The organism is Mycolicibacterium septicum DSM 44393 (assembly GCF_000455325.1).
Lineage (GTDB): Bacteria > Actinomycetota > Actinomycetes > Mycobacteriales > Mycobacteriaceae > Mycobacterium > Mycobacterium septicum.
The window spans coordinates 1,308,536-1,395,060 of the sequence record NZ_HG322951.1 but is presented as its reverse complement, the minus strand read 5'-3'; the positions used below and the strand labels follow the sequence as shown (position 1 = coordinate 1,395,060).

Below are 86,525 nucleotides of genomic sequence, written 5' to 3'. Positions count from 1 at the left end.
GCGCCCAGCACGACGACCAGGCCGAGGCACCCGCGAGCCCGTCGCAACCACCCCGGGACCCACGCATCCACGGCAAACCCGACCCCAACGACTACCCCGCCGACCGCACACCAGCCGTAACCGGGCCTCCCGCAGTCCTTCTCGGCGGCGGCGTCGTACCCGCACCGCTACTGGCCGAACTCATCGCCACCGGCGCCACCGTCAAACACCTCACCCACCCCGATGACCTCACCACCCAACCGCATTACCGGCCCACATCAAAGCTGGCCGCCTTCGTCCAAATGCGCGACCTCGTGTGCATGTTCCCCGGCTGCGGAGTAGCAGCCCACCATTGCGACCTCGACCACACCACCGCATGGCCCGCCGGTGCCACCCACCCCGGAAACCTCGGACCCAAATGCCGAACCCACCACCTCCTCAAGACCTTTGAGACCGGCAAGGGCGGCTGGACCGATGTTCAACAGCCCGACGGCAGCCACACCTGGACCGCGCCGACCGGCCACACCTACCAGACCACACCCTTCAGCCAGATCCTGTTCCCCGACCGGGCCATCCACACCCCGGCCCCACCCGCCAAGTCCGCGCCAATGGCCACCATCGACCGACACACGAAAATGCCGGTCCGCCAACACACACGCCAACAAACCCGCACCCAACGCATCAACACCGAACGCCGACTCAACACCGAACTCGACAAACCCCCGCCCTACTAGGCAGAACGGTTGCGGAATGCCTCCACCGCGGTCGGCAGGGTGGGAAAGATCCGCTCGGCGCCGACGCGGTCGAGAAAGCCCGCTGCCACCAGGTCGTCGCGCAGATCGGATTTGACCCGGGCCATCGCGAACACGATGCCCCGTGCGACCAGCTCACCGCGCAACTGCTCCAGAGCATCGACGGCCGTCAGGTCCGGATCGACGTTGGCTTCGGCGTTGTAGACGAACCATTCGACCTTGCCTGGGGCGTTCTCCACCGCGGCGAACGCACGTTCCCGGAAATCCTCCGCGTTGGCGAAGAACAGCGGGGCGTCGTAGCGGTAGACCACCAGCCCCGGAACCAGCTGGGCCTCCGGATAGTCGTCGACGTCGTGCATCCCGGCGATCCCGGGGACATAGCCGAGCACGCTGTCGTGCGGGCGGGCGATGCGCCTCAGCGCGTCCATGAGTGACAAGGCGATCGCCACCAGCACCCCGTAGAGCACGCCGAGGCCCAGAACCGCGACCGTGGTGGCCACGGCCAGAATCAGCTCGCTGCGCCGGAAGCGCGCCAGCCGCCGGAACTCCGCCACGTCGATCAGCCGCAGGGCGGCGTAGACCACGAGCGCCCCCAGGGCGGCCATCGGGAAGTTCTCCAGAAGATCGCGGCCTGCCAGCATGACCAGCAGGACCGTCGCCAGCATCACCAACGAGTACAGCTGAGTTCGGCTGCCCACGGTGTCGCCCAGTGCGGTACGGCTGCCGCTGGAGCTGACCGGAAAGCCTTGCGTGACACCTGTTGTCAGGTTGCACACGCCCAGTGCCCGCAGTTCGGCGTTGGCATCGATGGACTCCCCCTTGCGCGCCGCGAAGGTGCGCGCCGTCAGGGCGTTGTCGGAGAACGCGACCACCGCGATGCCCACCGCCGGGATCACCAGGGCCACCAGCTCCGTCATCGGGACCGGCGGGAGGGTAGGTACCGGCAACCCGGCCGGGATGCCGCCGACCACCCGAATCCCCTTGTCGTCCAAGGAGAAGAGCCACACCACAGCGGTCGCCGCCAGCACCGCGACCAGCGGTCCGGGGAACCGCGGTGAGATCCGGTACAGCACGAGCAGCAGCACCAGAACCGTGACCGACAGCGCAACCGTGGGTACGTGCACCGATTCGAGGCCGCCGACGAAAGAGCGGACCTGATCGACGAACTCGTCTCCGGTGACCTCGATCCCGCTGATCTTCCCGAGTTGGCCGCTGATCATGATGACGGCGACCCCGGTCATGTAGCCCACCAGGACCGGGCGCGACAGCAGGTCGGCCAGGAACCCGAGCCGGCACAGACCGGCCACCAGGCAGATCGCCCCCACCAGCAGGGCCAGCACCGCCGACAGCGCCGCGTAGCGCGCCGGGTCGACGATGGCCAATGGAGCCAGCGCCGTGGCCGTCATCAGGGCCGTGGTGGATTCCGGCCCGACCGACAATTGCCGGGAAGAACCCAGCAGTGCATAGACCGCCATCGGGACCAGCGCGGCCCACAACCCCGCGACCGGCGGCAGGCCGGCCACGGTCGCATAGGCCATCACCTGCGGCACCAGGTACGCCGCTACCGTCACCCCGGCCAGGACGTCGCCGCGCAGCCAGGACCGCCGGTAGCCGGTGAACTGCGCCAGTCCGGGGACCCAGCGCGCCAGGTTGGTTGTCATCACGGTTGATTCTTGCCGCAGTCCGCGTGCGCGGCAGCCGATCATGGTGTGTAGTCACATTCGTGATTCCGCTGAGTTGGAAGTACGTCGAGACGCGCACCGATGACGACTTCGTCGTCAACCCCGGGGAACGGCTCAATTGGTCGAGCACCATCGGTATCGGGGCCCAGCATGTGGTGGCCATGTTCGGTGCCACGTTCCTGGTCCCGGTGCTCACCGGCTTTCCGCCCGCCACCACGCTGCTGTTCTCCGGCGTTGGCACCATTCTGTTCCTGCTCATCACCGGCAACCGGTTGCCGAGCTACCTGGGGTCGAGTTTCTCGGTGATCGCCCCGGTCACGGCGGCGGTGGCCTCGCACGGAACCGGAAGCGCGCTGGGCGGTTTGATCGCGGTCGGGGTGTTGTTGATCCTCATCGGAGCGGTGGTGCACCTGGTCGGCACCCACTGGATCGACCTGGCCCTACCGCCGGTGGTGACGGGCGCGATCGTCGCACTGATCGGCTTCAACCTCGCGCCGGCCGCCAAGGCCAATTTCGAGAAGGGACCCTTGGTCGGGCTGGTGACGTTGGTGTTGCTCGTCGCCACGCTGGCGTTCTTCAAGGGACTGATCGGCAGGCTGGCCATCTTCGGCGCGGTACTGATCGGGTACCTGCTGGCTCTGGTCCTCGGCGATGTGGACACCGCGGCGATCGCCGCGGCACCGTGGCTGGGGCTGCCCGAGTTCCACACCCCGACGTTCAACCTGGCGGTTCTGCCGCTGTTCCTGCCCGCGGTGATCGCACTGGTCGCCGAGAACATCGGGCACGTCAAGTCGGTGGGGCAGATGACCGGCACCGATCTCGATCCGATGATCGGCCGCGCGCTGGCCGCCGACGGCGTGGCCACCGTGCTGGCCGGCGCCGGGGGCGGATCGGCCACCACCACCTACGCCGAGAACATCGGCGTGATGGCGGCCACCCGGGTCTACTCGACCGCGGCGTACTGGGTTGCCGCGATAGTGGCGATCGTATTGTCGTTGTGCCCCAAGGTCGGAGCGGCGATCTCGGCGATCCCGCCGGGTGTGCTGGGCGGCGCGACCATCGTGCTCTACGGCCTCGTCGGCATCCTGGGCGTGCGGATCTGGCTCACCAATCACGTCGACTTCTCCAAGCCGGTCAACCAGATGACCGCCGCCATTCCGCTGATCATCGGGATCGCCGACTTCACCTGGCAGCTCGGCTCTCTGACGTTCACCGGGATCGCGCTGGGTTCCATCGCCGCGTTGCTGGTCTTCCACAGCATGAGGTTGTTGGAGTATCTGGGGAACCTGGCCCAACCTACTCGCCAAGAGCGTTGACCACGCGGGCGAACACCGAGGGCAGCGCCGCCGAAGCCGGGGTGATACACGCCCGCACCGGACCAAAACCGCTGCCGTGCAACAGGGCTGCCGTCAGCAACCGATAGCGGCGCGTCATCGCCCGCCACTGCCGGTCGTAATCACCCGGCCGGTCCGCGCGTACACACCCCACCAGGAGTTCGGCCGCGCCGAAGGCAAGGCCCATCCCCTCCCCGGTGAGGGCATCGACGTATCCCGCCGCGTCGCCGACCAGCAATACCCGGCCCGCGCTCCGGTTGCGGACCTTCTGCCGCAACGGCCCGGCCGCCCGGTCGTGGCCGTGCTCGAGGCCGTGAATCCGCTCGGCCAGCAACGGGAATGCCGCCAGGTGCTCGTCGAAGCCGCCGCGCACCGAGGTCAGAATCGCCACCCCGACACAGTTCTCCCCGACCGGTGTCACATACGCCTCGGCGTCAGGACCCCAGTACACCTCGACACAATCCGACCACGGCGCGATCTGGACATGCCGCCGGATTCCCCAGCGGCGTCTCCTGCCCTCTCCGCCGCTGAGCCCGAGCGAGCGGCGGATGGGCGAATGCAGGCCGTCGGCGGCCGCCAGATAGCGGGCCCGAAAACCGGCCGCGCTCACCGATGCCGAGTCCTGGGTCACCGGCCCCACCTCACCCTGGACCACCCGGACCCCGGCTTCCGACGCGGCCTGGGACAGTGCGGCGTGCAGAACGGTGCGACGCACTCCGCGCCCGGCCCCGTCGCGGAACCTGGCCTCGGCGGTGCGGTGTCCGTCCAGGTAGCGGATGCCGTAGAAGGACCTGTATGCGCGTCCGTCCACCTCCGCACCCAGACGTTGCAGCTGCCGGACCGAGTGCGGCATCAGCCCCTCACCGCAGGCCTTGTCGATCGGGCCTTGGCGCCGTTCCACCACCACGGTCTCCAGCCCGGCACGCGCTGCGTGCACCGCGGTGGCCAGCCCGGCCGGGCCGCCACCCGCGACGAGCAGATCGATCACGTCAGGCCTTGCAGCGCTTCGTTTTCCACGCGGATCCGGGTCCGCAGCAGCGCGGCGTTGGCCACCGTGAACACCAGAGCGGTGATCCACGCACCGCCGGCCAGCGGCAACGCCGCTCCCTCGGTGACCACTGCCACGTAGTTCGGGTGCGGCAACACCCGGTACGGACCGTCGACCACGCGCGTGGCTCCTGGAACCACCACGACCCTGGTGTTCCACTGCCTGCCCAGCGTGGTGATGCACCACCACCGCAGCGCCTGGGCCGCGAGCACGACCGCCACCATGATCCGGCCGAGCACCGGTGATGGCCGGCGCCGGCGCGCCTCCACCACCGCGCCGACCAGAAGCGCGCTGTGCAGCGCCACCATCACCGGATAGTGCCTTACCCCGAATTCCTTGCCGCCCTGGGCGATGCTCCACTGCAGGTTGCGTTTGGACACCACCAGTTCGAGGACCCGCTCGACGGCGACGAGGGCGATCAGCGCGGTGAATCTCTTCGCCGCCATCAGCGCCAGCGCAGCAGGACGAGCTCCGAGCAGAAGCCCGGACCCATGGCCATCATCACCCCGGGGGTATCCGACTCCGGCCGTTTGCGGATGGTGTCGCGCAGCACGTGCAGCACCGAGGACGAGGAGAGATTGCCGACGTCGGCGAGCGACTGCCAGGTGAGATCCAATGCGTCCTCGGGCAATCCGAGGGTATCGATGATCGCCTCGATCACCTTCGGCCCACCGGGATGGCTGACCCATGCGGACACATCGTCGACGGAAAGGCCGTGATCGCCGAGGAACCCGGTGACATCGTCACCCAGGTAGCGCCCTACGAAGCTCGGGACTTCAGCGCTCAGCACGATCTCGAAACCATCGGAGCCGATGTCCCAACCCATGGCGTGCAACGAGTCTGGATACAGATGACTGCGTGAGTCCAGCACATCGGGTCCGGTCGGGTTGAGCTTGCGTGCCCGTTGTTCGCCGACCGCCACCACCGCGGCGGCGCCGTCGCCGAACAGCGCGCCGGCCACCAGAGTCGGCATCGTGGGATTGTGTTTGCGTGTCAGCGAACACAATTCGACCGACACCAGGACGGCCACCTTGTCGGGCGCGCCCCGCAGATAGTCGTTGAGCCGCGCGATGCCGGCGGCGCCGGCCACACAGCCCAGTCCGAAGATCGGGATGCGCCGTACGTCGGGCCGCAGGCCGAGTCGCCCGGCGATGCGCGCGTCCAAGGACGGGACCACGGCGCCGGTGACCGTGGTGGTGACGATCAGATCGACGTCCTCGGGGCGTAGCCCCGCCTCGTCGAGGGCCCCGGACAGTGCCGCGCAGCCCAGTTCGGTCGCATGCTCGATGAACAGGCCGTTGCTCTCACCGAAATCGTCGAGATCGGCGTATTCCTCCAGCGGCCGGACCAGATACCTGCTGTTCACTTTCGCGCTCTTGTGCAGGGCCCGCACCACATCCTCGACCTCGGCGTATCCCGGCAGGTCAAGCAGGGCGCTGGTGACCTCGTCCTGCGTATACCGATGCGGAGGTAGTACGGCATGGACGCCGGCAATGGTGCTGTGGCTGGGCATTCTCGCGACGTTAATTCCCATACCCGTACCACGGGGGCCTACCCTCGCCGGTTCAACGCTCCCCCGGCGAATCCGGGTCAGCCGCGGTGACGTCGGTCACGTGCCGGCACACCATTGGGGCCATCGATCGACCGGGCGTACGTGCCGACGGTGAACGCGATCGCCGATCCCATGATCCCGAGCGCGTGCGCATCGACGTTGTCGATGGTGTCGCGGGCCGTGTGATAGTTCGGATCGAAGGCCGCCCCGGCCCGTCCGCCCCACAACCGGGCCTGAACCTCGGTCTTGCGTTGCGACGATCCGGTTGTGGTGCCCCCGATCGGCACGCCGGCCTGCAGGAACGGGTGGTAGTCGGTGTTGGCGCTGATCGGCATGTCCGCCGGCCGCGCCCCGGCCAGGTTGAGATAGCCGGCCATGGTCCTTTCGATGCCGGCCGATCCTTCGGGTATCGCCTTGGGGTCGGTGGCCTGGCCGGACTGGTCGCCGTCATAGGTGAAGAACCCGGCGTTGGGCGAGCCGACCATGTCGAAGTTCAGATACAGCGCGAGATCGTCGAGCTGGTCGAGCGGCAGGCCGCGCACGTACTGCTTCGACCCGTCCAACCCCATTTCCTCGGCGCCCCAGAACGCGAATCGCACCGCATTGCTCGCCTGCGGCGAACTACCCATCTGCAGCGCGGTTTCCAGGACGGCCGCGACCCCCGACCCGTTGTCGTTGATACCCGGACCGCCACCGACGCTGTCGAGGTGCGCACCCACCAGCACGACATCGGAGGCCGACCCGGTCTTGGTCTGCGCGGTCAGGTTGCGGGATTTGATCATTTCGGCTTTGCCGTCGAGCGTCAGCCGGACCGGGGCGGTGGTGCGCAGCAACGCCGCATCCGCGTTTTCGTCGATGATGCCGACCGGGACGGTGAGTTCGCGGTAGTAGCCGGTGGTGAACAACCCGCCGGGAGGAGGCTGGTGCCCGCTGTTGACCACCAGCAGCCCCACCGCACCCTTGGCCAGCGCGGTGTTCTGTTTTGCCACAACGGAACACCCGGTGTCGTCGACGACCGCGATGGCACCGGAGATGTTGACCGACCCGTAGTCGGTGGCCGCACATCCGGACGGCTTGCCCGGACGCAGCGTGGGCGCGTTGAGCCCGTCGGGCGCCGTCGTCACCAGCATCGACGCCTGATCCACCTGGTACGTGCCCCCGGACACGGTCAGCGCCGGGTTACCCCCGCGCATCGCGCCCATCCGCTCGAACTCCGGTGTCTGGACATCAAAACCTTTGTCCCGCAGGAGTTGTGCCACATAGTCGACGCTGGCTTCGTAACCCGGGCTGCCGACCGCCCGGTTCCCGCCATGACTGTCGGCGATCTCCTGGAGCTTGCGCAGGTGGGTGAACATGGCGTCGACGGTGATCTTGCCCGCCAGTTCCTGCGGCTCGACAGCCTTCGGCGATGGCTGTGCCGAGCATCCCGCCAGTGCGGCACCGAGCAATAGGGCTGCGAGTCGACGCGCCGTCACTGCGCGGTGATCTGGTGCCGCGTACGGTCCGAACGAACCGGTAAACCGTTGCGGCCCCGCTGATCTTGGGCATACAGCCCGACAGCGAATGCGACTCCCTCACCATGTATCTGCAGTGCGTCCCGGTTCACGTGGTCAAGGGTATCGGTGTTCTTGTGATAGTTCGGGTCGAACGGTTGATCCACCTCGCCGGCCCACAATTTTGCTTCCTCGGCGTCCATCTTGTCCTCGGCACCGGAGAACAACCCACCGGAGGGAATGCCCGCCATGGTGAACCCGTCATAGTCGGATCGACCGTCAAAACTGGTGTCGCGCGGCGTCTTTCCGGCATTCTGCAGATAGGCCGCCAGGGTCCGCTCGATTCCCGCCGAACCCTCGGGGACGCGGGGGCGGCCCTGCTCGTCCAGCGGTGCGGACTGGTCGCCGTCGTAGGTGAAGTAGCCCGCGTTGGGTGAGCCGAGCATGTCGAAGTTCAGGTACATGGCGATGTCTTTGAGCTGCTCGGTGTCGAGGGACTCGACGTAGTTGGTCGATCCGAGCAAACCTTCTTCCTCGGCTCCCCAGAACCCGAACCGCACCGCGTTGGCCACCTGCGGCGAATCACCCATCTGCAAGGCCGTTTCCAGCACCGCGGCCACGCCGGAACCGTTGTCGTTGATTCCGGGGCCCTCGGGAACGCTGTCGAGGTGGGCACCGACCATCACCACGTCCGAGGTCGAGCCGGTCTTGGTCTGGGCGATGACGTTGCGGGTGTGTTCGACACGCACGCCCGCCACGAGCTTGATCGTGGTGGGCCCGGGTGAGTTGCGCAGCCGGGTGCCCTCATCCTTGGTCACGCTGACCACCGGGATCTTGACGTCGGTGTTGCGGCCCAGCGTGCCGCCCATCTTCTCGTCGTTGTTGGTGTTGACCACGATCATCGCGACCGCGCCGCGCTCGGCCGCGGCGGCCTGTTTGTCCGCGAACGGGCACGAGCCGCGATCGACCAGCACGACCGCACCGGCGACCGGGAGCCCGTCGAAGTCGGCGGCCTCGCATCCGGGGGTGTCCTCGACCTTCGCCGGCACCAGCGGCCCGGACACGCCGTCCTGCGCGGTACCGATGGTGAACTCCAGCGGCTTGGCGGCGACGGGTTGGCCACCGACGGTGACCTGGGGGTCCTCGGCGAACGGGAGTTTCACCTCGAACTCGGGGGTTTCCACGTCAAACCCCTTATCGCGCAGCGCGCCGGCCACGTAGTCCACGCTCGCGTCGTACCCCGGGCTGCCCAGCGCGCGGTTGCCCTTGTTGTCGTTGGCAATGTCCTGCAGCTTGCTCAGATGCCCCATCATCGCGTCGGCCGAGACCCGCTCGCGCAACTGGTCGGCGAACTGCGCCGCCGCCGACGAGGATTCCTGGGATTGCCGCCCGTCGGTCTGCAGTTCGGTCTTTGCATCACAGCCGGCCAGCCCCGCGGTCAGCGCCAGCGCGCAGAGAACCGCCCCCGTCGAAGTACGTCGCATTGCACCCACGGTAGCGGCTCCCCCGAACGGCCTGGCGCATAAATCAGTTGCCTGGTGATTTGCTGCGGTGGCATGGTGTTCCCCGGCGCCGACAGGGAAGCAGGCCGAGCGGGGTACCGCAACGTTTCTGCGTGTTGCCGGCGGCGTCATGGCACAGGTAAAGGGCCTGAGGTTCGAATCCTCTCCTACAACCCCGATACCGTCGCCGGAATCGCGCAGTCAGCGGCCTTGCGGCCCGCATCCGCCGGGACGGGGATGTGACGCCCCGTCACCGATTGCGCCCGGCGGCGGTATCCCTTTGCTGCACAGACACATACACCGGAAGGAGGACACGACATGAGTATGTTCACGTTCAACCGAATCACTGTTTCCGCAGGCCAGTGCGCACTGGAGTACAAGGACGGCACGCTGGGTCGTGTCCTGCCCCCGGGACGCCACCGCATTGATGTGGCGGCCTCGGTGGTGCGTGTCGAGATGCGTGAGCAGGTGCTGACGCTGGCTCCGCAGGAGGTGCTGACCTCGGATGCGGTGACGCTGCGTATCACCGTCGCGCTGCAGTTCAAGGTCCGCGACGCGGTGGCCTACGTGGAGGCCGCGGCCGACCCGATGGCTGCGGTGTACCTGGCCGCGCAGATCGCACTGCGCGACCTCGCCTCGGCGGTGACCGCGGACGAGGTGATGCAGCGCGGCAACCGCATTGATGCCGACGCGATCGCCGCGGCAGCGCGGACGGCCGGTGCCCGCACCGGAGTTCAGGTGATCGGGGCGTTCGTCAAGGACGTGATCGTCCCGACCGAGATCCGGGCGGCCGCACTGCAGCTGGCGACGGCCAAGGCCACGGGTGCGGCGAAGCTGGAAGCCGCCCGTGCCGAGACGGCGGCCCTGCGTGCGCTGGCCAATGCCGGCAAGCTGCTGGACGCCCACCCGGCGCTGGCTCAGCTGCAGCTGATCCAGCACGTGCCGTACGGGTCGAAGGTGGTGCTGGCCCTGGGCACCAGCGATGCGGTTTCACCGGATGTGGCGTCTGACCCGGAGTAATTCCGGGTCAGGCGTCACGCCTGTTCAGCACCACCGCGGCAGCCACGAACGCCACCGCCACCCACACCAGGAAGTAGAACAGCGAGCCCAGCTCACTCCACGACGTGTAGTAGGTGGGGAACAACCACTCGACCTGAAGGAACCGGAACATGTTGGCGAACGGCAGCCACGGTCCGACCTTCGGGCCGGTGTTGGGCATGTTGCCCAGCAGGGGCTCCGCCACCAGCGGCCACAGCAGCAGGATGGCCACGGCACCGGCCGCGAATCGCAGCAGTGCCCCTACGGCCACCCCGAGCACCGCGGCCAGTGCGGCATAGAGCGCGAACCCGCCGGCCACCCGCCAGGTCGCCGGGTTGGCCATCGACAGTTGGGTACCGACCACCGGGTCGGCGACCATCCGGGCCACCAGCACCGAGGCCAGCACCATGATCACCGCACACACCGAGGAGAAGGCCGCGCACACCACCGCTTTGGCGGTCAGCACCTGCGTCCGGTTCGGCGTGGCCAGCAAGGTGGTGCGGATCAGCCCGCTGCGGTACTCGCCGGTCATCGTCATCGAGGACAGCACCATCAGCACCGGAACCCCGAACACCGCGACACCCAATGCGGCCTTCGACGGGGACAACCCGGAGTAGTGGTGCGCCGTCAGGCCCTGCATGGCGGCCAGACCGAGGCTGAGCACCGCCACCCCGACCGTCGACCACAGCGGGGAGCGGGTGGTGGCCAGCTTGATGCGCTCGGCGTCGAGCGCCGCCAGCGCGCTCACTTCTTCACCGCCCGGTAGTCGACGGCATCGTCGGTGAGTTTCAGATACGCCTCCTCCAGCGAGGCCTGCCGCTGGCTCAATTCGTGCAGGGTGATCGCATTGCGCGCGGCGAGGTCGCCGATCACCTCGATGGCCGCGCCGTGCACCGCCAGCGCATCGCCGTCGGCGGCGGCCTCCACCTCGAACCCGGCGTCGGTGAGAACCTCACGCAGCGTCTCGAGTTGTGGTGTGCGCACCCGGACGGTGTCCGCGGACGTGCCGCTGACGAACTCACTCACCGTGGTCGAGGCGATCAGCTTGCCCTGCCCGATCACCACCAAACGGTCGGCGGTGTTGGCCATCTCGGCCAGCAGGTGGCTGGACACGAACACCGTGCGCCCCTCGGCGGCCAGGTTGCGCATCAGCGTGCGCACCCAGTGGATGCCCTCGGGGTCCAGGCCGTTGACCGGTTCGTCGAACAGCAGCACCGGCGGATCGCCCAGCAGCGCAGCGGCGATCCCCAGCCGCTGGCTCATGCCCAGCGACAGTGTCCCGGCGTTACGGTCCCCCACCGCTGTCAGCCCGACTGTCTCGAGCACTTCGTCCACCCGGGCCGGCGCGATGCGGTTGGCCGCCGCGATCCAGCGCAGGTGGTTGCGGGCCGAGCGGTTCGGGTGGGCCTGACGCGCGTCGAGCAGGGCGCCGACCGCGCGCAGCGGATCGCGCAGTTCCCGGTACTTCTTGCCGTCGATGGTCGCGGACCCGGTGTTGGGATGGTCCAACCCGAGGATCAGCCGCATGGTGGTGGTCTTGCCCGCGCCGTTGGGCCCGAGGAATCCGGTCACCACTCCCGGTTCGACGGTGAACGTCAGATCGTCGACGGCTCGGTGGGATCCATAGAGTTTTGTCAGCCCGGTCAGTTCGATCATCACCGCCATCATTGCAGGCGGTGTCGTTCTGACTGCTCAGGTTCAGATCAACTGAACATTCCCGTCACGTCGGTCTCGGTGGAGTTGAGCGTGTCGATGCCCCCGTGAACCGCGGCGCACAGCTTGTCCAACGCGGCCGCCTCTTCGTCGGCTTCTTTGTTCCACTCGCTGTACTGCTGACTGAACTGTTCGGCGGCCGAGCCGGTCCAGGTACCGCCGATGTCGGCCATCAGCGCGGTCTCCTCTTCCAGGATCTGCTTGACCTTGGCGGCCTCGGCATCCAGCTCGGCGGCCAGTTGTCGCGTCCGCTCGAACTGGACGGAGATATCGGTGCTCATCCGGAAACCTTCCGACTCAGATGTTCATGGACTGGGCCAGCGAGCCGGCCGCGTTGCCGTCAGTCCCCTCGTACGCCGCGATCGCTTCATCGAGAAGGTGCGACATGTCGAGCTCTTCCCGACGGACATCCGATGCCTGCGTGAGGTAGTTCGAGAGGGCGGACTGGACAGCTGAGCCCGCTGCTCCCGTCCAGGTCGCGGCGAACTCACCCGCGATCTCCGTCACCCGGCGCTCGTGCTGCGCGCGTTCCTGTGCGAATTTCGACAGTTGGGCGGACTTCTTCCGAAGCTCGTCACCATTCAACTCGAGGCCCATGAGGAGATTCTTACACGCCGTCATCAGCCCTGATCGCACGAATTCAGCTGCTCGGGCCGGCCTCTGCCACCACCAATTCGGCGACCGCCCGCATGCCGGCGGCGTTCGGGTGCAGCGGCGCGGGCCGTCCCGGCCAGGGCAACCCGGGCCGCGTGGTCCACGGCTGGGCCGACCAGGCATGGTGCGTCAGGCTGGCCTGTGCTGCGCGCACCCATCCGCAGCCGGTTTCGGCGGCGGCCTCTCCGGTGAGTCGTTCCAGCGTGGCCGCGACGTGTCGACCGAGCGCCGCGTCAGCCTCCAGCAGCGGTGAGGCCGCCACGCCTTCGGGCGGCAGCACCGTCAGGTAGTCCACGAACAGCACCCTGGCCGCAGGAGCGCGTTGCCGGATCTCGCGCCCCACCGTCACCAGCGCGTCGGCCACCTGTGTCAAGGCCGCCTCCCGTGCGGCAGGATCCAGCAGGCCGCGAAGGAACGGCCCCACCAGCGGCACGGACCGGGTGAATCGCGGCAGCGCAGCCGCCATCAACTGGGGCACGTAGCCGGCGTCGTTGCCGCCGATCGTGACGGTGACCAGGGCCTCGGACCCGTCGAGCGCGTCGATCTGAGGCGGCGCACCGTTCTGACGCTCACTCAGGATGTGCGCGGTGGTGGCCCCGGAGTACGTCACGTCCACCAGATCGAACCCGAGCCGGGCGGCCGCCAGATGGGGGTAGTTGCGTGCCGAGCGGCCCGCCTGCCACGGCGCACCGGGTGCCGACGGTTTGATGCCCGGCCCGGCCGCCATCGAACTGCCAAGGGCCACATAGCGCGTCACAGCGCCGGGCTCGACGCCTGGGCCCAGAACCGCTTCGGGATACGCCCCGCCTGACGAGCCAGATATCCGGCGGTGACGGCTGCCGACATCGCGGCGGCCATGGTCGGCGGGTCGGCGGCGCGGGTGACAGCAGTGGCCAACAGCACTGCATCGCAACCCAATTCCATTGCCATCGCGGCATCGGAGGCGGTGCCGATACCGGCGTCCAGCACCACCGGCACCCCGGCCCGCTCGACGATCATCTCGATGTTGTGCGGGTTGGAGATGCCAAGGCCGGTCCCGATCGGCGAGCCCAGCGGCATGACGGCGGCACAGCCGGCGTCCTCCAGCCGGCGGGCCAGCACCGGGTCGTCGTTGGTGTAGGGCAGCACGATGAACCCGTCGTCGACCAATTGCTCTGCGGCCTTGACCAGTTCGATGGCATCGGGCAGCAGCGTGCGCTCGTCGGCGATGACTTCGAGCTTGACCATGTCGGTACCCAGCGCCTCCCGCGCCAGCTGCGCGGTCAGCACGGCCTCGGCCGCACCGCGACAGCCCGCGGTGTTGGGCAGCGCCGCGATACCCAACCGGTTGAGCAGGTCGAGCACCCCGGTGCCGGTCTCGGCGTCGACCCGTCGCATCGCCACGGTCGTCAACTCTGTCCCCGAGGCGACCAGGGCCTCTTCCAGCACAGCCAGATTCGGTGCGCCACCGGTACCCATGATCAGCCGGGAGCCGAACTCCCGGCCGCCGATACTGAGTTTTGACTCACCCACCCTGCACCGCCGTCACGACCTCGACCCGGGCACCGTCGGACAGGGTCTGGTCCCATTCCGAACGGGGCAGCACCGTCCAGTCCAGTGCGACCGCGATGCCCTTGTCCGGGAAGCCCCGGGTCTCCAGCAGCCCCTCGACGGTGGTCTGCTCGTCCACCTCGAGGGTCTCGTTGTTGACCGTGATGGTGATCATTTCGCTCCCACGCTCACCTCGAGCTCAGCCGCGATCCGCTCAGCGGTCCACGGCGCCAACAGAAATCCGTTCCGGCCGTGTCCCACGGCCACCAGCGTGCGCTCGTCGACACGTTCGACGATCGGCAGGCCGTCCGGCGTCATCGGCCGCAGCCCCGCCGCGGTCTCGGCCAGCTCGTACTCGCCCAGCGCGGGCATCACCGCGCAGGCGTCCTCCAGCAGATCGCGCACCCCGCTGACCACCGGCGCGGTGTCGCGACCGTGCTCGTACTGGGTGGCGCCGACCACCACGCCGTCGGCGCGCGGCACCAGGTACACCGGCCGGCCGTGAACGCGGGCCCGGATCACCCGCTGCGGCACCGGCATACAGCCCTTGCGCCACCGCAGCCTCAGCACCTCGCCCTTCACCGGACGCACCGGCAGGCCGGGCAGGAGCTTCGGGGCGTCGATTCCGTTGGCGACGACGACGGCGTCGGCCGAGTTCACTTGGGCCAGATCCTCGACCGGCCCGGCCCACCGCACAGCCAGCCGTTCGCAATGCGCGGCCAGTCCGTCGACCACGGCACGGTTGTCCACGGCGAGTTCGGTGGTGGCCCGGAACCCGTGCCGGATACCTTGGGCCAGAAGGGGTTCCACATCACGGGCGGCAGTGGTCAGTTCGACCGGCTGCCCCTGCGCGGAGAGCCATTCGGCGACGGTGTGCAGGTCGGCCACATCGGCCCGGTCGACGGCCACCACCAGCGACTCGCGCGCGGTGACCACCTCGGGTGCCAGCCCGTCGAGGAATCCGGAGTGCCACAGCTTCAGCGATTCCAGGCCGATCTGCAGTATCTGTTCCTCGCCCGGCCAACCTTCGCTGTGCGGGGCCAGCATTCCGCCGGCCACCCATGATGCGCCGCGCTCGGTGGTGCAGTGCAGCCGCACGGTCCAGCCGTCCAGCGCCGCCCGGCGTGCGACGGACAGCCCGATCACACCGCCGCCGACGACGGCAAGTGTTCGCGCCATACCCGCTCCCTTCGCCGGCATGACCCGGATCAGGTGTGACGGTCAGGGCCGGTCCGTATGCCCACTCTCAGCCCCACGTCCCCGGGGCTCCCGTATTGCCAGTCCAGGGTACTCGGGCACCACCGGCTACCGTCGCGGTGTGGAATCACCCGCCGACCGTTTGCAGCGCGCCACCCTCTACCTGTGCACCGATGCCCGCCGGGAGCGTGGTGACCTGGCCGAATTCGCCGATGCGGCGCTGGCCGGCGGGGTGGATCTGATCCAGCTGCGGGACAAGGGGTCGCCCGGGGAGAAGCAGTTCGGCCCGCTGGAGGCGCGTCAGGAGCTCGAGGCGCTGGAGATCCTGGCCGACGCCGCCCGCCGCCACGGTGCGTTGCTCGCGGTCAACGACCGCGCCGACATCGCGCTGGCCGCCGGGGCCGACATCCTGCACCTCGGTCAGGACGACCTGCCGCTCGCGGTCGCCCGCGGCATCATCGGCGAGCGCCCGGTGATCGGCCGCTCCACCCACGACGCGGCGCAGGCCGCTGCCGCGATCGATGAACAGGTGGACTACTTCTGCGTCGGACCGTGCTGGCCCACCCCGACCAAGCCGGGCCGGTCCGCGCCGGGTCTGGACCTGGTGCGCGCGACGGCCGCGCTGAATCCGGCCAAGCCGTGGTTCGCGATCGGCGGGATCGATCAGCAGCGGCTTCCCGAGGTGCTGGCCGCCGGTGCCCGGCGCATCGTGGTGGTCCGCGCGATCACCGCCGCCGCGGATCCCCGCGCCGCGGCCGCCGAACTCAAGGACGCGATCGCTCAGGCTTATTGATGCCGGTTGTGCTCCAGCGGCAGGGATGCCGTCACCGCACGCAACTGCTCCCAGCTCGCGGCGAACCCGGGATGCAGCGGCAACTCGGCCACCTCGTCCTCGGCCACCCAGCGCAACTCCGAGCTCTCCCGGTTCGGGACGGTCTCCAACGGCTCGGGCACGTCGGCGATCACCGTCGTGTAGGACCAGTGGGTGCCACCGATACCGGCCACCTCGGCCGTCACCACGGTGGTGCGCACCGTGAGCTGTTCGGCTGTCACCCCGGCTTCCTCATGGGCTTCCCGGACCGCGGCCTGTTCGGCGGTCTCATGACTGTCGCGGGCACCGCCGGGCAGCGCCCACGTTCCGCCCTGATGGCTCCACGGGGCCCGATGTTGCAGCAGCACCGCCGCTGCTCCGCCCGGCCACGGTGCCCGGAGCAACAGGCCGGCCGCACCGTGGCGCCCCCAATAGCGGGCGCCGTTGTCGGAGAACACCCAGCCGTCACCGTCGCCACGCACCCGTACAGGATAAGGAACGTCGCCAGTTTCGGTGGGCCGCAATTTCTCCGCGAGCCTAAGCGCGGCGCTCTTAGAATTTTTTTATAGTGTTGGAACACCCCGTAAGCACCGAAACTAAATGAGGTCCGTGCGCAGGTGACTGTGGATTTGGCACATCCCTCGACCGAACCGCTCGCGTCCCGGTCGCCGACCACTCCTGCCCACCCGCGCTGGTGGTTTCTGTGGACCACGCCCGGGCGCATCCTGACGATCGGAGTGACGCTCGCCGGGCTGGTTATAGCCAGCGCGTTCGCGACGTCCACCACGATCAACGACCGTCAGCAGGCGTTGACCACGGTGCTCGATCACACCGAGCCGCTGGCGTTCGCGGCCGGCCAGCTCTACACGACGCTGTCGGTCGCCGACGCCGCCGCGGCCACGGCCTTCATCGCCGGGGCCGAACCCCGCGATGTCCGTCAGCGATACGAGCAGGCCATCACCGACGCCTCGGTGGCGGTGACGCGGGCATCGAGCGGGTTGACCGACGAAGCACTGGTGCAGCTGCTCGGCCGGATCAACGCACGGCTCGCGGTCTACACCGGCCTGGTGGAGACCGCGCGGACCAACAACCGGGCCGGCAACCCGGTGGGTTCGTCCTACCTGTCGGAAGCCTCGGCGCTGATGCAGTCGCAGATCCTGCCCGACGCGCAACGCCTGTACGAGGAGACCTCGGCGCGGGTGGATGCCGAGACGACCGCCTCCACCCGGATCCCGACTGCGGTGATGCTGGTGGTGCTGGCCACGTTGATGTTCGGCGCGTTCGCCAACCGCTGGCTGGCGCGGCGCACCCGGCGCCGGGTGAACATCGGGTTCGTGGCCGGCGGGATGGCCGTGCTGATCATGCTGATCTGGGTGACCACTGCACTGGTGATCTCGACGTCGGACAGCCGCAGCGCCAAGGACACCGCCGCCGAGTCCCTCAAGACCGTGACCAACCTGGCCATCACCGCGCAACAGGCCCGGGCCGACGAGACGCTGGCCCTGATCCGGCGCGGCGACGAGAACCTGCGCAAGCAGTCCTACTACCAGCGCATCGACGCCATGCAGCAGCAGCTCGCCCAGTATCTGGCCCGCGACACCCGCATCGACAAGAGCGATCTGACGGGGGCCGAGGATCTGCTGACCAAGTGGCGCGCCGCCGATGACCGGATCAACGCCTATATCGCGGTGGGCAACTACCAGGCCGCGACGCAGGTGGCGCTGGGCACCGGCGAGGACGATTCCACGTCGGCCTTCGACAAGCTCGACGACGCCTTGTCCAAGGGCATCGAACAGAGCCGCAGCCAGTTGCGCAATGACATAGCCAATGCCCGCCGGGTGCTGTCCGGTGCGACCGTGGGCGCCGCGCTGCTCAGTGTGGCCGCGGCGCTGGCGGTGGCGTTGGGACTGTGGCCCCGACTGAGTGAGTACCGCTGATGTGGAAGATGAATAAGGCGTTGGCCATCCTGACCGCGACCCTGGCAGTGGCCGGGTGCAGCCAGAGCGCGCCGGCGTTGACGTTGCCGACGATGACGCTGGCGCCGCCCAGCCCGGCAGGCATGCAGGAGCTTGCGCCCCAGCCGGTTCGGGTGCCGACGCAGGACACCGACGAGTGCAACCGCACCGCCAGCCTGCGGCCGTTCGGCAATCAGGCCGACGCCGACGCCGCGGTGGCGAAGATCCGCGACCGCGGGCGGCTGGTCGTCGGGCTCGACATCGGCAGCAATCTGTTCTCGTTCCGCGATCCGATCACCGGTCAGATCAACGGGTTCGACGTCGACATCGCCGGGGAGGTCGCGCGCGACATCTTCGGCACGCCGTCACAGGTCGAGTACCGCATCCTGTCCTCGGCCGACCGCATCACCGCGCTGCAGAACAATCAGGTCGACATCGTGGTCAAGACCATGACGATCACCTGCGAGCGCCGCAAGGAGGTCAATTTCTCCACGGTGTATTTCATGGCCCACCAACGCATCCTGGCCGCGCGGGACTCCAACATCTCGCAGGCCTCCGACCTCTCGGGCAAGCGGGTGTGCGTGGTGGACGGGACCACGTCGCTCAAGCGGATCCAGCAGATCAGCCCGTCACCGATCATCGTCTCGGTGGTGACCTGGGCCGATTGCCTGGTGGCACTGCAGCAGCGCCAGGCCGATGCGGTCAGTACCGACGATTCGATCCTGGCCGGGCTGGTGGCCCAGGATCCTTATCTGCACATCGTCGGCCCCAGCCTCAACGAGGAGCCCTACGGCATCGGGCTGAACCTGGACAACACGCCGCTGGTCCGGGTCGTCAACGCGACACTGGAACGCATCCGCCGCGACGGCACCTGGAACACGTTGTACCGCAAGTGGTTGACGGTCCTGGGGCCGGCACCGTCGCCCCCGGTTGCGAGGTATGTCGACTGATGAAAAAGCCTGACGACAGCGGACTCCCGGAGGCCCCCGACACCGAGGGCGGCCCCGGGACTCAGCCGGCGAGCCTCGAAGACCTCGAGTTGGATTCGCAGTCGACCCTGCGGCCCATGGCGACCCAGGCGGTGTTCCGCCCGGAGTTCGACGAATCCGACGATCCGACGTTCGGCGGCGGCGACACCGAACCGCAGAACCTGGCCACGATCGCCACCCGGATGCTCTCGCCGATCCGCAGGCTGGGCGGCGGGCTGGTCGAGATCGCCCGGGTGCCCGAGCGAGATCCGTTGACGGCGTTGATGACCAACCCGGTGGTGGCCGAGCAGAAGCGGTTCTGCTGGAACTGCGGCAAGCCGGTCGGCAGGTCCTCGCGCGACGGGCATGCCCTGTCGGAGGGCTGGTGTCCGCACTGCGGCAGCGCGTACTCGTTCCTGCCGCAGCTGTCCCCGGGCGAGATCGTCGCCGACCAGTACGAGATCAAGGGCTGCATCGCCCACGGTGGTTTGGGCTGGGTGTATCTGGCCTTCGACCACAACGTGAACGAACGTCCGGTCGTGCTCAAAGGCCTGGTGCATTCCGGTGATGCCGAGGCTCAGGTGATCGCCATGGCCGAGCGCCAGTTCCTGGCCGAGGTGACGCACCCGGGAATCGTGAAGATCTACAACTTCGTCGAACACGATGACAAGCACGGCAATCCGGTCGGCTACATCGTGATGGAGTACGTCGGCGGAACGTCCCTCAAACAGGCCAGGGGCACCCGGCTTCCGGTGGCCGAGGCGATCGGCTACATGCTCGAGATCCTGCCCGCGCTGGGCTATCTGCATTCGATCGGGCTGGCCTACAACGACCTCAAGCCCGAGAACATCATGATCACCGAGGAACAGCTCAAGCTGATCGACCTCGGTGCGGTGTCGAAGCTCAACTCCTACGGATACCTCTACGGCACACCGGGATTCCAGGCACCCGAGATCGTGCGCACGGGGCCGACGGTGGCCACCGACATCTACACCGTGGGACGCACGCTGGCCGCGCTGACCATGAACCTGCGGACCCGGCGGGGCCGCTACGTCGACGGGCTGCCGTCCGAGGACCCGGTACTCGACAAATACGATTCCTTCGGCCGGTTCCTGCGCCGTGCCATCGATCCCGATCCGCGACGCCGGTTCCGCAGCGCCGAGGAGATGTCGTCCCAGCTGCTCGGTGTGCTGCGTGAAGTCGTGGCGGCCGATACCGGTATCCCCCGCCCCGGTCTGTCGACCGTGTTCAGCCCGTCCCGGTCCACGTTCGGCGTCGATCTGCTGGTCGCCCACACCGATGTCTACGTTGACGGACAGGTGCATTCGGAGAAGCTGACGGCGCAAGAGATCGTGCGCGCACTGCCCGTACCACTGGTGGACCGCGCCGATGTCGGAGCCCCGATGCTGGTGGCCAGCGTGCTCAGCCAGCCCGTGCACACCCTGGACCAGCTGCGCGCGGCGCGCCACGGCGCGATCGACGCCGAAGGCGTCGATCTGTCCGAATCGGTGGAGCTGCCGTTGATGGAGGCACGCGCCCTGCTCGACCTCGGCGACGTCGCCAAGGCCACCCGCAAGCTCGACGACCTGGCGACCTGGGCCGGGTGGCGCTGGCAGCTGCTCTGGTTCCGCGCCGTGGCCGAGATGCTGTCGGCCGATTACGACTCCGCGACAAAGCATTTCACCGAGGTACTGGACACCCTTCCCGGGGAACTGGCACCCAAGCTGGCGTTGGCAGCGACGGCGGAACTGGCCGGCACCGCCGATGAGCTGAAGTTCTACAACACCGTGTGGAGCACCGACAACGGCGTGATCTCGGCCGGTTTCGGTCTGGCCCGCGCCGAGTCGGTCGCCGGCTCGCGCGACAAGGCCGTCCAGACCCTCGACGAAGTTCCGCCCACCTCAAGGCATTTCACCACCGCACGGCTGACCAGCGCGGTCACCCTGCTGTCGGGACGGTCCACCGGTGAGATCACCGAACAGAACATCCGCGATGCGGCCCGACGCGTGGAGGCACTGCCCGATTCGGAGCCGCGCGTGCTGCAGATCCGGGCACTGGTGTTGGGCACCGCGATGGACTGGCTGGCCGACAACACGGCGAGCAGCAATCACATCCTCGGATTCCCGTTCACCGAGCACGGTCTGAAGCTGGGCGTCGAGGCGTCGTTGCGGGCGTTGGCCCGGGTCGCCCCCACCCAGTCGCACCGCTACGCGCTGGTCGACCTGGCCAACAGTGTGCGGCCGATGAGCACTTTCTGAGCCCTTCAGCGGTGATACCGGTCCCGCAGTTGCGGGTCGGATTCCCACCAGAGCGCGGAACTTCCGGTAGCGCGCCGCTCCTCGATTCCGGCGTCGATCTCGGCGTCCACCTCGGCGGCGCGCGTGCGCTCATGGGAGCCCAGCTTCCGCATCAACACCATGATGAACGGGATGCCCAGCACGTCGCCCAGAATCCACAGCACCCCGGCGCCCAGGGTCTGGTCGTCGCGCAGGCTGGGTCCCCAATCCCGGTGCAGCGCAGAGTAATAGTCGTAGGCGATCAGTGGACCCAGCCACAGCACCAGGCCGAGGACGCCGTCGCCAAGGCCCTCGGCCACGCTGACGCAGATCGACAGCAGGGGCGAGTACCGCCGTGGAACGGGGTCCGACTGCAAACGCGCGTAGAAGTAGCAGAAACCTATGGCGGACAACGCGATGCTGGTCAGATCCGCGATCACCGGGTTGACCAACGCAGCGACGTACCACGGAGTCAGGTAGAGCAGCCACGGCGTCGCCAGCATCAGCACCGACGTCGCCGGCGGTGACAGCACCACCCGGGCCACCCGCGACCCGAGCGCCGCGTCGATCCGCACGCGGGCATTCGGGCTCGAGGCCTCACGCAGCGCGGTCACCGGCCGGCCCGACGCCAGCAGGAACGGCACCACGTACAGCAACAGCAGCACCTGCAGCGCCCGCACCCAGAACAAGACGAGGGCGTAGTGCGCAACGGCCCCCTGGGTGGCGAACAGCCAGCACGCCATCCCGGCACCGAAGCACCAGAACTGGCGCTGCCCGACACCAGTGGCGCCTCGCGCGCGCCGATGGCACAGGTAGTAGCCCGCGCCGACGACGAGGATCAGCAGCAGGGCCACCCCAAACACAGCGCGAACGTACGCCCCGAACCTGGCAGCATTCCGCCAGGCCATTGTGCTGGCGTTGTGAGGGCTGCGGTCCGAGCCTCAGGGCGTGAACGCTTTGTCGTTGTCGGGATTCCAGCACCGCTGGTTCTTCCTGTGCGCACTGGTCGCGGTCGGAATGCTCGCGCTCTACGTCTACCGGCTACGGGCGAAAGGCACCCCGGTGCTCCGGTTCGCCAACATGCACGTGCTGGCCGCGGTGGCCCCTCGACGCATCCGCCGGCTGCGGCACGCGCCTGCGGCGTTGCTGCTGATCTCCCTGCTGCTGCTGACCGTCGCGTTGGCAGACCCGACCCGCGATCACCTGATACCGCGCAATAATGCGGTGGTCATGCTGGTCATCGACGTCTCGGAATCGATGGCCGCCACCGACGTCGCCCCCAGCCGGCTGACGGCTGCCAAGGAGGCGGGCAAGAAGTTCGTCGACGGACTCAACCCGAGCGTCAACCTCGGATTGGTCGCATTCGCCGGTACCGCAACGCTGTTGGTGCCACCCACGACCAAGCGAGCGCCGATGAAGGCCGCGATCGACAAGCTCGAAGCGGCCGAGCGCACCGCGACCGGGGAGGGCATCTACACCGCACTGCAGGCGATCGCGACAGTCAGCGGAGTGATCGGAGGAGGTGACGGCCCACCGCCCGCGCGGATCGTGCTGGAGTCCGACGGCAAGGAAACCGTGCCGCTGGACCCCGAGCAGCCACGTGGCGCGTTCGCCGCCGCCCGCGCCGCCCAGGCCCAGGGCGTCCCGATCTCGGCCATCTCCTTCGGCACCCCGGACGGCTACGTCAACCTCAACGACCAGAAAATCGCAGTGCCCGTTGACGATCAGACGTTGCAGGAGATCAGCAAGCTCTCCGGCGACGGCCGGGTGTTCCACGCCGACACAGTCGGGTCCCTGGAGGAGGTGTACGGCACGCTGCAACAGCAGATCGGGTTCCAGCTCGTCCCCGCCGATGCCAGCGCCGGATGGATCGTTCTCGCCACACTGACGCTGGCCGCAGCGGCCATGGCCGGGCTCGTGCTCAATCGGCGATTGCCGGGCTGATCCAGGTCAGACCAGGGCCGCGCTGGCCCGCGCGATCGCCAGCTCCTCATTGGTCGGCACCACCAGCACCGTCACCCGCGAGTCCGGTGCCGAGATGCGTCGAGCCTCGCGCGACCGGGTCGCGTTGAGTTCCTCGTCGATCTCGATCCCCAGCCCGGACAGCCCGGCCAGCGCGTCGCGGCGTACCGCGGCGTCGTTCTCGCCCACCCCCGCGGTGAAGCTGATGACATCGGTCCGGCCCAGCACCGCCAGGTACGCACCGACGTACTTGCGCAGCCGGTGGATGTAGACGTCGTAAGCCAATTGCGCGTCCTCATCGCCGGATTTCATCCGGGCGTGCAATTTGCGGAAGTCGTTCTCGCCGCCGAGACCAAGTACGCCCGACCGGCGGTTGAGCATCGTGTCGACTTCCTCGACACCCATACCGGCCGCGCGGCACAGATACATGATGATGCCCGGGTCGACATCGCCGCTGCGGGTGCCCATCACCAGGCCCTCCATCGGCGTCAGGCCCATCGAGGTGTCCACCGGCCGTCCGCCGGCGATCGCCGACGCCGACGCACCGTTACCCAGATGCAGGACAATCTGATTCAGCGACTCGTAGGGCCGATCGAGCAGGGCGGCGGCCTGCTGGCTGACGTACTGGTGCGAGGTGCCGTGGAAGCCGAACCGGCGGATGCCCCAGCGCTCGGCCACCTCGCGATCGATGGCGTAGGTCGCCGCGGCCGCCGGCAGGTTGTGGAAGAAGGCAGTGTCGAAGACCGCGACGTGGGGCAGATCGGGAAGCAGCTTGCGGGCCACCTCGATACCGAGGATGGCCGGCGGATTGTGCAGCGGGGCCAGCGGCGACAGCTCTTCGAGCTTGGCGATCAGGTCACCGTCGATCAGGGTGGGCTGATAGAAGGTCTTGCCGCCGTGCACGACCCGGTGCCCCACTGCCACCAGGCCCAGGGTGTCCAGGTGCAGACCCTGACCGGCCAGTTCGTCGAACGCGGCCCGCAGCGCGGCGTCATGATCGGGCACCTGCGCCGAGCCGATCTGCTCGATGATGCCGTCGGCCAGAAACTCTCCCGAATCCGGTTTGACCACCGCGTATTTCAGCGAGGACGAACCGGAATTGACCACCAGAACCGTCATGAGTCGCCCTGTGCCTGAATCGCCGTGATCGCCACGGTGTTGACGATGTCCTCCACCAGCGCTCCTCGGGACAGATCGTTGACCGGCTTGTTCAAGCCCTGCAGCACCGGGCCGATCGCGATGGCGCCGGCACTGCGTTGCACGGCCTTGTAGGTGTTGTTGCCGGTGTTGAGGTCCGGGAAGATCAGCACCGTGGCCCGGCCCGCCACCGGCGAATCGGGCATCTTGGTCAGCGCGACCGATGGCTCCACCGCGGCGTCGTACTGGATCGGCCCCTCGACCAACAGATCGGGATCGCGTTGGCGCACCAGTTCGGTTGCCGCCCTGACCTTGTCGACATCGGCGCCGGTGCCCGAGGTGCCTGTCGAATACGACAGCATGGCCACCCGCGGATCGATGCCGAACTGCGCCGCGGTGCGGGCCGAGGAGATCGCGATGTCGGCGAGTTGCTCGGAGGTCGGATCGGGCACGATCGCGCAGTCGCCGTAGGCCAGCACGCGGTCGGCCAGGCACATCAGGAAGATGCTCGACACCGTCGAGATTCCCGGCGCGGTACGGATGATCTCGAAGGCGGGACGCACGGTGTGTGCGGTGGTGTGCGCGGCGCCCGACACCATGCCGTCCACCATCTTGTTGTGCACCAGCATCGTGCCGAAGTAGGAGACGTCGTGGATGATCTCGCGGGCCTGCTCGACCGTCACGCCCTTCTTGCGCCGGAGTTCGGCGTACTGCTCGGCGAACTGGTCGCACAACTCACTGGTACGCGGATCGAGGACGACGGCCGCGTCGAGGTTCACCCCGAGTTCTGCTGCCCGGGAACGGATCTGACTTTCCTCGCCGAGGATGGTCAGCTCGGCGACCTCGTGCTGCAGCAGCCGGCCCGCGGCCCTGAGGATGCGGTCGTCGGTGCCCTCGGGCAAGACGATGCGCTTGCGGTCGGAGCGGGCCTGGTCGAGCAGTTGGTAGGTGAACATCTGCGGCGTGGTGACCGCGGGGATCGGGATGCTCAACTGCGCCAGCAGATCGTTGACGTCGACATGCTTGTCCATCAGCGCCAGCGCGGTGTCGATCTTGCGCTGCGATTTCGCGGTGACCCGGCCGCGCGCGCCGGCGACCCGGCTGGCGGTCTCGAAGGTTCCGTACTCGGTGGCCACGATGGGCAACCGCAGCCCCAGCCCGTCGACCAACGAGGCGATGGCCGGGTGCAGTTCGAGCCCGCCGTTGAGGATGATGCAGGACAGTGACGGAAATCCTTCTGCGGCATGGGCACTCACCACGGCCAGCACCACGTCGGACCGGTCACCCGGGGTCACTACCGCGACACCCTCGGTCAGGCGCTCCAGCACATGCTCGGCGGTCATGCCCGCCACCAGCACACCCATCGCCTCACGGGACAGCAGCTCCGGGTCCCCCGCGATCACCGTGCCGTCGACCGCCACCTTCAGTTCGGCCACCGACGGTGCCACCAGCAACGGCTCCTCGGGAAGCACGTAGGCGGGCGGGCCGAGCGGTTTGAGAGCCTCGGCCACCGCGGTCAGCTGCGCTGGGTCACACCGGTTGGCGACGACTGCCGCGGCATGCGCATGCTGGTGGTTCAGCTCGGCCAGACACACCTCGACCACGTGGGCCACCTCGTCGGGCGTGCGGTCGGCGGCCTTGACCGCGAGCACCACGGGGGCGCCGAGGTTGACCGCGATGCGCGCGTTCATGCTCAGCTCGCTGGGCGTGGCGACATCGGTGTAGTCGCTGCCGACGATCAGCACGGCATCGCACCGTTCGGCCACGCGGTGGAACCGGTCGACGATGTCGGCGATCGCGACCTCGGGATCCTCGTGTACCTGCTGGTAGCTGACCCCGACACACTCGTCGTAACTCAGCCCCGCCGTGGTACCGGCCAGCAGCAGTTCGAGGATGTAGTCGCGGTCCTCGCCCAGCCGGGTGATCGGGCGGAAGACCCCCACCCTCGGCACGGTCGCAGCAAGTCGGTGGAGAATGCCGAGCGCAATCGTCGACTTGCCGGTGTCACCTTCGGGCGACGCAATATAGATCGCCGTAGCGACAACTGCCTCTGGCACTGATACAGCTTCCCTCATCAGGGTTTGGACAGCCAGATGCTCTGCTTTTGCTCAGCGCAGCTCCCGCAGCGCATCGGCGAATTCGGTGCAGAACCAGTCCACATCCGACAGAGAGAATACCAGCGGGGGTCTCACCTTCAGCACACTGCCCTCCGCTCCGCAAACCGAGATGAGCACTTTGCGGTCCCGCATCGCGTTGACCAGATCGTGCGCTGCGGCCCGGTCGGGGCCTGAGCTCTCGCGGTCGGTCACCATCTCGACGCCGACGTAGAGACCGGCCCCGCGAACATCCCCGATACGCGGATTGTCGACGGCCACCCGGGCGATCTCGTCGCGCAGCGCGGTACCCACCTTGGCGGCATTGGCCATCAGCTGCTCGTCCTCGATGACGTCGAGCACCGCGCTTGCCGCCGCCATCGACACCGGGTTGCCACCGAACGTGTTGAAGTACGGCACCTCCCGAGCGAACGCCTCGAGCACCTCACCGCGGGCGGCCATCGCCGCCACCGGCAACCCGTTGGCCATCGGCTTGCCCATGGTGACCAGGTCGGGCACGACGCCGTGGCGGGTGAAGCCCCACATCGCCTCCCCGGTGCGGCCGAAGCCGGGTTGCACCTCGTCCGCGAGGAACACCCCGCCGGCCGCACGTACCGCCGCCACCGCGGGCGCCAGCACCGAGGGGTCGGGGTAGATGCCGTCGGATGAGAAGAAGGTGTCCACGATCAGGCAGCTCAGGCCGTGGCCTGCCGCCGACAGGTCGGCGATCGCGGCTTCCACCTCGGCCAGGAACCGGCCCGCCACATCACCGCCGGAGCGGTAACTGTCCGGGGCGGCCACCGCGCGCACATGCGGACCGATGGTGGTCGCGCCACCGATCGACGGTGAAATCGCCGTCACCGCTTCGGTATTGCCGTGGTAGGCGTCCCGGGTGACGATCACGCCGCGTGCCCCGGTGTACATCTGGGCCACCCGCAGGGCCAGATCATTGGCCTCCGAGCCGGTGCAGGCGTACATCACCTGGTCGACTTCCCCTGGGAGCGTGGCCAACAGCCGCTGCGAGTAGTCCACGATGCCGTCGTGCAGATACCGGGTGTGGGTGTTGAGCGTCTCGGCCTGGCGGGTGATGGCGGCCACCACGCGCGGGTGGCAATGGCCGACGCTGACGACGTTGTTGTAGGCGTCGAGGTAGCGCCCGCCGTCCGCGTCGAACAGGTGACTGCCGCTGCCCCGGACCAGGTGTACCGGCCGTTCGTAGAACAGCCGGTACGCCGGGCCCAGCAGGTGGGCACGGGCCTCGATCAGCCGTTCGGTGTCGGGATCGGTCGCCAGACCCCCCGAATAGCTGTTGGAGTCCATGATGTTCGAGAACCCCATGGCACTTCCTTTCGCCACCCGCACGCCCCGCTAACGTTCGTGCGCTTCCTCCAACACTGTGCGCCCGAGATCGGAATAGCGTTGCGGATCCTTGAATTTCAGGAACAGCGCCCACAGCACACCACCGATTCCGGCGATGCCAACAACATACGGGATCGACGTGAAGATCCAGTCCGAAGCGGCTGAACCCGCAGCAAACGACGCGTTCTTGGCGAGCAGGTAGATGACGTAGAGCATGCCCATCCCGCCCAGCAGGGGAGCCAGGAAGGTGGTGAACCAGTTCGAGGTCTCGGGATGCCGCTTCTGCACGTGGAAGAACGAGATCACCGAGAATGCCGCCAGTGCCTGCACGATCATGATGGCGGTGGTGCCCAGCAACGCCATCAGGCCGTAGAGACCGGTGTAGGGGTCGCGGCCGGTGATGTCGAAGAACAGCACCACCACGGTGGCGAAACCTGTCTGCACGAATCCGGCGATGTGCGGTGAGCCGTGCACCGGGTGGGTGGCGCCGATGGTCTTGCGCATGCCCGGGATGACGTTCTCCCGGCCGATGGCGTACAGGTAGCGCGCGGCGCAGTTGTGGAATGCCATGCCGCAGGCGAACGAGCCCGTCATCAGCAGGATCTTGAACAGGTCGACGGCCCACTGTCCCAGATGCTCGTGCACCGGGGTGAAGAAGATGTCTCCCGCCGTGGTCGAATCCTGCGCCAGCGCAATGGCATTCTGCGGGCCGGTGCCGACGATCGCCAGCCACGAGACGATGACGTAGAACGCGCCGATGCCGACGACCGAACAGATCACCGCAATCGGGATGATCTTCTTGGGGTTTCGGGACTCTTCGCCGTACATGGCGCTGGACTCGAAGCCCACCCACGACCAGAACGCGAAGAACAGGCCGACTCCGGCCGAACCGGCGACTGTGATCATGCTGCCGTCGACACCGGCCACCTCACCGGAGAGACTCTGGAAACCGTTGAGCGGGTTGAGCGATCCCAGCGACCAGCCCTGCGGGCCGCCACCGGTGAACACCACCGACAGCGCCATCATGGCCAGCATGATGATCTCGGTGATCAGGAAGACCCCGAGCACCTTGGCCGCCAGGTTGATGTCGAAATAGGTCAGTACGGCGTTCACGGCCAGCATCACCACCGCGAACAGGACCCACGGCACGTCGATGTTGAAGAACGATTTGAACAGATCGTTTCCGAAGAACGAGAAGATGCCGATCAGCGACGCCTCGAACACCATGTAGGCCAGGGCGGTGAGGAATCCCGCTCCCAGGCCGACGACGCGGCCCAGGCCGTGCGAGATGTACCCGTAGAAGGCGCCGGTGGCGGTGATGTGCTTGCTCATCGCGGCATAGCCGATGGCGAACAGGGTCAGCACGATGGTGGCGACGAAGTATCCGGCGGGCGCATAGGCGCCGTTGCCGAAACCGACCGCGATCGGCACGTTGCCGACCATGGCTGTGATGGGAGCGGCCGTGGCGACCGCCATGAACAGCACGCCGACCAGTCCCACGGCGTTGGGTTTGAGGCGTTGGATGGAGGCACCGGACGGGGCCGGCGGATCGATGATCTCGCTCATTGCGGGTCCTAACTGAAGGACGGTTTTCGGACCACTATTTGGTCTGATTGTTTGGCGTCGACGACAGCATTGTGGTGCGACGCAGCACATTGTTATCCCGCCCAGATCATTGGGCAACTCGAAAATTGTTGCGGGTCAAGCCCTTTGTTGCCGTCATGTTTCGAACCTGGGAGTCGTGCAACAGCCAGGTAAATCGGCTGTTTTTGGTCTGCTCTACGGGCTCGATTTGGTTCAGACTCGGGGCATGTCCATGACACCGGGCGGCCCTGTAGCCGAGGACGTACGCCGGCGCATCCTGTCCATGCTGGCCCTGGGCACCCTGCGCCCCGGCTCGCGGCTGGGCACCGAGCGTGAGATGGCGGAGAGCTTCGCGGTGTCGCGATCCACGCTGCGCAGCGCACTACTGCCGTTGAGCCAGGCAGGTGTGCTGGAGCGCCGGACCGGGCGCAACGGCGGCACGTTCGTGCGGGCCGACGTCGTGGAACGCAACGCGGCCGAGTTGGCCGGGCTTCCCGCCCGATTGCACAGCGGCGGCCACAGCAGCGCCACCCGGGTGCTGGCGACGGACCGCAGGCCGGCCACCCAGGTGGAGTCGCATGCGCTCGAAATCGCCGATGGCGCAGAGATATTCACGATCCGCAGGCTGCGCTACGCCGACGGCGTGCCGCTGTCGGTGGATCTGTCCTGCTTCGTGGCCGAGCGCATGGAGGACCTGCTGGAACAACCGCTCGGCGGCTCGCTCTACGAGTTGGTGCGGGTGCGCTACGGGCTGGCGCCCGCTGTCACCACCGAGACCATCGAAGTGGTCAGCGCCAGCCCCCGCGAGGCCCAATGGCTCGACATCGCCCACCGCAAGCCGCTGTTGGCGATCACCCGCATCACGCGCGACAGCAGTGGCGAGCCGTTCGAGTACGCCTGCGATCTGTTCCGCGCCGACCGGGTCCGGCTCACGGCAACGAGCCACGGAGCGGTCGGCGCGGTTCAGCGATCAGTCAGCAGCGCCTGATCAGCCCAGCTTGCGCAGCCGGGGCTCCAGGTCCTTCTTGAACAGGTCGAGGAATCGGCGCTGGTCGTGGCCGGGGGCGTGGAAGACCAGGTGGTTCAGGCCCCACTTGACGTACTGGCCGACCTTCTCGACCGCCTCGTCGGGATCCGACGCGACGATCCAGCGCTTGGCGACCTGCTCGATGGGCAGCGCGTCGGCGGCCTTCTCCATCTCGATCGGATCGTCGATCGAGTGCTTCTGCTCGGGTGTCAGCGACAGCGGCGCCCAGAACCGGGTGTTCTCCAGCGCCAGCTCGGGGTCGGGATCGTAGGAGATCTTGATCTCGATCATCCGGTCGATGTCGTCGGGATTGCGCCCGGCGGCCTCGGCCCCTTCCTTCACGGCGGGGATGAGCTTGTCCTTGTACAGCTCCTCACCCTTGCCGGAGGTGCAGATGAAGCCGTCGCCCGCGCGGCCCGCGTACTTGGCCACCACCGGGCCGCCCGCGGCGATGTACACCGGGATGCCGCCCTCGGGCACGTCGTAGATCGAGGCGCCCTTGAGCTTGTAGTACTCACCGTCGAAATCGACGCGGTCGCCCACCCACAGCTCGCGCATGAGCTTCACCGACTCGCGCAGCCGGGCGAAGCGCTCCTTGAACTCGGGCCACTCCCCGACGTAGCCGGTGGCGATCTCGTTGAGCGCCTCACCGGTGCCCACGCCCAGGAAGATCCGGCCCGGGTACAGGCAGCCCATGGTCGCGAACGCCTGCGCGATCACCGCCGGGTTGTACCGGAACGTCGGCGTGAGCACCGATGTGCCCAGCATCAGCCGCTCGGTGCGCTCGCCCACCGCCGTCATCCAGGCCAGAGAGAACGGTGCGTGTCCGCCCTCGTGGCGCCAGGGCTGGAAATGGTCGCTGACCGTCGCACTGTCCATTCCCGCCGCTTCGGCCAGCACTGCCAGCTCGACGAGTTCACGCGGGGCAAACTGCTCCGCCGATGCCTTGTATCCCAGTTTCAGTTCAGCCACGGGTTCGTTTCTACTCCTATGCCTAAACTCGCGACATGGCAGCAGCCCTGACCGCGATCACCGAGCATGTGCACTTCGCACAGACCGACTTGGTGAACTGGACGCTGGTGACCGACGGAAACCGGGTCATGCTGATCGACGCGGGGTTCCCTGGGCAGCGCGAGGACGTCATCGGCTCGGTCCGCCGGCTCGGGTTCACCGTCGACGACATCGCCGCCGTCCTGCTGACCCACGCCCACATCGACCACTTCGGGACCGCCATCTGGTTGGCGAAAACCCATGGCACACCGGTGTTTTGCCACAGCACCGAACTCGGGCACACCAAGCGTGAGTATCTGGAGCAGGCCGCGCCGGCGGACGTGGTCCGCAACATCTGGCAGCCCCGCTGGCTGAAGTGGGCGGCCACCATCACCGCCAAGGGCGGGATGAACCACGCCGGCATCCCGACCGCGCGGGCACTGACCGACGACGACGATCTCCCGGGCAATCCGGTGCCGGTCCCCACCCCGGGCCACACCGGCGGGCACTGTTCCTTCATCGTCGACGGGGTTCTGGTCAGCGGCGACGCCCTGGTCACCGGACATCCGCTGCTGCGGCACACCGGCCCGACGCTGCTGCCCGCCCTGTTCAACCACGACGAACAGGGCTGCCTGACCAGCCTGAAGACGCTGGCGGCAGTCGAGGCCGACGTGATGCTGCCCGGACACGGGCCGCTGTGGCGCGGATCGATCGCCGACGCCGCCTCCGCTGCGGCGGCCCGGCACGCCTAGTGCTGCAGGATGCGGTAGCCGAGCAGGAAGAACCCGGTCAGGCACAGGCCGCAGGCCAGCACGATCGTCGGCATCAGGACCATCTGATCGAGCTCGTCGGGGTCGAACACCTCGTCGTCGTACACCGAACCGAACAGCACCCGGGCAAACTTGGTCTGACGGAATGCATGCATCCGTCGACGTGATTCCGCCGAGTCCGCCCGACGACCGATGAACAGCCGCAAAGCCACCCCGGTCGCGAACACCACCGCAGCCGCTACCAGCAGCAGCGATCCCACGATTACCTGCAGGCTCGGCAAATACCCCCCTAGCGGTGACAACAGCTCCGGGGGCCAGCCTAGTCGCTAACTGCCCCACCGCTCAGCTATCAGCCGGTGGGAGCGCAAACGGTCCTCGTGCCGGTGCGTCACCGAGGTGATGACGAGTTCGTCCGCCCCGCTCACCCGTTGGAGGGCCTCCAGTCGCGCGGCCACCTGATCAGGGTCTCCGACGAATTGCGTTGCGGTACGGTCCCGGACCACCTCCAGCTGTTCGTCGGACAGCGGTCCGCAGTCGGCCGGGTCCGGGTAGGGAACCGCGCCGCCGCCGGCCCGGATCGAGTAGACCCAGTGGCCGTAGCTGGAAGCCAGGTACCGCGCGGTGGCTTCATCCTCGGCCACCACCACATCGGCCGATACCGCCACGTGCGGTTCGGACAAGTACTCCGACGGGGTGAATCCGTTGCGGTACACCTCGATTGCCTCCAGCGCGGTGGCGGGGGTGATGTGATAGCTGGCCACGAACGGCAGCCCACGCGCGGCGGCGACACGGGCGCTCTGCCCCTTGCTGCTGCCGAACACCCACGGGGTCAGGCCGGCGCCTGCGCCGGGAACGGCCGTACCGACCTCATAGCGGCCGGCGAGCATGGCCAGGATGTCATCCAGCTGTTCGGCGAAATCCGGTGTGACAGCTTCGGGTTGCTGCAACACCGCCATCCGGGACCGCAACTTCGGATCGCGCATCAGCGCGCTGACGTCGAAGGGCGCCGGGACCACCACACCGTCGACCTCGTGCCACTCCCTCGGCGGCCGTGGCTCGCGGGGCTTGTCCCGTACCGCTTCGGCGCGTTTCTGCCCCGAGCGGCCCACCCCCAGATCGATCCGGCCGGGATGGAACGCGGCCAGCGTGCCGAAGCTCTCCACCACGGCGACGGCGGTCGTGTGACCGAGTTGCACTGCCGCGGTGCCGACCCTGATCCGTTCGGTGGCCGCGGCGATCTGCCCCACCAGAACGGCGGGTGACGAGCTGGCCACCGACACGAAATGATGCTCGGCAACCCAATACCGTTGAAAGCCCCACTGTTCGGCGTGCTGAGCCAGGTCGACGGTGTTGCGCAGTGCGGTCACCGCGTCGCCCCCGGCACTGATGGGGGCCAGGTCGAGAATCGAGAGCGGCACCGTCATGTGGCCGCCTCCCCCGGCAGCTCCTTCTCGAACGCGATCGGGAAGACGGTTCCCTCCCCCTCGGGCGGCAACGGGGCGATCAGCCGGGTGTAACCCGCCGAGTCGTAGAGGGCTTCGGCCTCGGGCTGGAGGTGACCGGTCGTCAGATAGACCCTGCGGTATCCGCGTGCGGCGATCTCGAGCTCCAGGTGGGCGAGCAGCGCCGCGGCATGACCGCGTTTCCGGAAGCGACTGTCGGTCCAGGTGCGTTTGAGTTCGGCGGTCTCGGCGTCGAATCGGGTGAAGGCGCCGCCGGTGACCGGCACGCCGTCGAGCACGCCGATGTACAGCCCGCCGCCGGGCGGGGCGAACTCGTCGGCGGACTTTCCGCGCAGCCAGCCCATCATCAACTCGGGTGTCCCGCCGTAACGCCCCGAGTACTCGACCGACAACTCGGCCAGCAGCGGGGCGGCCAGTGGATCATCCAGGCCGACCGCTACGAACTGCACACCACTCACGGGGGCTGACTTAACCACCGTTTGCATACCCACGGCAGTTTCAACGCACATCGGGCCACACCATTCCAACCACGATCAGCCTGATTAAAAGCCTGCCCCGTCCGCCCGCCGGGCCGGCCTCGACCGACACCGCATCGGCAAACACCACTCTCCGGTCCCAACCACGGGAATGGCGGATCTTGAGCAACATTTCAACGTCCCATTTAGCCGGAAGGTGAAATTCAGATTTAATTTTCCTCGGCAATGAAGGCATTTCGAATGCCCCCTCAAAAGTTGCACTGACCAGGCACTGAGCGCATTCTCAGATTGCTTTGACACGCCATACATTGCAACCCGGGGAGGGGTTCGAAATGGGGATTCGATCAGCGTCGGGCGCCACAAAGAAAATGCTCATCACCGGATTGATGTTCGGGGCGGCCATTTCCATGCCATTCGCCGGTACCGGCACCGCCGCGGCGACGTCACCCGTGTCGTCCTATCCCGCCGACTCGAGCTACCCGGCGGACCCGACGTGGCCGTCGCCGCCGTCGTGGGGGTCCTACCCGGCAGAGTCGTCATACGGGGCCCATTAGTTCAGCGGAGATGGCCTAGCCCTGCGAACGGCGGACCTCATCACCCCCTTCCGCGCAAAACTTGACACGTGTAAAGTTCGCCGCCATGGACAACATCAGGGGCAAGACCATCGCGATCACCGGCGCCGCGCGAGGCATCGGTTACGCCACTGCCAAAGCCCTGCTGGCCCGCGGTGCCCGCGTCGTCATCGGCGACCGTGACGTGGCTCTTCAGGAGTCGGCCGTCGTCGAACTGAGCAAGCTCGGCCCGGTGTCCGGCTACCCGCTCGACGTCACCGACCGCGAGTCGTTCGAGACGTTCCTCGCCAAGGCCCGCACCGACGGCGGTGGGCACATCGACGTACTGATCAACAACGCAGGCGTCATGCCGATCGGCCCGTTCCTGGAGCAGTCCGAACAGTCGATCCGGTCGTCCATCGAGGTCAACGTCTACGGCGTGCTCACCGGTTGCCAGCTGGCACTGCCGGAGATGGTTAAGCGCCGCAGCGGCCACGTCATCAACATCGCCTCGCTGTCGGGGCTGATCCCGCTGCCGGGCCAGGTGGTCTACGTCGGCGCCAAGTACGCCGTGGTGGGACTGACCACCGCGCTGGCCGATGAGATGGCCCCGCACGGGGTGGACGTGTCAGTGGTCATGCCGCCGTTCACCAACACCGATCTGATCTCGGGCACCAAATCCAGCGGGGCGATCAAGCCGGTCGAGCCCGAAGACATCGCCGCAGCGATCATCAAGACCCTCAACAAGCCCAAGACCCACGTGTCCGTACCGCCGCCGCTGCGGTTCACCGCTCAGGCCGCGCAGATGCTGCCGCCCAAGGGCCGGCGCTGGATGAACAAGAAGCTGGGCCTGGACAGCGTGTTCCTGGAGTTCGACGCCGCCAAGCGCAAGAGCTACGAGGACCGGGCCCAGGCAGCCCAGGGAGTCATCGAAAGCTAGAACTCCGGCAGGGGCTGACCGGCGCGGTAGCCCTCGATCACGTCGAGGGCTCCGGTCAATTCCTCGTGCGCGAACTCGTAGCGCTCGACGCTGCCGACGAACACCACCCGCACGATCTCGCCGTCCTCGGCCGCGTCCAGCCACAGTGAGGTCACCGGCAGGCCGTCTTCCACCTGGGCCCCGGACGGCTCGTAGAACCACACGGCGTAGTCGTCGTTCGACTGTTCCTCGTCGAACTCCCAGCCGCGCTGGGTGATTCGCTCGTCGAACTCGGCCAGGTCGGCGACGACAGCGTCGGGGATGTCCGCCAGTTCGTCGACGGACTCCGCCGAGACCCGGTTCACACCCCGGTCGGCCTGCCGCTTGCGGCGGCGGGCCTTCTTCGCGTCGGATCCGCGTGACACGCGCTAACCCAGCGCCTGGTCCAGGTCGGCGATCAGGTCCTCGGTGCCTTCCAGACCCACGGAGATGCGGACCACGCCGTCGCCGAGCCCGATGGCGGCGCGCCCCTCCGGGCCCATGGCCCGGTGCGTGGTGGTGGCCGGGTGGGTGATCAGGGACTTGGCATCGCCCAGGTTGTTGGAGATGTCGATGACGCGCAGCTTGTCGAGCACCTCGAAGGCGCGGTCCTTGCCGCCGTCCAGCTCGAAGGTGACAACGGTGCCGCCGCCGCGCATCTGGCGCTTGGCCAGGTCGTGCTGCGGATGTGATTCCAGGAACGGGTATTTGACCCAGTTCACGCCGGCCTTGGACTCCAGGAACTCGGCCACCGTGTGCGCCGAACGGTTCGAGTAATCCACCCGGACCGCAAGCGTCTCAAGACCTTTCAGCAGCGTCCAGGCATTGAAGGCACTGATCGCCGGGCCGGTGTGGCGCATGAGCTTCTGCACCGGGCCGTCGATGTACTCCTTGTCGCCCAGGATCGCCCCGCCCAGCACCCGGCCCTGACCGTCGATGTGCTTGGTACCGGAGTACACCACCACATCCGCACCGAGCGGGATGCCCTGCTGCAGAAGTGGAGTGGCAAAGACGTTGTCCAGCACGACCTTTGCACCGGCGGCATGCGCCAGCTCGGACACCGCGGCGATATCGACCAGCGACTGCATGGGGTTCGACGGCGTCTCGAAGAACACCGCCTGCGTCGGCACCGACAGCGCCTCCTCCCACTGCGAGAGGTCGTCACCGTCGACGAACACCGTCTCGACACCCCAGCGCGGAAGGATCTCGTTACACACCACGAAGCACGACCCGAACAGGCTGCGGGCGGCCACCAGGCGGTCGCCGGCGCCCAACAGCGCGCCCAGGGCGGTGAACACCGCCGCCATGCCGGTGGCGGTGGCGAAGCACGCGGGTGCACCCTCGATGAGCCGCAGGCGCTCCTCGAACATCGAGATGGTCGGGTTGCCGTAGCGGGAGTAGACGAAGCGGTCGATCTCGCCGGTGAACGCCTTCTCGGCCGCGGCCGCGGACTCGTAGACGTACCCCGAGGTCAGGTACATCGCCTCGGCGGTTTCCTCGAACTCCGAACGCAGCAGACCGCCGCGCACACCGATGGTGGCCTGGCTGACGCCCTCGGGCAGGGCAGCCGGGATCCGGACAGATGGGATGTCAGTCATGAGACTCTCAGCTCTACTTCAGCTCTGTTTCCACGGCAGACCGACGGCCTTCCAACCGGTACCGCCACGGTGGCGGTTCTCGTCCAGATTGCCCTCGAATCCGTCGAGCACGTTGTAGGACGGCGCGATGCCCGCCGCGGTGGCGGCCTCGGCGGCGCCGATCGAACGGTTGCCGGAGCGACACAGGAAGACCACCGGCCGCTCGCCCGGCGTCACGCCAGACGCCCGGAGATCGTCGACGAACCCATCGTTATGGCTGCCGTCGTTCCGGTTCCATTCCACGTACACCACGTCACGCTCAAGGGTGGACAGGTCCGGCACACCGACGAAGCGCCATTCGGCGTCAGTTCGACAGTCCACCAGCACGGCCTCGGAATTCTCACTCAGAAGTTTCCAGGCCTCCTCGGGCGTGATGTCTCCCGCATAGCTCACGGGCGTGAGTCTCCCATACTCGAGCAGACGCGCCATTCGCCGTCCTCACGCACGAACGTCGCCTCGGTGTTCACCTTCGCGTCAGGGGTATTGCCGAAGTGGTAGACCACGGTTGCCGTGGCCCGGTCCCCGTCGACCTTCACCGCGGTCACGTCGTCGACGTACCTGGCCCCCTGTTTGGCCACCGAATCACGCTGACGGGCAATGAAATCTGCCTCGGCTCCGCGCTGGGCGGCGCAGGTGTAGCCGGAGAATTCGCTGAAATTCTCCCGCTGCAGCGCGTCGTTCTGGCCGACCGCGGCGAGGCTGACCTTCTGTTCCTCGCTGCGCCCGTCGGTGCCGAAGCTGTTCAGCAGGACCACAACGATCACGGCGAGCACAATGACGGCCAACGCCCCGAGGAACGGGGCCATCGTGGGCCGATCCTGCTCTTCCTCGTCCACGGCCTACTACCGCAACTTGCGCAGCGCGGTGCCGACCCGGCGGGCGCGGTCACGGGCGATGATCACGTCAGGAGCGGTGGCCAACGCCACACCCAGACGCCGCGGAGGTTCGGATTCACCGGGGCGACCGAACAGCCGCACATCGCTTTCCGAGGTGGCCAGCGCCTCTTCCAGCACCGCGCTGATGTCGCCCGACAGCTCGCCGGAATCGGCGCCACCGTAGCTGACCTCGGCAGCCGCCGGAGAGATCATGATGGTGTCCACGGCCAGGCCCAGGATTGCCCGTGCGTGCATCTCGAACTCCGACAACCGCTGCGACCGCAGGGTCACCAGGCCGCTGTCGTGCGGACGGATCCGCACGTCGGAGAAGTACACGTCGTCGCCCTGAACCAGCAGCTCGACCCCGAACACCCCGCGGCCGCCCAGGGAGTTGACGATCCGCGCGGAAATCGACTTCGCGGCGTCCAGGGCGGCCGGCGTCAGCGGCTGAGGCTGCCAGGACTCCAGCACGTCGGTTCCCACCTGACGGTGCCCGATCGGCTCGCAGAACTGCACGCCGGGGCCGGAGGGGCCGGTGGTACGCACGGTCAGCATCGTGATCTCGTACTCGACCTCGACGACGGACTCGGCCAGCACCCGGTTGTGGGCGATGTGTCCGGCAGTGGTCGCACGCTGCCAGGCGGGTTCGACGTCATCGGGGCGCAGCAGCACCGACTCGCCGTCGCGCTGCGCGCCCACCACAGGCTTGATCACCAGCGGGAAGCCGGCATGCTCGGCGACCGCGGTCAGCTCCTCGACCGACCCGGCGAACCAGAACGGCACCGTCGGCAGGCCCAGCTCGTCGGACGCCAGCCGGCGCAGGCCCTCGCGGTCCTGGCTGAGCCGGATGCTGCGCGGGGCGGGCAGAACCTCGATGTCGCCCCGCTCGGCCACCGCGACCAGTGCGTCGGCGGCGATGACGCCGGACTCGGCGACCACGTAACGCGGCTTCTCCCGCTCGATCAGCGCGGCGAGCTCCTCGGCGTCGTTCATCTTGATCACCGCGGAGCGGTCCGCGACGCCGTGGGCGGGCGCGTAGTACCGGTCGGCGGCCACCACGACGCCGCCCAGCCGCTGGAACGCCAGCGCCAGCTCACGGCTCAGGTCGCCCGAACCCAGCAGCAGCACCGTCGCCGCAGGCTCGGTCGGCTTGGCGGCGTCCGTCCGCTCTTCTGATCCGTCGGTCGTGGCCTCGGCCGGAGCATCTTCGGCACCGTCGACCTGGCCGTCGGTCAGGTCATCGGTCTGCGCGTCCTCAATCGATTCACTCATCGCACGCACCAGCCTGCCAGATCGTCACCCGACTCGATGGTCGATATAGCACCAACGCCAGCTCTCACCGGGTTCGGCCGAGCGCATGACCGGATGACCGCTCTGGTGAAAGTGCTTGGTGGCATGCTGATGCGGGCTCGAGTCACAGCAACCGACGTGACCGCACGTGAGGCACATCCGCAGATGCGCCCAGTTGGTCTCGCCGTCTTGCTCGCATTCCTGGCACTTCCCGGGGGTCAGCGGTTGCGGCTCGTCGACCGCCGCATCGAGATGTTCGCAGGTGCGAGGCGCCGGATTCTGCTCCCGCCGGCGTGATCTCCTCAACATGTTGATCAAGGATAGGCACGGCACACGAAGGAGGAACGACAACGTGGGTGCCTCACTCCTGGCGGCTCTGGTCGCCGCAGTTCTGCTGGCCGCCGTGGCCCGCCGCTTCGACGTCTCGGCGCCACTGGCGCTGGTGGTGGCCGGCCTGGCCGGCAGCGCGCTACCCGGCTTCCACGACGTACACCTGGATCCCGACCTGGTGCTCTTCGTGATCCTGCCGCCGCTGCTGTGGTCGGCGGGGCTGGAGAGCAGCTACGTGGCGCTGCGCCGCAACATCCGCCCGATCGGGTTCCTTGCCGTCGGGCTGCCGCTGGCCACCACATTCGTCGTCGGCATCGTCGCCTTCCACACCGTGCCCGAGCTCACCATTGCCGCGGCTCTGACCCTGGGTGCCATCGTCGCCCCGCCCGACGCCGTCTCGGCCACCGCCGTCGGCCGCAGGCTCGGGCTGCCACGACGCACCATGACGCTGTTGGGCGGCGAGAGCCTGCTGAACGACGCCACCGCGCTGACCGCCTACAAGGTGGCTCTGGGTGCCGCCATCGGCACCGCCGCCACCTGGAGCAGCGGGCTGGGCACATTCGCCCTGGCCGCGGTGGGCGGCGTCGTGGTGGGCTGGCTGGTCGGCATGGCGGTGAACTTCATCCGCACCCGGCTCGACGACCCGCTGGTCGAAAGCGCGATCGGCCTGGTGGCGCCGTTCTTCATCTACCTGCTGGCCGAGGAGATCCACGGCTCGGGCGTGATCGCCGTGGTGGTGGCGGCCCTGCTGCTGGGCCAGCGCGACACCCAGGCCGGCTACGCGACGCGCCTCCAGGACAAGGCGGTGTGGAAGGCCCTGCAGCTGATCCTGGAATCGTTCGCGTTCCTGCTGATCGGCCTGCAACTGCCCAAGGTGATCGCCGAGCTGGCCGGGATCTCGGCCGCCACCCTGGCGATCTCCTCGGCGGCCGTGCTCACCACGGTGATCGGGGTGCGGATGGTGTGGGTTTACCTGTCCACCTACCTGCCCCGCATGCTGTCCAAGCGGATCCGCGATCACGAACCCGAACCGTCCCGGGCTCAGGTGTTCATCGTGGCCTGGGCGGGTATGCGCGGCGTCGTGTCGTTGGCCGCCGCGTTCGCCGTACCCGCCACCACCCTGGCCGGTGATCCCTTCCCCGGTCGCCCGCAGTTGGTGTTCCTGACCTTCGTCGTCGTGGTCGGCACACTGTTGCTGCACGGGCTGACGCTGCCGTGGTTCATCCGGGTCCTCGGGGCCCAGGGCGACGAGGCACACAGCGATGCGATCGCCACCGCCGCCGCGCAGGACAAGGCCGCCCGTGCCGCAGCCGAGCGACTCGACGCGTTGCTGGCCGAGCAATCAGCCACCAACGACGTGCCCCAGCGCGCCGCCGACGTGTTGCGGGCCTGGAACACCCGGCGCCGCAATGCCGCCTGGGAGCGGCTGGGCCGCGACGACGCCGACATCGGCGAGAGCCCGACGTCCGCATTCCGCCGGCTGCGACTGGAAATGCTTGCCGCCGAACGGGACACGTTCATCGCCGAACGCGACGCGGGCCACATCGATGACGAGGTCCTGCGTACTGTGCTGCATGGGCTCGATCTGGAAGAGGCGACACTGAATCGTGATTAGGCGTCTGACGTGGCTGGCCGTGCTGGTCGTGGTGGTCTCCGGCGGTCTACTGGGCCTGCTCAGCGGCGGTGACGCCGCCTCGCAGTCGCCCGTCGCCGTCCCGTCGGACGCCGAGTCGGCGCGGGCCGACGCCCTGCGGGCCGATTTCCCCGGCGGAGACCAGGTTCCGGCGATCCTGGTGGTCACCCGGGCCGACGGCGGTGAGCTCACCATGGCCGACGTCGACGCCACCGTCGATGCGCGCCACCGGATGACCGACGTGCCCGGCCCGCCGCTGGTGGTCTCCGACGACGGCAAGGCCGCGGTGGTCACCGTGCCGCTGAAGGCCGACCTGTCGGGCTTCGGGCTGAATGACGCCGTCAAAGATCTACGCGCCACCGCCACCGACGGCTTGCCTGCCGAGCTGCGGGCCGAGATCACCGGCGGCCCCGCGTTCGGTGCCGACATCGCCAATTCGTTTGCCGGAGCGAACATCACACTGCTCGCGGTGACCGCCGCGGTGGTGGCGCTGCTGCTGATCGTCACCTATCGCTCGCCGGTGCTGTGGCTGGTGCCGCTGCTGGTGATCGCCTTCGCCGATCGCGTGGGCGCCGTCGTCGGGACCGCGGTGGCCTCCGGATTCGGCCTGAGCCCGGACGGTTCGACGTCGGGTATCACGAGCGTGCTGGTGTTCGGTGCGGGCACCAACTATGCGCTGCTGTTGATCTCGCGGTACCGGGAGGAGCTGGGGCGGACCGAACAGCACCGCGAAGCCCTCGTGGTTGCGGTGCGGGCCGCCGCCCCGGCAATCGTGGCGAGTAACGCCACCGTGGTGCTGGCCCTGCTGACACTGCTGTTCGCCTCCGCGCCGAGCAACCGCAGCCTCGGCGTGCAGGCCGCATCGGGTCTGGTGGTCGCCGCGATCTTCGTGCTGGTCGTGTTGCCGCCACTGCTCGCCCTGTGCGGCAAGCGGCTGTTCTGGCCGTTCATCCCCAAGGTCGGCGCCACGCCGCTGACCGAAAGCGGTTTCTGGCACCGGATTGCGGACTCCGTGGCGCGCAAACCCGCCCGCGTCGCGGTGGCCTCGCTGGCCGGCCTGGCCGTGCTGTGCACCGCGCTGCTGGCCACGCCGATCGGACTGACCCAGACCGAGCAGTTCCGGGTGCAGGCCGAATCGGTGACCGGATACCAGACACTGGCCGCGCATTTCCCGAGCGGCCTGACCGACCCCACCCGCGTCATCGCCTCCACCGGCAAGGCCGGTGCGGTGCAGCGCGCGATCACCGACACCCCCGGCGTCGTCTCCGCTTCGCCCGCCGGCCAGTCGCCGACCGGGCTGAGCCAATGGTCGGTGGTACTCAAGGCCGAACCAGCTTCCGACGAGGCCTTCGAAACCATTGACGCCCTGCGTGATTCGGTGCGGTCCGCGGACCGGACCGCGGTTGTGGGCGGGTCCGACGCCCAGGCCAGGGATGCCGCCGCGGCGGCCCAGCGCGACCGGCTCGTGGTGATCCCGGCGATCCTGGCAGTGGTTCTGGCGGTGCTCTACCTGCTGCTGCGCTCGGCGCTCGCACCGCTGGTGCTGGTCGGCGTCACGGTGCTGAGCGCGCTGGCCGCGCTCGGTCTGGGCGGCTGGGCCAGCGTGCATGTGTTCGGCTTCCCGGCACTGGACAACAGCACCCCGCTGTTCGCCTTCCTGTTCCTGGTGGCCCTCGGCGTGGATTACACGATCTTCCTGGTGACGCGGGCCCGCGAGGAGACCCCGGAATACGGCACACGGCAGGGCATCGTGCGCGCGGTCTCGGCCACCGGTGCGGTGATCACCAGCGCCGGTGTGGTGCTGGCAGCGGTGTTCTGCGTGCTGGGCGTGCTGCCGCTGATCGTGCTGACCCAGCTCGGCATCATCGTCGGCCTGGGCATCCTGCTGGACACCTTCGTCGTCCGCACCGTCATCATCCCGGCGCTGTTCACGCTGATCGGCCCGCGGATCTGGTGGCCGGGCCTGAACGCCGAGCGCTAGGGCTGCCCACCATGTCGCCCGTGGAGGAGTTGACGCTGCCGACCAGGCTCGGTCGGCTCCGGGTTCAGGTCTCCGGCCAGGGTGAGGCGATCGTGTTCTGGCCCAGCCTGTTGATGACGGGTGACATGTGGGCCGCACAGGCAGCGGAGTTCGGCACCACCCACCGGGTCATCCTGGTCGACCCGCCCGGCCACGGGCGCAGCGAAAAGCTCACCGCGCCATTCAGTTTCACCGACTGCGCGGGCACCGTCGCCGACATCCTCGACGGCGTGGGGGTCGAACGCACACATTTCGTCGGCAACTCGTGGGGCGGGATGATCGGCGGTACGTTCGCGGCGTTGTACCCGAACCGCATCGGCCGGGCCGTGTTGATGAACTGCACGGCGTCGGCCGCAGGCAGGCGTCAGCGGTTCGAGTACGGGCTGCTGCTCCGGGCGGCAAAAGTGCTCAACGGCATCCGCGGCCCTCTCACCCGGTCGGTGCTCAAGGCGTTCCTGGGACCGACGTCGATGCGTGTTCGCCCAGAAGTCGTCGCGTTCGTCGGCGACGCCGCACACCAGGTCGACATCGATTCGAGCGCGTGGGCAGTGCGAAGCGTCGTGCCGCGACGCCCCGATCAGCGGAGCCTGCTCTCACAGGTACGAACCCCGGTGCTCGTTGTCGCCGGCGCCGAGGACGCGACCTTCCCGCTCACCGAAACCAAGGCCATGGCCGACGCCATCCCGGGAGCCGAGTTCGTGGTTCTCGACGGCGTCGCGCATCTGGCCGCCCTGGAGAATCCGGCCCTCACCAACACCCTGATCAGGGACTTCCTCGGGCGCGTGTAGCGTCTAGGCATGACTGAGCCGGTCACCCTGCCGCCACTTCACATGCGGCGCAATGCGTTCGACCCGACACCGGAACTCGCCGAGATCCGTGAAGCCGACGGGGTGCGCACCGTCATCAGTGCGCTCGGCAACCCCGTGCACCTCATCACCCGCCACGAGGACGTCAAAGCGGTGCTGAGTGACCACGAGCGGTTCTCCAACAGCAGACCACCGGGTTTCACCCTGCCAGGGGCGCCCGAGATGTCCGAAGACGAATTGGCCAGCGCACGGGCCGGGAACCTGCTGGGCCTCGACCCGCCCGAGCATCAACGGCTGCGCCGCATGCTCACCGCCGAGTTCACCATCCGCCGGATGAAGCGGCTCGAGCCTCGGATCGTCGAGATCGTCGACTCCCGCCTCGACGCGATGACCGCGGCCGGCCCACCGTCGGATCTGGTGGCCGATTTCGCGCTCCCCATCCCGTCGCTGGTGATCTGCGAACTGCTCGGGGTCCCCTACGAGGACCGCGACGACTTCCAGCATCGCTCGACGCTCCAGCTCGACCTGTCCCTGCCCATCGCGGAACGCCTTGCGCTGCAACGGCAGAGCCGTGAGTACATGCGCGGCCTCGTCCGGCGGGCCCGCCGGGATCCGGGTGAGGACATCCTCGGCATGCTGGTCCGCGATCACGGCGCCGAATTGAGCGACGACGAACTCGTCGGCATCGCCGGTCTGCTACTCCTCGCCGGGCACGAGACCACGTCGAACATGCTCGGCCTGGGTGTCCTGGCGCTGCTGCGCCACCCCGAGCAGTTGGCCGCGGTGCGCGACGACCCGGACGCCGTCGGCCCGGCCGTGGAGGAACTGCTGCGCTGGCTGTCCATCGTGCAGAACGCCATCCCCCGCTTCACCACCACCGACGTCGAGGTGGGCGGGGTGCGGATTTCCGCAGGTGAGTTGGTCTTCGCCTCGCTGCCCGCAGGCAACCGGGACCCCGAGTTCATCGACAGCCCTGACGTTCTCGACATCCGCCGCGGCGCGCCCGGACATCTGGCCTTCGGCCACGGCGTGCACCATTGCCTCGGCGCTCCGCTGGCCCGCATGGAGATGCGGATCGCCATTCCCGCGCTGCTGCGCCGCTTCCCCACCCTGGCGCTCGCCGAACCCTTCGACTCAGTGCAATACCGGTCTTTTCACTTCATCTACGGGCTCAAATCATTGGCGGTAACGTGGTGAATGCCATGAAAGTAGAAGCAGATCAGGACGCCTGCATCGCATCGGGCAACTGCGTGATGATCTCCGACGTCATCTTCGACCAGGACGACGACGGTGTGGTCGAAGTCCTCGTCGACGAGGTTCCCGACGATGAGATCGACCATGCGCGCCAGGCCGTCAAGCTGTGCCCCGCATCGGCATTGAAGCTCACCGGGGAGTGAAGTCGGGCCGCACCGTTCAGAACGGTGGGGGTGGTCCGTATTCTTCGGCGAGCCAGGCTTGGTATTGGCGTTCGACTTCGAGGTCGTTGTTGAGTTCGGCGCGTTGACGCCGTTCGGCGCTGATGCGGTCTTGGCGGTCTTGTTCGCGGGTTTGACGACGTCTCGGCATCATCGCGGCGCGGCCCGGACTCGCGGCCGGGGGGTTCGGGCAGGTTCAGTTCCCCGGTCGGCTGACCCAAGGCCGGGAACAGGCCGGCGCCGTGGGGTTCAGTGACATAGGTGTGGCCGGTGGGTGCGGTGATTTCGACGGTGCCATCGGGTAATTGGCGATCCGACCATCCGGGGCAGAAGGTTTTGACCAAGTGATGGGTCCGGCAGTAGAGCTTGGTGTTGGACGGATGGGTCGGGCCCAACGGATAGGGCATCGTGTGGTCGATGTCGCAACGTTCGACCGGGGCGTCACAGCCAGGGAAGCGGCAGGTGAGGTCCCGCCACCGGATGAATTCCGAGAGCGCCACCGACGGGCGATACCCCGGCTCAGCGGGGACGGTCGGTATCGGCACCGGCTTGAGTTTGGCCGTAGCCGCGAGGTCGCGCACGTTCTGGGCGGGCAGGATGCCATGGCCGGGTAGATAGCCCGGATCATCAGCGGTGCCATCCAATGTGGCTTGGTCAGCCAGCACATGGATCACCGCGGCGGTGGCGGCGGCTCGTTTCTCTCCTGCCGGGCAATCCGGTAGCCCACACAGGCACGGCAGGTGCGATTCCAGCCGAGCCAACGGACCCACCGCATCAGCGCGGCGCTGCTGCTGAGTACGCGGATCGTTCTCACACACTGTCGCCGACAGGGCATCGAGGCGTTGATTCAACGCCGCCCCGTCGGCGGCATCGACGTTGCCCCACACCGAGGCCCTACCCGGGCTGTGCGGCTCGATCTGCACGAACCGCTCCTCGACCAGATTCGGCGGCACCCGCTCCCCGTTCGGATCGAGTTTGGCGATCCACTGATCCACCCGATCCCGCAGTTTGGGTTCCGACAGCCGCATCCACCGATGCGCCCGCGCCGCCAACTCCGCATCCAACACCGCCCACACCTCTGGATCGGCGATGCCGGTACGGGCGATGATCATGCACACCACCCGGTAGTCGATGTCCCCGGCCGCGAAGCGGGCCGCCACCAACGGCAGCTTGTCGCGCAACACCCGAGCCCGGTGCACCTGGGTGCCGGCGCGGCCCTGGCTGATCCGCAACGCGGCCGACACTTCGGCGGCGACCTCCTCGAACGGATCGGTACGCCAGAAAATCGACTCGGCCAACTCGATTTCGCGCAGAGTATCCAAGGCCCCGATCGCAGCCAACCGGGCCGCGATCGCCACCGACTCCGCCCGCGCGGTGACACTGATCCTGTCGATCAACGCCACATCCGAATCAGTGTCGAGCATACGTTCGATTATGCCACCACCCACCGACACCCGTGGGCGATCGACGCTGGGCGCTACGCGGGATGCTCCCGCTCGCCCGGCAGGTCGATCACCCCGGCCCGGATCAGGATCAGCAGACTGACCACGAACACCCAGAGCGGGAACGCCAGAACAATCCACATGCTGACATTGCCGGCGATCAGAAGAGCCACCGCGACAAGGTAAGTCGTGTACACCAGCGGGCGCGGCATCAGACCCGTCTTCAGCCAGATCGTCGCCAACGACATCATGAACACCGCCGCCATCCGGACGCCGTACGTCTTGCTCAACGCCATCAGCACCATCTGCCCGAACGTGGCGACATGGCTGTAGGCGGTGGCGTCGCTGATCCCCGCCCGGCTGGCGATCAACCCGGCACCGACGGCCGATGAAACGAACATCATCGCCAAGAACAGGATTCCGCTGCCGAGGAACACCGACGAGAAGAATCGGTCCTCGTAGCGGCCGAAGCCGTCGCGCACCACGCCGATGAACCACAGGAACGCGATACCGGCGAACGGCATCAACACCGACGCCACCCGCAGCCGAGTCGTCGCGCCGTCGACCCATTGCGAACCGGGCTCGGCTCCCTCGGGCAACGCGGTGCGGATCAATACGAGGGCCACCCCGAACAGCACGGCGAACAGAACCCCCGCCAACGCAGCCGCTCGCGGCGTGGACAAGCGGTGCAAGTGTTGTTGAACCACGGCGTCATCGTGACACCTCAACCGCTCATCTGCGACGACATTCGGCCCCCTAGGATTGCCGGGTGTCTCTCAGTGGGAAAACCGCATTGGTCACCGGAGCGACGAGCGGCATCGGCCACGCCACCGCAACGCTTCTCGCCGAACGCGGCGCACATGTTCTGGTGAGCGGTCGTGACCCGGACCGCGGGGCACAGGTGGTGACCGAGATTCGCGGGGCCGGCGGCACCGCCGATTTCCTCGGCGCCACGCTGACCGACGCCGCCAGCGCCCACGCATTGGTACAGGACGCCCTCGCGGTCGCCCACCAGATCGACATCCTGATCAACAACGCCGCCATCGCGGTCTTCGGGCCCACCGCGACGATCGCCGAGCAGGATTTCGACGACTGCTACGCCCTCAACGTGAAGATTCCGTTCTTCCTCGTCGGCGCGGTGGCACCGGCCATGGCCAAACGCGGCGACGGCGCGATCGTCAACGTCAGCACCATGGTTTCCATGTTCGGTGCACCGGGTTCTGCGGTATATGCCTCATCCAAGGCCGCGTTGAATCTGCTGACCAAATCCTGGGCTGCCGAATACGGACCCAAGGGCGTCCGGATCAACGCCGTCGCTCCGGGACCGACGCTCACCGAGGGCACCACGGCTCAGTACGGCACCGATCGTCTTGCCGCGCTCGCCGCCCAGGCACCGGCGCGGCGTGTCGCCGATCCCTCCGAAATCGCGCAGACCATCGGGTTTTTGGTCAGCGACAGCGCCAGTTTCATCCACGGCGCGGTGCTGGCGGCCGATGGCGGTCGCACCGCGATCTAGGCCTACGGCTGGCCGGGCAGCAATCTGATCATCAGACCATGGGCCTCGGCGAGCAGGTTCTCGTCGGGATCACGCAGCTCGGCATTCACAAAAGCCTTGCGCCCCTCGGCCTCACGAACCCATCCGCGTGCGGTCAGCACCGTGTCGATGGGCGTCACCTTGCGGTAGTCCACATGCAGGAACGCCGTGCGACTGATCGGCCGGCCCGCGGCGTGGATCACCATGCCGAACACCGAATCGAAGAGCAGTGGCAGCACACCGCCGTGCACCGCGTAGTTGCCGCCGACGTGGAAACGGCTGAACTGCACATGCAATTCGACGCCTTCGGGCTCGAACTTGGACATGGTCCACGGCGCCATCAGCAGGCTGCCTGCACCCGGCAAGGAGGGCACCCGATTGGCCGGGCCCACGCCCTCGGCGGCCTCGTACGGGTCGAGGAGCTTGACGAGCTCTTCGACCCGATCAGCCGCGTCGTCCCAGGTGTCGCTGTCCGGGTCCGCCGAGACAGCCAGATCCTGCACCCGGCGCATCGCGGTCAGGAAGCGCCCGAATCCCGGCCCGGGATCGGCCGGCTTGAATACCGGGAATCCGCCGTGCTGCTCGAAAACCGATGGTTCGTCGCTCACTTGGCGGCCAAGATGTCACGTCGCACGATCGTCTGCTCGCGGCCCGGACCCACACCGATGCACGAAACATGTGCGCCGGCAAGCTCTTCCAGCCGCAGCACATAGTCCTGGGCCTTGGCGGGCAGATCGGAGAACTCACGCGCGGCGGAGATGTCCTCCCACCAACCGGGCAGCTCTTCGTAGATCGGCTCGGCGCGGTGAATCTCGGACTGAGTCATGGGCATCTCGTTGGTGCGCTTGCCGTCGACCTTGTAGCCGACGCACACCGGCACGGTCTCCAGGCTGGACAGCACGTCGAGCTTGGTCAGGAAGTAGTCGGTGATGCCGTTGACGCGGGTTGCGTACCGGGCGATGACCGCGTCGAACCAGCCGCACCGCCGGGCCCGGCCGGTGGTCACGCCGACCTCGCCGCCGGTCTTGGCCAGATAGGCGCCGTGCTCGTCGAACAGCTCGGTCGGGAACGGACCGGACCCGACACGAGTGGTGTAGGCCTTGAGGATTCCGAGCACCGTGGTGATCCGCGTCGGCCCGATCCCGGAACCGACCGCGGCACCGCCGGCTGTCGGATTCGACGAGGTGACGAACGGGTAGGTGCCGTGGTCGACGTCGAGCAGGGTGCCCTGCGACCCCTCCAACAGCACGGTCTCGCCCTGTTCCAGGGCCTGGTTCAGCAGCAGCCGGGAATCGGCGATGCGGTGCTTGAAGCCTTCGGCCTGGGCGAGCAGGTTCTCCACCACCTCGGCAGGCTCGAGCGCCTTGCGGTTGTAGATCTTGACCAGCACCTGGTTCTTGAATTCCAGTGCGCCCTCGATCTTTTCGGCCAGCAACTGCTCGTCGAGCACGTCGGCGACCCGGATCCCGATGCGGGCGATCTTGTCCTGGTAGCAGGGACCGATGCCGCGGCCGGTGGTGCCGATCTTCTTGCTGCCCGCGTAGCGCTCCACGACCTTGTCGATGGCGACGTGGTACGGCATCAGCAGATGCGCGTCGGCCGAGATCAGCAGGCCCGAGGTGTCGACGCCGCGATCTTCCAGGCCCTGGAGCTCGGTGAGCAGCACGCCCGGGTCGACCACCACGCCGTTACCGATGACGTTGGTGACCCCTGGCGTCAGGATGCCCGAGGGGATCAGGTGCAGTGCGAAGTTCTCCCCCGTGGGCAGGACGACGGTATGCCCGGCGTTGTTGCCCCCCTGGTAGCGAACAACCCATTGCACACGACCACCGAGCAGATCGGTGGCTTTACCTTTGCCCTCGTCACCCCATTGGGCGCCGATGAGGACGATTGCCGGCATGGCGTAGTCTCCCGCTCAATCTTCCGCACTAGTGTGGTGCAGCCGGTAGGCCACCTTATCCCAGCACACGCTGCGAACACATTTTCTTGACCGCGAGGAGCAGTTTTGTCCGCTTCATACGGGGTCGCGGTGGTCGGCACAGGCCGTGTTCCGCGCCCGCTCCGCGACCTGCCGAGGGTCGATGTCGAAGACCTCGGTACACCCCGCCGACTGGTCGTGACCGGCGGCGACGCCGAGCTGGCCGTCGTGCTCACCGCGTTGCTGCGCGCCGATCGGCTCGACGTCGAGGTCGCTGCGGCCGCCGGCAGCTGGTCGGCCCGGCGCGCACTGCGCGCCCCCGCCCGGCGTGTCCCGCTGATCCGCGACGAGACGGGAACAGTGCTGGTAGGCGCGGCGCAATGGCACGGACCCGACGGTGCGTCCCTGGAGGGCGAGGCCGTCGTCGACGACGTCGTGCTGTTCGACGGCGAGGCACCGGGCGTCCGGGTCGAGCCCACGCTGAACATGCCGGGACTGCGCGCGAGCGTGCTGTCGGACCGGGGCCGGCCGGTCCGTTGGGTCGCCGGACGCGCCGCGCAGCTGGGCACCCCGGGTGCGCAGGTGATCCGCGACGGGGTGCCCGCGCCGCGGACCCTACGACGATCGACGTTCTACAGGCACACCGAAGGTTGGCTGCGCGTCGGCTGAGCGGGCCGGATCGCCGGCCGAATTGCCAGCCGAATTGCCGTAGCGTCGAATCGTGAACATCCGCCCGCTGCATCAGTCGGTACGCCCGAGCCCGGTTTTCCTGGCCGTCGTCGCGCTCACCGTGGCCGGCGGAGTGCTGGCCTGGCTCGCCGCGGACAACGTGAAGCCACTGTCCTATGTGGGCGTCTTCATCCTGGTGATCGCGGGCTGGCTGGTGTCGCTGTGCCTGCACGAGTTCGGCCACGCCTTCACCGCTTGGCGGTTCGGCGACCATGACGTCGCGGTGCGGGGCTACCTGACGCTCAACCCGTTCAAGTACTCCCATCCCCTGCTGTCGCTGGGTTTGCCGGTGCTGATCATCGCCCTCGGCGGGATCGGGCTGCCCGGCGGCGCGGTCTACGTCCGCACTTCCTGGATGACGGCCCGGCAGAAAACGCTGGTCAGCCTGGCCGGCCCGGCGGCCAACCTGGTGCTGGCGGTCCTGCTGCTCGCCGTCACCCGGATCTTCTTCGACCCGGCCCACAGCGTGTTCTGGTCCGGGATGGCCTTCCTGGGGTTCCTGCAGGTCACCGCGGTAGTGCTGAACCTGCTGCCGGTTCCCGGGCTGGACGGCTACGGCGCACTGGAACCACATCTGAGCCCCGACACCCAGCGCGCACTGGAGCCCGCCAAGCAGTGGGGCCTGTTCATCCTGATCATCCTGCTGTTCACGCCGGTGCTGAACCGATGGTTCTTCGGGGTGGTGTTCTGGTTCGTCGACCTCTCCGGTGTGCCGAGCCAGCTGGTGTCGATCGGCAGCCAGCTGACCCGGTTCTGGTCCGCCTGGCTCTGACGCGTCGTCGCCGACAACGACCTCGGCGCTTGCCACATATGCGTACTTCCGCATATATTTCGGAGCATGGGTGCCGGCCACGATCACAGCCACAGCAGCGATACCCGCGTCAGCAGGATGATCATCGCCGCGGCGATTCTCAGCGCGTTCTTCGTCCTTGAGCTGGTCACAGCGCTGCTGATCAACTCGATCGCTCTGCTCGCCGACGCGGGCCACATGCTGACCGATCTGGTCGCCATGTTCATGGGGCTGACCGCGGTTCTGCTGGCGAAGCGCGGCAGCACGTCCCCGGCCCGCACCTACGGCTGGCACCGGGCAGAGGTGTTCACCGCCGTGGCCAACGCCGCCCTACTGCTGGGCGTGGCGGGCTTCATCCTCTACGAGGCCTTCGAACGCCTCGGCAATGCTCCCGACGTCCCCGGCGTGCCGATGATCGTCGTGGCGTTGGCCGGCCTGGCCGCCAATGCCGTCGTCGTGATGATGCTGCGGTCGCACTCCAAGGACAGCCTCGCGGTCAAGGGCGCCTACATGGAGGTCGTGGCGGACACCGTCGGCAGCATCGGCGTCCTGGTCGCCGGCATCGTCACCGTCACCACCGCCTGGCCCTACGCCGACGTGGTGGTCGCGGTCCTCGTCGCCCTGTGGGTGCTGCCGCGGGCCATCGCCCTGGCCCGGGCCGCGCTGCGGATTCTCAGCGAATCCTCCCCGCAGCACATCGACGTCAACGAACTCCGGGCCGCGCTCGAATCGGTGGACGGCGTGACCGAGGTGCACGATCTGCACGTGTGGACACTCGTTCCCGGCAAAGACATGGTCACCGCACACCTGACCAGCAGCGCCGATACCGCCCGGGTGCTCGACGACGCACGCGCGGTACTCAACGCCCGCGGCCTGGCGCACGCCACCGTGCAGGTGGAGCCGCCCGCCTCAGCCGAAGACTGCTCCTGCGAGGCGAAGGACTGAGGTCAGGCCAGGCCGAGTTCGGCGCGCGCAGCCGGATCGCAGTCGTCCAGAAGATCCAGGCACCGCTGGAACTCGTCGGTCTCGCCGATGTCGTCGGCGGCCCGGGCCAGCGAGGCCACGCACCGCAGGAATCCCTGGTTCGGCTCATGGGCGAACGGCACCGGGCCGAAGCCCTTCCAGCCGTTGCGGCGCAGCTGATCCAGCCCGCGGTGATAACCGGTGCGGGCGTACGCATATGCGGTGACGGCCTTGTCGTCGGCCAGGGCGTTCTCGGCCAGCACCGCCCACGCGATCGACGCCGACGGGTGGGCGGCGGCCACCACGGCCGCCTTCTCACCCGCAGCCAATTCGTCCTCGGCCTCAGGGTCCCCGGGAAGGAAAACCGGTTCCGGTCCCAACAAATCACCCATCCGTGTCATGGGCCTATTGTGCACCGACCGATAAGCTCCACCGGTACCGACGTACGGGAGGACCGCAGCAGGGATGTCGAACCCAACGGGACCTGACGAGGGCCGCGCCGACCACAGCGACACACCGACCGAGAAGGTCGAGTTGCCGAACATGTCCGAGGTGAGCGAACCGGCCACCGAGATCTTCGGCTCGGCCGACGAAGTCACCGGGGAAGTCCACCTCAACGACGAACGACGCTTCACCGCGCCGTCCGGGTTCGACTCGTCGACGCAGAAGATCGACACGCCTCCCGACCCCGAGACTGAGGTGTTCGCTCCGCCTGGCGAGGGCGACACCGTCGCGGCCGAGGTGCCGAAAGGCGCTGCACCGCAAGTCATCCCGCCGCGCGAGGAACCGGAACAGAAGCCGCAGCCCGCCACCCGCCGGAGCTGGGGATGGGTGGTCGCGGTCGTGTTGGTGATCGCGGCGCTGGTGGCGATCGCGGTGCTCGGCACCGTCCTGCTGACCCGCAAGTCGTCGGCCGCCGCGTCCCAGGAGGACGACGTCCGCGCGACGATCCAGAACTTCGACTCGGCCATCCAACGCGGCGATCTGGCCGCCCTGCGCTCGATCACCTGCGGTACCACCCGTGACAACTACGTCAACTACGACCAGCGGGCCTGGGATGAAACTCACGCCCGGGTGGAGGCCGCCAAGCAGTACCCCGTGGTGGCCAGCATCGACCAGGTGGTCGTCAACGGCGACCACGCCGAGGCCAACGTCACGAGCTTCATGGCTTTTGCCCCGCAAACGCGGTCCACCCGCAGCTTCGACCTTCAGTTCCGCGACAATCAGTGGAAGATCTGCCAGGCGCCCACCGGCTAACCTGGTCCGGTGACCCTGCGCGGACCCAAGCTCTGGTTGGCATTGTGCGCGCTCGGCGTGGTCATCGTCGTCGGCGTGACCGCACTGCTGGTCCGGCATCCGGGCTCGGTACTCGACGTCCTGCCCGGCAAACCCGTGGCCTTTCCCCAGCTGGACCGTGCCGCACTCGATCCGGCCCAGGCCCGCGTCGTCGATGTGCTGCAGGCGCAGTACGACGCGCAGCCCGGCGGCAGCCATTTCTCCGAGGGAGTCGAGGAGCCGTGGTGCGCCGACTTCGTCAGCTGGGTGCTCAACGAGGCGGGCCGGCCGCTGTCCAACCCGAACTCGGGCACCTGGCGGATCCCGGGCGTGTACACCCTGCAGGAGTACTACCAGGCCGCCGGCCGGTTCGCCGCCCCGGACTCCTACCGGCCGAGCACCGGTGACGTGGTGTTGTACGCCGACGGCAGCCCACTCGGGTTGCACGCGAATTTCGTTGTGGTCGTGGACGACAACGCGATCACCACGGTCGGCGGCAACGAGGAGGGCGGCATCCGCGTGCACACCCTCGACGACGCCGAGATCGCGGGCATCCTCGGGTACGGCCGGCTGGCCACCTAAGCGCCGGTGACGCTGCGCCCGGCGCTGTGCAGGTCGTTGCAGGCCTCGACGACGCGCTCGGCCATGGACGCCTCGGCCTTCTTCAGGTAGCTGCGCGGGTCGTACACCTTCTTGTTCCCGACCTCGCCGTCGATCTTGAGCACTCCGTCGTAGTTGGTGAACATGTGCGCGGCCAGCGGACGGGTGAAGGCGTACTGGGTGTCGGTGTCGACGTTCATCTTCACCACGCCGTACTTGAGGGAGTCCTCGATCTCGGACTTCAGCGAGCCGGATCCGCCGTGGAAGACGAAGTCGAAAGGCTTTGCATCACCGGGCAATCCGAGCTTGGCCGCGGCCACCCGCTGCCCCTCGGCCAGCACCTCGGGCTTGAGGACCACGTTGCCGGGCTTGTACACGCCGTGCACGTTGCCGAACGTCGCGGCCAGCAGATACGCCCCCTGCTCACCGGCGCCCAGCGCGTCGATCGTCTTCTCGAAGTCCTCCGAGGACGTGTAGAGCTTCTCGTTGATCTCGGCCTCGACGCCGTCCTCTTCACCGCCGACCACGCCGATCTCGACCTCGAGGACGATCTTGGCCGCCGCCGCGAGCTTCAGCAGTTCCTGGGCGATGGTCAGGTTCTCGTCGATCGGGACAGCCGAGCCGTCCCACATGTGCGACTGGAACAGCGGATTGCGGCCCGCGGCGACGCGCTCGGCGGAGATGGCCAGCAGCGGACGCACATAGGTGTCCAGCTTGTCCTTCGGACAGTGGTCGGTGTGCAGGGCCACTGTGATCGGGTACTTGTCGGCGATGACGTGGGCGAACTCGGCCAGCGCGACGGCGCCGGTCACCATGTCCTTGACCCCCAGCCCGGAGGCGAACTCGGCCCCGCCGGTCGAGAACTGGATGATGCCGTCGCTGCCCGCGTCGGCGAAGCCCTTTATGGCGGCGTTGAGGCTCTCGGAGCCGACGCAGTTGATGGCCGGAAACGCGAAGGAATGCTCCTTGGCCCGGCCCAGCATCTCGGCATAGACCTCAGGCGTGGCGATCGGCATGGCTTGTCCTTCCATCTGGACGTGGGTTATCGCAGGTGAAGACCGGTGGTGGGGCCCAGGTACCCTTAGGAGTCGTGATCGACACCGCCCTCCCTGAGGCTACGACCAATCTGGCACTCATGCCGGATTTCATGGATCCACTGCACCTCATCGGATCCTTCGGCACCTGGGCCCTGGTGGGCATCCTCGTCGTCGTCTTCGTCGAGTCCGGGGTGTTGTTCCCCGTCCTTCCCGGCGACTCGCTGTTGTTCGTGGCGGGCATGCTCGCCGCGGGCACCGCCGCTCAGGGAACGGCCGTGGACGCCAACTTCGCACTCTGGCAGCTGCTGGTGTTCATCCCGCTGGCAGCGATCCTCGGCGGCCAGGTCGGCTACGTCATCGGCCGGTTCATCGGTGTCGAGATGTTCAAGCCCGACAACCGCGTGCTGAAGCAGAAGTACCTCGACGAGGCCCACGCGTTCTTCGAGCAGCGCGGCCCGTTCGCGATCGTCATCGCCCGCTTCGTGCCGATCGTGCGCACCCTGGCGCCGATCGTCGCCGGTGCCGCCAAGATGCGCTACTCGGTTTTCACGACGTTCAACGTCCTGGGCGCCATCGTGTGGGGCGTCGGCCTGGTGCTGCTCGGCTACTGGCTGGGCCAGTTCGAGATCATCCAGAAGCTGCTCGAGCCGATCTTCATCCTGATCGTCGTGGCCTCGGTGGCCCCGATGTTCTTCGAGTGGCTCAAGCGCCGTCGCGCCGCCAAGAAAGCCGCCGCCGAGCAGGCCTAACTGCCTGCGAGCACGTCGAACAGCTCACGCAGGCCGACGAGCGTATGCGCCGGCAGGAAGTGATCGCACAGCGGCAACGCTGCCGCCATCGATCCGGCCAGGGGCACATAATCCGGTGCCGCCGCGCGAGGGTTGAGCCACACCACCAGATGCGCCCGACGGCGCAACCGGATCATCTCGCGCTGCAGCAGTTCGGGCGGGTCCGAATCCCATCCGTCGGAGGCGATCACGACCACCGCGCCGCGCAACGCATGACCGTGCGGACCGCTCAGCAGCGCAGCGATCGACCGGGCCAGGCGGGTGCCTCCGTAGCGATCGGCCACCTTCTCGTTGGCCCGGGCCAACGACACCTCGGCAGACCGGTGCGACAGCACGGCGGTGAGCCGGGTGAGCGTGGTCGCGAACGCGAACACCTCGGGCCGGGTCCGCCGGTGCACCGCGGCCGCGCGCATCAGATGCAGATACACCGCGGCGTAGGGCTGCATCGATCCGCTGACGTCGCACACCAGCACCACCCGCCGGGGACGGAGCCGGGCCAGGGTCCTGGCCACCCGCAACGGCTCCCAGCCGGTGGTCCGGGAGGCCCTGATGGTTTCCCTGAGGTCGACGCGCCGGCCGGCCGGGTGACGGCGCCGACGCAGCGTGCGGCGGCGCGGCCAGCGGGCTTCCGCGCCTTCCAGCCAGGCTCCGATCCGCCTCAGCTCGTCACTGTCGAACTGCTCGAACGGCTCGTCGGCACGCGCGGCCAACCAGCTCGGCATCAGGTCGGGCAGCGCCCTGCCGTCGGGTGAGCCGGCCGCCGCGGCGACGGACGCCGGCCTGGTCGTCCACGGCAGATCGGCGTCGGCGGTTTCGCCGGCCGCGGCCGCCGAGCTCTGAGCGGGCGTGGTCGACGACAAAGACGACCGCTTGAGACCGGGCGGATCCAGGCCGAGCACGGCGTCGGCGAAAACCGCGTCGAACACCGCGTCAAAGGCAGGCAGATCCTCGACCCTGGTGACGAGTGAGAGCCGCGCCGCCCAGTACAGCCGAGACCGCGCGGCGGGCACCAGCTCGTGCATCGCCTGGACCAGGGTCGAGGGCCCGACCGCCGACACCGTCACCCCGCCCGCGCGAAGCCGGTCGACCAGCGCGACGGCGAACGCCGCCAGGTCGGCCCCACGCAGCAGGGATGACGTCACCGGCGAGCGTGCCTTGCCATCCGCAGCCGGCCGAAGGTGAACACCAGGGCCGCAAGCAGAAAGGCACCGGCGACGCGGGGACCGTATCGCTTGAGTGCGCTGCCGCCGGCCAGATCCAGCAGGTCGATCGGCTCGGGGCCGGGAACCGGTGCGGCTACGGGCTTTTCGGTGGGCTCCACCGGAGCTTTCTGGGTGGCGAGCTTGGCTTCCAGCGATTCGACGAACTGGCCCAGCAGTTTCTCCGACACGTCCTGCAGCATGCCGCTGCCGAACTGGGCGAGCTTGCCCACGACCTTGAGGTCGGTGTCGACCGTGACCCGGGTCGCCTGTCCGGCATCGTGCAAGCGGGCGGTCACGGTGGCGGCGGCATTGCCGGTGCCTCGGGCTTCCTTGCCCAACGCATCGATGACGGCCCGGTGCTCGTCGCGGTTCTGCTCGACGAAGTGGACCTTGCCGTTGAACTCACTGGTGACCGGGCCGACCTTGATCTTCACCCTGCCCAAGGTGTTCTCGCCCTCCTGACCGGTCAGCTGTGCGCCCGGCATCAGCGGGACCACCTGCTCGAGGTCGGTGAGCAGGTCCCATGCCTCGTCGACCGGCACGCTGACGGTGAACTCGTTGGCAATCTTCATAGGGCGCTTCCTCTCAGTTCCAGCAGTGCGTCACGGAGTTGTCCCGTGTCGTCGGGGGTCTTGGCCAGTGCCCCGAGTGTCTCCAGCGCGGCGGGGTCCACCAGGTCTCCGACGCCCAACGTCACCAGGGCGGCAACCCAGTCGATGATCTCGGCGATACCCGGTGGCTTGTCGAGGTCGAGATCGCGTGCGGCACCAACGAATTGGGCCGCCCGCTCGATCAGCGGGTCGGTGGCCCCTGGCACCGTGCGACGGACGATCGCCACGGCGTGGGCACGCTGCGGGTATTCGATCCAGTGATAGAGACAGCGACGACGTAACGCGTCGTGCAGGTCGCGACTGCGGTTCGACGTCAGCACCACGACGGGCGGTCGGTCGGCGACGAATGTGCCGAGCTCGGGAACAGTGACCGCGGCCTCGCCGAGGAACTCCAGCAGCAGCGCCTCGAATTCGTCGTCGGCCCGGTCGATCTCGTCGACCAGGAGCACCGGTGGCCGCGGTCCGCGGTGCCGCACGCACTGCAGGATCGGCCGGTCGATGAGATAGGCCTCGGTGTAGAGGTGCGCCTCGTCGAGCTGTTCGCCGCCGCGAGCCTCGGCCAGCCGGATGGACAGCAGCTGGCGCTGATAGTTCCAGTCGTAGAGGGCCTCGCTCGCGGTCAGCCCCTCGTAACACTGCAGCCTGACCAGTGGGGTATCCAGCACGGCCGCCAGTGTTTTGGCCGCGGTGGTCTTGCCGACGCCCGGCTCGCCCTCCAGTAGCAACGGGCGTCCCATCGTGACCGCGAGATAGATGGCTGTCGCGGTGCCCTCGCCGAGCAGGTAATCGCTGGCGTCGAACCGCCGCACCACATCCTCGACACCACTGAATACCGGGTCAGTGCTCATGCGCCGCGGAGCCCGCCGACCCTGATGCCTTCGATGACCTCGGCAACGATCGAAACCGCGATCTCGGCCGGGGTTTTCGCGCCGATCGCCAGGCCCACCGGCGTGTGCACCCTGGCGCGTTCGGCTTCCGTCAATCCCAGGCCGTCCAGGATGGACGCCCCGCGCACCCGGCTGGCGACCAGCCCGATGTAGCCGACCCCGGCATCCACCGCAGCCCGGATCACCTCGCCTTCGGGGCCACCGAGACTGGCGATCACCACCGCGGTGGCATCCCCGGGGTCGGCGCCGAGATCGTCGAGCCGCCGCACGTCGTAGCCGAGAATCCCGCACAGCTCGACCATGGCCTCGGCGATCGGTGTGCCGCCGAAGATCTGTACCAGCGGCGCGGGCACCTCGGGTGCCAGGAAGATCTCCAACGCGCCGCCGGACAGACAGGGATTGACCACCACGCAGGCGCCCGGGGCCTCCGGGAAATGCACATCGCCGTCGGGCAAGACCCGCAGCAGCACACTCTCACCCACCTGCAGCGCCCCCAGCGCTGCCTTGCGCACCGAGTTCTGAGCGCAGTGTCCTCCGACGAACCCCTCGATCGTGCCGTCGGCCAACAGGATCGCCTCATCCCCGGGATGTGCCGAGGTGGGCGGCTGCGCGCGCACCACCGTCGCGTGCACGAATGGCGTTCGTGCCCGGCGAAGTTGTGCCACGCGCTCGCTCAGAGTCATCTGTACTCCCTCTAGATGGGCGGCCTGGCCCGGCCCTGCATGGCTTCCCATACCCGCGACGGGGTGAGCGGCATGTCCGCGTGCCGAACCCCGAACGGCGCCAACGCATCCACCACGGCATTCACCACGGCGGGCGGTGTGCCCACCGTCGCGGACTCGCCGATGCCCTTGGCTCCGATCGGGTGGTGCGGCGACGGCGTGACGGTGTGCCCGGTCTCGAAGTGCGGCACCTCCATCGCGGTGGGGATGAGGTAATCCATCAACGATCCGCCCAGACAGTTGCCGTCCTCGTCGAACGCGATCATCTCCATCAAGGCCATGCCGATGCCGTCGACCAGGCCGCCGTGCACCTGCCCCTCGATGATCATGGGGTTGATCCGGGTGCCGCAGTCGTCGACCGCGAGGAACCGGCGCACCTTGACCACGGCGGTTCCCGGGTCGACGTCGACGACGCAGAAGTACGCACCGTACGGGTAGGTGAGATTCTCCGGGTTGTAACAGATCTGGGCGTCCAGACCGCCCTCGATCCCCTCCGGAAGATCGCCCGCGCCGTGCGCGCGCATCGCGATGTCGGCGATGGTGACCGACGCCGTCGGATCACCCCTGACGTGGAAGCTGCCCTTGTCCCATTCCAGGTCGGCGACCGAGGCCTCCAGCATCCCGGAGGCGATGATCTTGGCCTTGTCGCGGACCTTGCGCGCAACGAGCGCGGCCGCCGCACCCGACACCGGTGTCGACCGGCTGCCGTAGGTGCCCAGGCCGAACGGGGTCTGGTCGGTGTCGCCGTGCACGACGTCGATGTCCTCGGGCGGGATCCCGAGTTCCTCGGCCACGATCTGGGCGAAAGTCGTCTCGTGGCCCTGCCCCTGGGTCTGAACACTCAACCGCACCACAGCTTTTCCGGTCGGGTGCACCCGCAGTTCGCAGCCGTCGGCCATGCCGAGGCCGAGGATGTCCATGTCCTTGCGCGGGCCGGCACCCACGGCCTCGGTGAAGAACGACATGCCGATGCCCATCAGTTCGCCGCGCTCGCGCTTCTCCCGTTGCTCGGCGCGCAGGCCCTCGTAACCGATCATCTCCATCGCGAGCCGCATCGTCTTCTCGTAGTCGCCGGAGTCGTACACCCAGCCGGTCTTGGATTTGTACGGGAACTGCTCGGGTTTCAACAGGTTTCGCAGCCGCAGCTCGGCCGGATCCATCTTGAGCTCATAGGCCAGGCAGTCCACCAGGCGCTCGACGAAGTACACCGCCTCGGTGATGCGGAACGAGCAGGCGTAGGCCACTCCTCCGGGTGCCTTGTTGGTGTACACCGCGGTCATGTGACAGTAGGCCGCCTCGATGTCATAGCTGCCGGTGAACACGCCGAAGAAGCCCGCGGGGTATTTCACCGGGGCCGCCGTGCCGTTGAAGGCACCGTGGTCGGCCAGCACGTTGGACCGGATCGCCAGGATCTTGCCGTCGGAGGTGGCCGCGATCTCGCCGACCATGATGTAGTCCCGCGCGAACCCTGTGCTGGTGAGGTTTTCGCTGCGGTCCTCCATCCATTTGACCGGCTTGCCCAGCAGCAGAGACCCGACGATCGCACAGACATAGCCGGGATAGATCGGCACCTTGTTGCCGAACCCACCGCCGATGTCCGGCGAGATCACCCGGATCTTGTGTTCGGGCAGGCCGGCGACCAGTGCGTACAACGTGCGGTGCGCGTGTGGGGCCTGCGAGGTGCTCCACAGGGTGAGCTTGCCGGTCACCGGATCCAGATCGGCGACCGCGCCGCAGGTTTCCATCGGTGCGGGATGCACTCGCGGGTAGACGATCTCCTGTTTGACCACGAGATCGGCTTTGGCGAAAACCGCCTCGGTGGCCGCGGCATCCCCGGTCTGCCAGTCGAAGCAGTGATTGTCCGTCTTGCCCTCGAGGTCGGTGCGGATCACCGGGGCGTCCGCGTCCAGTGCGTGCCGGGCGTCGATCACCGGGTCCAACGGGTCGTAGTCGACGTCGATGAGTTCCAGGGCGTCGCGGGCGGAGTACCGGTCCTCGGCGACCACGAAGGCCACCTCCTGGCCCTGGAACCGGACCTTGTCGGTGGCCAGCACGGCCTGCACGTCGTTGGACAGCGTCGGCATCCAGGCCAGGCCCTTCTCCGCCAGGTCGGCACCGGTGACCACGGCCTTGACCTTCGGATGTGCCTGCGCCGCAGTCACATCGATGCCTGCGATCCTGGCGTGCGCGTACGGCGAGCGCAGGATCGCCAGGTGCAGCATGCCCGGCAGCGTGACGTCGTCGACGTAGGTGCCGCGGCCCCGGATGAATCGCGGGTCCTCCTTGCGCAGCATCCGGCCGTGGCCGCAGGGTTTCGCGTCGTTGGTCGCGGTGTCCTCGGGACGGCTGACCGGGTTCTCCAGCGTCGTCATGCGTTCGCCTCCTCATGAGCCCGACGTGCCGCCCACTGGACCGATCGCACGATCGTGGTGTAGCCGGTACAGCGGCAGATCTGACCCGAGATCGCTTCGCGGATCTCTTCTTCGGTCGGGTCCGGGTTGCGGTCGAGCAGCGCACGGGCGGTGATCATCATGCCCGGGGTGCAGAACCCGCATTGCAGTCCGTGGCACTGCATGAACCCCTCCTGCACGGGGTCCAGATGACCGTCGACCTCCATGCCCTCGACCGTGCGGATCGTGTGCCCGGAGGCCATCGCGGCCAGCATGGTGCAGGATTTCACCGGTTCTCCGTCGACGTCGACGACACATGTGCCGCAGTTGGATGTATCGCAGCCCCAATGGGTCCCTGTCAGCCCCAGTTGGTCACGCAGGAAGTGCACCAGCAGCATTCGGGGTTCGATCTCGGCACTGACCGCTTCGCCGTTGACCGTCATGTTGACCTGCATGGCTCAATTCCCTTCCAGCGCAGGGGTGCTGCGTATCCGCTCCACGGACGTGCGCAGCGTGCGGATGGTCAGTTCGGATGCCAGGTGACGTTTGTAGTCGGCGCTGCCGCGCATGTCGCTGACCGGATCGCAGGCCTGCGCGGCGGCCGCACCCGCGTCGGCGAAGGTCTCCTCGACGGCGGGCTTGCCCACCAACGAATCCGACAATGCACGCAGCGCGTCCCAGTCGGCGTTCACCGCGGTCAGGCCGACGCGGGCCGCCGCGATCGAGCCGTTGTCCAGCGTGACCTGGGCTCCTGCGGCGGTGACTGCCCAGTCCCCCACGCGGCGTTCGACTTTCGCGTACGCACTGGAGGTGCGGTGGCGTACCGGGATCCGCACCTCGATCAGCATCTCGTTGTGAGCCAGCGCGGTCTCGTAGGGCCCCACGAGGAAATCGTCGATGGGGATCTCCCGATCGCCGGCCGGCCCGTGGACCAGGCATGCCGCCGACAGAATCCTGCATACGGTGGTCAGGTCCTCGGCCGGGTCGGCCTGGCAGAGCGAGCCGCCGAGTGTGCCCCGATTGCGCACGACGGGGTCGGCGATCACCCGTTCGGCGTCACGGAAGATCGGGCACACCGCCGCCAACTGATCCGACTCCAGCACCTGGCGGTGCCGGGCCATCGCCCCGATGCGGACCAGGAGTGGGGAGCTGACGCCCGAAACAGAGATGTAGCCGAGCTCGGCGGCGAGGTCGTTGATGTCGACGAGGTACTCGGGGTTGGCGATGCGCAGCTTCATCATCGGCAGCAGGCTGTGCCCACCGGCGACGATCCTGGCGTCCTCGCCCAACCGGTCCAGCAAGCCGACCGCGTGGTCGACGCTGGTGGCGCGTTCGTACTCAAAAGGGCCGGGAACTTGCATGTGAGCCAGCTCACACCCGACTTACCTCGGCGTCAACAGTCAGTTAAGCGATTACTTAACTGGCCGGCTGCACCCTACGTTCGCCCTGCTCATGGTGGATGCGACCGTCGGTCTGGGCCAGCGGCCGCCCGCCGCCTCCCCAGCGCTGGGCGATGATCTCGGCGGCGATGGACACCGCCGTCTCCTCGGGAGTCCGGCCGCCGAGGTCCAGCCCGATCGGGCTGGACAACCTGGCCAGCTCGGCCTCGGTCATCCCGGCATCTCGCAGGCGGGCCACGCGGTCCTCGTGGGTTCGCCGCGACCCCATCGCACCGATGTAGGCGGCTTCGGGCAGCCGCAGCGCCACCTCCAGCAATGGCACGTCGAACTTGGGGTCGTGGGTCAGCACGCAGATCACCGTGCGGGCGTCGATCGCCCCCGCCTCGGCCTGGGCCGCCAGGTACCGGTGCGGCCAGTCCACCACCACCTCGTCGGCGGTCGGGAACCGCGCGGAGGTCGCGAACACCGGCCGGGCGTCGCACACGGTGACGCGGTAGCCCAGGAACACGCCCTGCTGGGCGACGGCTGCCGCGAAGTCGATCGCGCCGAACACCAGCATCCGGGGCCGCGGCGCGTGGCTCGCGACGAAGACCTCCGTGCCCTCACCGCGGCGCTGACCGTCGGGACCGTAGGTCAGTACCTCACTGCGGCCGGCCGCCAGCAGCCCGCGAGCGTCGTCGGTGACCGCGGCATCGGCGCGCAGGGACCCCAGCGAGCCCTCGACCGCATCGCGATGCACCACCAGACGCCTGCCGACCCACGACGCGTCGGGATGGGCGATGACCGTGGCCACCGCGACCGGACGATGGGCCTCGATGTCGTCGGCGATGTCGCTCAACTGATGAAACGTCTTCTCAGACACCGGTTCCACGAAGACATCGAGGATGCCGCCGCAGGTGAGACCGACCTCGAACGCGTCGTCGTCGCTGACGCCGTAGCGCTGCAGCACCGGGGTACCGCTCGCCATCACCTCGGTCGCCAGTTCGTACACCGCGCCCTCGACGCAGCCGCCCGACACCGACCCGGCGACAGTCCCGTCGGGCGCGACCACCATCGCCGCACCCGGGGGGCGCGGTGCGGACCGAAATGTGCGCACCACAGTCCCGACACCTGCGGTGCCACCGGCACGCCACACCGCTAACAAGGTGCTCAGCACATCCCTCACGGTTTCAATCTAGAACGTGCCGAGTGCCGCGGCCAGCGCCTGGGTGTCGGGGAGGATCCGCTCCTCGACGACCTTGCCCCATACGACACGGCCGACGTTGACACCGCGATAGACGATTTGGCCATGCCGGGTCGCGGCGTAACTGGTGGCGATACGAGTCGACCAGGGGCCGCCTTCGATGACCATCGCCTCCACTTCGAACCGGATGTCGGGAAAGCTCCGAAAGAACCTGTCGCGCAACCATGCCCGTTCCGCATCGGCGCCATGAAGATCCACCGCCAGTGCGTGGTCCCCCAGATATTGGAAATGCACGTCCTCGGCCAGCGGTATCTCATCGATGCGCTGATCTGAGAGCTTCGCCCAGAGTGCGATCGCCTGCTTCCGCACCAACCACCGATAGAACATTGTCCGAGCGTAGATCTCAGGAGGCGTTCTAGGCTTCAATCGTGACACCCGCGCAATTGCGTGCGTTTTCGGCGGTCGTGAGGCTGGGCTCGGTGCGGGCCGCGGCCGAGGAACTGGGTATGTCCGACGCCGGGATCTCGATGCACGTCGCCCAGCTGCGCAAGGAACTCGACGATCCGCTGTTCACCAGGTCCGCGGCCGGCCTGGCCTTCACCCCGGGTGGTCTGCGCCTGGCCAGCCGCGCCGTCGAGATCCTCGGCCTGCAGCAGCAGACCGCCATCGAGGTGACCGAGGCCGCGCACGGCCGGCGGCTGTTGCGCATCGCGGCATCCAGCGCGTTCGCCGAACACGCGGCGCCCGGACTCATCGAGCTGTTCTCCTCACGCGCCGACGATCTTTCGGTCGAGCTCAGTGTCCACCCGGCCGGCCGCTTCGCCGACCTGATCGCCACCCGCGCGATCGACATCGCGCTGGGCCCGCCGCCGGGAGGCGATGATCCGACGCTCGCGGTGCGCGCATTCCTCAAGTACCAGATCATCACGGTGACCACTCCGGACAGCCCATTGGCCGGACGGTCCCCGAGCCCGGTTCAGTTACGGGAGCAGCAGTGGACGCTCGGGCCCTCCGGCGGCAGCGTCGACGGTGAGATCGCAACCATGTTGCGGCACCTCGCGATTCCCGAGGCCCGGCAGCGAATCTTCCAGAGCGATGCGGCCGCCCTGGAGGAGGTGCACCGGGTCGGCGGGGTGATGCCGACGATCGGGTTCGCCGTGGCGGCCGACCTGACCAGTGGCAGGCTCGTCCAGCTCAAGGGCCCGGGCCTGCAGATCGCCGGGGAATGGTTCGCGTCGACCCTGCCCGCGGCGGCCCGTCAGCCGGCCGTGTCCGAACTGGTGCGGTTCATCACGACCCCGCGCTGCACGCAGGCCATGATCCGGGGAACCGGGGTGGGCGTCACCAGATTCCGGCCCAAGGTGCACGTGACCCTGTGGAGCTGAGCCGGCTCGAGACCGCGTACAGCGCGTCGAGACTGCCTACAGATCGTGATTTCCCGCCGGATCGCGATCTGTACGCAGTTTCGCGTCAGTTCCGCCGCACGGACTAATTCAGTCCGAGTGCACCGGCCAGTTCACGAAGCGCCGGGCGCGGGTCCGCCATCGGGTTGTCACCGAGCACCTGCAGCACGACATGGTCGGCGCCGGCGTCCAGATGCGCCGTCACCGCCTTGGCCGCGCTGTCGACCGACCCCATCCCCACCACCGCGCGGGCCAACCGGTCGGATCCACCGCGCACCAGATCGGACTCGTCAAACCCCTGACGCAGCCACGAGTTCCGGTAGTTCGGCAGACCGCTGTAGACGTCCAGGTGAGCGTGCGCGCGGCGGAGCTGATCGTCATCGGTCGATCCGATCGCCACCGCCTGTTCGGAGACGATCCACTTCTCCGGACCGAGGATGTCGCGGGTGACCCGGGTCTGCTCGGGCATCACCAGGTACGGGTGGGCGCCGTCGGCGTGGGTGCCGGACAACTCGATCATCTTCGGGCCCAGTGCGGCCAAAAGGCGGGGCGGGCGGCCGACGCCTGGTTCGATCTGTTCGGGGACAGCGGCCATCCGGTCCAGGTAGTCGCGCATGGTGGCCAGCGGTTTCTGGTAGACGCCGCCCAGACCGTGTTCGACCAACGGCCCGTGACTGACACCGAGACCGAGCACGAACCGGCCCGGATACAGCGCCGTGAGGGTGCGCGCACCGGTCTCGGCCGCACTCGGCACCCGGACATGGATGTTGGCGATGCCGGTGCCCACCACCAGACGCTGAGTCGCGGCCAGGAAAGCCGCCGACTGCGTCAGACATTCCTTACCGGTGACCTCGGGCAGGAACAACGAGCCGAAGCCGAGTGCCTCGATCTCCCGGGCGACCTCCTGCGCATCCGGCATCGACCAGGTTTCGCTGGCCCACCACACCCCGATCCGGGACGGAAAATCGATCCTGGCTCGCTGTGCCTGGGTCAAGTCCTACTCCTCATCGCCTGCGGCCAGCGTGTGCGCGGCCTCCATCAACATCCAACCCGACACCTGAACCGACAGATCACGTTCGGGGATCGCCGAGGCGTTGACCGCGCCGTCGACGAACTGCGCCTGCTGGCCCTCGGCCCCCGGCACCTCTGCGGTCTGGTCCCAGAACGCGCCGAACAGCGGCAGCCCATCGACGGTCTGCCGGTTGTCCCAAGCCGCCTTTGCGGATTTGAGAACGACCGAGCGGGCGGTCTCCCGCGCGGCCTGATCCTCGGCCGTATCCCCCGGAAGGGTGTTGGCCACCAGCGCCAGATACCGCGCCGTGACGCCGTTGAACAGCCCGCCGTCACCACCACCGGCGCCCTTGATGACACCGTCGGTGGCCATCTCCTTGTCCACCGCGGCCACGAGGCGGCGCACCCGCTCGGCGTGCCGGGTGTCCTCGGTACGCACCGCGAGTTCGACCTCCAGCCCGAGCACCACGCCCTGGCAGTAGGTGTACTGCGCCCGCACCATCGAGCCGGCTTTGATGCCGTCGAACACCAGGTGGGTCTCCGGGTCGATCAGGGTGTCGTCGATCCAGTCGGCCATCTGCTGGGCCCGGCGCAACCGGTCGTCATACCGGGCCAGGAAGATCCCGGCCGGACCGTTGGCCGGGGCGTTGAAGAACTGATCCTGCTTGCGCCACGGGATACCGCCGCCGTCCTCGGGCACCCAGGCATCGACGAACTGTGCGCACAACTTCTTGAGTGCGTGCGATTTCTCGACGCCGACCAGCCGCCCGGCCCGCTCGAGGGCCAAGGCCAGCCAGGCCATGTCGTCGTAATAGTTGTTGGTCCACGACAAGTTGTTTCGGATGTGGTGCCCCCGGATCTGCCGCTCGATGCGGGTTACCCGCTCGGGCTGCGGATCACGCACCTGGGCGTCGACCAGCGTGTCCAGGAGATGCGCCTGCCACCAGTAGTGCCAGGTTCCGAACTTGCGGTACTTCTTGGTCGCCGGCCAGGCCACGACACCCAGTTGGGTGCCCGGCAGACCCCAGAGCTTCGTCAGGTGCCGTTGGGTGATCGCAGCTTCGGCGCTGGCCGCACGGTTAGCCCATAGCTGATCCATGCTGACGATCCTGCCTTACCGGGCCGCCGAATTGTCGGCATGTCGAGCAGTTTCCGCGCCCCTCGCGTGGTCAGGACAGCTGATCCGCCACGTGCACAACCCGCCCGCCGTGCAGTACCAGCAGGCGTTCAGGATGCCCGGCCACCGCTTCGGCGGAGTTGGCCGCAGCGACGACCACCAGGTCAGCCCGGTTACCCGGCCGCAGTCCGTAATCGGTGAGTCCGAGGGCGGTGGCGGCGGAGTCGGTGATCAGTGACGCCGCGAACCCCAGCTCGTCATCGGTCATCAGGCCACCTTCGAGGCCGATGATCGTGGCTCGTTCGAGCATGTCGCCGGTTCCGTAGGACCACCAGGCATCGCGGATGTTGTCCGAGCCGGCGAACACCAGGACACCGTGTTCACGCAATCGCAGCACGGGCGGCATGGTCCCGGCCGGGCCGTTGGTCATCACCGCAACTCCCGCGGCGGCCAGCGCAGCCGCGATCTTGTCGAGCTCGCCCTCATCGATCTGCCCGAGGCAGTACGCATGGCTGACGGTCACTTTGCCGCCCATCCCAAGGGATTTCGTCCGCTCGGCGATCGCCGAGAGTTGCCGGGTGCCGACGCCGCCGCCGTCGTGGAGGTGAATGTCGATGCCCGCGCCGTGACGCTCGGCCAGCCCGAACACGACGTCGAGCTGACCGTCGACATCTCCGTCGAACCCCGCCGGGTCGAGCCCGCCGATGAGATCGGCGCCCTCGGCCAGGGCCGCGTCGAGCAGATCGGGTACGCCCGGGGCGGTCACGACGCCGCTCTGCGGAAACGCCACCAGTTGGACACTCAGCTTGTCGCGCAGGGATTCCCGGACCTCCAGCAGATCGTGCAGGCCCGCGAGCTTCACGTCGGGGTCGATGTCGACGTGGGAGCGAACGTGACCTGTGCCCAGCGAGACCATGTGCTCGGCCAACGCGGTGGCCCGAACCGTGACGGGAACTCCGATCTCGGCGCGCAGTGCGCGCTCGGCGGCAATGCGCTCACGTAACGACCCTGACGAACGGTGCGGTTGCCACGGCGCGCCCCAGAACGTCTTGTCCAGATGGCAGTGGCCGTCCACGAATACGGGCAGCAGCAGGGCGCCACCGCAGTCGACGACGTGCCGCCCAGGAGCCGCGACGGACGAATCCGCTTGCCCGTGGCCGTCTATCGACTCGATTCGGCCGTCGCGCAGCGTCACGTCGACCCGGCGGCCGGCGGGCAGAGCGACATCGATCAACGCGTCGACCGTCAGGGGAGTCATCGCATGGCCATTCTGAAAGTGCTCCGATTCTTGGGTTTCGTCTGGACCCTAACCCTGCCGACGGCCAGCCATAGTGTCCAAGTCGCAAATGTCATCGTTTCGATAGGTGCTGCCTATACATTGGACGGATGGAGCTGCGCCACCTCCGCTACCTGCTCGCCGTCGCCGACCACGGCAACTTCACGCGCGCCGCCGAAGCGCTCCATGTGTCGCAACCCACCCTGTCGCAGCAGATCAAGCAGCTCGAACGTGAGTTGGGCACCACGCTGCTGGACCGCTCCGGCCGAACCGTGCGCCTCACCGACGCCGGCGAGGCATACGCCGGGCACGGACGTCTCGCCCTGCAGGGCCTCGACGCCGCCCGCCGGGCCGTCGACGACGTGCAGGACCTGACCCGCGGACATCTGCGGATAGCCATGACGCCCACCATCACCGCCTACCTCATCGGTCCGCTGGTGCGGCAGTTCCACGCCGAGCACCCCGGCGTCACCCTCACGGTCATCGAGACCACCCAGGACCTCATCGAGGCCGACCTGCTCGACGACCGCATCGACCTTGGCATCGCGTTCACCGGCCACCACACCGCCGGCGTCGCCGCGACCGCGCTCTTCGTCGAGACGCTCAGCCTGGTGGTGGGCACGGCCCATCCGCACCATCCGGATGTCGCGACTTTCGCGATCGAGGACCTGCCCGCTCAGCCGTTGGCCTTGCTCAGCCGAGACTTCGCCACGCGCAACTACATCGACGCGTTCTTCGCCGCCCATCACGTGACACCACACATCGCGATCGAGGCGAACTCCATCAGCGCGCTCATCGAGTTCGTCCGGCTCGGCACGCTCGCCACGGTGCTGCCGGACGCGATCACGCAGGCGCGGGCCGACCTTCATCCGATCCGGCCCGATCCCCCGCTACCGTCGCGGGAGGTCGTGCTCCTGCACCGGTCGGCGGGATATCAGTCCGCGGCCGCGCGGGCTTTCAGCTCGATCGCGGTGCGCTACGCCGAACACCTGAATCCATAGGTGGCATCTATGGCGCCTATGGAAAGTAAGTATTGGACGCTATAGCTTTCGGCGCGCAAGGTGGTGGGTACAGCCCCCACAAGAGAAGGACGCCGAGCATGGTGCACGCCCAATTCGATCCGACCGCCCGTCAGGCGCTGGCCATCGCCGCAGTCGAGGCCAAGACCCGCAAGGACCTCACCTGGCAACAGATCGCCGACGCCGCCGAACTCTCACCGGCGTTCGTCACCGCTGCCGTGCTCGGCCAGCATGCACTGCCCGCGCAGTCGGCCCGGGCCGTCGCCGCCCTGCTGGGACTCGACGACGACGCCGCGTTGCTGCTCCAGACCATCCCGACCCGCGGCTCGATCCGCGGTGGCGTCCCCACCGACCCGACGATCTACCGCTTCTACGAGATGCTGCAGGTCTATGGCACGACGCTCAAGGCGTTGGTCCACGAGCAGTTCGGCGACGGCATCATCAGCGCGATCAACTTCAAGCTTGATGTCCGCAAGGTCGCCGACCCCGAGGGCGGAGAACGCGCCGTCATCACCCTGGACGGCAAATACCTTCCCACCAAACCGTTCTGATTTCACCTGACGCAGAGGAGGCCCCATGGACTTCGCGCAACGCACCATCGACATCGCCCGCCAGAACGTGGCCGAAGGTGGCCGCCCGTTCGCAACGGTCATCGTCAAAGACGGTGAAATCCTGGCCGAAAGCCCGAACCTGGTTGCCCAAACCCACGATCCGACCGCACACGCGGAGATCCTGGCCATCCGCAAGGCGTGCACCACGCTCGGCACCGAACACCTGGCCGGCGCCACGATCTACATTCTGGCCCAGCCCTGCCCGATGTGCCTGGGGTCGCTCTACTACTGCTCGCCGGACGAGGTGGTGTTCCTGACCACCCGCGACGCGTATGAGCCGCACTATGTGGACGATCGAAAGTACTTCGAGCTGAACACGTTCTACGACGAGTTCGCCAAGCCGTGGAACGAGCGGCGCCTGCCCATGCGGTACGAACCCCGCGACGCCGCCGTCGACGTCTACCGACTCTGGCAGGAGCGCAACGGCGGCGATCGCCGGGTTGCCGGCGCTCCGACCGCGCTACCAGGCGCGTGAGAAATCCGCGTGGCGAGTGATCCACGCGTGCATGACGATTCCGGCAGCGACACCGGCGTTGATGCTTCGGGTCGAGCCGAACTGCGCGATGGACACCGTCACGGCCGCGCCGGCCTGCGCCTCCGGGGTGATGCCCGGGCCTTCCTGGCCGAAGATCAGCAGGCAGTCGCGGGGTAGTTCGGTCTGTTCCAGCCGCACAGCGCCGGGCACGTTGTCCACCGCGACGACGGTCAGCCCGGCGTCGGCGGCGAAGGACAGCAATTCGGCGGTGGTGTCATGGTGGCAGAGCCGCTGATAACGGTCGGTGACCATGGCGCCCCGCCGGTTCCAGCGGCGCCGCCCGACGATGTGCACTGTGTCGACGGCGAAAGCGTTGGCGGTGCGGACCACGGCGCCGATGTTGGCGTCGTTGCCGAAATTCTCGATCGCGATGTGCAGCGGGTGCCGACGCCGGTCGATGTCGGCGATGATCGCCTCCCGGGTCCAATACCGGTAAGCATCAACGACATTGCGGGTATCTCCGTCGCGCAGCAGCGCGGCGTCATAGCGCGCGGCTTCATCCCCGGAGGGCAACGGCCCTTCCCAGGGCCCCACGCCCGGGGACTCGCCCCACTCGGTGGGGCCGACGGCCTCAGCCACCGGTGGTCCACAGGGCGGCGTGCGTACCGATCACCGAGACCGAGGCGTACAGCAGTGCCGCGTTCATCTCCCCCTGCGTACACAGCGATGCGCGCAGGTTGACGGCCTCACGCGAGGCCTCCGGCAGGATCAGCACCGAAGAGCCGTACACCGCACAGGCATGGCTGAGCCCCGGCGGCGGCAGCGACGGGCCGGCCACCACCATGAGCGGCCCGCCACGAGCCGCCGCATCGTCCGCGTAACGTTTTGCCGCACCATCGATTTCGAGACCGATGAGCATGTAGCCCTTGCCGTTGAAGGCGCTGGGGTCGCCCAGTGCGGCCGGTGCCAGTTGGCTGCCGTCGGCGCTGAACGCGTCCACGCTGGTGGACTTGAGGGTGACTCCGGCGTCGTTCACACTGGTGGGCAGTACCCCGACCGGGAAAGCGGCCGGGTAGGCGATGGTGGTGCCGGCGATGCGCTCGCGGGGCGAATACACGTACACGCCGCGTACCTGGCTCTGGTCCCGCTGCGGCCCCAAGCAGACTGTGCCGCTGAGCTTGTCGGGCGCCGTCGCCGACAACGGCCTGATCCCCAGGCTGGTGATGTCGTCGCAGCCGTGCAGCGCGTCGGCCTCGATCGGATGCGCCAGGGCGCCGTACAGACCGAACCGGATGTCCTCAGGCTTGGCGTGGGCATCCCCCGAAGCGGAGCCCTCGACGTCGACCAGTACGTGTTCGGTGTCGAACCTCAGGTCCGACACCTTCAGGTGCCAGCCGAGGATGTCCAACGATTCCCCGAGCTCGGCGGTCGACGCTTCATACGTGCGTCCCGGTTGATCGGATGCGCAGCCCGCGGTGACAACGAGAAGTATCGCCATCACCGCCGCGATCAGCGCCCGCACTGCCACGTCAGTTCTGATCTAAGTTCTCCCACGACCTTTTCCCACTGCTTTTGTCATGGCGCGCACCAGGTTTCGCGGAGCCATCCGGCCCCCGGTGGTGAGCACCTTATACTGCAGGCCCGGCACGATGACCACCTTGCCTGCGGCCACGTCGGCCAGGCAGTCCCGCACCACGTCCTCGACCTGCAGCCACAGGAACGACGGTGTGCCCGCCATGTCGATGCCCGCGCGGGCATGAAACTCGGTGTGGACGAAACCCGGGCACAGCGCATGCACGCCGACCCCGGTGCCGCCCAGCCCATTGGCCAGCCCCTCGCTGAACGAGACGACCCAGGCCTTGGAGGCCGAATACGTCGATCCGCGACCGGGAACCAGCCCGGCGACACTGGCCACGTTGATGACGGTGCCGCCACCCGCCTCGATCATCGCCGGCAGCGCGGCGTGCGTCAGCTCCATCACGGCGGTGACGTTGACGTCCAGTTGGGCCTGCAGCTGCGCGAGATCGGCGGTCCAGAACTCACCCGATGTGCCGAAGCCGGCGTTGTTCACCAATACCTGCACCCCGGCTCGCAACCGGTCGGCGACCTTGGCCCGGTCGGGGGCGCATGCCAGGTCCGCGGGAAGCACCTCGACTGCTGCGCCGGCCTCGTCGTGCAGTTCGGCGGCGAGTTGCTCCAGCCGTCCGGCGTCACGCGCCACGAGGACGAGGTCGTAGCCGTCCCGCGCGTACCGGCGGGCGAACCCGGCGCCGAGCCCTGAGGTCGGTCCAGTGATCAGCGCAACGGGGCGAGGCATGCCGACAGGCTACTGAACTGTTCTGATGCGCAGGCTAGCGCTGGTAGTGCGGTGCGTGACGGCCGTTGCGTGCCGGCGGCGGGGTCCTGCGGACCGCATCCGGACGGCCCGGCTCCTGGCGCGGCTGGGTGTAGCGGCTGACGTCACCACGCCCGGGTGCCGCATCGGCCCGGCCCGGAGGCAGCTCCCGGCGCCCGGCGGGCGTCGGCGCCAACGGGCGGCTGGGCGATCCGGCGCGACGCGCCAGCGCAGCTTGGCTGCCCTGACCCGACTGCGGTGCCACACCGTTCTGCGGCATCGGCGGCAGAACCCGCAGCAGGTCGTTGAACTGACGCACAGTGCGCAGCCCCTCGTCCCATTGGGCGCGGGTACTCGTGACCGGCATGCTGACGAGCGTCCAGTTCTGCTCGTTCCACATGATCTCGGCGCAATCGGGAGCGGTGTGGGCGAACGTGACCATCCGGCGGTCGCAGGCGCGACGAGCGGCATCGAGGTTGGTGGAGTACACCATCCGCGGACCGATCGCGCCGAGCAGCCAGATGTCGCTCTCCCGGGGCTCCTTGATGCCCTTGAGTCGCAGATCGACGACGACGTTCGTGCCGACCTTGCGGTGCAGCGCGATCACCGTTGCCACTTCTTCGATGTCAAAGATGAACACCGCCTCGCCACGGATCTGGCCGAGCACGACGTTCTTGGCCGTGACGTCACCGACGGTCGACATCACCCCGCGCTTCCAGCGCTTGAGGATCTCGTGCGACTCGTGCTCGTAATCGAAGCCATGCGACTTCGCCCACGACTTACGGCGCCGTCCCAACCCACGTCGACGGTCGATGTCGACGTACAGCAATACGGCCGCACCCACGAAACAGAGTGCGGACAGCGTGAACCAGAGCGGGACCATCGGGCATAGCCTACTTGTTGACGGCGGGAATGCCCCCACCTTGTGAGGTCACAACCCGGTTACTGGTGATCAGAGGGCCGTAACCGGGACTCCTCGAGGTACGTGACGATCGCGTTCGTGAGTCCCCGCCGTGCCACGTCGAGGTCGATGAAGCTGCCGAGTTGACGCTCGGAGGTGATGCCCCGCATCGCGCCGGGGATGAATGCGGCGACCTCTCGCACCCGTTCGGGATCGACGCCGAGGCCGGCGAAGGCCTGCTGACAGGTATGTAGCCAGCCTTGACCCCAGGACGACAGCTCCGCGGCGGTCTTCGGGTAGAGCCGTTCGAGTTCGGCCGGGTCCCGCGGCAGTGCCGCGCGCAGATTCTCGATCGCCCGCGAATCCCCGGCGGTCAACCCGTCATAGAGCAGGTCGATGATGGCGGCGACGCGTTGACGCAACGAGGCAGCGCTGTCGTGGTGGCTGAACAATCCGGCACGGCGTTCCGCGGTGCGCTGCAGCACGGCGGCCCAGAACCCGTCGATGTCACCGAACTGGTACTTCACCGCGCCCCAGGTGGCACCTATGTCCTTGGCGATCCGGTTGGCCGAGACCGCTCCCGGGTCTCCGGTGGCCAGGGCCTTGCGCGCGGCCTCCAGCATGCTCTCCCGGGTGGCCTCGCCGCGCCGGTTGGTGCGGCGCGCGCTCACCTCGGTCATCTCAGGAGATTACCTCAATTTCACAGAACCCTCTTCCAAAGTTTCACAGAACCTCCTACGATTCGCGTCATGGCCAAACCACCGTTGTCGATGAAACCGACGGGATGGTTCCAAGTCGCCTGGTCAGACCAGGTCGGCGTCGGGGCTGTACATGCGATGAAGTACTTCGGCGAGGAGATGGTCGCCTGGCGCTCGGAATCCGGGCAGGTGACCGTGATGAACGCCTTCTGCGAGCACCTGGGTGCCCACCTGGGGTTCGGCGGCCAGGTGGTCGGCGAGGTGATCCAGTGCCCGTTCCACGGCTGGCAGTGGAATGCCGAGGGCCGCAACGTCTGCATCCCGTACCAGGACCGGCCCAACCGCGGCCGCCGGATGCGCACCTACCCCGTGGCCGAACTCAACGAGATCATCTATATCTGGCACGACATCGAGGGGCGGGAGCCGTTCTTCGACGCACCGGATGTGTTCGCGTCGTTCGCCGACGGCAGCAGCGCCGCCGACTACTACCCCCAGCAGAGGTTGTTCCGCGAAGGCCTCGAGCTGCATCCGCAGTATGTGCTGGAGAACGGCGTCGACTTCGCGCACTTCAAGTTCGTGCACCAGACCCCGATCGTGCCGGTGTTCACCCGCCACGACTTCGCCGCACCGATCTCCTACGTCGACTTCACCATCACGTTCGAGGGCGACGATCAACAGTCGATCGACGACGTGCGCAGCGGCGTCGAGGCGATCAACGGCGGTCTGGGCATCGCGGTGACCAAGAGCTGGGGAATGATCGACAACCGCACCATCTCGGCGGTCACCCCGGTCGACGAATCCACCTCCGACGTGCGGTTCATGGTCTACATCGGCCGAACCCCCGGCAAGGACACTCCCCGAGCCGCCCAGCGAGCCACCGAGTTCGGCGACGAGGTGATCCGTCAGTTCACCCAGGACATCCACATCTGGTCGCACCAGCGCTACTCCGACCCTCCGGCGCTGGCCACCGCCGAGTACGAGGGCTTCACCGCAATCCGCAAGTGGGCCATGCAGTTCTATCCAGACGGTCGGGGCGGTAGTGCCGCAGACCTCGCGCTTACCAGGAAGGCAGACACCATATGACCGAGAAGATCCGCGTATTCCAGGTGGCGACCGGCAACGTCGGCACCGAGATGATCAAGCGCATCGGCAAGCGACCCGACCTCGAACTCATCGGATTGCACTGCTACACACCGGAAAAGGTCGGCCGAGACGCGGGTGAGATCGCCGGCATCGATCCGATCGGGGTGACGGCGACAGGGTCGATCGAGGAGATCATCGCGGCCAAGCCGGACGTATTGACGTTCCATGGCGTCTTTCCGGATGAGGACCTCTACGTGAAAGTCCTTGAGGCCGGCATCAACATCGTCACCACGGCGGACTGGATCACCGGCTGGCACCGGGACACCAACCACCCGCATCCCTCCGGCAAGCCGGTGTCCCAGCTGCTGGCCGAGGCCTGCGCCAAGGGCTCCTCGACGTTCTACGGCACCGGCATGAACCCCGGCGTGAACCAGATCCTCGGCGTGGTGTGCTCGGCCGACGTCGCCGAGATCGAGAACGTCACCACCATCGAATCCGTCGACGTGTCATGCCATCACAGCAAGGACACCTGGATCGAGGTCGGCTATGGCCTGCCCGTCGACGATCCGTCCATCCCGTCCAAGTTGGAGAAGTACACCCGGGTGTTCGCCGACAGCGTGCTGATGATGGCCGACTGCTTCGGGCTGGAACTCGACGAGGTCAAGTTCACCTACGAACTCGGCGCCTGCACCAAGGATGTCGACCTGGGCTGGTACACCCTGCCGAAGGGATCGCTGGGCGGCAACTACATCAAGTACCAGGGCATCGTCGACGGAGTGCCGCGCGTCGAGACCCACCTGGAATGGCAGATGACCCCGCACACCGATCCGAGCTGGGACATCAAGGGCTGCTACATCACCCAGATCAAGGGTGATCCGTGCGTCTACAACAAGCACATGATCTTCCCGAAACCCGGTGTGGACCTGTCCGATCCGGACTCGTTCGCCTCGATCGGCATGACGGTGACCGGGCTGCCCGCACTCAATGCCATCGCCTCGGTGGTCAAGGCACCGCCGGGGCTGCTGACGAGCGCCGACGTGCCGCTGCGCGGATTCGCCGGCCGGTTCAACATCTGACGGCCGGAAACATCGCGGCCGCAAGGTTCAGAATCTCGGGGCGGTCCGCCTGGAGAAGGAACCCAGCTTCGATTGTCCGGTCGAGTGCTTCGGTGAACCGGTCGAGGTACACCTCGATGCCCTCCGGGTAGAGCTCGCACAGCCTCGCGGCGTCGAAGGGCTCGCCGGACCCGAACAGGAAGGACATGGGGCTTTCGTCCTTCGCGAGTCCGGACGTCCGCGCGATCGGGACATCGACCCATGGCGTGCGGACTCCGCCCTCGGCGATCCCGTTCGCGTCCAAGGCAAACCGGACCGGTTCGACGTCGGTCAACGCCAGAGGTGGTATCGACATCGGCGCCTGGCCCACACGGACCCAGCGGGTGAGGCCTGCGACCGCGGCCTGCAGCACGTAGTGGTGCTGCGGGGCGAAATTGACGAAGTAGGACAGTTGTGTGCCCATCAACTCATCGGTGGGTGCATACGCCGCGACGATGTCGGCCAGCGGAGTGGTTCCGTCGTCGATGAAGCCGACCCGGATGGTGTAGTTGTCTGCGTGGGCGGTACCGGGCACCTCCCAGGCCCGGAAGTTGGCGGCATCTGGCCGTCTCGCCCGGTGATAGCCGGGCAGATGGCCGTCCACCACGTCGGTTTCCGTGAGCACCGTGAGGACCGGAACCCGCACGTCATCCCGGAACGGCACCGGATGTGACTCGTTGAGTGCGCTGGCTGCGTCGAGCGAGGCAGCGGCGCCGAACCTCGAGTGGACCAGGAAGCCATCGAAGACAGCAGCCTCGGGATCGACATCATTGACATACGTGGTCAGAAACATCGCCGATTGCGACTCACCCACCGCCAGAACGGTCTCCGGACGCAGACCGTCGACCGCACCCTCGCGGATCAGACGTCCGATCTGGGTGAAGATGTCGTAGGCGAAGGGGTCTCCCGGGTGGTGTAGCTCGCGATAGCGCTGTGGGTCTTGCGCTTTCAACGACATCTCGGCGCCGACAAGGCTCGTCCCGCCCTCGATGCCCACCTGCTGAACCGAGACCGCCACGTAGGTGTATCCCGCACGGGCGATCTCGCGGTGCGCCATGAACCAGACGGCGGGCGCGTCGATGCCGCCGCTGACATTCAGCCATTCGACGAGGACGGTGCCGTTGGACTTCGCCGCATCCTGGGGCGACATGACGACGATGCGGGTCGTGTAGTCCGCCTCGGACGCCACGGTGTCCGAATAGGACCTGGCCGTGCCGGAGACGAAGAACTCCTCGGCGCCGTAACCCAGGTTGGCCAGGTCGTAGGCGCCGAGGAGCAGATTGGGTTTACCGGGGACCGGTTTGATGGAGGGGACCACCCGCCCATCTTTGCGCGAGCAGTCCCCAAAAGGGAGATGCCCCAGCAAAAGTGCCCAATTCCGATGGGAATTGGGCACTTTTGCGTCTTTTCGCCAGGCCGGATCAGCCCAGCACGAGGCTTTCGCCGTCCGCGCTGACGTTGACCGGCACCACGTCACCGTCGTGCACCTCGCCGGCCAGCAGCATCTTGGCCAGCTGGTCGCCGATGGCCTGCTGCACCAGGCGGCGCAGCGGACGGGCACCGTAGAGCGGGTCGAAACCACGCTCGGCCAGCCAGGTCTTGGCGGGCAGCGACACCTCGAGGGTGAGCCGGCGCTGCGCCAGCCGCTTCTGCAGCTGTTGCAGCTGGATGTCGACGATCGACACCAGCTCTTCGGGGTTGAGCGCGTCGAACATGATCACGTCGTCGAGCCGGTTGATGAACTCCGGCTTGAACGCCGCCCGCACCGCGGCCATCACCTGTTCCTCGGTGCCACCGGCACCCAGGTTGGAGGTCAGGATCAGGATCGTGTTGCGGAAGTCGACCGTGCGGCCCTGGCCGTCGGTCAACCGGCCCTCGTCGAGCACCTGCAGCAGCACGTCGAACACGTCCGGGTGCGCCTTCTCGATCTCGTCGAACAGGACCACCGTGTACGGACGCCGGCGCACGGCCTCGGTCAGCTGACCACCCTGGTCGTAGCCGATGTACCCCGGAGGCGCACCGACCAGGCGGGCCACCGAGTGCTTCTCGCCGTACTCGCTCATGTCGATGCGGACCATCGCGCGCTCGTCGTCGAACAGGAACTCCGCCAACGCTTTCGCGAGCTCGGTCTTACCGACACCGGTCGGGCCCAGGAACATGAACGAACCCGTCGGCCGGTTGGGGTCGGCCACCCCGGCCCGGCTGCGGCGCACCGCATCCGACACCGCGGTCACCGCCGCCTTCTGGCCGATGACGCGCTTGCCCAGCTCCTCCTCCATGCGCAGCAGCTTGGCGGTCTCGCCTTCGAGCATGCGCCCGGCGGGGATGCCGGTCCATGCCTCGACCACATCGGCGATGTCGTCGGGGCCGACCTCTTCCTTGAGCATCACGTTCTCGCGAGCCTCGGCCACCGGCAGTGCGGCGTCGAGCTTCTTCTCGACCTCGGGGATACGCCCGTAGCGCAGCTCTGCGGCCTTGGCCAGGTCGCCGTCGCGCTCGGCCCGGTCGGCCTCGCCGCGCAAGGTGTCCAGTTGCTCCTTGAATTCGCGGACGATGTCGATGGCGCCCTTCTCGTTCTGCCAACGAGTGGTGAGCTCCGCGAGCTTCTCCTTGTAGTCGGCCAGCTCACCGCGCAGCTTCTCCAGCCGGTCCTTCGACGCGTCGTCCTCTTCCTTGGACAGCGCCATCTCCTCGATCTCGAGACGACGGACCAACCGCTCGACCTCGTCGATCTCGACGGGCCGGGAGTCGATCTCCATGCGCAGCCGGGACGCGGCCTCGTCGACCAGGTCGATGGCCTTGTCCGGCAGGAACCGGCTGGTGATGTAGCGGTCACTCAACGTGGCCGCCGCGACCAGCGCGGAGTCGGTGATGCGAACGCCGTGATGCACCTCGTAGCGGTCCTTGAGGCCGCGCAGGATGCCGACGGTGTCCTCGACAGACGGCTCGCCGACGAGCACCTGCTGAAAGCGGCGCTCCAGGGCGGCGTCCTTCTCGATGTACTTCCGGTACTCCTCGAGGGTGGTCGCACCGACCAGTCGCAGCTCGCCGCGGGCCAGCATGGGCTTGATCATGTTGCCCGCGTCCATCGCGGACTCACCGGTGGCGCCGGCACCGACGATGGTGTGCAGCTCATCGATGAACGTGATGACCTGGCCGGCCGAGTTCTTGATGTCGTCGAGGACGGCCTTGAGGCGTTCCTCGAACTCACCGCGGTACTTGGCGCCGGCCACCATGGACCCGAGGTCCAAGCTGATGACGGTCTTGTCCCGCAGGCTTTCCGGCACATCGCCCGCGACGATGCGCTGGGCCAGGCCTTCGACGATCGCGGTCTTGCCGACGCCGGGCTCGCCGATGAGCACCGGGTTGTTCTTGGTGCGCCGACTCAATACCTGTACGACGCGACGAATCTCGGTGTCGCGGCCGATGACCGGATCGAGCTTGCCCTCACGCGCGGCGGCGGTCAGGTCGGTGGAGTACTTCTCCAGCGCCTGGTAGCTGCCCTCGGGGTCCGCGCTGGTCACCCGGGCACTGCCGCGCACCTTGACGAACGCCTCACGCAGCGCCTGCGGCGACGCGCCGTGATTGGTCAGCAGCTTGGCGACATCGGAGCTCCCGGTGGCCAGGCCGACCATCAGGTGCTCGGTGGACACATACTCGTCGTCCATCTCGGTTGCGAGGTGCTGCGCCGTGGTGATCGCGGTGATCGACTCGGGCGACAGCTGCGGCTGCGAACTCGAGCCACTCGCGCTCGGCAGGCGGCCGATGATGCGCTCGGCTTCCGCGCGGATCGTTGCGGGCTCGACTCCGACCGCCTCCAGCAGTGGTGCGGCGATACCGTCGTTCTGCGTCAGCAACGCCATCAACAAATGGGCGGGTGTGATCTGTGGATTGCCTGCGGCGGTGGCCGCCTGCAACGCCGAGGTCAGCGCCGCCTGGGTCTTCGTGGTCGGGTTGAACGAGTCCACGACACCTCCCCTTCTATGTCTGTCCACGGCCATTTCGGCTACATGGAAAATGCTTGTCGCGATGTACAACGTAGTCAAGGTTGAGTCTGTTCCGCTCAACTTTAAAAATTTTTCCCGGGCAGACTCGACGAGATGCACTCCCCCGCCCACATCGCTGTCGTCGCCGCGTCCGCACCCAGCCACATGTATCCCCATCTGGCGGTGATTCACGAGCTGGTACGCCGCGGCCATCGGGTGAGTTACCTGGTCGGAGGCCATCTGGCCGGTTTGGTCGCGACCACCGGGGCCGACGTCATCACCTGCACCTCGGTGCTGCCGGGGGCGCCCGGCGCGCCGGAATCCTTCGCCGAGGCCGACCCGGTGGCCGGCATGCGGATGTTCTTCGACGAGGCGGTGCATGTCCTGCCGCAGGTCCACGCCGCCCTCGACGCCGACCGGCCAGACCTGGTGCTCTACGACATCGGCGGCATGGCCGGCCCGGTGGCCGCCGACCACTGGGGCGTCCCCGCGGCGCAGTTGTCGCCCAGCGAGGTGGCCTGGGACGGCTACCACGACGACATGGCCGAGATCCTCGGCCCGATCCTCGGCAGCCCCAGCGGCCTGGCCTACCGCCGGGCGTTCGACGACTGGCTGACCGATTCCCGCTCGCGATTGACGTTCGACGACGTGACCGGCGCACCTCGGCGATGTCTGGTGTTGATCCCGCGGGTGATGCAACGCAACTCCGACCGGGTCGGCGATCGCTACCGGTTCGTCGGACCGTGCATCGACCCGCGACGCGAGGATCCGGGCGATTGGAGCCCGCCGGCCGGAGACGGTCCGCTGGCCCTGCTGGCCTTCGGTACCGCCTACACCGAACGAGCCGACGTGTACCGCAACGTGATCGAGGCACTCGACGGGCACGGTTGGCGGCTGGTGCTGGCCACCGGCCATGCCGAGGCCGGCGATCTGGGTCCGGTACCTGACTGGGTTCAGCTGCACGAATCCGTTCCCCAACCGGCAGTGCTGCGATCGGCCGACTGTTTCATCACTCACGCCGGCATGGGTTCGTGCACCGAGGGATGGTGGTTCGGGGTGCCGATGGTCGCGATTCCGCAGGCTGTCGATCAGCCGGCCAACGCCACCCGATTGGAGACCATCGGGGTCGGCCGTCACCTGCCGGACCATCTGCCCGGCGTGGGCGCGATCCGCGACGCCGTACTCGGCGTGGCGGCCGATCAGCAGATCCGGTTGAACCTCGACACCATCCGCGAGGAGATCCACGCCCACGGCGGGCCGGGCCATGCCGCCGATGCAGTTGAGGACATCGCGGCCGGACGCTGGTGAGCGTTGCTAGGTTTTGCTCATGACGGAAAGCTGGGGCTCGGTTTTCGCCGAACTCATCCCGCTGGCATTGGTGGTGGCGCTGTCACCGCTGTCGATCATTCCGGCGGTCCTGGTGCTGCACACCCCGCGCCCCCGGCCCGCGGGCCTGTCCTTTCTCGCCGGATGGTTTCTCGGCCTGACCGCGCTGACGGCGATCTTCGTCGGCATCTCCGGCCTGTTCGGCCGGCTCGACGAGCCACCGACGTGGGCGTCGTGGTTACGCATCGTGGTGGGCGTCGCGCTGATCATCTTCGGTGTGTACCGCTTTCTCACCCGGGCACAGTCCGAGCACAGCCCCAAGTGGATGGCCAGCCTGAGCAAGCTCACGCCGGCCCGGGCGGGTGCCGCCGGCCTGGCGCTCACCGTGGTGAACCCCAAGGTGCTGTTCATCTGCGTGGCAGCGGGTTTGGCGATCGGCAGCGCAGGCCTCGGTCAGCCGGGCGTCTGGGCGGCAGGGCTGTACTTCGTGGCGTTCGCGGGGTCGACCGTGGCCCTGCCGATCCTCGCGTACGCGGTGTCCGGCGAGCGACTGGACCCCGCACTGGCCCGGCTGAAGGAATGGATGGAACGCAACCACGCAGTCTTGGTTGCCGCGATTCTGGTGGTGATCGGCCTGCTCGTGCTCTACAAGGGAATTCACGCTCTATAGGCGACGTATTCAGTCCGGATCAGGCTACGGTGTGCGCATGTCCGAATCCGGTTTCGGTGATTTCGAATTCGAGCGGAAGTTCTTTGTCCGCGAATTGCCCGCGGCGGCGGCATCCGATCCCACCCCTGCGCTGATCGTGCAGGCGTATCTGTTCGCATCCGACGGATACGCGGTGCGTGTCCGGGTGCAGGGGCCGGCTCCCGCTGAATTGGATGCCACCCCGGCCGAACTCGTGGTGACATTGGGCGAGGAATCGCTGGGGACCATGACGGCCAAAGGCCCTGCCGTCGGCGGTACTCGCTACGAGGCCGAACGCGAACTCGATCCATTGGTGGCGGCGCAGATCGTCGGCCGATCCGAACACGTCATCGCGAAAGTCCGTTATTCGATGTGGCTCGGCGAGGACGGCTGGATCATCGATCAGTTCCTCGGCAGAAACGCGCCACTATTGCTGTCGGAGGTCGAGCGAGGTAGTCCCGTGGTCGATCTGGCAATTCCGTCGTTCTGCGTTTCCGAGGTGTCCGAAGACGACCGGTTCCGTAATGAATACCTGGCGCACCGGCCATTCGGCACCTGGGCCGGCGAATATCTGGCTGAGCTCGAACACCGCGGCCCCACCTTCGTCGATACTCTGGGCCGGAATCAGTTCGAAGGCAGTTGACACATGACACCTCACGGTCCCGACGATTGGGACGATGCCGACGACGGCAACGGCCTCGACGCACTGGATTTCGATACGCCAGCGCTCGATGACGATGCGTCCGGTCTCGATGCCCTGCCGGACTACGCGCCCGACGATGTCGAGGAGGACGAGGACGACGACTTCGGCGCCATCGACACCGAGACTTCGGTTGAAGACGAAGACCAGATCCCGGTGGTCCAAGCCGTCAACCCGCCCGGCACAGTCGCCGTGACGGCCTATCTCAACGGCTCCGTCGCCCAGGTGGACCTGGACCCGAGGGTGACCACCCTGACCGAGGCTCAGCTGGCCGACGAAATCCGCGTCGTGGCCGGCGTGGCCGCCAAGCGCGCGACGGCCGTGGTGCACATCGGTGTGGTGAACATGCTCGTAGAGCAGGGCATGGATTTCCGTGAAGCTCGGGATTTCGTGGGTACGAACATGCCGTTCGCCACCCCCGAACAGGCCGGTGAGGCCGAACTCGCACTTATCGCGCGGCACTCCGACCAGGCGCACTGACCACCTACAGGTCGGGCAGCCCCCAGCTCGGCCGCATCGGCGGTGAGGTAGCGGGTCACCGTCGGTGCCAGCAATCGCACGATGTCTTCGCCGTCGAGCGTCGCCATCGGCGGGACCGCCATCACGTAGCGCAGCATCGCGGTACCCACCAGGCTCGATGCGGCGAGCATGGCCCGCAACCGGGCCTGCTCGCCACCGCCCAGCACGCCTGACACCGCCGCGAGCACGTAGTCCTGCATGAACGTTCGAAATGCCACGTGCGCATCGGAATTCGATGTCGCCGATTGGAGCATGACCCGCATGCTGGCTGCGGTGTCCGGCGATTCCCACATCTTCAGGTAGACGCGCACCATGCGCTCACCGATCTTGTCGGCCGGCCCTTCCAGGGCAGCCACCAGTACGTCGGGGTCCAGGATCAGCCGCAGCGATTCCCGGAAGAGGTCGGCCTTCGACCCGAACAGGTAGAGCACCATCGATGCGTCGACGTGCGCGTCCGAGGCAATTGCCCGCAGCGTCGTCTTCTCGTATCCCTCGGCCGCGAAGCGCTGCTTGGCCGCCGCCAGCACAGCGTCGCGGGAGACCGGGTCGCCCTGGCGGCGCCCGCGCCGCGTAGCAGTTTTCCCAGGTGAAGCCATACATCGACACTATCATTTCAATGGCTGTTGAAAACTGGGCTCATCAGGCTTACCCTCATCTCAACCGATTAATTCAACGTCGGATGAAAAGAGGGAACATGCTCTCGACACAGACCGCCGCGCCCGCCCACCACGCAGCACCCGAACACGAACCGCCCGCCGCACTGCGCGCCGCGGGCATCGTCGCCGTGTTGACCATCACGATCGCCATCGTGGCCATCGCGTTCGCCCTACCGGCGTCACGTTCCAAGCCGCACGACGTCCCGATCGGCGCCGCCGGGCCCCAGGCCGCCACCAGCCAGATCGCCGAGCGCCTCCAACAGCAGGCCCCGGGCGCATTCTCGGTGACCTACTAC

88 protein-coding genes, 3 pseudogenes and 1 riboswitch are annotated in these 86,525 nt (G+C 67.6%); of the genes and pseudogenes, 34 read left to right on the top strand and 57 right to left on the bottom strand.

From position 1 onward, the window contains the following. Positions 1-713 (top strand): HNH endonuclease signature motif containing protein (locus tag TX88_RS06390; RefSeq protein ID WP_162563097.1); only part of this gene is annotated, 713 nt, incomplete at its 5' end. On the opposite strand, the gene TX88_RS06385 is transcribed toward TX88_RS06390, so the two are convergent. Continuing rightward, entirely contained in the window at positions 710-2,392 is a 1,683-nt protein-coding gene (locus tag TX88_RS06385; protein ID WP_044515477.1) for a SulP family inorganic anion transporter, read from the bottom strand. The genes TX88_RS06390 and TX88_RS06385 overlap by 4 nt on opposite strands. Positions 2,393-2,454: 62 nt before the next feature. Here TX88_RS06385 and TX88_RS06380 point away from each other — a divergent pair, with 62 nt between their 5' ends. Beyond that, positions 2,455-3,729, top strand: a complete 1,275-nt coding sequence (locus TX88_RS06380; protein ID WP_044515476.1) for a uracil-xanthine permease family protein — start codon at positions 2,455-2,457, stop codon at positions 3,727-3,729. Here the strand turns inward: TX88_RS06380 and TX88_RS06375 are convergent. From TX88_RS06375 to TX88_RS06355, 5 genes are all read right to left on the bottom strand, one after another. Further along, the gene (locus tag TX88_RS06375) at positions 3,710-4,735 is read right to left on the bottom strand and encodes an NAD(P)/FAD-dependent oxidoreductase (protein WP_044515474.1); all 1,026 of its coding nucleotides are present in this window, start codon (positions 4,733-4,735) and stop codon (positions 3,710-3,712) included. The two genes, TX88_RS06380 and TX88_RS06375, sit on opposite strands and share 20 nt — an antisense overlap. Continuing rightward, positions 4,732-5,241 carry an isoprenylcysteine carboxyl methyltransferase family protein gene (locus TX88_RS06370; RefSeq protein WP_044515473.1) on the bottom strand — a complete coding sequence of 170 codons (510 nt, stop codon included), beginning with the start codon at positions 5,239-5,241 and terminating at the stop codon, positions 4,732-4,734. The genes TX88_RS06375 and TX88_RS06370 overlap by 4 nt, the downstream gene beginning before the upstream one ends. Further along, the gene (locus TX88_RS06365) at positions 5,241-6,308 is read right to left on the bottom strand and encodes a type III polyketide synthase (RefSeq protein WP_244438373.1); all 1,068 of its coding nucleotides are present in this window, start codon (positions 6,306-6,308) and stop codon (positions 5,241-5,243) included. The genes TX88_RS06370 and TX88_RS06365 overlap by 1 nt, the downstream gene beginning before the upstream one ends. Positions 6,309-6,385: 77 nt before the next feature. Continuing rightward, complete coding sequence (locus tag TX88_RS06360) at positions 6,386-7,822, bottom strand: M28 family metallopeptidase (protein ID WP_044515471.1); 1,437 nt, start codon at positions 7,820-7,822, stop codon at positions 6,386-6,388. After that, positions 7,819-9,324, bottom strand: coding sequence for a M28 family metallopeptidase (locus TX88_RS06355; protein WP_044515470.1), 1,506 nt, complete (start codon positions 9,322-9,324; stop codon positions 7,819-7,821). Before TX88_RS06355 ends, TX88_RS06360 begins: the two co-directional genes overlap by 4 nt. A 336-nt stretch (positions 9,325-9,660) precedes the next feature. Between TX88_RS06355 and TX88_RS06350 the strand changes: the two genes are divergently transcribed. Further along, positions 9,661-10,362 carry a slipin family protein gene (locus TX88_RS06350; RefSeq protein WP_044515467.1) on the top strand — a complete coding sequence of 234 codons (702 nt, stop codon included), beginning with the start codon at positions 9,661-9,663 and terminating at the stop codon, positions 10,360-10,362. A gap of 7 nt (positions 10,363-10,369) precedes the next feature. Here the strand turns inward: TX88_RS06350 and TX88_RS06345 are convergent, their stop codons facing one another. The 8 genes from TX88_RS06345 to thiO all read right to left on the bottom strand — a co-directional run bounded on the left by TX88_RS06345 (position 10,370) and on the right by thiO (position 15,456). Beyond that, the gene (locus TX88_RS06345; RefSeq protein ID WP_044515465.1) at positions 10,370-11,128 is read right to left on the bottom strand and encodes an ABC transporter permease; all 759 of its coding nucleotides are present in this window, start codon (positions 11,126-11,128) and stop codon (positions 10,370-10,372) included. Beyond that, complete coding sequence (locus tag TX88_RS06340) at positions 11,125-12,036, bottom strand: ATP-binding cassette domain-containing protein (RefSeq protein WP_044519151.1); 912 nt, start codon at positions 12,034-12,036, stop codon at positions 11,125-11,127. Before TX88_RS06340 ends, TX88_RS06345 begins: the two co-directional genes overlap by 4 nt. A 47-nt stretch (positions 12,037-12,083) precedes the next feature. Beyond that, positions 12,084-12,374 carry a WXG100 family type VII secretion target gene (locus TX88_RS06335; RefSeq protein WP_044515464.1) on the bottom strand — a complete coding sequence of 97 codons (291 nt, stop codon included), beginning with the start codon at positions 12,372-12,374 and terminating at the stop codon, positions 12,084-12,086. Positions 12,375-12,390: 16 nt separating this feature from the next. Next, complete coding sequence (locus TX88_RS06330) at positions 12,391-12,690, bottom strand: WXG100 family type VII secretion target (RefSeq protein WP_162563096.1); 300 nt, start codon at positions 12,688-12,690, stop codon at positions 12,391-12,393. Positions 12,691-12,733: 43 nt separating this feature from the next. Then, positions 12,734-13,504, bottom strand: a complete 771-nt coding sequence (locus tag TX88_RS06325) for an SGNH/GDSL hydrolase family protein (RefSeq protein WP_244438372.1) — start codon at positions 13,502-13,504, stop codon at positions 12,734-12,736. Continuing rightward, on the bottom strand, positions 13,501-14,259 hold the full coding sequence (gene thiG / locus TX88_RS06320) for a thiazole synthase (RefSeq protein WP_044515459.1): 759 nt from the start codon (positions 14,257-14,259) through the stop codon (positions 13,501-13,503). The genes TX88_RS06325 and thiG overlap by 4 nt, the downstream gene beginning before the upstream one ends. Further along, a complete protein-coding gene (gene thiS / locus TX88_RS06315; RefSeq protein WP_044515454.1) occupies positions 14,252-14,452 on the bottom strand; it encodes a sulfur carrier protein ThiS in 201 nt (66 codons plus the stop codon). Before thiS ends, thiG begins: the two co-directional genes overlap by 8 nt. Next, a complete protein-coding gene (thiO, locus tag TX88_RS06310; RefSeq protein WP_044519149.1) occupies positions 14,449-15,456 on the bottom strand; it encodes a glycine oxidase ThiO in 1,008 nt (335 codons plus the stop codon). The genes thiS and thiO overlap by 4 nt, the downstream gene beginning before the upstream one ends. Beyond that, positions 15,446-15,560: riboswitch (TPP riboswitch) on the bottom strand. (Overlaps the previous gene by 11 nt.) A 35-nt stretch (positions 15,561-15,595) precedes the next feature. On the opposite strand from thiO, the gene thiE reads away from it, so the two are divergent. After that, on the top strand, positions 15,596-16,267 hold the full coding sequence (thiE, locus tag TX88_RS06305; protein WP_044515452.1) for a thiamine phosphate synthase: 672 nt from the start codon (positions 15,596-15,598) through the stop codon (positions 16,265-16,267). Here the strand turns inward: thiE and TX88_RS06300 are convergent. After that, positions 16,261-16,767 (bottom strand): NUDIX hydrolase, encoded by a 507-nt coding sequence (locus TX88_RS06300; RefSeq protein WP_044515451.1) that lies wholly within the window; start codon positions 16,765-16,767, stop codon positions 16,261-16,263. The genes thiE and TX88_RS06300 overlap by 7 nt on opposite strands. Before the next feature lie 135 nt (positions 16,768-16,902). Between TX88_RS06300 and glnX the strand changes: the two genes are divergently transcribed. The 3 genes from glnX to TX88_RS06285 are packed head-to-tail and all read left to right on the top strand — an operon-like array spanning position 16,903 to position 21,466. Next, positions 16,903-18,222: a protein kinase G-activating protein GlnX gene (gene glnX, locus TX88_RS06295; RefSeq protein WP_044515449.1), complete on the top strand. Its 1,320-nt coding sequence runs from the start codon at positions 16,903-16,905 to the stop codon at positions 18,220-18,222. Then, positions 18,222-19,190 (top strand): glutamate ABC transporter substrate-binding protein, encoded by a 969-nt coding sequence (locus TX88_RS06290; protein ID WP_409365853.1) that lies wholly within the window; start codon positions 18,222-18,224, stop codon positions 19,188-19,190. Before glnX ends, TX88_RS06290 begins: the two co-directional genes overlap by 1 nt. Further along, positions 19,190-21,466 (top strand): serine/threonine-protein kinase PknG, encoded by a 2,277-nt coding sequence (locus TX88_RS06285; RefSeq protein WP_044515447.1) that lies wholly within the window; start codon positions 19,190-19,192, stop codon positions 21,464-21,466. Before TX88_RS06290 ends, TX88_RS06285 begins: the two co-directional genes overlap by 1 nt. Before the next feature lie 5 nt (positions 21,467-21,471). On the opposite strand, the gene TX88_RS06280 is transcribed toward TX88_RS06285, so the two are convergent. Then, complete coding sequence (locus TX88_RS06280) at positions 21,472-22,392, bottom strand: cytochrome c oxidase assembly protein (RefSeq protein ID WP_044515445.1); 921 nt, start codon at positions 22,390-22,392, stop codon at positions 21,472-21,474. Positions 22,393-22,432: 40 nt separating this feature from the next. Here TX88_RS06280 and TX88_RS06275 point away from each other — a divergent pair, with 40 nt between their 5' ends. Next, entirely contained in the window at positions 22,433-23,428 is a 996-nt protein-coding gene (locus TX88_RS06275; RefSeq protein ID WP_209446957.1) for a VWA domain-containing protein, read from the top strand. A 6-nt stretch (positions 23,429-23,434) separates the two neighbouring features. Here TX88_RS06275 and TX88_RS06270 read toward each other — a convergent pair whose 3' ends face one another. The 4 genes from TX88_RS06270 to TX88_RS06255 are packed head-to-tail and all read right to left on the bottom strand — an operon-like array spanning position 23,435 to position 29,601. After that, on the bottom strand, positions 23,435-24,565 hold the full coding sequence (locus TX88_RS06270) for an acetate kinase (protein ID WP_044515444.1): 1,131 nt from the start codon (positions 24,563-24,565) through the stop codon (positions 23,435-23,437). Next, the gene (gene pta, locus TX88_RS06265) at positions 24,562-26,658 is read right to left on the bottom strand and encodes a phosphate acetyltransferase (protein ID WP_210742957.1); all 2,097 of its coding nucleotides are present in this window, start codon (positions 26,656-26,658) and stop codon (positions 24,562-24,564) included. Before pta ends, TX88_RS06270 begins: the two co-directional genes overlap by 4 nt. Positions 26,659-26,691: 33 nt before the next feature. Then, complete coding sequence (locus TX88_RS06260) at positions 26,692-28,014, bottom strand: aspartate aminotransferase family protein (protein ID WP_044515442.1); 1,323 nt, start codon at positions 28,012-28,014, stop codon at positions 26,692-26,694. A 30-nt stretch (positions 28,015-28,044) separates the two neighbouring features. Then, the gene (locus tag TX88_RS06255) at positions 28,045-29,601 is read right to left on the bottom strand and encodes an APC family permease (RefSeq protein ID WP_044515440.1); all 1,557 of its coding nucleotides are present in this window, start codon (positions 29,599-29,601) and stop codon (positions 28,045-28,047) included. Between the two features lie 244 nt (positions 29,602-29,845). Between TX88_RS06255 and TX88_RS06250 the strand changes: the two genes are divergently transcribed. Then, a complete protein-coding gene (locus TX88_RS06250; RefSeq protein WP_044515438.1) occupies positions 29,846-30,607 on the top strand; it encodes a GntR family transcriptional regulator in 762 nt (253 codons plus the stop codon). Here the strand turns inward: TX88_RS06250 and fgd are convergent, their stop codons facing one another. After that, positions 30,608-31,618 (bottom strand): glucose-6-phosphate dehydrogenase (coenzyme-F420), encoded by a 1,011-nt coding sequence (gene fgd, locus TX88_RS06245; protein WP_044515437.1) that lies wholly within the window; start codon positions 31,616-31,618, stop codon positions 30,608-30,610. Positions 31,619-31,653: 35 nt separating this feature from the next. Between fgd and TX88_RS06240 the strand changes: the two genes are divergently transcribed. Beyond that, a complete protein-coding gene (locus TX88_RS06240) occupies positions 31,654-32,388 on the top strand; it encodes an MBL fold metallo-hydrolase (protein ID WP_044515436.1) in 735 nt (244 codons plus the stop codon). On the opposite strand, the gene TX88_RS06235 is transcribed toward TX88_RS06240, so the two are convergent. From TX88_RS06235 to TX88_RS34180, 4 genes are all read right to left on the bottom strand, one after another. Further along, entirely contained in the window at positions 32,385-32,666 is a 282-nt protein-coding gene (locus tag TX88_RS06235; RefSeq protein WP_209446956.1) for a hypothetical protein, read from the bottom strand. The two genes, TX88_RS06240 and TX88_RS06235, sit on opposite strands and share 4 nt — an antisense overlap. Positions 32,667-32,732: 66 nt before the next feature. Beyond that, positions 32,733-33,830, bottom strand: a complete 1,098-nt coding sequence (locus tag TX88_RS06230) for an LLM class flavin-dependent oxidoreductase (RefSeq protein WP_044515434.1) — start codon at positions 33,828-33,830, stop codon at positions 32,733-32,735. Beyond that, positions 33,827-34,354, bottom strand: coding sequence for a GNAT family N-acetyltransferase (locus tag TX88_RS06225; protein ID WP_044515433.1), 528 nt, complete (start codon positions 34,352-34,354; stop codon positions 33,827-33,829). The genes TX88_RS06230 and TX88_RS06225 overlap by 4 nt, the downstream gene beginning before the upstream one ends. A gap of 13 nt (positions 34,355-34,367) precedes the next feature. After that, the gene (locus TX88_RS34180; RefSeq protein WP_162563095.1) at positions 34,368-34,580 is read right to left on the bottom strand and encodes a hypothetical protein; all 213 of its coding nucleotides are present in this window, start codon (positions 34,578-34,580) and stop codon (positions 34,368-34,370) included. Positions 34,581-34,984: 404 nt separating this feature from the next. Here TX88_RS34180 and TX88_RS06215 point away from each other — a divergent pair, with 404 nt between their 5' ends. Then, positions 34,985-35,836: an SDR family oxidoreductase gene (locus TX88_RS06215; RefSeq protein ID WP_044515430.1), complete on the top strand. Its 852-nt coding sequence runs from the start codon at positions 34,985-34,987 to the stop codon at positions 35,834-35,836. Here TX88_RS06215 and TX88_RS06210 read toward each other — a convergent pair. Genes TX88_RS06210 through TX88_RS33175 form a run of 6 tightly spaced genes read right to left on the bottom strand, consistent with a single transcriptional unit; the run spans position 35,833 to position 39,965 of the window. Beyond that, a complete protein-coding gene (locus TX88_RS06210) occupies positions 35,833-36,240 on the bottom strand; it encodes a hypothetical protein (RefSeq protein WP_044515429.1) in 408 nt (135 codons plus the stop codon). The genes TX88_RS06215 and TX88_RS06210 overlap by 4 nt on opposite strands. 3 nt (positions 36,241-36,243) lie before the next feature. Next, a complete protein-coding gene (locus tag TX88_RS06205; RefSeq protein WP_044515428.1) occupies positions 36,244-37,452 on the bottom strand; it encodes an O-succinylhomoserine sulfhydrylase in 1,209 nt (402 codons plus the stop codon). A gap of 18 nt (positions 37,453-37,470) precedes the next feature. Next, entirely contained in the window at positions 37,471-37,884 is a 414-nt protein-coding gene (locus TX88_RS06200; protein WP_044515427.1) for a rhodanese-like domain-containing protein, read from the bottom strand. Next, on the bottom strand, positions 37,881-38,297 hold the full coding sequence (locus TX88_RS06195; RefSeq protein WP_110918019.1) for an Rv0361 family membrane protein: 417 nt from the start codon (positions 38,295-38,297) through the stop codon (positions 37,881-37,883). Before TX88_RS06195 ends, TX88_RS06200 begins: the two co-directional genes overlap by 4 nt. 36 nt (positions 38,298-38,333) lie before the next feature. After that, positions 38,334-39,638, bottom strand: a complete 1,305-nt coding sequence (purT, locus tag TX88_RS06190) for a formate-dependent phosphoribosylglycinamide formyltransferase (RefSeq protein ID WP_044519146.1) — start codon at positions 39,636-39,638, stop codon at positions 38,334-38,336. Between the two features lie 24 nt (positions 39,639-39,662). Beyond that, positions 39,663-39,965, bottom strand: coding sequence for a UBP-type zinc finger domain-containing protein (locus tag TX88_RS33175; protein ID WP_084621976.1), 303 nt, complete (start codon positions 39,963-39,965; stop codon positions 39,663-39,665). 43 nt (positions 39,966-40,008) lie between these two features. Between TX88_RS33175 and TX88_RS06180 the strand changes: the two genes are divergently transcribed. The 5 genes from TX88_RS06180 to TX88_RS06160 are packed head-to-tail and all read left to right on the top strand — an operon-like array spanning position 40,009 to position 45,842. After that, positions 40,009-41,601 (top strand): Na+/H+ antiporter, encoded by a 1,593-nt coding sequence (locus TX88_RS06180; protein ID WP_044515422.1) that lies wholly within the window; start codon positions 40,009-40,011, stop codon positions 41,599-41,601. Then, positions 41,594-43,600, top strand: a complete 2,007-nt coding sequence (locus TX88_RS06175; protein ID WP_044515421.1) for an MMPL family transporter — start codon at positions 41,594-41,596, stop codon at positions 43,598-43,600. The genes TX88_RS06180 and TX88_RS06175 overlap by 8 nt, the downstream gene beginning before the upstream one ends. Before the next feature lie 20 nt (positions 43,601-43,620). Beyond that, on the top strand, positions 43,621-44,427 hold the full coding sequence (locus TX88_RS06170) for an alpha/beta fold hydrolase (RefSeq protein WP_409365852.1): 807 nt from the start codon (positions 43,621-43,623) through the stop codon (positions 44,425-44,427). A 9-nt stretch (positions 44,428-44,436) separates the two neighbouring features. Then, the gene (locus TX88_RS06165) at positions 44,437-45,642 is read left to right on the top strand and encodes a cytochrome P450 (RefSeq protein ID WP_044515418.1); all 1,206 of its coding nucleotides are present in this window, start codon (positions 44,437-44,439) and stop codon (positions 45,640-45,642) included. A 5-nt stretch (positions 45,643-45,647) separates the two neighbouring features. Further along, a complete protein-coding gene (locus tag TX88_RS06160) occupies positions 45,648-45,842 on the top strand; it encodes a ferredoxin (protein WP_084621975.1) in 195 nt (64 codons plus the stop codon). Between the two features lie 545 nt (positions 45,843-46,387). On the opposite strand, the pseudogene TX88_RS35635 reads toward TX88_RS06160, so the two are convergent. Together TX88_RS35635 and TX88_RS06150 are read right to left on the bottom strand one after the other, a co-directional pair. After that, a pseudogene (locus TX88_RS35635) lies at positions 46,388-47,284 on the bottom strand (13E12 repeat family protein); the annotation flags it as partial. Between the two features lie 53 nt (positions 47,285-47,337). Continuing rightward, positions 47,338-48,009: a hypothetical protein gene (locus TX88_RS06150; protein ID WP_409365851.1), complete on the bottom strand. Its 672-nt coding sequence runs from the start codon at positions 48,007-48,009 to the stop codon at positions 47,338-47,340. A gap of 62 nt (positions 48,010-48,071) precedes the next feature. On the opposite strand from TX88_RS06150, the gene TX88_RS06145 reads away from it, so the two are divergent. Continuing rightward, positions 48,072-48,818: an SDR family NAD(P)-dependent oxidoreductase gene (locus tag TX88_RS06145; protein WP_084621824.1), complete on the top strand. Its 747-nt coding sequence runs from the start codon at positions 48,072-48,074 to the stop codon at positions 48,816-48,818. Positions 48,819-48,820: 2 nt separating this feature from the next. Here TX88_RS06145 and TX88_RS06140 read toward each other — a convergent pair whose 3' ends face one another. Continuing rightward, entirely contained in the window at positions 48,821-49,444 is a 624-nt protein-coding gene (locus TX88_RS06140; protein ID WP_044515415.1) for a PaaI family thioesterase, read from the bottom strand. Continuing rightward, complete coding sequence (locus tag TX88_RS06135; RefSeq protein ID WP_044515414.1) at positions 49,441-50,736, bottom strand: adenylosuccinate synthase; 1,296 nt, start codon at positions 50,734-50,736, stop codon at positions 49,441-49,443. The genes TX88_RS06140 and TX88_RS06135 overlap by 4 nt, the downstream gene beginning before the upstream one ends. A gap of 105 nt (positions 50,737-50,841) precedes the next feature. Between TX88_RS06135 and TX88_RS06130 the strand changes: the two genes are divergently transcribed. From TX88_RS06130 to TX88_RS06120, 3 genes are all read left to right on the top strand, one after another. After that, a complete protein-coding gene (locus TX88_RS06130) occupies positions 50,842-51,423 on the top strand; it encodes a hypothetical protein (RefSeq protein ID WP_044515413.1) in 582 nt (193 codons plus the stop codon). 52 nt (positions 51,424-51,475) lie between these two features. Further along, entirely contained in the window at positions 51,476-52,255 is a 780-nt protein-coding gene (locus TX88_RS06125) for a site-2 protease family protein (RefSeq protein WP_044515412.1), read from the top strand. A 66-nt stretch (positions 52,256-52,321) separates the two neighbouring features. After that, positions 52,322-53,218, top strand: a complete 897-nt coding sequence (locus TX88_RS06120) for a cation diffusion facilitator family transporter (protein ID WP_044515411.1) — start codon at positions 52,322-52,324, stop codon at positions 53,216-53,218. Between the two features lie 2 nt (positions 53,219-53,220). On the opposite strand, the gene TX88_RS06115 is transcribed toward TX88_RS06120, so the two are convergent. Continuing rightward, a complete protein-coding gene (locus TX88_RS06115; protein ID WP_044515410.1) occupies positions 53,221-53,637 on the bottom strand; it encodes a DUF3151 domain-containing protein in 417 nt (138 codons plus the stop codon). Between the two features lie 64 nt (positions 53,638-53,701). On the opposite strand from TX88_RS06115, the gene TX88_RS06110 reads away from it, so the two are divergent. Beyond that, on the top strand, positions 53,702-54,493 hold the full coding sequence (locus TX88_RS06110; RefSeq protein WP_044515409.1) for an Rv0361 family membrane protein: 792 nt from the start codon (positions 53,702-53,704) through the stop codon (positions 54,491-54,493). A gap of 9 nt (positions 54,494-54,502) precedes the next feature. Further along, positions 54,503-55,093: a CHAP domain-containing protein gene (locus tag TX88_RS06105; protein WP_044515407.1), complete on the top strand. Its 591-nt coding sequence runs from the start codon at positions 54,503-54,505 to the stop codon at positions 55,091-55,093. On the opposite strand, the gene fbaA is transcribed toward TX88_RS06105, so the two are convergent. Next, positions 55,090-56,127: a class II fructose-bisphosphate aldolase gene (gene fbaA, locus TX88_RS06100; RefSeq protein WP_044519144.1), complete on the bottom strand. Its 1,038-nt coding sequence runs from the start codon at positions 56,125-56,127 to the stop codon at positions 55,090-55,092. The two genes, TX88_RS06105 and fbaA, sit on opposite strands and share 4 nt — an antisense overlap. Before the next feature lie 119 nt (positions 56,128-56,246). Between fbaA and TX88_RS06095 the strand changes: the two genes are divergently transcribed. Further along, a complete protein-coding gene (locus TX88_RS06095) occupies positions 56,247-56,897 on the top strand; it encodes a VTT domain-containing protein (RefSeq protein WP_209447035.1) in 651 nt (216 codons plus the stop codon). Here the strand turns inward: TX88_RS06095 and TX88_RS06090 are convergent. Genes TX88_RS06090 through TX88_RS06050 form a run of 9 tightly spaced genes read right to left on the bottom strand, consistent with a single transcriptional unit; the run spans position 56,894 to position 65,718 of the window. Further along, positions 56,894-58,078 carry a vWA domain-containing protein gene (locus TX88_RS06090; protein ID WP_044515405.1) on the bottom strand — a complete coding sequence of 395 codons (1,185 nt, stop codon included), beginning with the start codon at positions 58,076-58,078 and terminating at the stop codon, positions 56,894-56,896. The two genes, TX88_RS06095 and TX88_RS06090, sit on opposite strands and share 4 nt — an antisense overlap. Further along, the gene (locus tag TX88_RS06085) at positions 58,075-58,710 is read right to left on the bottom strand and encodes an SRPBCC family protein (RefSeq protein WP_044515403.1); all 636 of its coding nucleotides are present in this window, start codon (positions 58,708-58,710) and stop codon (positions 58,075-58,077) included. Before TX88_RS06085 ends, TX88_RS06090 begins: the two co-directional genes overlap by 4 nt. Further along, positions 58,707-59,597, bottom strand: a complete 891-nt coding sequence (locus tag TX88_RS06080) for an AAA family ATPase (RefSeq protein ID WP_044515399.1) — start codon at positions 59,595-59,597, stop codon at positions 58,707-58,709. Before TX88_RS06080 ends, TX88_RS06085 begins: the two co-directional genes overlap by 4 nt. Further along, positions 59,594-60,319 carry an XdhC family protein gene (locus TX88_RS06075; protein ID WP_044515398.1) on the bottom strand — a complete coding sequence of 242 codons (726 nt, stop codon included), beginning with the start codon at positions 60,317-60,319 and terminating at the stop codon, positions 59,594-59,596. The genes TX88_RS06080 and TX88_RS06075 overlap by 4 nt, the downstream gene beginning before the upstream one ends. Before the next feature lie 11 nt (positions 60,320-60,330). Continuing rightward, positions 60,331-62,730, bottom strand: coding sequence for an aerobic carbon-monoxide dehydrogenase large subunit (locus tag TX88_RS06070; RefSeq protein ID WP_044515397.1), 2,400 nt, complete (start codon positions 62,728-62,730; stop codon positions 60,331-60,333). Beyond that, positions 62,727-63,203: a (2Fe-2S)-binding protein gene (locus TX88_RS06065; RefSeq protein ID WP_044515396.1), complete on the bottom strand. Its 477-nt coding sequence runs from the start codon at positions 63,201-63,203 to the stop codon at positions 62,727-62,729. Before TX88_RS06065 ends, TX88_RS06070 begins: the two co-directional genes overlap by 4 nt. A 3-nt stretch (positions 63,204-63,206) precedes the next feature. Next, complete coding sequence (locus TX88_RS06060) at positions 63,207-64,109, bottom strand: FAD binding domain-containing protein (protein ID WP_044515395.1); 903 nt, start codon at positions 64,107-64,109, stop codon at positions 63,207-63,209. Positions 64,110-64,164: 55 nt separating this feature from the next. Further along, entirely contained in the window at positions 64,165-65,313 is a 1,149-nt protein-coding gene (locus tag TX88_RS06055; RefSeq protein ID WP_044515394.1) for an XdhC family protein, read from the bottom strand. Positions 65,314-65,322: 9 nt separating this feature from the next. Beyond that, positions 65,323-65,718 (bottom strand): nuclear transport factor 2 family protein, encoded by a 396-nt coding sequence (locus tag TX88_RS06050; RefSeq protein WP_044515393.1) that lies wholly within the window; start codon positions 65,716-65,718, stop codon positions 65,323-65,325. 41 nt (positions 65,719-65,759) lie between these two features. Between TX88_RS06050 and TX88_RS06045 the strand changes: the two genes are divergently transcribed. After that, positions 65,760-66,716, top strand: coding sequence for a LysR family transcriptional regulator (locus TX88_RS06045; RefSeq protein ID WP_044515391.1), 957 nt, complete (start codon positions 65,760-65,762; stop codon positions 66,714-66,716). Positions 66,717-66,819: 103 nt separating this feature from the next. Here the strand turns inward: TX88_RS06045 and TX88_RS06040 are convergent, their stop codons facing one another. From TX88_RS06040 to TX88_RS06030, 3 genes are all read right to left on the bottom strand, one after another. Beyond that, entirely contained in the window at positions 66,820-67,728 is a 909-nt protein-coding gene (locus TX88_RS06040; protein WP_044515390.1) for an LLM class F420-dependent oxidoreductase, read from the bottom strand. A gap of 3 nt (positions 67,729-67,731) precedes the next feature. After that, positions 67,732-68,844: a glycoside hydrolase family 76 protein gene (locus TX88_RS06035; protein WP_044515389.1), complete on the bottom strand. Its 1,113-nt coding sequence runs from the start codon at positions 68,842-68,844 to the stop codon at positions 67,732-67,734. 70 nt (positions 68,845-68,914) lie between these two features. Then, positions 68,915-70,120 carry an amidohydrolase family protein gene (locus TX88_RS06030; protein ID WP_044515388.1) on the bottom strand — a complete coding sequence of 402 codons (1,206 nt, stop codon included), beginning with the start codon at positions 70,118-70,120 and terminating at the stop codon, positions 68,915-68,917. A gap of 128 nt (positions 70,121-70,248) precedes the next feature. On the opposite strand from TX88_RS06030, the gene cynR reads away from it, so the two are divergent. From cynR to TX88_RS06015, 3 genes are all read left to right on the top strand, one after another. Continuing rightward, positions 70,249-71,139, top strand: a complete 891-nt coding sequence (cynR, locus tag TX88_RS06025; protein ID WP_044515387.1) for a transcriptional regulator CynR — start codon at positions 70,249-70,251, stop codon at positions 71,137-71,139. Positions 71,140-71,237: 98 nt separating this feature from the next. After that, complete coding sequence (cynS, locus tag TX88_RS06020) at positions 71,238-71,708, top strand: cyanase (protein ID WP_044515386.1); 471 nt, start codon at positions 71,238-71,240, stop codon at positions 71,706-71,708. Between the two features lie 25 nt (positions 71,709-71,733). Further along, positions 71,734-72,243, top strand: coding sequence for a nucleoside deaminase (locus tag TX88_RS06015; protein WP_044515385.1), 510 nt, complete (start codon positions 71,734-71,736; stop codon positions 72,241-72,243). On the opposite strand, the gene TX88_RS06010 is transcribed toward TX88_RS06015, so the two are convergent. The 5 genes from TX88_RS06010 to TX88_RS05990 are packed head-to-tail and all read right to left on the bottom strand — an operon-like array spanning position 72,229 to position 76,159. Beyond that, complete coding sequence (locus tag TX88_RS06010; RefSeq protein ID WP_044515384.1) at positions 72,229-72,882, bottom strand: TrmH family RNA methyltransferase; 654 nt, start codon at positions 72,880-72,882, stop codon at positions 72,229-72,231. The two genes, TX88_RS06015 and TX88_RS06010, sit on opposite strands and share 15 nt — an antisense overlap. Further along, positions 72,875-73,765, bottom strand: a complete 891-nt coding sequence (locus TX88_RS06005; RefSeq protein ID WP_044515383.1) for a hypothetical protein — start codon at positions 73,763-73,765, stop codon at positions 72,875-72,877. Before TX88_RS06005 ends, TX88_RS06010 begins: the two co-directional genes overlap by 8 nt. An 18-nt stretch (positions 73,766-73,783) precedes the next feature. Next, entirely contained in the window at positions 73,784-74,560 is a 777-nt protein-coding gene (locus TX88_RS06000) for an SDR family NAD(P)-dependent oxidoreductase (RefSeq protein WP_044515382.1), read from the bottom strand. Positions 74,561-74,594: 34 nt separating this feature from the next. Beyond that, a complete protein-coding gene (gene ttfA, locus TX88_RS05995) occupies positions 74,595-75,461 on the bottom strand; it encodes a trehalose monomycolate transport factor TtfA (RefSeq protein ID WP_044515380.1) in 867 nt (288 codons plus the stop codon). A 59-nt stretch (positions 75,462-75,520) separates the two neighbouring features. Beyond that, on the bottom strand, positions 75,521-76,159 hold the full coding sequence (locus TX88_RS05990; RefSeq protein ID WP_044515379.1) for a TetR/AcrR family transcriptional regulator: 639 nt from the start codon (positions 76,157-76,159) through the stop codon (positions 75,521-75,523). A 69-nt stretch (positions 76,160-76,228) separates the two neighbouring features. Here TX88_RS05990 and TX88_RS05985 point away from each other — a divergent pair, with 69 nt between their 5' ends. Further along, complete coding sequence (locus TX88_RS05985; protein ID WP_044515378.1) at positions 76,229-77,260, top strand: aromatic ring-hydroxylating dioxygenase subunit alpha; 1,032 nt, start codon at positions 76,229-76,231, stop codon at positions 77,258-77,260. Continuing rightward, complete coding sequence (locus tag TX88_RS05980; protein ID WP_044515376.1) at positions 77,257-78,336, top strand: NAD(P)H-dependent amine dehydrogenase family protein; 1,080 nt, start codon at positions 77,257-77,259, stop codon at positions 78,334-78,336. The genes TX88_RS05985 and TX88_RS05980 overlap by 4 nt, the downstream gene beginning before the upstream one ends. Here the strand turns inward: TX88_RS05980 and TX88_RS05975 are convergent. Next, positions 78,326-79,672, bottom strand: coding sequence for an alpha/beta hydrolase domain-containing protein (locus TX88_RS05975; protein WP_044515374.1), 1,347 nt, complete (start codon positions 79,670-79,672; stop codon positions 78,326-78,328). The two genes, TX88_RS05980 and TX88_RS05975, sit on opposite strands and share 11 nt — an antisense overlap. 103 nt (positions 79,673-79,775) lie before the next feature. After that, the gene (clpB, locus tag TX88_RS05970; RefSeq protein ID WP_044515373.1) at positions 79,776-82,322 is read right to left on the bottom strand and encodes an ATP-dependent chaperone ClpB; all 2,547 of its coding nucleotides are present in this window, start codon (positions 82,320-82,322) and stop codon (positions 79,776-79,778) included. Positions 82,323-82,454: 132 nt separating this feature from the next. Between clpB and TX88_RS05965 the strand changes: the two genes are divergently transcribed. From TX88_RS05965 to TX88_RS34175, 4 genes are read left to right on the top strand one after another with little or no spacing between them, the layout of a single operon-like run. Then, complete coding sequence (locus tag TX88_RS05965) at positions 82,455-83,648, top strand: macrolide family glycosyltransferase (protein WP_044515371.1); 1,194 nt, start codon at positions 82,455-82,457, stop codon at positions 83,646-83,648. A gap of 19 nt (positions 83,649-83,667) precedes the next feature. Next, complete coding sequence (locus TX88_RS05960; protein ID WP_044515370.1) at positions 83,668-84,336, top strand: GAP family protein; 669 nt, start codon at positions 83,668-83,670, stop codon at positions 84,334-84,336. A 37-nt stretch (positions 84,337-84,373) separates the two neighbouring features. Then, the gene (locus TX88_RS05955; protein ID WP_044515368.1) at positions 84,374-84,997 is read left to right on the top strand and encodes a CYTH domain-containing protein; all 624 of its coding nucleotides are present in this window, start codon (positions 84,374-84,376) and stop codon (positions 84,995-84,997) included. A gap of 3 nt (positions 84,998-85,000) precedes the next feature. Beyond that, positions 85,001-85,534: a hypothetical protein gene (locus TX88_RS34175; protein ID WP_049924859.1), complete on the top strand. Its 534-nt coding sequence runs from the start codon at positions 85,001-85,003 to the stop codon at positions 85,532-85,534. A 20-nt stretch (positions 85,535-85,554) separates the two neighbouring features. Here TX88_RS34175 and TX88_RS33170 read toward each other — a convergent pair. Continuing rightward, a pseudogene (locus tag TX88_RS33170) lies at positions 85,555-86,169 on the bottom strand (TetR/AcrR family transcriptional regulator); the annotation flags it as partial. A 98-nt stretch (positions 86,170-86,267) separates the two neighbouring features. Here TX88_RS33170 and TX88_RS34950 point away from each other — a divergent pair. Further along, positions 86,268-86,525, top strand: a pseudogene (locus TX88_RS34950) (ABC transporter permease); the annotation flags it as partial.

Excerpts from the sequence above, each read along its gene's own strand:
- pta (WP_210742957.1), bottom strand. The coding sequence starts at position 26,658 with ATGAGGGAAGCTGTATCAGTGCCAGAGGCAGTTGTCGCTACGGCGATC.
- TX88_RS33175 (WP_084621976.1), bottom strand. The coding sequence starts at position 39,965 with ATGTTGAGGAGATCACGCCGGCGGGAGCAGAATCCGGCGCCTCGCACC.
- TX88_RS06080 (WP_044515399.1), bottom strand. The coding sequence starts at position 59,597 with ATGAGCACTGACCCGGTATTCAGTGGTGTCGAGGATGTGGTGCGGCGG.
- thiO (WP_044519149.1), bottom strand. The coding sequence starts at position 15,456 with ATGGCGCGAACACTTGCCGTCGTCGGCGGCGGTGTGATCGGGCTGTCC.
- TX88_RS06280 (WP_044515445.1), bottom strand. The coding sequence starts at position 22,392 with ATGGCCTGGCGGAATGCTGCCAGGTTCGGGGCGTACGTTCGCGCTGTG.
- TX88_RS05990 (WP_044515379.1), bottom strand. The coding sequence starts at position 76,159 with ATGACCGAGGTGAGCGCGCGCCGCACCAACCGGCGCGGCGAGGCCACC.
- fbaA (WP_044519144.1), bottom strand. The coding sequence starts at position 56,127 with ATGCCGATCGCCACGCCTGAGGTCTATGCCGAGATGCTGGGCCGGGCC.
- cynS (WP_044515386.1), top strand. The coding sequence starts at position 71,238 with ATGGTGCACGCCCAATTCGATCCGACCGCCCGTCAGGCGCTGGCCATC.
- TX88_RS06290 (WP_409365853.1), top strand. The coding sequence starts at position 18,222 with ATGTGGAAGATGAATAAGGCGTTGGCCATCCTGACCGCGACCCTGGCA.
- TX88_RS06240 (WP_044515436.1), top strand. The coding sequence starts at position 31,654 with ATGGCAGCAGCCCTGACCGCGATCACCGAGCATGTGCACTTCGCACAG.
- TX88_RS06340 (WP_044519151.1), bottom strand. The coding sequence starts at position 12,036 with ATGATCGAACTGACCGGGCTGACAAAACTCTATGGATCCCACCGAGCC.
- TX88_RS06075 (WP_044515398.1), bottom strand. The coding sequence starts at position 60,319 with ATGACTCTGAGCGAGCGCGTGGCACAACTTCGCCGGGCACGAACGCCA.
- cynR (WP_044515387.1), top strand. The coding sequence starts at position 70,249 with ATGGAGCTGCGCCACCTCCGCTACCTGCTCGCCGTCGCCGACCACGGC.
- TX88_RS06270 (WP_044515444.1), bottom strand. The coding sequence starts at position 24,565 with ATGACGGTTCTGGTGGTCAATTCCGGTTCGTCCTCGCTGAAATACGCG.
- TX88_RS06015 (WP_044515385.1), top strand. The coding sequence starts at position 71,734 with ATGGACTTCGCGCAACGCACCATCGACATCGCCCGCCAGAACGTGGCC.
- TX88_RS06135 (WP_044515414.1), bottom strand. The coding sequence starts at position 50,736 with ATGCCGGCAATCGTCCTCATCGGCGCCCAATGGGGTGACGAGGGCAAA.
- TX88_RS06095 (WP_209447035.1), top strand. The coding sequence starts at position 56,247 with ATGCCGGATTTCATGGATCCACTGCACCTCATCGGATCCTTCGGCACC.
- TX88_RS06285 (WP_044515447.1), top strand. The coding sequence starts at position 19,190 with ATGAAAAAGCCTGACGACAGCGGACTCCCGGAGGCCCCCGACACCGAG.
- TX88_RS06060 (WP_044515395.1), bottom strand. The coding sequence starts at position 64,109 with ATGCAAGTTCCCGGCCCTTTTGAGTACGAACGCGCCACCAGCGTCGAC.
- TX88_RS06355 (WP_044515470.1), bottom strand. The coding sequence starts at position 9,324 with ATGCGACGTACTTCGACGGGGGCGGTTCTCTGCGCGCTGGCGCTGACC.
- TX88_RS06065 (WP_044515396.1), bottom strand. The coding sequence starts at position 63,203 with ATGCAGGTCAACATGACGGTCAACGGCGAAGCGGTCAGTGCCGAGATC.
- TX88_RS06250 (WP_044515438.1), top strand. The coding sequence starts at position 29,846 with ATGTCCATGACACCGGGCGGCCCTGTAGCCGAGGACGTACGCCGGCGC.
- TX88_RS06215 (WP_044515430.1), top strand. The coding sequence starts at position 34,985 with ATGGACAACATCAGGGGCAAGACCATCGCGATCACCGGCGCCGCGCGA.
- TX88_RS06165 (WP_044515418.1), top strand. The coding sequence starts at position 44,437 with ATGACTGAGCCGGTCACCCTGCCGCCACTTCACATGCGGCGCAATGCG.
- TX88_RS05955 (WP_044515368.1), top strand. The coding sequence starts at position 84,374 with ATGTCCGAATCCGGTTTCGGTGATTTCGAATTCGAGCGGAAGTTCTTT.
- TX88_RS06335 (WP_044515464.1), bottom strand. The coding sequence starts at position 12,374 with ATGAGCACCGATATCTCCGTCCAGTTCGAGCGGACGCGACAACTGGCC.
- TX88_RS06255 (WP_044515440.1), bottom strand. The coding sequence starts at position 29,601 with ATGAGCGAGATCATCGATCCGCCGGCCCCGTCCGGTGCCTCCATCCAA.
- TX88_RS06370 (WP_044515473.1), bottom strand. The coding sequence starts at position 5,241 with ATGGCGGCGAAGAGATTCACCGCGCTGATCGCCCTCGTCGCCGTCGAG.
- TX88_RS06085 (WP_044515403.1), bottom strand. The coding sequence starts at position 58,710 with ATGAAGATTGCCAACGAGTTCACCGTCAGCGTGCCGGTCGACGAGGCA.
- TX88_RS06225 (WP_044515433.1), bottom strand. The coding sequence starts at position 34,354 with ATGCAAACGGTGGTTAAGTCAGCCCCCGTGAGTGGTGTGCAGTTCGTA.
- TX88_RS06205 (WP_044515428.1), bottom strand. The coding sequence starts at position 37,452 with ATGACTGACATCCCATCTGTCCGGATCCCGGCTGCCCTGCCCGAGGGC.
- TX88_RS06385 (WP_044515477.1), bottom strand. The coding sequence starts at position 2,392 with ATGACAACCAACCTGGCGCGCTGGGTCCCCGGACTGGCGCAGTTCACC.
- TX88_RS05985 (WP_044515378.1), top strand. The coding sequence starts at position 76,229 with ATGGCCAAACCACCGTTGTCGATGAAACCGACGGGATGGTTCCAAGTC.
- TX88_RS34180 (WP_162563095.1), bottom strand. The coding sequence starts at position 34,580 with ATGCCTTCATTGCCGAGGAAAATTAAATCTGAATTTCACCTTCCGGCT.
- TX88_RS06195 (WP_110918019.1), bottom strand. The coding sequence starts at position 38,297 with ATGGCCCCGTTCCTCGGGGCGTTGGCCGTCATTGTGCTCGCCGTGATC.
- ttfA (WP_044515380.1), bottom strand. The coding sequence starts at position 75,461 with ATGGTCCCGCTCTGGTTCACGCTGTCCGCACTCTGTTTCGTGGGTGCG.
- TX88_RS06365 (WP_244438373.1), bottom strand. The coding sequence starts at position 6,308 with ATGCCCAGCCACAGCACCATTGCCGGCGTCCATGCCGTACTACCTCCG.
- TX88_RS06350 (WP_044515467.1), top strand. The coding sequence starts at position 9,661 with ATGAGTATGTTCACGTTCAACCGAATCACTGTTTCCGCAGGCCAGTGC.
- TX88_RS06120 (WP_044515411.1), top strand. The coding sequence starts at position 52,322 with ATGGGTGCCGGCCACGATCACAGCCACAGCAGCGATACCCGCGTCAGC.
- TX88_RS05960 (WP_044515370.1), top strand. The coding sequence starts at position 83,668 with ATGACGGAAAGCTGGGGCTCGGTTTTCGCCGAACTCATCCCGCTGGCA.
- TX88_RS05980 (WP_044515376.1), top strand. The coding sequence starts at position 77,257 with ATGACCGAGAAGATCCGCGTATTCCAGGTGGCGACCGGCAACGTCGGC.
- purT (WP_044519146.1), bottom strand. The coding sequence starts at position 39,638 with ATGAGTGAATCGATTGAGGACGCGCAGACCGATGACCTGACCGACGGC.
- TX88_RS06110 (WP_044515409.1), top strand. The coding sequence starts at position 53,702 with ATGTCGAACCCAACGGGACCTGACGAGGGCCGCGCCGACCACAGCGAC.
- TX88_RS06030 (WP_044515388.1), bottom strand. The coding sequence starts at position 70,120 with ATGACTCCCCTGACGGTCGACGCGTTGATCGATGTCGCTCTGCCCGCC.
- TX88_RS06230 (WP_044515434.1), bottom strand. The coding sequence starts at position 33,830 with ATGACGGTGCCGCTCTCGATTCTCGACCTGGCCCCCATCAGTGCCGGG.
- TX88_RS06260 (WP_044515442.1), bottom strand. The coding sequence starts at position 28,014 with ATGGGGTTCTCGAACATCATGGACTCCAACAGCTATTCGGGGGGTCTG.
- TX88_RS06070 (WP_044515397.1), bottom strand. The coding sequence starts at position 62,730 with ATGACGACGCTGGAGAACCCGGTCAGCCGTCCCGAGGACACCGCGACC.
- TX88_RS34175 (WP_049924859.1), top strand. The coding sequence starts at position 85,001 with ATGACACCTCACGGTCCCGACGATTGGGACGATGCCGACGACGGCAAC.
- TX88_RS06115 (WP_044515410.1), bottom strand. The coding sequence starts at position 53,637 with ATGACACGGATGGGTGATTTGTTGGGACCGGAACCGGTTTTCCTTCCC.
- TX88_RS06160 (WP_084621975.1), top strand. The coding sequence starts at position 45,648 with ATGAAAGTAGAAGCAGATCAGGACGCCTGCATCGCATCGGGCAACTGC.
- TX88_RS05965 (WP_044515371.1), top strand. The coding sequence starts at position 82,455 with ATGCACTCCCCCGCCCACATCGCTGTCGTCGCCGCGTCCGCACCCAGC.
- TX88_RS06050 (WP_044515393.1), bottom strand. The coding sequence starts at position 65,718 with ATGTTCTATCGGTGGTTGGTGCGGAAGCAGGCGATCGCACTCTGGGCG.
- TX88_RS06035 (WP_044515389.1), bottom strand. The coding sequence starts at position 68,844 with ATGGATCAGCTATGGGCTAACCGTGCGGCCAGCGCCGAAGCTGCGATC.
- TX88_RS06330 (WP_162563096.1), bottom strand. The coding sequence starts at position 12,690 with ATGGGCCTCGAGTTGAATGGTGACGAGCTTCGGAAGAAGTCCGCCCAA.
- thiS (WP_044515454.1), bottom strand. The coding sequence starts at position 14,452 with ATGATCACCATCACGGTCAACAACGAGACCCTCGAGGTGGACGAGCAG.
- TX88_RS06000 (WP_044515382.1), bottom strand. The coding sequence starts at position 74,560 with ATGCCTCGCCCCGTTGCGCTGATCACTGGACCGACCTCAGGGCTCGGC.